We start from the raw sequence: 111,004 nt of genomic DNA on the forward strand, positions 1-111,004 counted from the left end.
AGAGTAGGACGCCGCCGAACAATTTTTAGAGTAGCCCCTGTGGGAGCCTTCGGGTTCCTGCGGGGGCTATTCTGCGTTTCCGGCCGGAATCAGCGCCGATTCACTTCACTGATTTCAATTCCCCGGTTCACTCGCGTCCACGTTCAGGCCAATCGGCTCAAATCTTCTTCCCCGACCCTGCCCCGCAACGGCTCCCCGCGCGTCAGCCGTTTGATCTCCTCGACGGCATACACCCCGAGACGTCGGACCTCGCTGCCCTGGGCCCCCGCGATATGCGGGGTGAGCAGGACATTCGGCAGCGTACGCAGCCGATGACCCGTCGGCAGGGGCTCGGGGTCGGTGACATCGAGAATGGCGTCCAGTCGGCCGGTGAGACATTCCCGGGTAAGGGCGTCCGTATCGACAAGAGCCCCCCGTGCCGTATTGACGACCGTGCCGCCGTCCGGAATGAGCGCGAGACGTTCGGCATTCATCAGATGGTGCGTTTCCGGCAGGAGCGGGGCGTGCACCGTGACGATGGAACTGGCCCGGCACAGCTCGTCGAGCCCCGAAAGCTCCGCGCCCAGGGCGGCCGCTTCCCGGACGGTCACATACGGGTCGTACAGAAGCACACGGAATTCCGCGTCCGAGGCGTGCAGGCGGGCGAGAAGCCGGCGGCCGATGCGCGAGGCGCCGATCACCCCGACCGTACGGCCGTCGGCGCCCTCGCGGTCGAGGAAGCCCGGCTTGGGGCCCGTGGCATAGGCGGCGGCCGCGGGAATCGCCTTCTTCGCCGCGAAGACGATGGCGGCCCACGTGAATTCCGCCACCGGGCCGGCATTCGCCTCGGCGGCCGAGGAAACGACGAGGCCGCGATCCCAGACGGCGGGGGTGACGAGTTCTTTGACGGACCCCGCCGCGTGGACCACCGCACGCAGTCGAGGGGCGGCCGCCAGAACGTCGCCGGTGAGTGCCGGGGTTCCCCAGCCGGTGATCAGCACATCGGCTTTGGCCAGAACCGACCGTGCCCCGGGTGCCGTGAGGTCTCCCGTCAGCACCCCGGGCGTCAGACGGGCCATGTTGTCCAGCTCGGTGCGAAGGGCGGCGGGCAGGGCCGCCGCGGCCTCGTCCGCCCCCATCGCGACGACGACGGTCGGCCGTTCCGGGAACGGCGAGGGATGGCCCGTTCGGTCCTTCATCGCATGCGACCCCGCATTCCGTTCGGGCGGACGCCAGGAATGGCGTTCCGCCGCGTCGTCGTGTACCCCGGTTCGGGCGAAAGCTCGTTGACCGCGTCGTTCGTACGGGCGAACATCGGCGGATGGAGCACCTCATCAGAACCGTACGAGCCGGTGAATGGGCCAAGGTCAAGGAATTGCGGCTGGCCGCGCTCGCCGACCCCGTCGCCCCGATCGCCTTCCTCGACACCTACGACAACGCCGTGGCCCAGTCCGACGCGTACTGGAAGGACCGTACCGAGACCGCGGCCGAGGGAAGGTCCGTTTGCGGATTCGTCGCCGAGGGCCCGGACGGCAGTTGGGCGGGCACGGTGACGGTCCTGGTGGAACGGCCCGGTGAGGACGACGTCTTCGGCGACGGCGCCGTCATGCCGCAGACGCATGTCGTCGGCGTCTTCGTACGGCCCGAGCACCGGGGCACCGGTCTCACACAGGCGCTCTTCGGTGCCGCGCTCGACTGGTCGTGGGCCCTTTCCAAGCCCCGGGCGGAGCGTGTGCGGCTGTTCGTGCACGAGGGGAACGAGCGCGCCCGGGCGCTCTACCGCAAGCTGGGCTTCGAGCCGACCGGGGTGGTCATCCCCATGCCCGGTGACCCCTCGGCGAAGGAGTACGAACTGTCGTTGGCCCGCCCGGCGTGCTGAGACGAGTTCTCGGCCGGCGACTGAGCGGCGCCAGCCCGTGGGCTGTCGACGCCGTGATCACCGCCGTCGTGCAGGCGGCGGTCACGATCCCCTTTATCGTGCCGCGCTCGGCCGATCTGCCGCCCGCCACCTGGGTCATGTACGGGCTGACGTCCCTCCAGGTACTGCCGCTGCTGTGGCGCACCAAGGCGCCGCTCACCTCGCTGCTGGCGATCACCGTCGCGGGCCTCGGGTACTTGATCGTGGACGGTCCCGGCCAGCCGCTTCCCTACAGCCCGATCGTCGCGATCTTCACTGTCGCCGCGCAGGCGGGGCTGTGGCAGCGGCGGGTCACGGTCGTTCTCGGCGTGCCGTTGGTCGCCCTCGGTGTGGCCCTGCGGGAAAACACGGCCCGCGAGTATCTCTTCGCCTTCTTCCTGTTCAGCATGGTCTACGTGCTCGGGGTGCTGGCACGTACCCGGCAGGCCTACACCCAGGCGGTGGAGGCGCGTGCCGCCGAACTGGAGCGGGCCCGGGTGATGGAGGCCGAGCGGGCGGCCGAGCGGGAACGTGCGCGGATCGCGCGGGAGATGCACGACATCCTCTCCCACGCCGTGAGTTTGATGATCGTTCAGGCGGAGGCCGGGCCGCTGGTCGTCCGGTCCGATCCCGACCGGGCGGAGGCGGCGTTCGACGCGATCTCGGGAGCCGGCCGGGACGCGATGGCACAGCTGCGCCGGATGCTCGGGGTGCTGAAGGACGACCCGGCGGCGGGGCGCGGCCCGCAGCCGACACTGGCGGGGCTCGGCACGCTCGTGGCAGACGTGCGGCGGACGGGGCTGGCGGTGAGCCTGGAGGTGTCGGGCGAGCCCCAGGAGGCCACGGCCGACGTCCAGGTGACGGTGTATCGGGTGGTGCAGGAGGCGTTGACCAATACCCTCAAGCACGCCGATGCCCGGTCCGTGTCCGTGCGGCTGGAGTGGGAGCCCGGCGCCCTCGCCGTGACGGTGGAGAACGACGGTGCGGGCCCGGTGGTGCTGCGACCCCACGGGGGCAGCGGCCAGGGCCTGATCGGCATCCGGGAGCGGGCCGCCGCCCACGGTGGCACGGCCACCGCCGGCCCCGCCCCGCACGGCCGGGGGTTCCGCGTTGCCGTGCGGCTGCCACTCGTGATCTCCTCCGCTGCGGAGGTGGGGACGTGACGATCCGTGTGGTGGTGGCCGACGACCAGGAGCTGGTGCGCAGCGGCTTCGCGATGATCCTGCAGGCGCAGCCGGACATCGAGGTGGTCGCCGAGGCCGGGGACGGGGCGGAGGCGGTCGAGGCGGTACGCCGGCACGCCCCCGATGTGGTGCTGCTCGACATCCGCATGCCACGGATGGACGGCATCGAGGCGGCACGGGCGGTCTGCGCGGAGACGGACTGCAAGGTCGTCATGCTCACGACCTTCGACCAGGACGACTACGTTTACGAGGCGTTGCACGCGGGCGCGAGCGGGTTTCTGCTCAAGGACGTCCGCCGTGACGATCTGGTGCACGCGGTGCGCGTGGTGGTCACCGGTGACGCGCTGCTGGCCCCCTCGGTCGCCCGACGGCTGGTCGCGGACTTCACGCGCCGGGCGGTGCCGGTGCCGTCCGGTGAGCCGTCGGACGGACTGGGGGCGCTCACGGCGCGGGAGCGGGAGACGCTCGTCCTGCTGGGCCGGGGGCTGTCCAACGCGGAGATCGCGGCCGAGTTGGTGGTCAGCGAGCACACGGTGAAGACGCATGTGAGCAAGGTGCTGTCGAAGCTGGGACTGCGGGACCGGATCCAGGCGGTCATCTGCGCGTACGAGACGGGACTGATCGCCCGAGGTGCCTGACGGACGGGCCGGGCGAGTGGCGCTTCCCCCCTCGCGCGGGGGAGCGAGCGGGGGCGCGGCACCGCTCGCACGGGGGAGGCGACGGCCGCGGAAGACCGCTCGCGTCGGCGATTCGCGGGGGCCCGCCGATCGTCAGGATGGGACACATCCGATGTGTCACCCGTCGTCTGTCGATCATTTGGGGAAGTTCCACCATGCGCCGTAAGGGAATTGCCGTCCTCGCGACCGCGGTCGCCGCCATGAGCGTCGCCGTCACGACCGCGCCCGCCCTCGCCTCCTCTTCCGTCTCCGCCCGGCCGGCGGCCGCGGTGGTCGCCGGGCAGGTGCCGTCGAACGCCGAGGCGATGCGGCGGGCGATAGCCGGCCTGCCGTCGTCGGAGGCCACCGGCGCGCAGGTCCGGCTGGGTGGCGAGGACGGCCGGTGGCTGGGCACGTCGGGTGTGGCCGACATGCGAACGCACCGGGCTCCGAAGGGCGACGAACGCTTCCGGGCGGGGAGCATCACCAAGACGTTCACGGCCGCGGTCGTGCTTCAGCTGGTGCACGAGGGCAAGGTGAGTCTGGATGGGACCGTTCAGCACTATCTGCCCGGTCTGCTGCCCGCCGACTACCCGGAGATCCGGGTCAGCCAGTTGCTGAACTACACCAGCGGCCTGCCGAGCGCCGACTTCCCCGCCGACTTCGACTGGCAGTACGCCCACCGCTTCACCTCGTGGGACCACCGCGAGCTGGTCAGCAGGGCCGTCGGCGGCCCCATGGAATTCGCTCCGGGCACGCAGCAGCACTACTCCAACATCGGTTACAACGTGCTGGGCCTGATCATCGAGAAGGTGACCGGCCGGTCCTACGAGCGTGAGGTACGGGACCGGGTGATCGAACCGGCCGGGCTCAAGGACACCTACAGCGCCGGCAACGACCCCAGGATCCACGGGCGGCACACGCGTGGGTATCAGGCGGTGAAGGCGAAGGACGGCTCGTCCCGGCTCGTGGACGTGACCGAGTGGAACCAGTCCATCACCTGGGCCTCCGGCGATCTGATCACCACCACGGCCGACCTGGAGCGGTTCTCCTCGGCCCTGTTCCGGGGCCGCGTCGTGCCGGAGCCCGAGCTGAAGCTGATGTTCACCGTCCCCGACGTCCCCGCCTACCGGCCCGACGGCGACCGGCCCAAGGAGGAGAAGGAGGAGAAGGCCACCTACACCAGCGGTCTGACCCGGGTGCAGGTCGGCAACCAGGTCATCTACGGCAAGACCGGCAACCGGTACGGCTACCTCAACGGCTTCGGCGCCACTCTCGACCGGTCCCGCACCGTCGTCTACTCGGTCAACGCCACGGACGCGAAGAGCGAGACCCCGAGCCCCATCGTCGGAAAGATCATCGCGGCGGGCTTCGGCGGATAGGCCCCAGGCCGGGCGGACCCGCGCGGCGGGGTCAGCCCACGAGGGTGTGGTGGGGCCAGCGGGCACGGGCCTGCTCCTCGGAACGCATCAGCGCGAGGGTGGGCAGACCGTACCGCTCGCCGTCCGTGAGCAGATCCGGCAGGGCGGGCAGCGGTGCGACGGCGGCCACATCGTCCAGCACCAGCGTCAGTGGTGGGTCGAGCCGACCGGAAGATGACCGTTCGGCCATGCCCCGGCCGCGCTCGACCACGTTTGCGACGAGTGCGGTCAGTAGGGGCATCGCACCCGGGCGGGTGCGGGGATCCTCAATCGCCTCACCCACCACGTAAAGGGTTCCCCCTTCGGCGATGAATGATTCCCACACGAGCAGATCGGCTCGATTGGGGTTGCAGGCGTCGCGCATGTGGATGGAGGACAGGGCCGCCAGGGCACGGGCCGTCAGTTCCCGTGCCATGTCGCGCCGTTCGGGGTGGCCGGTCAGTGCCGACTCCAGCTCACCCGCCGTGCCGGCGACCGCCTTGGTGTTCGTGCGGAGGATCCGCACCGGCTCGTGCGCCGAGGCGCCCTGGGCCCAGCGGTGCACCTGGCGGAACGGTCGCCCGTCCACGGCGGCGGCGTGCAGCCAGCAGCGCAGCAGCGTCTCCGCGGTGTCGGCGGTGGCGGAGTCGAGCGCGCTCTGAGGGCGTACGGGCGCGAGGAGCGCGGCGGCCCGGGAAGCGGCGGTGTCCCGGGTCTCGCAGCCGGAGGTGGGGTTCCAGCGCAGCCGGGCGGGGGTGTCGAGGAGATGGCCCGGGTCGAAGACGTGAACGGGGCCGAGCTTGGCGCGCGAATCCTTGGTGTCGGCCCACAGTCCGGGGTCGCTGGTGGTGACGAGCGCCGGACCCGCGGCTTCCAGAAGCACGCGGGCGGCGCTGTCCCGTCGGTCGGCGCCGTAGCGGACGCGCTGGGGCGTGGAGGCGCGCAGGGCCGGTACGGGGGCCGGAGCGGGCTGTTCCGCGCCCTGGGACGGTATCGGGGCCACAGCTGGTGCCACAGCCGGTGCCTGAGCCGGGAGCGGGCCGGAGGCAGCGGTGGCGGCAGGGGCGGCGGGAGCTGCCGGTGGGGCCGCCGCTGCCGGGGTCGCGGCCGCGTCCGTCTCCGCACGGTGCTGCTCCCCGCGCTGGGACCGCACCGCGCGCCAGCGCGCGAGCGTGCCGAGGACGAAGACGGTAAGGACGACGAGAACGAGGAGCTGGCCGATCAGGAGGCCCCAGAAGAGGCCGTAGCCCGAGAGGGCGGCCGGCGGGGTGGCGGGCCAGGCGGCGGGCAGGTCCTGCGGCCGGCTCAGCAGGTGCCGCAGGGCCGGAGGCGTCCGCAGGAACGTCACACCTTCCGGCCAGGCGCCATGCGTGAAGAGGGCGGCGAGACCGGTCGACGACCACACCAGCCCGGCCAGCCCCAGCAGGAACGCCAGGACACCGACCAGCAGGCCGTCCGGAATGCCGCCGCCCGGAGGCCGGCCGGCCGGTCCGCCGCCCTGTGCGCCCCCCAGGGGTCTCGCGCCACCCGGCATGTCAGGCCACCGTCGACTCGGAACCGTAGGCCTCGTCGGAGAGGTGCGCCTCCATCGCCGCCGCGGCCCGTTTCGCGGCCTCGGCCTCGGCCGCCAACTCGCGGGCCACGTCACCGTCCTCGGTCATGGCGCGGTCGGTGTAGACCAGCGGCCGCTCGGCCTCCGTGATGAGGTGCTTGACGACTTGGACGTTGCCGTTGACGTCCCAGACGGCGATGCCCGGAGTGAGGGTCGGGATGATCTCGACGGCCCACCTGGGCAGGCCCAGGACCAGCCCCGTCGCCCGTGCCTCGTCGGACTTCTGGGCGTAGATCGTCCGGGTGGAGGCCATCTTGAGGATCGCGGCGGCCTCCCGGGCCGCCGCGCCGTCGACCACGTCGGACAGATGGTGAACCACCGCCACGAACGACAGACCGAGCCGGCGCCCGAACTTCAGCAGTCGCTGGAAGAGCTGGGCGACGAACGGCGAATTGATGATGTGCCAGGCCTCCTCCACCAGGAAGATCCGCTTCTTGCGGTCCGGCCGGATCCAGGTGTGTTCGAGCCACACCCCGACGATCGCCATGAGAATGGGCATGGCGATGGAGTTGCGGTCGATGTGTGAGAGGTCGAAGACGATCAGGGGGGAATCGAGGTCGATCCCGGCCGACGTCGGCCCGTCGAACATGCCGCGCAGGTCGCCGTCCACCAGCCGGTCCAGCACCAGCGCGACGTCCAGCCCCCAGGCCCGGACATCGTCTATGTCGACATTCATCGACTCCGCCGACTCGGCTTCCGGGTGCCGCAGCTGCTCGACGATGTCGGTCAGCACCGGCTGCCGGTCGAGGATGGTCTCGTTGACGTACGCGTGCGCGACCTTGAGCGCGAAGCCCGCCCGCTCGTCCAGGCCGCGCCCCATCGCGACCTCGATGATCGTGCGCAGCAGGGCGAGCTGCCCGGTCGTCGTGATCGACGGATCGAGCGGATTGAGCCGGATGCCGCCGTTCATGGCGGCGGTCGGGTCGAGCCGGATGGGGGTTATCCCCAGCTGCTGCGCGATGAGGTTCCACTCGCCGACCCCGTCCTCGCCCTGGGCGTCCAGGACGACGACCTGGCGGTCGCGGAAGCGGAGCTGGCGCAGCACGTAGGTCTTCTCCAGCGCCGACTTGCCGTTGCCGGACTCGCCGAGGACGAGCCAGTGCGGGGCCGGCAGCTGCTGCCCGTAGAGCTGGAAGGGGTCGTAGATGTAGCCCTTGCCGGAGTACACCTCACGCCCGATGATCACGCCCGAGTCGCCGAGGCCGGGCGCGGCGGTGGGGAGGTAGACGGCCTGCGCCTGGCCGGTGGAGGTCCGTACGGGCAGCCGGGTGGTCTCCACCTTTCCGAAGAGGAAGCTGGTGAAGGCATCGGTCACTGCGGCGAGCGGGTCGAGCACGGCACTGCCCCTATCGTCGAATGCCGGTCGCGAACGGCAGTGTGTTGACGAAGGCCCGGTGGTGCTCGCGGTCGCACCACTCCAGTTTCAGGTAGCTCTTGCCGGCGGAGGCTCTTATGGTCCGCTTGTCGCGCGCCAGCGCCTCGGGGGAGCGCGAGGAGACGGTGATGTACCCGACGAGGTTCACGCCCGCGGCGCCGCTGGCCAGGTCCTCGCCGCGCTGGTCGACGCGGGAGTGATGGGCGACGTCGCGCGGGTCGACGACGCGGTTCATCTTGGCGGCCCGGGAGGCGTCCGCGTCGTCGTTGGTCTTCTCGGTCAGCATCCGCTCGATGGCGACGTCGGTCGGCTCGAGGTCCATGCAGACCGCGACGGTGCGGATCACGTCCGGGGTGTGGACGAGCAGCGGGGCGAGGAAGTTGACGCCGACGGGCGTCATCGGCCACTCCTTCACCCATGCGGTGGAGTGGCACCAGGGTTCACGGGTGCTCGACTCGCGGGTCTTGGCCTGGAGGTACGTCGGCTCCATCGCGTCCAGCTCGGCCGGCCAGGCGTTCCGCTTCGTCATCGCCTGGAGGTGGTCGATGGGGTGGTCCGGGTCGTACATGGAGTGCACGAGCGAGGCCAGTCGGCCCTGGCCGAGCGGCTGCCGGACGCGGATGTCCGCCTCGGCGAGCCGGGCGCAGATGTCGGTCAGCTCACGCGCCATGACGACGGCCAGCCCGGCGTCCCGGTCCAGCCTCCGCTTGCCGGCCTCGTGGCGCGAGGCACGGGCGATGGCCTGTGCCTCGGCGGCCAGTTCACGGGTGTAGTGCATACAGGCGACGAGGTACGCCCGGTGCTGCTCGGACGAGGTCGACACCATCGACTGGAGCTGGTCGTAGGACTCCTTCAGCCATGCGGGCGACTTCTCGTCACCGCGCCGCTCGACGTCCTTGGCGTGCGCGTCGGGGTCGGCGGGGAGCGTACGGGCCAGCATCTGGATGCGGGTGACGTACCCGTCCCCGTTGGCGACGTGCTTGAGCAGGGTCCCGAACCGGTCGACCAGGGCCTCCTGGTCCTCCGAGTCGCGCAGGCCGACGCCCGGGCCTTCGATCTCGATCGCGGCGGTGACCGTACGGCGGTCGGCGTGCAGCAGGACGGCGATCTCGTCGGGCCCGAAGGGCGCGGCCAGCCAGTTGATCCGCCCGATGCCCGGTGGTGGCCCGACCTCGACCTCCCGCCCGTCCAGGCGGGTACCGGCCTCGACGACGGAGGAGCGGTAGGTGGTGCCGCGCCGGAGCGTCCTTTTATACGAGCGATTGATTTCAAACCACTTGTAGAACGTGCGGTGCTTGTACGGCACGTACACGGCGGCCAGGGCGAGCACGGGGAACCCGGCGAGGGTGAGGATCCGCAGCGGCAGGTTCGGCACCAGGAGGCCGCACATCATGCCCAGGAACGCGCCGGCGATGATCAGCGCGATCTCGCCGGTCTCCCGGTTCTTGCCGACGACCGCGTTGGGACGCGCACGGCCGATCAGATACGTACGGCGGGCCGCGACCGGCTGGGACTGGGCCTGGATCGTCAACTCCGCTCACCTCCTCGGGTATTGCTGCGGTTCTGTGCGCGGGGCGCCGCGGGTCCGGAGAATCCGCCACCGCTCTTGCCGCCGTTGCGGTCGGTGGGCCGGGAACTGTGCGCGGCGACCCCGCCCGAGACGGCGCCGGCGGGCCGGGCCTGCTGACCGCCCCCGCCCCCGCCCCCGCCGCCGGAACCGCGGGCGCTGTGCGTGTTGATGCCCTGCTTGACGAGCGCGGCGGGCGAGGAGATCACGGCGGCGGCCTGACGGGACGCCGCGTCCTTGCTGGCGTTGCGGGTGCTGACGATCTCGTCGCCGAAGCCGGGGACGAACCGGTAGATCATCGCACTGGCGAAAATGGCAAGAATGATGATGGCGAGGCCGGAGACGACCGCCGAGAACGCGTTCGGCCCCTTGCCGGACGACAGTGCTCCGGCGAGGCCGAGAACGACCACGATGATCGGCTTGATCAGGATCACCGCGATCATGATGCCCGCCCAGCGCCGGACGTTGCCCCACATGTTCTTGTCGACCAGCCCGGCGTAGACGGCGGTGCCGAGCAGGGCCCCCACGTACAGCAGCGCGGCCCGGATCACCAGCTCCAGCCACAGCACGCCGGCGGCGAGCACGGAAACGAGCGACACCACGATCAGCATGATCGGCCCGCCGCCGATGCCGTCGCCCTTCTTGAGCGCCTCCGCGAATCCGCCGAAGAAGGCATCGTTGTTCGAATTCGAACCGGAGGCGATGGCGTCGGTGACGGCGTCGGTGGCGGAGACGACCGTATAGAGGATCAACGGCGTGAACGCGGACGCCAGCACGGTCAGCCAAAGGAACCCCACGGCCTCCGTGAACGCCTCCGTGAACGGCACCCCCCGCACGGCCCGCTTGGCGACGGCCAGCAGCCACAGGACGAGGGTGAGCACGGTGGAGGCGGCGAAGACGACGGCGTACTGGTGGAGGAAGGTGGAGTTGGTGAAGTCGACGGTACCGGTGGCCTTGACGGCTTCGGAAAGCTTCCCGACGATCCAGGCCGCGGCGTCGGCACACCCTTTGGAGAGCGACGCGAGGGGGTCCAGGGCGGTTTGGGGGTCGTTGGGGGACTTGATGCTGTTGCTGCCCTTGTCGCCACGGCAGTAGTCCTTCGCCGGTCCGACGATCAGGTCGCAGTTGTCCTTGGTCGCCGATGGGCTGGGGGTCGGTGTGGGCGTCGGCGTCGCCGATGGTGCCCCTGAGGGTGTCCCCGAGGGGGTCCCCCCCGGTGTCGGTGTGGGCGTCGGCGCGGCGACAGCGCGGGTGGCCAGGAGGACAGCACACGTCTGCACGCTCACCAGGGCGGAAGCGAGCGTGAGGGTGCGGTGGCGGGGCCTACCGGGCATAAGTGAACCCTCCGTATTGCTCGACTGCCTTGGAGATCTCGTCGGCCGTGGACGCGGTGCGATCGCCATTGACGGGGGCTGGGCCGTCCTTCTGCGAGAACCCCTCGGCCTTCCAGTCGCCGTCGACCCACCGCAGCTTGATCGTCATCGTGAACCAGTCATTGGCGACCGGATTCTTCGACCCGACTCCTGCCGTTCCGAACGCTCCTGTGCACCAGACCTCAACAGCGGCCGCTGACTCGCTGTACTCCGTCGCTTTGGTGCCGACCGGAACGGTGCGTGACACGTAGGTCATGTCCTTGGCGGCCTCGCCCTTCTCGTCCAGGCCCAGCTTCTCCAGGAATTCCTTCGAGTAGGCGTTGTCGAGGCTGGTCTGCAGCTCGCTCACCTTGTCGCTGGTGAAGATCTGCGGAACGATCGCGTGCCGTCGATCGGGCTTGAGGATGTCGGCCGACACCAGCGCGACAGCGAAGTTCGCCGCGGCCGACTGCGCCCCCTGCTCCGAATGTGCGAACCCGGAAGTGATACCGCCGGTCTTCCCGGTCACGGGCCTCGTTCCGGAAGCCGCCGTCGCCCCGCTGCTCGCCGCCTTGTCGGTGCCGGAGTCCGAGCCGTCCGACGACGCGCTGTCGCCACCCCTGTTGGCGAAGGCGATCGCGGCGAGGAGGAGCACGACGACACCGACGACCGTCATCAGGTTGCGGCTGGACATGCCCGGTCTGCCGCCGCCCGGGCGGGCGCCGCGGCGGGGCTGGCCGTAGGGCCCGTACGAGTCGCCCTCGCCCTCCGGCAGGCGGGTGCGGGTCAGATGACGGTCGTCGTAGCCGCCGGGGTCCTCGGCCGTGCGGCCCGAGTCCTGCCCGCCGCCGTAGCCGTCGTCGCCGAGGCTCATCGCGCGTCCGTCCCCTCATCCGTCTCATGCGTCGTCGCTGGCTTGCCGCCCGTATATGACGGTAGCGGTGTGAACGGTTTCAGGGGGGAGAGCATGGGGGTGTGAGGGGGCATCAGGTGGCAGCCTCGGTGCGGGGGGACTCGGGGACGAGAGGGTCTGCGCGGGTCGATGCGCGGCGGAACGGGTGACCGGGAGGGGGGGGCGGCTGGGGGGCGCGCGGTCGTCGGGGTGTGTCCGCGTGGTTCAGACGGCCATGCCGTAGACGATGGTGAAGAGGGTGCCCAGCGAGCCGATGATGAACACGCCGGTGAGGCCGGCGACGATCAATCCCTTGCCCTGCTCCGCGCTGAAGGTGTCCCGCAGGGCCGTGGCGCCGATCCGCTGCTTCGCCGCGCCCCAGATCGCGATGGCGAGGCACAGGAGGATGGCCACGGCCATGATGACCTCGACCATCACTCGAGCTTCCGTGCCCAGGCTACCGAACGGCCCCCATTTCGGGGCGATTCCGCCAATGATGGTGTTGATGTCACCCTTGTCGCCGGCTGCCAAAAACATTTGTAACTCACCGCCCTTTATGGGTAGTTGCGTCGCCCCTGCCGCACGGCAAAGGTCGGGACCTATCTTCGCCGACGATGCCGCTCAACATGTCGACTTGGCGGCATTTTTTGTCGGAACCCGGGTGCGCCGCCGGTGGTACCGCTCTGACCTGCGGCGCGGGCCGTTGTCAGTGGGGGGACCTATGGTGACTCTGTGTATCACGCGTATGGACGCCGAGCAATGATTGGCGAGGGCGGGGGGCCCGAGGATGCTCAAACGACAATGTGTTCGGTCGGTACGCTGGGGCGGCCGCCCTCGCGTTCGCCGCTCTTCGTGGCCGCCGGGTCGGTTCGTCGCTTTCATCGCGTTCATTGCACGCATCGCACTCGTCACCTGGTTCGGGTGCGTCGAAAACAAGGGTGGTACGGGTGCTGGTTGCCGATCGGTACCGGCTGGGGGATCTACTCGGCCGTGGCGGGATGGGCGAAGTCTGGCGTGGGCACGACGAGGTGCTGGGGCGTCAGGTCGCGGTGAAGCTGCTGCTGGGCGACGACGGCGACGAGTCGTCGGCGGCCCGGTTCCGGATGGAGGCGCAGACGGCGGCGCGCCTGAATCACCCTCAGGTCGTCGCGGTGTACGACTTCGGCGCCTGGGAGGGGCGCTTCTATCTGGTCATGGAGCTGGTCCAGGGGCCGAGCCTGGCGGACCTCTCCGCGCGGGGCGCGTTCGCCCCGGAGCGTGTCGCCGACATCGCCGCGCAGGCGGCCTCCGGGCTGGCCGCCGCCCACCGGCAGGGAGTGGTCCACCGGGACGTGAAGCCCGGGAACCTGATGCTCGATGCCGACGGCACCTTGAAGATCGGCGACTTCGGCATCGCCCGCTTCGTGGACGAGACCTCTGCCGCCCTGACGAGGGCGGGCCAGATCGTCGGCACGAGCACGTATCTCGCGCCCGAGCGGGCGCTGGGCCGGATGGCGGGTCCGGGCTCGGATGTGTACGCGCTGGGGTGCGTTCTCTACCAGCTGCTCGTCGGCCAACCGCCCTTCTGGGCGGACAGCCCGACCGCCCTGCTCTATCTGCACGTGGACGCCGAGCCGGTACCGCCACGGCAGCACGGCGTCGACATGCCGTACGCCTTCGAGGCCTATCTGCTGCGCATGCTCGCCAAGGAGCCGGAGGACCGGCCCTCGGCGGAGGAGGCGGCGGACTGGTTCGCTGGCGACTCCTGGCGGGACGTCGCGCAGCCGATGCCGATGCCGACCGCTGCGCCGCCACGCGCGCCCGAGCCGATGCGGGCTCCGGCGCCCGTTCCGGGGGGCGCGCGGACGGCGGCGTACGCGCCGGTGACTTCGGCCGTTCCGCATGCGGCGGCCCCCGGCAGACGGCGGAGCGGTGGGAGCGGACGGGGCGGGCGCGGCCCGAAGGTGCTGATCGGCGTGGCCGCCGGGGCGGCGGCCTTCGTGGCGGCGGCCCTGATCGGATCCTCGGTGTTCGGCCCGTCGGACAGCGGCAAGGACTCCCAGAGGCCCGAAGCCCAGCCGTCCGAGTCGGCGCAGCGGGAACAGGACGCTCCGGGCCCGGGTCCGACGCGCGACGCACCGAACGTGGTCCCGGCGGAGGCGACCCCGGCGGCGACCTCACCGGTGAAGCCGACGGCACCGTCGAAGCACCCCAAGCCGAAGAAGTCCGAGGACCCGAAGCCGAGCGCGACCGCCGGAACGCCCAAGGGCCAGCCCAAGACGGAGAAGCCGAAGCGGCAGTCGGGGCACGAGGAACACGACATCGTCGAGGTGGGTGACGAGGTCGACGGCGACTGAACGGCCCTCCGCGCCGTGGCGGCAAGCACCGCGCCCGCCACGGCCTGCCCGCCGGTTCCTCCGGCGGAGCGGCCGAACTCCCGGGCCCAGACGGCCCGGACGGGAGCATTCCGCCTGCTGCCGGTGATCACGGCGGCCTCCTCGGCTCGCGGTTCTCCTCCAGACGGACGCCGGTGGCCGGGGGCACCCGGTGCGCCCCACCAAGGGCGTCCTCGTGGTGCACCGCACGGGCCGCCCCCGGCTGTGCGCCCCGCTGTGATCGGCAGCGGACGGCTGCCGGTATTTCTCGCGGCGGTGTAGCCCGTCCGGGCGACGCCCGCGTTACGTACCAGCGATGCCCGAGCCTTGAATGCGTTAATGCTCCCGTTGTGCCATGGAGTACGGGCAGCCCTTGGGTCGCTGCCTGTGAGGGGGCGCGGGGCATGGCGGGAAGACGGACTTTCTCTCTGCGGCTGGCCGCGGCCGTGGGGCTGCCGACGGTCGCGGTGGGGCTGATGGTCGGGGCGAGGTGGCTCAATGCCTACGGGCCCGGGGGCGTGCTGCCGGGAGTGCTGGTCGTCGTGATGGTCGTCGTCGCGATGGCCGTCTGGGCGTTCTCGCCCTCGCTGTGCGAGAGCGGGATGGTGTTCTTCGTGTCGGCCGTCGCGCTCGCCATCGCCCTCGCCGGCGCCTACGCGGGCGTGGACGAGTGGGTGATGTACTCACGGGGCGTGCAGACCCGCTGCGCGGTTGTCGACGTCCACAAGCGGGTGGTGACACACACGTCGACCGATGCCCAAGGGGTGTCGAACACGACGACCACGACGTCCTACGACCACAGCCTCGGCTGCGCCGGAGGCAGGCCCCGGGAGATGACCACGAGCCGGCGCATCGCGGACAAGGGCGAGCGGATCACCGTCGCGTACGACCCCGACGGACGAGTGGGCCCGACCCCGGCCGGTGAGGTCTCCGACGGGCGTACGGCCAGGTGGGTGTGCGGCATCGGCCTCGCCGTGACCATCGCCCTCCGCGTCGGTGACGTCCTGGTCCGCCGGGGCCGTGTCCGGTGGACCAAGTGAGCGGAGCCGCGGCCCGTGGCGTCCGCACCACCGCTGCGCGGCGGTTGTCCGCGCCCGCCGGGAGCCCCGTCGCCGCAGGCGGCAAAGCCGGTCGATAGCCGAAGACCCACCGGGCCGGACTGTCGCGCGACTGACACCACGTGGTCGGCGGTGGACCCGGCATGCCCTCCCCCTCCGGGGAGTGCACCTGGCAGCGGGCGTGAGCCGGAGCGTACGGGGAGCCGGTAGGGCGTTCCCGGGCCCGCCGGTGAATTGACGGTGCGCCCGGTGTTCAAGTGCGCGGCACCGAAACCAGCCGGGACGTATGAATGACGGGTACGCGACGGGCCCGTGGGGGAGGATTGCGGCGTGCGGAAGCTCTGGGTGGGCGTGGGTGTCGGGATCGGGATGTCCCTGTGTTTCATCGGGCTGCTCGTCATCGGCGTGTACTCCGCCGCCTCGAACCTCCTCGGCGGCGGGGGCAAGGGTGCGGTCGGGCTGGCCAAGGGCGCCGTACCCGATCAGTACCAGGCTCTCGTGGCGAAGTGGGGCAACCTCTGTCCTGCCCTCAACCCCGCGATCCTCGCCGCGCAGCTCTATACCGAGAGCAACTGGAATCCCCGGGCCGTGAGCCCCGCGGACGCACGGGGCATAGCGCAGTTCATCCCCGGCACCTGGGCCGCGCACGGACTCGACGGGAACGGGGACGGCAAGCGGGACATCTGGGACCCGCAGGACGCGATCCCCTCGGCGGCCGCGTACGACTGCGACCTCGCCAAGTACGTCAAGAACGTCCCCGGTGACATCACCGACAACATGCTCGCCTCGTACAACGCGGGCTCCTACGCCGTGATCAAGCACTCCGGGGTGCCGCCGTACAACGAGACCCAGGGCTACGTGAAGGCGATCCGCGACCTGTCGAAGAGCTTCGCGCGCCCCGTAGGCCGCGTCGCGCCCTCGCAGCGGGCGGCCGCGGCGATCTACTTCGCGCAGGAGAAGCTGGGGACGCCCTATCTGTGGGGCGGCAACGGCACCAAGGAGGACAACGGTCGCTTCGACTGCTCGGGGCTGACGAAGGCGGCCTACGAATCGGTGGGGATCGACCTGCCGCGCGTGGCGAACGACCAGTGGAACGCGGGGGCCCATCCCAAGCGGGACGAGCTGCTCCCCGGCGACCTGGTCTTCTTCGCGCACGATCTGCGGGATCCGCGCAGCATCCATCACGTGGGGCTGTACGTGGGCGGCGGGTACATGATCAACGCGCCGTACACGGGGGCGGTGATCCGGTTCGACAAAATCGACACGCCGGATTACATCGGTGCGACGAGAGTGACCGAAGACGGTGCGAAAGCGTTGCCTCGTACGAACGGCGCATGAACATCGCACCCTGGGCTACGACGATGGGTCACCCTTCGATAACGTCCTGGTGATCTTTGGGTTGAGGGTGGAACGCCTGGCCGGATCGAGGCGTTCCATGGGGAGTGGGGAAGCAGCGCCGGGGTTGGGCGCACGGACCACGGGGGTCGGCAGCTGGACGTGGAAACAGGCGACAGATAGGGGCCGTGGGACATGGCTGGACTCGTGATGGGGCATCCCATGCCAGAGGCCAGGGGCGGGTCGAACCCCGACGTCAGCCTGCTCTACGAGATCAACGGCATCGCCAAGGACGCGCCCAACTGGCTCGACCGGGTGATGGAGTTCATCGGTGAGTTCGGCATCGTCCTCGGCCTCGGTGTACTCATGCTCTTCGCCTGGTGGAGCGTCCGCAAGAGCGAGGATGCGCCCACGGGTGCCGCCGCGCTGGCGTGGGCTCCGCTCGCCGCCGGGATCGCGCTGCTCGTGAACATCCCGATCAGAGGGTTCGTCAAAAGACCACGCCCGTTCGTGGATCACGGCGGGCTCGACGTCCTGGTCAAGGGCAAGACCGACTTCTCCTTCGTCAGCGACCACGCCACGCTGACCATGGCGCTGGGCGTCGGCCTGTTCGTCGCCCACCGGAAGTACGGGCTCGTCGGGATCGGCCTCGCGCTCCTCGAAGGCTTCTGCCGCGTCTACATGGGCGTGCACTACCCGACCGACATCGTCGGCGGGCTCGCCCTCGGCACGGCCGTCACCCTGCTGCTCGCCCCGCTCGCGATGATGCTGCTCACGCCGCTGGCCCGGACGGTCGCCGGTTCGCGGGCCGGCCGGCTCGTACGGTCGGCCAGGGCGCCCCGGCCCGCGCCGGCGCGGGCCGGGAGCGGTGCCGGGGCGGGCGCGGGGTTCCCCGAGCACCCCCGGCACCGGGACAACGACCTCGCGGCCTGAAGTCCTCCGGCGCCGTCGGCGTCAGAGGGCCTGCGGGAAGGTGAACAGCCTTCCCGCGTCGTACTTCCCCTTGATCTTCGTCAGCCGGTCCGCCGCGTCCCCGTAGTACGCCTTGCGCCAGTCCTTCAGGCCCGCGTCCGCGTAGTTCTGGTACGCGGCGCCCGAGGCGAAGCGCCGCATCGCGGCGTGCGTACCGTCCAGCCACGCGGTCTGGGTGCTCCCCGAACCGCCCGCGGCCCACGAGGTCAGGTACTGCGCGAGGAAGCGCGAGCGGCGGTGCACGAAGGCCGTCGACAGCGGTTGGACGCGGTTGACCGCGCCGCCCAGCGCCGTCAGCTGGATCGAGCCGCCGCCGCTGCCCCCGCTCTTGCCGAATCGTTCCACCTGGTCGATCAGCGCGCGGATGCCCGCGGCCGGGAGCGAGCGGTCGTAGAAGTCGGAACGGGCCGCGTACGTCTCCCGCCCCAGCGAACCGGAGGTCTCTCGTCCGGGGGTCTTGCCCGGCAGATGGCACTGCGTCTGGGTCTTGTCGCCACAGCCCGCGTACGCGCGCATCGAGTCGAGGTAGCCGCGGCGGCGCAGCCCCAGGCCCTTCTTCGGGGCGCTGCCCACCTTGCGTACCAGGGCGTCGAGGGAGTTCTCCAGATCGCCGTAGCTGCCCAGGGAGTACGCGACGACGGAGATACGGGGGGTGCCGCCCGCCGCCACGGCCAGATCGCACGCGGACCAGATCTCGTCCGGCGCGCTCGGGCCCCACTCCTGCCAGGCGCGGATCACATCGGCGGCCTTCGCCCAGGGCCAGGAGACATAGCCGGTCACGCAGTCCGAGGCCTTCCGGGTGCGGAAGCGCAGCTCGGTCACGACGCCGAAGTTGCCGTTGCCCGCGCCGCGCAGTGCCCAGAACAGATCGGTGTTGTGGGAGGAGTCGCAGTCGACGGTCTTGCCGTCGGCCGTGACGAGGGTGGCGCCGGTGAGGCTGTCGCAGGTCAGTCCGTACGCCCGGGAGAGCACACCGTGACCGCCGCCGAGGGTGAGGCCGGAGACGCCGACGGTGGGGCAGGAGCCGGCCGGGATGGTGGCGCCGTGCGTGGCGAGACCGGTGTAGACGTCGATGAGCTTGGCGCCCGCGCCGATCACGGCGGTGGAGGCGGTGGGGGTGCGGACCGTCTTCAGCCGGGAGACGTCGATGACGAGGCGGTCGGTGCCGCTCGACCAACCGGCGTAGCTGTGGCCGCCGTTGCGTATGGAGACGGGTATGGAGTGACGGCGGGCGAAGGCGAGGCACTGCGCTATGTCGCCGGTGCCGGCGACATAGGCGACACCGGCGGGGCGCTGGTTGTCGAAGCGGGTGTTGTAGAGCTGACGGGCGGCCGCGTAGTCGGCGTCACCGGGGCGGACGATGCCGCCGGACAGGCCCTTGCCGAGGGCCGTCCAGTCGGCCGGCTTGGCCTTGGAGGCGGCGGTCACCGAGGTGGACCGGCTCGCGTTGGTCATCCGGGCCGGGCTCGCCTGGGTGGTGTCGTCGGCACACGACGCCGCCCATGTGCCGGCCGCCGCCAGGCCCGTCCCCGTCACCAGCAGCCTGCGCCTGTCCATGGCCATGTCGCCCGCCCGCCCCTTGTCGCCCTGTGCGTGTACGGGGGTTGCCCGTACGTTGGTGCTTGTGCGTGTTGCCCTTGTCTGTCTGACAGATGACGCGTGGGGGTGGGTGGTTCCCTGGCCGCCGGTTTTTGCCTGCCGGCCGTCTTTGCCGCCTGCGGCGGCGGGCGCCCTGCGGGCGCGTCCTCAAGCGCCGGACGGGCTTGATGTGGCCGGCGTCAGTCGACATCAGCCCAACCCAGCCCGTCCGGCGATTGAGGACTACCGCCGCGCAGCGGTCGTGCGGCGTTGGATCATGATCCGCCGGAATGGCCTTCGGCGTCTTCGCGGGCCAGGGAGCGGGCGCGGCGGGCGGGGCCGGACCAGCCGCAGGTGCACCGGGCCGTGCAGAACGACCCTCTCTCGCTCGTGCTGACGTGGTGCTCGGTGGGGTCCTGCGCCGTCGGCCGTGCGGGTGGGGGCGCGGGCTGGTTCGCGGGTGCTGGGTCGGACACGTGACCACGCTACCGGGCCGTGACGGTGACACCCGCGCGGTCGTTGGACGGATCGGGGTCCACAGCGTTTTCGGTAGGGGGCTGGCGGTCATGGTGGTGCGAGGAGCAGGACGCGGGGGCGCGGTCGCCGGTGCCGTGCTCGCGGGCGGCGTCGCCGTCGCTCTGCTGGCGTCCGGCTGCGTCCCGCTGACCGCGTCCTACGAGCCGCGGGGCGGCGGGAGTGGCGGCCGGCCCTACTCCGCCCGGCCGGTCCACGGGACGGCGGCCGTGGCCGACCCGCGCCGGGTGCTCGGTACCGTGCGCCGGGCCGCCGCCGTTCTCACCCGGGAGGGTGGTGCGAAGGTCGCCACGTCCATGGAGACCGTCAGCGGCGGCACCCGGCTGACCATCCAGGGCTCGGGCGTCTACGACTTCGCCCGGCCGGTCGGCGAGTTGACGGTGCTGCTGCCCGAGGACGCGGCGGGGGCTGCCGAACACCGGCCGATCACCGAGGTCTTCACGCCGGGCGGGCTGTACATGAAGAACCGCGGCGCGGGGGTGCCCGCCGACAAATGGGTGCGGCTGGACACGGCCGCGCTCCCCGACGGGAACCTCCTCACGAGCGGGGCCACCGACCCGCTCGCCGCGGCCGAACTGCTGCGCGGTGCCCGTGAGGTGACGTACATGCGGGACGAGCGGGTAGGCGGAGACCGTGTGGGGCACTACTGGGGGACGATCGATCTCGGACGCGCCGCGCGCGCGGCACCGGCTCGCGACCGGGGGCCCCTCGCCGCGGCGGCGAAAGGGTTCTCCAGCGGCACGGTGGCCTTCGACGTCCTCATCGACGAGCAGGGCAGACCGCGCGAGCTGCGCTACCGGTTCAGCGTGGCGGGCGGGCGGAGCGATACCGAGGGCACCGGCGCGGACGCCGGTGAGCGCGGCGCCGCAACTGCCGACGGGAGCCGCGGCGGGGGCGTGCCGGCCACGGCGATCGCCGCCACCACGGCCGCGGCGGCGCGGCCCGCGCCGTCCGCGGTGCCGATGACCGTCGTCTCGACCGTCCGGCTCTCCGGCTTCGGCACGGCGGTCAGGGTCGGGCTGCCGACGCCCGGCGATATCTATGCGGGGACGGTGGGTTCGCCGCAGAAATAGTGCGGCAGGGCGTAGTTGGCCATGGAAATGGTCCATCTGTGCCATGCGCGGAGTGTGTACCGATCACTACGCTGTACACCGGGTGCCGGGGTTTCGGCACGGGTACCGGGAAGGCGCGGTCGCGGTGGGCCGTGCGGAATCCGGCGCGGAATCCGCCGGAGAACGAGCAAAGAATACGCAAAGCCCGAACGAAGAGCAGAGCGGAAGACCGACGACCCGAGGAGGTGAATCACGTGGTGTCGCGACCCGGTTCGTCCGGTGGGCCGGATCCCGTGGCCCTCATCGAGATCGATCTCTACGGGGAGCTGATGATCGCCGCGTCGAGCGTGGACGAGGACCGGCTCAGCCCGGACCGTATCGATGAAGTGCTCCGCGTCGAACCGCGTGGCGGGGGCGACGGGCAGGGGGGCCGGGACGGCCGCTGAGCGGCCCGGTGTCCGGGCTACGTGCGCAGCAGGCGCGCGATGGCCGCGCTGGCCTCGGCGACCTTGGCGTCGATCTCCGCGCCGCCCTTGAGGGCCGCGTCGGCGACGCAGTGGCGCAGGTGCTCCTCCAGCAGCTGGAGGGCGAACGACTGCAGGGCCTTGGTGCTCGCCGAGACCTGCGTGAGTATGTCGATGCAGTAGACGTCTTCCTCGACCATGCGCTGGAGGCCGCGGATCTGGCCCTCGATCCGGCGCAGACGCTTGAGGTGCTGGTCCTTCTGCTTGCTGTAGCCGTGGGGCCCGGAGTGCTCCTCGGGCGCGGCGGCGGCGCCGTGGCAGGGCGCCGCGCCCGACGGTTCGGTGGTGCCGGTCACTGCGGCTTCCGTGGTCGTCATGGCGTCCTCCGTCGTTCTGCCCGTGGCGGCTGTCCGTGTCGTGCGGTGTGCCCGCGTGCCGTGGTGTCGCTGATGGCTGTGCGGCGCTCACTCAGGGTGCGTGCGCGCGAGTGCGGCGCTTCGGCGGTGCGTATAACGGTTCGTATACCCCGTGACATACCCCGGCCCGGTATATGGTACAGAAATTTATGGCCGGGTACGGCCGGAAGGTCGGCCTGGAAGCGGGACCGGCTTGGTCAGCACTCTGCTCGATGGGCGACACTGAGGGAATGCCAGTTAGCTGTGGCCGGATGATGCGCCTAGCATCAACGAGACCGAATCCGCTGCACCCCGAGGATCCCACGTGCGCTTTCGTCTGACCCCCAGGGAGACGAGCTTCTACGACATGTTCGCCGCGTCCGCGGACAACATCGTCACGGGCTCCAAGCTCCTCATGGAACTGCTCGGAGCGGACACCTCCGCCCGGGCCGAGATCGCCGAGCGGATGCGGGCAGCGGAGCACGCGGGTGACGACGCGACGCACGCGATCTTCCACCAGCTGAACTCCTCCTTCATCACGCCGTTCGACCGCGAGGACATCTACAACCTCGCGTCCTCGCTCGACGACATCATGGACTTCATGGAAGAGGCGGTCGACCTGGTCGTCCTCTACCAGGTCGAGGAACTGCCGAAGGGCGTCGAGCAGCAGATCGAGGTCCTCGCGCGGGCCGCGGAGCTGACGGCCGAGGCGATGCCGAACCTGCGGACCATGACCAACCTCACGGAGTACTGGATCGAGGTGAACCGGCTGGAGAACCAGGCGGACCAGATTCACCGCAAGCTCCTCGCCCAGCTCTTCAACGGCAAGTACGACGCGATCGAGGTGCTCAAGCTCAAGCAGATCGTCGATGTGCTGGAGGAGGCGGCCGACGCGTTCGAGCACGTCGCCAACACCGTCGAGACCATCGCGGTCAAGGAGTCCTGACCCCCGGTGGACACGTTCGCACTCGTCGTGACCATCGCGGTCGCGCTCGGCTTCACGTATACCAACGGCTTTCACGACTCCGCGAACGCCATCGCGACCTCGGTCTCCACGCGGGCGCTGACCCCGCGCGCGGCCCTCGCGATGGCGGCGGTGATGAACCTCGCCGGTGCCTTCCTGGGCAGCGGCGTCGCCAAGACCGTCAGTAAGGGCCTGATCGAGACGCCGGTGGGCGACAAGGGGATGGGCATCCTCTTCGCGGCACTGATCGGCGCGATCGCCTGGAACCTGATCACCTGGTACTTCGGGCTCCCGTCGTCGTCCTCGCACGCCCTGTTCGGCGGCATGGTCGGCGCGGCCCTCGCGGGAGGCACGACCGTCATCTGGTCGGGTGTCCTGGAGAAGGTCGTCATCCCGATGTTCGTGTCACCCTTCATCGGGCTGTTCCTCGGCTATCTGGTGATGGTCGTGATCATGTGGATGTTCCGGAAGTCCAACCCGCACAAGGCCAAGCGCGGTTTCCGGATCGCGCAGACGGTCTCGGCGGCGGGCATGGCGCTCGGCCACGGTCTCCAGGACGCGCAGAAGACCATGGGCATCGTGGTGATGGCCCTGGTCATCGCCGATGTGCAGGACGCGGGCGCCGCGATCCCGGTCTGGGTCAAGATCGCCTGCGCGCTGACGCTGTCGCTCGGCACGTACGCGGGCGGCTGGCGGATCATGCGGACGCTGGGCCGCCGGATCATCGAGCTGGACCCGCCGCAGGGCTTCGCGGCCGAGACGACGGCGGCGTCGGTCATGTACACGGCGTCGTTCATGTTCCACGCGCCGATCTCGACCACGCATGTCATCACCTCCGCGATCATGGGCGTGGGCTCGACCAAGGGCTCGCGCGCGGTGCGCTGGGGCGTCGCGAAGAACATCGTGATGGGCTGGTTCATCACGATGCCGGCCGCCGCGGTGGTCGCCGCGTTCAGCTACTGGATCGTGTACCTCGCGTTCGGCTGACCGCCGGCCGACGCGTGAGCGTACGGAAAACGGACGGGCCCGCCCCCTGGTAGTCACCGGGGGGCGGGCCCTTCGCCTTGCGGCGGCACCGCCATGCAGCGCCGCAAGGCGGGTCAAAGGGGCGGCTACCCGAAGCGGCCCGAGATGTAGTCCTCGGTGGCCTGGACCGAGGGGTTGGAGAAGATCCGCTCGGTGTCGTCGATCTCGACGAGCTTGCCCGGCAGCCCCACGCCCGCGAGGTTGAAGAACGCCGTCCGGTCCGAGACCCGGGCCGCCTGCTGCATGTTGTGCGTCACGATGACGATCGTGAAGCGCTCCTTCAGCTCCCCGATCAGGTCCTCGATGGCGAGGGTGGAGATCGGGTCCAGCGCCGAGCAGGGCTCGTCCATGAGCAGGACCTGCGGCTCGACGGCGATGGCGCGGGCGATGCACAGACGCTGCTGCTGGCCGCCGGAGAGGCCCGCTCCCGGCTTGTTCAGCCGGTCCTTGACCTCCTTCCACAGGTTGGCGCCCTGGAGGGACCTCTCGACGATGCCGTCCAGCTCCGCCTTCCGCACGCGGCCCCCGTTGAGCCGGATGCCCGCGGCGACGTTGTCGTAGATCGACATGGTCGGGAACGGGTTCGGCCGCTGGAAGACCATGCCGACCGTGCGGCGCACGGAGACCGGGTCCACGCCGGGGCCGTAGAGGTTCTCGTCGTCCAGCATCACCTTGCCCTCGACGCGGCCGCCGGGGGTGACCTCGTGCATGCGGTTCAAGGTGCGCAGGAAGGTGGACTTGCCGCAGCCGGAGGGGCCGATGAAGGCGGTCACGGAGCGGGGTTCGACGGTCATCGAGATGTCCTCGATGGCCTTGTGGTTGCCGTAGTAGGCGTTCAGGCCGCCGACGTCGATGCGCTTGGCCATGTGAATCAACTTCTTTCGCGACCGCGGTCAGCGGCTGGTTTTCGGGGCCTTCCAGCGGGCGATGCCGCGGGCCACCAGGTTCAGGATCATGACGAAGGCGATGAGGACCAGGGCCGCCGCCCAGGCGCGGTCGTAGCTGGCCTCGTTGCCGGCCGCCCACTGCTCGTAGATGTAGTACGGCAGGGAGGACTGGGCTCCGTCGAAGGGGTTGTTGTTGATCACCTGGGAGCCGAACACCAGGAGCACGATCGGGGCGGTCTCACCGGCGATGCGGGCGACCGCGAGCATCACACCGGTGGCGATGCCGCCGATGGCGGTGGGCAGGACGACCTTGAGGATCGTGCGCCACTTGGGGACGCCCAGGGCGAGGGAGGCCTCGCGCAGCTCGTTGGGGACGAGCTTGAGCATCTCCTCGGTGGAGCGGACCACCACGGGCATCATCAGGATCGACAGGGCCATCGAACCGGCGAAGCCGGAGTAGCCGAAGTCGAGCATGATGATCCAGAAGCTGAGGATGAACAGCCCCGCGACGATCGACGGGATGCCCGTCATGACGTCCACGAAGAACGTGACGGCCTTCGCGAGCCGGCCGCGCCCGTACTCCACCAGGTAGACGGCGGTCAGCAGGCCGATGGGGGCGGAGATGGCGGTGGCGAGGCCGACCTGCTCCAGGGTGCCGATGATCGCGTGGTAGACGCCGCCGCCGGGCTGGATGGTCAGGACGCCGGACATCGAGTGGGAGAGGAAGCCGCCGTCGAGGACCTCGGTGCCCCGGGCCACGGTCTCCCACACCAGGGAGACCAGCGGGACGACGGCGAGCAGGAAGCAGACCCACACCAGGCTGGTGGCGAGACGGTCCTTGGCCTGCCGGCGGCCTTCGACGCCGGCGGCGAGGACGTACATCCCGACGACGAAGAGCAGCCCGGCGATCAGGCCCCACTGGATCCGGCTGCCGAGCCCGGCGCCGAGGCCGATGCCGACGGCCACGGCGGCCGCGGCGAGGGCGAGGGCGGGCGGGGTCCAGCGCGGCAGCCGGGGCTGGCGCAGGGTGTACGGGCGCGGGGTGCCGTCGGCGACCGGGGGCTTGTCCATGGTCACGCTCATGCCGTGTACTCCTTGCGGCGCGCGATGATCATCCGGGCCGCGCCGTTGACCAGCAGGGTCAGCACGAACAGCACCAGACCCGAGGCGATCAGGGCGTCCTTGCCGATCTCACCGGACTCCTTGAAGCTGCTCGCGATGTTCTGCGCGAACGTGCCGCCGCCCGGGTCGAGCAGGCTCTTGCCGATCAGGAAGCTCGGGGACAGGACGGTCGCGACCGCCATCGTCTCGCCGAGGGCGCGGCCGAGGCCCAGCATCGAGGCGCTGATGACGCCCGAGCGGCCGAACGGCAGCACCGACATCCTGATGACCTCCCAGCGGGTCGCGCCGAGCGCGAGCGCCGCCTCCTCGTTCATCCTCGGGGTCTGCAGGAACACCTCGCGGCTGACGCTGGTGACGATCGGCAGGATCATGATCGCCAGCAGGATGCCGATGGTGAAGAGCGACCGGGGGGCGCCGTCGTGGTACTCGAAGATCCCGGTCCAGCCCAGGTAGTCGTCCAGCCAGCCGTAGAGGCCCCCGAGGTGCGGCACCAGGAACAGGGCGCCCCACAGGCCGTAGACGATGGACGGGACGGCGGCGAGCAGGTCGATGACGTAGCTCAGCGGCGTCGCGAGCCTGCGCGGCGCGTAGTGCGAGACGAAGAGCGCGACCCCGATGGCGACGGGCACGGCGATCAGCATCGCGATCAGCGAGCTGACGACGGTGCCGAAGGCCAGGACCGCGATGCCGAAGACCGGCGGGGTGGAGTTGGCGCTCCACTCGAAGGTGGTGAAGAAGTCGCCCTCGTTGTGCGAGAGGGCGTTCACGGCCCGCACGGCGAGGAACGCCGCGATCGCGGCCATGATCACCAGAAGCAGGATGCCGGAGCCGCGGGAGAAGGCCAGGAAGATCCGGTCACCGGGGCGGGTGGCCGATTTCGCCTGCTCGGCCGGGGCGGCCGGGGCGTCGGCCAAAGGCGGCGGGGCTACTGAGGTTGCGGGAGTTATGTCCATTTTGTATCCACGGGTTCTCCGGTCTGCGAAGCCGGTGGGGGCTCCGGGCGCGGCGGTGCACCGGATGGTGCGGCCGGCCCCCGGGAAGGGGCCGGCCGCACACGGTCAGGAGAGGCTCGCGATGTTCTCGCGGACCTTCTTCGCGATCTCGGAGGGCAGCGGGGCGTAGCCCATCCCCTTGAGGACGGCCTGGCCGTCCTCGCTCGCGATGTAGGTCAGGAAGGACTTGGTGGCGGGCAGCGTGTCGGCCTTGTTGCCCTGGTCGCCGACGACCTCGTACGTCACCAGGGTGATCGGGTAGGCGCCGTCGGCCTTGGTGGCGTAGTTGAGCTTGAGCGCGAGGTCCTTGCCGGTGCCGACGATCTTCGCCTCGGCGATGGCCTTGGACGCGTTGTCGGAGGAGGCCTCGACCGGGGCGGAGGCTCCGGTGTTGAGCTTCACCGTCTTGATCGAGTTGGCGGTGGCGTAGGAGAGCTCGAAGTACGAGATCGCGCCCGCGGTCTGCTTGACCTGCGAGGACACCCCGGCCGAGCCATCGGCGGACTGGCCGCCCTTGGCCTTCCACGCCTTGGCGGGCTCATGCGGCCAGGACTTGTCGGCGGCGGCCTTGAGGTACTTGGTGAAGTTGTCCGTGGTGCCCGACTCGTCCGAGCGGTGGAACGCCTGGATCTTGAGGTCGGGGAGCTTGGCGTCCGGGTTGAGCTTCTTGATCGCCTCGTCGTTCCACTTCTCGATCTTCGAGTCGAAGATCTTGGCGAGGGTGTCGGCGTCCAGCACCAGGTTGTCCACCCCGGGGACGTGGTAGCCGATGGCGATCGGGCCGCCGAGCAGCGGGAGGTTGATGCCCTGGCCGCCCTTGACGACCTGCTTGGACTTCGTGACCTCGTCCGGCTTGAGCGCCGAGTCGGAGCCCGCGAAGGCGGTCTTGCCCTGGAGGAACTCCTGGATGCCCGCGCCCGAGCCGGTGGGCTTGTAGTTGATCTGTACGTCCTTGCAGGCGGCCATGTAGTTCTTGACCCACAGGTCCATGGCGTTCTTCTGCGCGGACGAACCGGACGCCAGCAGCTGGCCCTTGCCCTCGCACTTGATCTTGCCGGCACCCTGCGTGTTGCCCCCGCCGGTGGACCCGCCGCCGCTGTTGTCGTCCGAGCCGCACGCGGTGAGTACCAGGGCACCGGAAACGGCGATGGCGCCGAGGGCGACTGCGCGGAGTCGGTTCTTACGCTGAAGCTTCACTTTCGGGTGTTCCTTTCGGGAGCCGCCGCGAGGCGGCGTGCGAGAGGTCGGTGGTGCTGTTCCGCTGAGCGGCCGGCCGGTCTGCCCCGCAGTTGATTCTGGGGTCTGACCTGCCGATTCAACGTGTTCGGCGGTACGGGGGCGGGGCCTGTTCGGCCGTTGGGCTCGCACCTTCCACCGTCGAAATTAGGCAGAACAGGTGAAGCGGTCGATGGGGAAGAGTGAACGGGAGGTGAACCTCGGCCGTCAGTGTGGTGGCCCTGACCGGGGGCCGGTTTCCGGCCGAGTCCGTGAGAGATCTCTACCGGTTTTCGATCCTCCGTGGCACCATCCGTTTCTCGTGTGACGGCATGTCAGGCGTGGGGGCGGAAGTCGCGGAGGTGTCCTGTGAGGCGGAACGGCGGCGGGGTCGCGGGTGCGAGGGACGGCCGTGGTGAACCGGTGGCGGGTTTCGGCCCGAGCCGAGGCAGACGCACGGCCGTGGCGACCGCGCTCGTGTGCGCGGTCGTGACCGGGGTGCTCGCCGCGCCGGGCGTGGCCCACGCGGACCCCAGCCCCACGCGACGGAGCCTGGAGGACGTCCACAAGGAAGTGGAAGACCTCTACCGCAAGGCGGAGGCGGCCACGGACGCCTACAACGCGGCGAGCGAGGCGCAGTCCCGCCAGGAGAAGTCGATCGTGGAGATCGCCCGCTCGGTGACCGCGGCCCAGGAACGCATGGCCCGCCTCAAGAACCAGGCCGGAGCCCTGGCCCGCTCCCAGTACCGGGCCGGCGGGATGCCGGACGGCGCCCGGCTCTTCTTCGACGCCGCACCCGAGTCCTTCCTCGACGGCGTCTCCCTCGCCCACAAGGGCGAACAGGCCACCCGGGGGCTGCTCGCCCAGGTCGCGGCCACGCAGAAGAAGCTCGACGGCTACGCCAGGGCCGCCGACGAGCGCTGGAAGAAGCTCGACGGCGAGCGGAAGAAGAAAGAGGACGCGAAGAAGGAGATCGAGACCCGGCTGAAGGACGCCAAGCGGATCGAGGAGCGGCTGCAGGAGAAGGAACGGGAACGGCTGCGCCTGCTCGAAGAGGAGCGCGCCCGCGAGGCCCAGCGCCGGTGGCTCGCCTCCCAGCCCGTGAAGGACGTCACGTGGGAGGCGGGTTCGAACGCTTCGGGCTCGGGTGGCAGCCCGAACGCGGGCTCGCAGGCGTCGAGCACGGAGGGTGAGCGGGCCGTCGGCTTCGCGACGGCGCAGATCGGCAAGAACTACGTCTGGGGCGCGGTGGGCCCGGACACGTACGACTGCTCCGGCCTGACCCTGCGGGCCTGGGAGGCCGCCGGACGGGCGATCCCCCGCACGTCACAGGAGCAGTGGCGGCAGCTCCCGAAGGTCGACATCAAGGACATGCGCCCCGGTGATCTGGTCATTTACTTCGCGGACGCGAGTCATGTGGCCATGTACGTGGGCGGCGGCACGATGGTCCACGCACCGAGGCCTGGCCGGCAGGTGACGTTGGCGGGGGCGGGGTCGATGCCGATTCTGGGTGTGGTGCGGCCGGGGTAGCCGGCAGCTTCGCTGCGGGTCGCTTCTTCCGGCCGCGGGCCGTCGTGGCCGCCTGCGGCGGCGCGGCGCCCTGCGGGCGCGTCCTCAATCGCCGGACGGGCTTGATGTGGCTGGGCTCGGCCAAAACCAGCCCGTCCGGCGATTGAGGACAACCGCCGCGCAGCGGTGGTGTGGGTGCCACGGGCCCGCAGAGCGCCCGCGGCCCGGTGCCACGGGCCCGCAGCGCGCCGGCCGCCACGGCCCGGTGATCGTCAAAGCCGCCGCGCAGTGGCGCCGGCGTCTACTCGACGGACGGCGAGTCCCCCCGCCGCGTGATGTTTGTCATTGGTCAATTCACCCCCCACGCGCCAAAAGCCGTAGGGGACAAGGCATATGACAGTGGTGCTTGGCGTCATGCCATTCCGTTGGCCCAAGCCTTGGCGCTAGGGTCGCGTTCGGTGCCCCCGGTCGGTGGGTGCCGTGCCCTCGGGGGGTGGGAAGGAAGCCGAACGATGCCCGAACCCGCGCCGAGCCCGGCGGAGCAGCCCGCCGTGCTGCCCGACGGCGGGCTGACCCTGCTGGTGATCGAGGACGATCCCCACGGGTCGCTGTCGTTCCCCGAGCTGCGGGATACGGCGGGCAAGCCGGTCCGGGTCCGTACAGCCCGTAATCTCACCGAGGGTGAACGGCTGCTCACCGATGATGTGCAGTGCATCCTGCTCGACCTCGATCTGGCGGGCGTGGAGTGCCTGCCGGGGAAGACGGACGACGGGTTCGAGACGCTGCGCGCGGTGCTGCGGCTCGCGCCGCGCCAGGCCGTGCTCGTGCTCACCCCCGAGGGGGACGCCGAACGCGCGGCGGCGGCCGTGCGGGTCGGGGCGCAGGACTACCTCTTCCGCGACGAACTCGACGCCCGGGTGCTCAGCCGGGCCATTCGCTACGCCGTGGAGCGCAAGCGCGCGGATCTCGCGCAGCGGCAGCTCACCGAGTCGCGACTGACCGCGCAGGAGAACGCCCGGCTCGAGCGGGGGCTGCTGCCGACGCCGCTGCTGGCGGGCTCCGATCTGCGGTTCGCCGCCCGCTACCGGCCGGGCCGCAGCCGGGCGTTGCTCGGTGGTGACTTCTACGACACGGTCCGCACCCCCGACGGCACGGTGCACGCGATGATCGGCGATGTCTGCGGCCACGGCCCGGACGAGGCGGCGCTCGGGGTGGAACTCCGTATCGCGTGGCGCGCGTTGACGCTGGCCGGGTTGTCGGGTGACGAACTGCTGTCCACGCTCCAGCAGGTGCTGGAGTACGAACGTGCGGACGAGGAGATCTTCGCGACGCTGTGCACGGTCGACATAGCGCCGGACGGCCGGCGTGCCGGGTTGTGCCTGGCCGGTCATCCGGCGCCGTTGGTGGTCCGCTCCGGGCATGCCCCGCATCTGCTTCCGCAGGAGGACGGCGGTCCGGCGCTCGGGCTGTTGCCGCGTGCCCGCTGGCCGCGTCGTCAGGTCGAACTCGGCGGTGTCTGGAGCCTGATGATGTACACCGACGGGCTGATCGAAGGCCGGATCGGCGAGGGCACGCAGCGGCTCGGCCAGGAGGGCGTGGTGGAGCTGATCACCCGCCAGGTCAAGGAGGGGCTGAGCGGTGAGGACCTGCTGGACGCGGCCGTCACGGAGGTCCGGGCGCTCAACGGCGGCGACTTGACGGACGACCTGGCGGTACTGCTGCTCGACTGGGGCTAGGCCCTGGCCGGCGCTTGAGGACGCGCCCGCAGGGCGCCGGAAGGGGCGGCCCTGTGCGACGGGCGGTGGTTCCGGGTGCCCAGCGGCTAGCGACGCGGCTTGGGCCAGCTCCGCCGGCCGTTGATCCGCTTGAGGGTCGCACGGACGTCCACGTAGTAGACGATGGTGGCGATGAGGGCGGCGAGGATGAGCAGGAACCCCAGTCCGCCGAAGATGCCCGCCAGCGAGGCCCAGCCGCCGCCCAGATGGCGGGCGGAGGGCAGCCCGGAGACCAGGGCGGCGAGGGTCGTGACGACGAGCCAGAACCGCTTGGTCTGCTTGCCGACCGCCCGGAAGGCGTCCTCGCGGGTGGTCGCGGCGTCGACGACCGCGGCCAGGGCGAACAGGCATAGCACGACGGGAAGCCATTCCCCCAGCCAGTCCAGTGCGCTGCCGAACCCGTCCACCAACACGCGGCTCACCTCAAGGTCGATTCATCGCGGACGCTTGCGCGCCACCGTACCCGCAGAACGGTCCGGGCACGCGGGACGCGCACCCGGACCGACGCGGAGTGCTTACTCGCCGGCCTTCGGGTCGGCCTTCTTCACGGCGGGCTTGCGGGGAGCGGGCTTCTTCACGGCCGACTTGGTGTCGTCCGGGGCCACGGTGACGGAGTCCTGCGCGGCGCCGGCCGGTTCGGCCTGGGCGGCCGGGACGTCCGTGCGCGGCTCGCTGTCCGGCTCGATGGCCACGGCGATCTCCGCGACCTCCTCGGCGGCCTCGCCGCGCCAGGTCTTCACGGCGCCACGGCCACGGTCGGCCAGCTGCTCGAACTTCTCACCGGCGGCGGCCGCGAGGCCGACGGCCTGCCCGACGCCCTGGAGCGCCAGGTCCTGCGCGGTCTGGCCCAGCTTCTTCACGTCGGCGTCGAAGGTCCCGATGATCTCGGTGACCTTGGTGCTGACCGTGGTCTGCACCTCCTTGGCCTGCCGCGTCACCTTCTCTTGGACGGCCTTGGGGTCGGTCTTGCGCAGCTTCTCGATGCGCTCGGGTGCCTCGGTGACGAGCTGCCCGATCTTCTCGGCGGTCAGATCGGCCGCACCGGCCGCGGCGTAGGCGGTGTCGGTGGCGGCCTTGCGGATGTCTTGGGCGATGGCCATAACGATGGTCTCCCGGATCAGCTCGAAGGTGTGCCGGCGTCTTTGCCGTCGTCGTCCGTCGCGAGCCCGTTCTCCTTGCGGAAGGACTCGTAGATCTGGAGCAGCACCTGTTTCTGCCGCTCGTTGATCGAGGGGTCGGCGAGGATCACACTGCGGACCTCCGCCTCTTCCCTGTCCCGTTCGTCGAGGATCCCGGCCTGCACGTACAAGGTCTCGGCGGAGATCCGCAGCGCCTTGGCCAGCTGCTGCAGGATCTCGGCGCTCGGCTTGCGCAGGCCGCGCTCGATCTGGCTGAGATACGGGTTGGACACTCCCGCGGCGTCGGCGAGCTGGCGCAGCGTCAGCTGCGCACTGCGGCGCTGTTCCCGCAGATACTCACCGAGGTTGCCGACGTTGAGTGATGCCATGGAGCCGATGCTGCCGCATCTTGCTAACTTTTGCAAGCACCTGCTTGCAAAAGTGTGCCGCACCTTTAGGGGTCGGCCTTGGGGTGTCCGCTCACGCACGCAAGGAGGCCGAACGGTGGTGGTGAACACGCCGGAGCCGGACGGCGAGGACGTGTCGGAGCTTGGCGGGGACCGCACGGACCCCTCCACCCGGCTGGAGGGCTGGCGCCGGTTCGCCGAAGAGGGCCCGGCCGTCTTCGACTTGCTGCCCGAACAGCAGTGGCGGGCACTGAGCCCGCCGATGCTGGACGCCTACGACGAGGCCCGCATCGCCTACCACTCCAACTGGGCCGGCGCAGCCGCGAGGGAACTACGCACAACGAGCTCAGCGTCCATCCCGACACACAAGATCACGGATGGCCACGGAGACCCGGGACATGGCAGACGCAGCTACTCGATACCTCTACCTTGCTCGGCACGGTGAAGCGTCAGAAGATGAGACGACCCTGACGGAGAGCGGCCGGCGTCAAGCCATTCTGCTCGGTGAACGGCTCCAGAACACGCCACTTTCAGCGATCTACCACGGTCCGCTGCCCCGGGCGCAACAGACGGCCCGGCTGATCAGCGCACAACTTGGCACCGTCCCATTGCACGAGTCGGAACTGGCCGGCGACTACGTCCCCCATCTACCTACAAAGGACGAGCTGCCGCCGGCTTCGGCCGACGCCATGCTCGGCTTCCTCGATCAGGTTCCCGACGAGGAGCGCAACCGCGGTCCAGCACTGGCCCGGGAAGCACTCACAGAATTCACAGGTCCGGTCGAAGGAGATCGTCCCCGCCACGAACTGGTCGTCACCCACAACTTCCTCATCGGATGGCTGATCCGAGCCGCCCTCGACGCACCCGAGTGGCGCTGGATGGGCCTCAACCACGGCAACGCAGCCCTGACGGTCATCCGATACACACCCGGCAAGCCGTCCTCCGTGCTGTTCTACAACGACATGCGGCACCTGCCCACAGAACTGCGCTGGACCGGCTTCCCGTCCGAACTTCGCATCTGACCAAGAAGGCCGTTTGCCCGGAATCGAGTGAGAGGACCCTGCAAACCCGTCTCACTCAAGTCCGGGCACCGCAGGTCAGGGGACCGCCTCACCCGGACTTATCCGAGACCGGACAGAGGGGCATTGCGGAGGCCAAGGCGCGGGCGGTGTCGGCGAAGTACTGCTCGTCGGCATCGGGGGCGAGGCCGAGGGGAACGCCCTGGGCGAGGCCGACGAACAGTGCCCTGAGGGCGGTGGTCAGGCGTTGTGCCTGTTGCGGCGTCACGACGCTTCCGTGGTGCGGCCTTCCGGTGAACAGCGCGACCAGGTGGTTCTCCTGCTCGCGTACGGACGAGGCGAGTCGGGTTCGCAGGTCGGGGTCGTGCAGGGCCATGTCGAGCAGGGTGATCTGGAGCGACAGGCGGGAGAGTGCGTCGGGGCCGTCACAGCCACGCCGGTAGTACCGGGCGAAGGCGTCGACCGCTTCGAGCAGGTCGAGCCCGGCGGGAACCGCCTGCTCGATCTCCTCGTAGTACGGCCGCAGATGGTCGGCCACCAGGGCCACCACCAGGCCGTTCTTGCTCCCGAACAGCGAGTAGACGGCGCCGGTGGTCAGGCCGGCGCGATCGGCGATCTCCTCGAGCCTGGCCCGGTATCCGTCCCGGGAGACGACCTGGAGCGCAGCGTCCAGCAAGGCCCGGCGGTTGCGTTCCTTGGCTTCGGCTCTCGTCATTCTCATAGTTTGATTATTACCGTAATCTCATTACGGAATCGTCGGGACGAGCTTGGAGGAGGACGCTCATGGCCCAGGCCGTGGCATCGCGGGTGACCCGCCAGACGGTGGGCGCCATCGCCGACGGCGCCTTCAAGGTGCTGCTCGCCGCTGTCTACATCGTCGGCGCCGCCCCGCTCAGCCGGTTGCTCGGCGTGTCGGCCCGGCTGATGGTCGTCTCGGGGGTGGCCCTGCTGATCGGCGGTGGTATCGAGATCGGTTACACGCGCGGCCGGTCGATGCGCACGTACACGCGGCTCATGATCGCCTACGACTGCGGCTGGATACTGGCGGCCCTGGCCGGCCTTCTGATGGCGTGGCGGGGGAGCGGGGCCGGCGGTGAGGTCTGGGTGGGGTACCAGACGGCCGCCCCCCTCGTGTTCGCCGCACTGCTGGTCGTCGCGGCCCCTGTGTGCGTGGACTCGGGCGCTCGCGTGGAGAACTCCGCCCGCTGACGGTGGGGTTGCCGCCGCGCGGCGGTGTGCGCCCATGGGGCGCCCGTCGCCGCGGGCGGCGGGACGGTGCCCCGTTCGCGGGTCCTCAGTCGAGGCAGAACTCGTTGCCCTCGACGTCCTGCATCACGATGCACGACTCGTTGACACCATCGGCGGACAGGAGTCGCACGCGTACCGCGCCGAGCGCGACCAGGCGGGCGCACTCGGCTTCGAGCGTGGCGAGGCGCTCGTCACCCACGAGCCCGATGCCGGCCCGCACGTCGAGATGGACCCGGTTCTTGACGACCTTGCCCTCGGGGACGCGCTGGAAGAACAGTCGCGGGCCCACGCCCGAGGGATCGACGCACGCGAACGCCGAATCCTGTATCTCCGGCGGCAGCGAGTGATTGAAGTCGTCCCACGTGGCGAACCCCTCCGGCGGCGGCGGTACGACGTACCCCAGCACCTCGCACCAGAAGCGCGCGACGCGCTCGGGTTCCGCACAGTCGAAGGTGACTTGGACCTGCTTGATCGACGTCATCGGCCCACCATAGCCACCGGGCGGTGAGTCGCTGTGAAGCGGATCACAGCGGCGGCCTGTCACGGTTCGCCGGTGCGGCGTGTCTCGATGGGCATGCGAGGAAAGGAGCCGGGTGTGGAGGACGCCTTCACCGAGCACCGACCACTGTTGTTCACCATCGCCTACGAGATGCTCGGCAGCGCCACGGACGCCGAGGACGTGCTGCAGGAGAGCTATCTGCGGTGGAGCGCGGTCGATCCGGCCACGGTCGGGCATCCGCGGGCCTATCTGGTCCGCGTGGTGACCCGGCAGGCCCTCAACCATCTGCGCGCGGTCAAGGCGCGGCGCGAGGAGTACATCGGTACCTGGCTGCCCGAGCCGATCCGCACCGCACCCGAGGTGAGCGAGGACGTGATCCTGGCCGAGTCGGTGTCGATGGCCGTGATGCTCGTCCTGGAGACGCTGAACCCCACCGAGCGCGCGGTGTTCGTGCTGCACGACGTGTTCGGCTACACCCATGGCGAGATCGCCGCCTCGATCGGGAAGACCGAGGCCACCGTCCGGCAGATCGCCCACCGCGCGCGCAGGCACGTCCACGCGCGGCGGCGCCGCTTCGAGCCCGACTCCGAGGCGAGCCGGGAGATCGTCCGGAGGTTCCTGCACGCGGCGACGACCGGTGAGGTGCAGGCGTTGATGGACCTGCTGGCGCCCGACGCCGTGCAGATCTCCGACGGCGGCGGGAAGGTGGTCGCCGCCCGCCGCCCGATCACCGGCCGCGACGAGGTCGCCCGGTTCGTCCTCGGCGTGCTCCGCACCACCACCGCGGCGACCCGCGTCGAGCACGCCGCCTACAACGGCATGCCCGCGGCACGGTTCGTCACCGACGGCGAACTCGACTGGCTGGTCGCGTTCGAGATCCACGACGGACGGATCACCGGCCTCTACGGCATGCGCAACCCGGACAAGCTGCACCGCGCCGAGACGGTGCTCCCACTCGACCGAGGAGGTCACCAGCCGTGGAAACCATGACGGTGGAACGTGTCATCGACGCCCCGATCGACGAGGTGTTCGCCTGGCTCACCACGACCACCCACTACACGCGCTCGCCCCTGGTGGTGCGCTGCCGCCTGACCCGGCAGGGCGAGGGCGCGCCCTACGGAGTCGGCGCGGTCCGCAGCCATCTCTGGCTGATCGGCTGGTTCCGGGAACGCATCACGCGGTACGACCCGCCGTACGTCACCGAGTACGTCGTCGAGCGCAGTCTGCCGCCGTCCCGGCACGAACTCGGCCGTATGACGTTCAGCGAGGTCGACGGGGGAACGCGGGTTCTGTGGACCACCCGCGCCGAGATCCCCGTCCCCTTGCTCGGTGGCTTCTTCACCCGGCGCGTCGCGCGGCCGATCATCACCCGCACCTTCGGCAACATCCTCGACGCCGCCGGTGCCGCGCTGGCCCCACCGCGCCCTCCCCGCTGATCCGTGAACCGGGTGGGGGCGAGCGGCCGTCGCGTGGGTGCCGTCACGGTTCCACGAGGGTGGGCCGGAGACGGCCGGCGGCCGTGTCGATCACTTCGTCCAAGACGTCGCGGGAGCGGATCAGGTCATCGATCATCCGGTTGATGCGGTCCCGTTCCGTGGCGAGTTCGGTGACCAGCTGCGGGGTGGCGATCTCGGACGGGCCGCCGTCGGTGTCCCGCATGCAGGGGAGCAGCAGCGCGATCTTCTTGCTGTTCAGCCCGGCGGCGTAGAGCGCCTGAACGCGGATGACCCGGTCGACCGCCCAGTCACCGTAGACGCGGTGACCACTGGGAGTGCGCTCGGCGCGCAGCAGCCCCTGTGTCTCGTAGTAGCGCAACGAACGCTCGCTCACGCCGGTGCGCCGAGCCAGTTCACCGATCCGCATTCCCCACCCCGTCCGCCGGTGCGCGCATTTGAACCTGACATTGGTGTCAACTCCTACCGTACGGCCATGACGAACACACGAGTTGACTCCCGCCTCTTCGAGCCCACCAGCCTCGGCGCTCTCGCGCTGCCGAACCGTCTGGTGATGGCACCGCTGACCCGTAACCGCGCCGGTGCCGATGGCGTCCCCCAGCCGATCATGGCCACGTACTACGCGCAGCGCGCCTCCGCGGGACTGATCATCGCCGAGGCCGCCACGCCGAACGCCGTGGGGCAGACCTACCCCCACATCCCAGCGATCTACAACGACGCGCACGTGGCCGGATGGCGGCAGGTCACCGATGCGGTGCGGGACGCGGGCGGCCGGATGTTCCTGCAACTGCAGCACGGGGGCCGGGTCGGGCACCCCTACAACAGCGGGCTGACGCCGGTCGCGCCGTCGCCGATAGCGCTCCCGGAGACGATCCACACCCCCAGCGGACGCCAGGACGCCGTCGTGCCCCGGGAGATGACACCGGAGGACATCCGTACGACCGTGGCCGATTTCGCCGCCGCCGCCCGCAAGGCTGTGGACGCCGGCTTCGCCGGGGTGGAGGTGCACGCCGCCAACGGCCACCTGCTGCACCAGTTCATGGCGCGGGGCACCAACCACCGCACCGACGCCTACGGCGGCTCGGTCGCCGGGCGCATCCGGTTCGCGGTCGAGGTGGTCCGGGCGGTCGCCGACGCGATCGGTGCCGAGCGGGTGGGGCTGCGCATCTCGCCGGGGGTGACCGTCAACGGCATCGACGAGGGCGACACCGAGAGCATCTACCCGGCCCTCGTCGAGGCCCTGTCCGATGCCGGGCTCGCCTACTTGCACGTCGTCTTCGCCGACCCGGAGCAGCCCCTCTTCCAGGGCATCCGGAAGGCCTGGCCGGGGACGCTGATCGCCAACCCCGTGCTGGGGTGGGGCGGGCCGCTGCCCGCCGACGGCGGACGGGAGGCGGGGGAGCGACTGCTCGCCGCCGGGGCCGACCTGATCTCGCTCGGCCGTGCGTTCCTGGCCAATCCCGACCTCGTCGAACGGCTGCGCGTCGGCGCCCCGCTCAACCCGGTGGCGGACACGGGCCTGATGTACGTGGGCGGGGCGGCCGGGTACACCGACTATCCGGTACTGGCCGCGACCTGACGGCCGACGGTTGAGGGTTGGGAGGCGGGTGGCGCGGGAGTGGTCTCGGTCACGTGCTGGAAGGTTGTACCGGAACGCGTCTCGATTGGATGGCCCTCGCATTGCGCGGGCGTCACGATTGCGCGGACGGGGGTCTTCGCCGGATCGCCAGGCGAAAACAGGCCTTATTTTCGGGGTCCACAACAAATTCCGCGTGTCACCGGCCGAGTGAGCTTCGCGTGGGGAACGTTGTCCACCGAACCGAAGGAAAGCCGTTTCATGCGCAGCACCATCGTCCGCCGTACCGCCGTCGCCGCCTCCGCCGTCTCGCTCGCGCTGCTCGTCGGCGCCTGCGGCTCGTCCGACAAGCCCGCCGCCGAGGCCTCCGCCGAGGGCAAGGAGAAGGGCAAGGAGAGCACGACCGCGGGCAAGGTCCTCACCAAGGCCGAGCTGGACAAGCTCATCCTGGCCGAGAGCGACCTGAAGGACCACAAGGTCGCCAACGCCTCCGAGGGCGACCTCGCCTCGGTCAAGGCCGCCACCACCGACAAAGCCGAGTGCAAGCCGCTCCTCGACGCCATGACGCTCCAGTCCGGTGGCAAGCCCGCCGCGACCGCGGTGCGCAAGATCATGGGGATGCCGCCGAAGCCGGCCGAGAACGCCTCGCCGGAGGAGAAGGCCAAGGCCGGCCTGGCCGCCCTCGGCGGAACCATCACGTCCGACGTCCTCGGCTCCTACGAGGGCAAGGGCGCCCAGGAGGCCCTCGCCAAGCTGACCGCCGCGGGCAAGGCCTGCACCGGCGGATTCACCATGATCGTCGGCTCGGACAAGACGAAGATCGCCAAGGTGGAGCCCGCCACGTTCAGTGGCGGCGACGAGGCCGTGGCCTTCACCCTGACGCTCGACGCGGACGGCTCGAGCGGCACGACCCACGTGGTGGCGACGCGCAAGGGCAGCACGCTCGCGACCTTCTTCGCCATGAGCCTCGCCGGCAAGGCGGAGCAGCCGAAGGCTGTCGCCGACGCGCAGCTGGGCAAGCTTGGCTGAACGGTTCGGGATCGAACCCGTCCGTAGTTTCATGGCTGTACCCGTGGCTCCGCCTCTGTTTGAGGTGGGGCCACGGGTGTATGTACGGGCGGATCTTTTGGCTGCGGGCCGTCCGGCCGCCTGCGGCGGCGGGCGCCCTGCGGGCGCGTCCTCAATCGCCGGACGGGCTTGTTTTGGCTGGCCTTAGCGGACAGGCTCAGCCCACCAAGCCCGTCCGGCGATTGAGGACACGGCACCGCAGCCCGTCCGGCGATTGAGGACACAGCGCCGCGCGGCGACCAGAACGTCGATTTCTGGATCATCCGTAACAGATCGAATTGTTACGCTGGCGGCATGACTGCCATGGCCCCCACCCACACCGAACCCGACCTCTCGTTTCTGCTCGATCACACCAGCCACGTGCTGCGCACGCAGATGTCGGCGGCGTTGGCCGGGATCGGGCTGACCGCGCGCATGCACTGCGTGCTGGTTCACGCCCTGGAGGAGGAGCGCACTCAGGCCCAGCTCGCAGAGATCGGTGACATGGACAAGACCACGATGGTGGTGACGGTGGACGCCCTGGAAGAGGCCGGGCTCGCCGAGCGCCGGCCGTCGGCGCGGGATCGGCGGGCTCGGATCATCGCGGTCACCGAGGAGGGGGCCCGGGTCGCCGCGCGGAGTCAGGAGATCGTCGACCGGGTGCACGAGGAGGCGCTGGCGGCGCTTCCGGAGGCTGATCGCAAGGCCCTGTTGCGCGCACTGAACCTGCTGGTCAGCGGGCATCTCGCCGTTCCGGTCGAGGGTCCTCGGGCGGCCCGGCGGGCCCGTCAGCGCGAGAAGTGACGGGGCGGACGAGAGCACTGGCTCCGAAATAGATCGTCTACAACAAAACAATCTGCTACGGTCACTCCTGTCATCCGACTGACAGGAGAGGCCCCGCCATGTCCGCCGCACCCGCTCGTCCTTCCCCCGCCGTGCCGACTGCCCCCCTTCCACGAGAGCGGGCGCGAGGACGGTCGCGTTGGGCCGCTCTCGGTGTCCTCGCCACGGGGATGCTGATGACGGTCCTCGACGGCAGCATCGTGACGGTGGCGATGCCGGCCATCCAGAGCGATCTGGGGTTCTCGCCCGCCGCTCTCAGCTGGGTCGTCAACGCCTACCTGGTCGCGTTCGGCGGTCTGCTGCTGCTCGCCGGGCGGCTCGGTGATCTGCTCGGCCGCAAGCGTGTGTTCCTGGCGGGGACCGCGGTGTTCACCGCGGCCTCGCTGCTGGCGGGCGTGGCCGCGTCCCCCGCGGTGCTGATAGCCGCCCGGTTCCTGCAGGGCGTCGGCAGCGCGCTGGCCTCCGCGGTCGGTCTGGGCATTCTCGTCACGCTGTTCACCGATCCGCGCGAACGCGCCAAGGCCATCGCCGTGTTCAGCTTCACCGGCGCGGCCGGTGCCTCGCTCGGCCAGGTGCTCGGCGGGGTGCTGACCGACGCGCTCGACTGGCACTGGATCTTCTTCATCAATCTGCCGATCGGGCTCGCGGCCCTCGCCTTCGCCGTGCCCGCGCTGCCCGCCGACCGCGGGGCGGGGCGCAGGGCCGGGGCCGACGCCCTCGGGGCCCTGCTCGTCACGGCGGGGCTGATGCTCGGGATCTACACCGTCGTCAAGGTCGAGGATTACGGCTGGACTTCGGCGCACACCCTCGGCCTCGGCGCCCTCGCCGTCGTGCTGCTCGCCGCGTTCGTCGTCCGCCAGGCCACCAGCGCGGCGCCGCTCATGCCGCTGCGGATCCTCCGGTCGCGCAGCGTCGTGGGCGCCAACCTCGTCCAGGTCCTCATGGTGGCCGCGCTCTTCTCCTTCCAGATCCTCGTCGCCCTCTATATGCAGAAGGTCCTCGGCTACGGCGCGGCCGGAACCGGTCTGGCGATGCTTCCGGCGGCGGCGGTCATCGGCGCGGTGTCACTGGGCGTCTCCGCCCGTCTGAACGCGCGCTTCGGCGAGCGCAACGTCCTGCTGGCCGGGCTCGTCCTGCTCGTCGGGGTCCTCGGGTGGCTCACCCGTCTGCCGGTGCACGCGAACTACCTCGTCGACCTGCTCCCGGTGATGCTGCTCGCCGCCGGCTTCGGGCTCGCGCTCCCGGCGCTGACCACTCTGGGCATGTCGGACGCGGGAGGCGAGGACGCCGGGCTCGCCTCCGGGCTCTTCAACACCACCCAGCAGATCGGCATGGCCCTGGGCGTCGCGGTGCTCTCCACCCTGGCCGCCTCCCGCACCGACGCCCTCCGCGCGGCCGGACGCGGCCCGGCCGAGGCGCTGACCGGCGGCTACCACCTGGCGTTCACCGTGGGCGCGGGGCTCCTCGTCGCCGCCTTCGCGGTCGCCTTCACCGTGCTGCGCCGGCCCGGGCGCGAGGTGCCGGCCGAGCGGGCGGCCGCCGAGCACGTCACGGCCGCCTGATCCGCCTCCGGCCCGGCGGGCGCCGGGTCAGGCGGGGCCGTCGAGGGACTCCAGGAGATCGCGGAGTCCCTCGGCGAGCGCGTCCCGCCGAGGGCGCGAGAGTGCGGAGAGGATGCGTTCCTCGTTGGCGACGTGATCGGGCAGGGCCCGGTCGATGAGGGCGAGGCCCTCCTCGGTGAGGGTGACGTCCACGACGCGGCCGTCCGAAGCACTCGGTGTGCGGGTCACCAGGCCCCGGGCCTCCAGCCGGTCGAGACGCTGGGTGATGGCCCCTGAGGTGACCATCGACGACCGCATCAGCCCGGCGGGGGTCAGGGAGTACGGCGGCGGCCCGCTGCGGCGCAAGGTGGCCAGCACGTCGAAGGACGCCTTGTCGAGGCCGTGCGCGGCGAACGTGCGGTTCAGCTCGGTGTCGATCAGCCGGTGCAGCCGCGACAGCCGTCCGATCACCGCCATCGGCGAGACGTCCAGGTCGGGGCGGCGCTCGGCCCACTGCTCCAGTACGCGGTCCACGTGATCTGCCATGAATCCAGTCTAGCCATTTCCCTTAGCGGTGAGATACATTGTCTTAGTGCTAAGCAATCGCCTTGGGATCATCCTCGTGACCGCGCTGGCGCCCGCCATCTGGGGCACCACCTACCTCGTCACCACCGAACTGCTGCCGCCGGGACGCCCCCTGCTGGCCGCCGTGGTGCGCGCCCTGCCGGCGGGCCTCCTGCTCGTGGCGATCACCCGGCGGCTGCCGCGCGGCGTGTGGTGGTGGCGCTCACTGGTGCTCGGCGCCCTCAACATCGGCGCGTTCTTCGCCCTGCTGTTCGTCGCCGCCTACCGGCTGCCCGGCGGGGTCGCCGCCACCATCGGCTCCCTGCAGCCGCTGCTGGTCATCGGTCTGTCCGCCGGGCTGCTCGGCGAGCGGGTCTCCGCGCGCACCGCCCTCGCCGGCCTCGCGGGAGTGGGCGGCGTCAGCCTGCTCGTCCTGCGGGCCGACGCCCGGCTGGACGGCATCGGCGTCGCGGCCGCCGTCGCCAGCGCGGTGGTCATGGCCACCGGGATCGTCCTCAGCAAGCGGTGGACCTCGCCCGCGCCCCTCCTCGCGACCACCGGCTGGCAGCTCGTCGCGGGCGGCCTGCTGCTGCTCCCGGTCGCCCTCCTCGTCGAAGGACCGCCGCCGGCCACGCTCAGCACGGCGAACCTGGCCGGTTACGGCTACCTCACGATCATCGGCGCCGCCCTCGCCTACGTCCTGTGGTTCCGGGGCATCCGCGCCCTGTCCCCGACGAACGCGACGTTCCTCGGCCTCCTCAGCCCCCTGGTCGCCACCGCCCTGGGCTGGCTCGCGCTCGACCAGGAACTCACCGTGGGGCAGTCGGTGGGCGGGCTCGTCGTCCTCGGCGCCCTCGTCGTGGCACAGATACGCAAGCCCCAGCGGACCCCGCGGGCCGAAGCCCCGGTGGTCCCCGACCCGGCCCCGTCCGCCTCGTCCTCCCACTGACTCCCTTCGCCCTCCCCTTGCCCTCCCACCTCTTGTCCTCTCACCTCTGCGTCACCTCATCTCAAGGAGCTTGAAGACCATGCGCATCACCGTTTTCGGAGCAGCGGGAAACGTCGGCAGCCGCGTCGTGACCGAGGCCCTCTCGCGCGGCCACGAGGTCACCGCCGTCGTACGGAACTCCGCCCGCTTCCCCCAGCTGCCCGCCGGGGCGACGGCCCGCGTCGGTGACGCCTCGAACGCCGAGGACGTGGCCCGGCTGAGCACCGGCCAGGACGTCGTGATCGGCGCGACCCGCCCGGCACCCGGCAGCGAGGGCGAACTCGTCAAGGCCACCGAGGGGTTGCTCACCGGACTCGCCGGCACCGGTGTGCGGCTGCTGGTCGTCGGCGGCGCGGGCAGCCTGATAGTGCCCGGCACCGGCGGCACCACCGTCATCGACACCCCGGACTTCCCCGCCGACTGGCGCGGCATCGCCCTGGCCTGCAACGACCAGCTCGCCGCGTGCCGCGCGGAGACCGAGGTGGACTGGGCCTATCTGAGCCCGGCGGCCGTACTCGAGCCGGGGGTGCGCACCGGCACGTACCGGCTGGGCGGTGACGAACTGCTCGTCGACGAGGACGGCAACTCGGCGATCTCCATGGAGGATCTGTCGGTCGCCCTCCTGGACGAGGCCGAGCGGCCCCGGCACCACCGGACGAGGTTCACCGCCGCGTACTGACCGGCCGCGGACCCTTCGGCTGGGGCCCCCGGGGCTTGATATGGCTGGGGCTGGGCTCGGGCGCAGCAGGTCCGGCTCACACGGTCCGCCGGACACCGCCTAAGGTCGGCCCGGGAGGTGAGGTTCCATGAGCGGCGTTACCGGGAACACCCCGGCCACCGAGCCCGGCCGGCGGACGCCACGTCCGCGACGCCGGCTGAGGACGGCCGCACTGATCGGGTGCGGGGCGGCCCTGGCCGGCGTGGCCGTGCTCGTCGTGGCGCGGGCCCTGTCGCTGGACGACGGGACGTGGCTGGCGATGCCGATGGCGGGGTTCCCGTACGTCGTGGCCGGCACCCTGGTCGTGCTGATCGCGCTGCTGGCCCTGCGCTCATGGTGGGCCGTGGCGGTGGCGGCCGTGCTGGTCGCGGTGGAACTGACGTGGATGGTTCCCCGGTTCGTCCCCGACCGGGACGACGTGCCGGCGGGCGCACCGCGGTTGCGGGTGGCCACGAGCAACGCCCATGTGGGCGCGGTCGATCCCGAGGCGCTCGTCCGACTCGTCCGCACCGAGCGGCTGGACGTGCTGGCCATGGAGGAGTTGACGCCCCGGGCGATCGAGGCGCTCGACAAGGCGGGCCTGGCACGGCTGATGCCGTACCGCGAGCTGCACCCCGAAGCGGACTCCTCGCTGTACTCCCGGCTGCCGCTCACGGGCGGCGGTCCGCTGCGCGGCCGGGACACGGTGTGGCCGCAGACGACGGCCGCCGTCGAGGTGGGCGGGCGCTCGGTACGGCTGGTGGCGGTCCACACGCTCTACCCGCTGGGCGACGCCCGGCGCTGGGCCCGGGACATGCGGGAACTGGGGGCCGAGGCCGCGGACTCGGGCCGGGACACGGTGTTCCTCGGCGACTTCAACGCGACCCTCGACCACGCGCCCATGCGCGAGCTGCTGTCCGAGGGGCTCACGGACACCCACGCGGAACTCGGCCACGGCTGGGCCCCGACCTGGCCGGCCGACGCCTCGGGCGTGCCGTCGTTGCTCCAGCTCGACCATGTCCTGCACGGGAGTGGGCTGGCGGCGGTCTCGGTCACCGAACGCACCTTGCGGGGTTCCGATCACCGGGCGGTGGTCGCGGAGCTGGCGCTCGTCGAGTAGGTGGCTGAGGGTGTCCCTGCCGGTGGCCCTGCGGGCCGGGCTGGGCGGTCTGTCGGCCGCGGCCCCGTTGTGCCGCCTGCGGCGGCGAGCGCCCTGCGGGCGCGTCCTCAATCGCCGGACGGGCTTGATTTGGCTGACCTCAGCCGAAGCCTGTCCGTCGGGCGACTGCCGGTGGCCCTGCGGGCCGGGCGGGGCGGGTCTGTCGGCCGGGGGCTGCCTGTGCCGCCTGCGGCGGGCGCCCTGCGGGCGCGTCCTCAATCGCCGGACGGGCTGGTTTGGTTGGCCTCAGGCGACACCTGCCCGTCTGGCGGCTGCGCGGGACTGTCGGCCTTGCGCCGGACAGGCTTGATTTGGCTGAGGTCGGCCAATCAGCCCGTCCGGCGCTTGAGGACACAGCACAGCAGCCCGTCCGGCGATTGAGGACGCGCCCGTAGGCCGCCCGTCGCGGGCGGCAACGGTGCGGCCCGTAGCCGAAGACCCGCCGGCCAGGCGAGACGCTCCGCGCAAGACCCCCGTGCCTGCGCGGAGCGAAGCGGCACACCGTGGGCCTCAGTTGCCGTACGGGCGCACGGCGCGGGCCTCGCGCAGGGCCAGGGCCCACCAGGTGAGCTGGTCGAGCATGACCTTCGCGGCACCGGCGGCGGCCGTGCCGGCCTCCTCGTCCAGGTGCCGGCCGTTGTCGTCGAACTTGCCCCACGGGCTGTGGAAGCTGATCGTCTCGCGGATGGTCACCGCGTGCAGCTCGGCGAAGACCGGGCGCAGGTGCTCGACGGCGCGCAGACCGCCGGAGAGACCGCCGTAGGAGATGAAGCCGACCGGCTTGGCCTGCCACTGGGTGTAGTGCCAGTCGATGAGGTTCTTCACCGAGGCCGGGTAGCTGTGGTTGTACTCGGGGGTGATGACGACGAAGGCGTCGGCCTCGGCGAGTCGCGGGGACACCTTGGCGAGGAGGGCGGCGGCCTCCGGGCCGGGGTCGCTGGACAGGTTCACCGGCAGCGGGTGGTCGGCGAGGTCTATGACGTCCACCTCGATGTCGGTGCGCTGGGCGGTCTGCTCGGCGAACCAGCCGGCCACCGTGGGGCCGAAGCGGCCCTCGCGGGTGGAGGCGACGACAACGGCGAGGCGGTACGGGCTGTCGGACATGGGGTCCCCCCTGGCTGACGGAATCTCGGCTTGTGCGGCGGTCGGTGGGGCCGCCGAGAAGAAGCTTCCAACCTCAAGCATGGTTGAGGTCAAGGATCTTCGATCGGTCCAGGGCAAGTGCCCCGGGAAGTCCGGTATTTCCCGGGGTGCTCGTCCCATCGACCGTGCCGGCCCGGGGAGCCGGATCAGAAGACGTCCGGGCACCACGGCCGCCGCGCCGTGCGCAGCAGCGTGTCCGCGAGGGTGAGCGCGCCGGGCCGCTCCTCGGTGATCCGGCCCAGGGCGCCGAGCCGGGTGGCGGACTCGTCGCCGAGGTACAGGGCGCCCAATGCGCCGACGGGCAGCGTGAGATCGGCCGTGCGGGTGGTCGGGGCGCAGGAGGCGCCGTCCGGTCCGGCCTCCAGGAGGTAGCGGCCGGCGGCGAGCCCGTCCGGGTCGGTGACCTCGAGGACGAGGGAGCCCGTGGTGGGGTACGTGCGGGCCTTGAGCAGCGCCGGCACGTCGAGGGGGCGCAGCCACAGGAAGTCGGCGTGGGTGACGGTGCGGGCCGCGCGCGGGTCGGGCAGCAGGAGCGGCAGCAGGTCGTCGGGGGCACGGAGGCCGGTGCGCAGGGTGATGACCCAGTCGATGGACAACAGGAAGTGCCACAGGGCGCGTTCGGCCTCGGGGGTGACCGCGAAGCAGTCGCGGACGGTGGCCGTGACCCGGGACAGCTTGGCCTCCCACGTCTCGTCCGCGGTGTAGACGAGCAGACCGTCGACGCTGCCGGTGGGGGAGCGGTGGACGGCGTAGAAGGGTTCCGTCCAGGGCGTGTTGGGGTGGGCCAGCTCGCCCGTGCGGGTCTGCCACCACTGGGTGTCGCGGTCGATGACGCCGTGCCGGGCCGCGCGCAGCCGTTCGTGCAGGGCCTGGCCCGACTTCCTGGCCTCGGTGCCGTCGACGAGATCGACGCGGCCACCGTCCGCCGGGCCCGCGTAGCGTCGGTCGAGCCCGGCGCGGGGAACGTCGATCTCCCACTCCGTGACCCAGGTGGCCGGCCCGTAGCCGTACCGGCCGTAGATCGGGTACTCGGCGGAGATCAGCGTCGAGGCGGCCTCGCCGCGCTCCTTGGCAGCCCGCAGGTCGCGGTCCATCATGCGGCTGAGCAGGCCGCGCCTGCGGTGCGTGGGGGAGACGGTGACGTTGGAGACCGCGTCCACCGTCACCGCGGCCCCTCCGGGCACGGTGATCCGCTGCGCGAAGCTGCGGAACGTGGCGACGCAGCGCCCGTCGTCGAAGGCGCCCTGGGCGCGCCCGGGGGCGATGTGCGCGCGCCGGAACCCGACCTCCTCCTTGGTCACCACGGGGGGACGGAGAAAGCCGGTGCGCATGGCCCGGCACCAGTCGGGGAGGTCGGATTCTTCGATCGCGCGGACGTCGAGGCTCATACCGGCACGCTAGGCAACCGGCGGAGCGGGCCGCACACGAATTTCCCCGCGGCCCGCGCGGGGCGCATGGCGTGCGCCCCCGGGTCCGTCAGAACGCCGCCCGGATCGAGCCCACCCGCTCCGCGCCGCCCAGCAGCGGCATCTCGCCGATGCGGGCCACGACGGGGGAGTCGACGCCGAGCAGCTCCAGGGCACGGGCCAGGACGGGGCCCATGGCGCGCGGGGCGCCGTCGTCGATCTTGAAGGCGAGGGCGCGGCCGTCCGGGAAGGCCACGGCCTGCACCGACTCGGCACCCATCTTCGACAGCACGCCGGGCACCTCCCGCATCAGCCAGGTGTCGGGGCGGCGGGTGCCGGCCACGTACTCCGGGTGGGCGCGCATCGCGTCCGCCACCCGGCGCTCGGGCGTACCCGGGGCGGCCAGTACGAAGCTGCGGAAGGCCCGGGCGAGGCCGGTGAGGGTCAGGGCCATCAGCGGGGCGCCACAGCCGTCCGTACCGACGTGGGCGACGCGCTCGCCGCTCGCCTCCTGCACGACCTCCAGGACCAGGCGCTGGAGCGGGTGCGCGGGGTCGAGGTAGGAGTCCAGCGGCCAGCCGTTGGCGGCGCTGGTGGCGATCATGGCCGCGTGCTTGCCGGAGCAGTTCATGGTGACGCGGTCGCGGACCTGGCCGGACGCCAGGTAAGACTCCGCTTCGACCGGGTCCAGCGGCAGGTCGGGCGGGGTCCGCAGATCGCTCTCCCGGAGGCCGAACTCGGAGAGCATCGTGCGCACCAGCTCCAGGTGGAAGCTCTCGCCGGAATGGCTGGCCGCGGCCAGGGCCAGGCGCTCGCCGGACAGCTCCAGCCCGGCCCGCAGCATGGCGGCGGCCTGCATGGGCTTGTTGGCCGAACGCGGGTAGACCGGGGCCGCCGGCTCGCCGAGTGCCAGCTCGACGCTGCCGTCGGCGGCCAGCACCACCAGCGAGCCGCGGTGGTGGCCCTCGACGAAGCCGGAACGTACGACCTCGGCGAGGACCGGGGGTATGCCGTGGGTGGTGGCGGGGGAGGACGCGAGGGGCGAGGAGGTCATCGTCGACTTTCCGGAGGGAGGTGGTGCGGACCGCCCCCCCGGGGGTCTCAGGAGAGGAGGTCGTCTACTTGTGCTTCCCCTTCACGGTACCTGCGGGCGATCTCGGCACTGCAATCGTCGGTCGTGCGCTGCAGCTGCCGGCGGCGGCCGGAGACCTGCCGCTCGTACGCCGCGAGGCGGGCCATTCCCTCGTGCAGCTCGTGGTCCGTCCGGGCGGCCAGGTCGGACAGCTCCACCTCGGAGAGCATGTCCTCGGCCAGCCGCCGGAACTCCTCGCCGTGCGGTGTCCCGAGCGTCACATGACGGGCGGAGGAACGGTGGGCGGACGGCTCGTCCGCGAGGATCTCCGACAGCCGGTCCACGACGAGCCGCTCCATGAGGGGCGAGCCGGGAGTGGTCCGGCGCGCCAGCTCGGCCCGCAGGATGTCGATGCGGCCCTGGAGCATCCGCCGCACATAGCTGAGGTCCGCCTCGTCGCGCTGGGCGTCCCGGCGCACCGCGCGCAGCTCCGCGAGCCGCAGATCGCCCAGCCGGCGCACGGGGACGTCCGCGAGCCTGCCGGAACGCTGGCTCGGCGGGCGGGGGTTCAGACTGTCCACTGCCTTGAGCATGGGGCCGTCCTCGGTGGGTGTGGGCATGCGTATCCGTCCCCTCGGGCGGTGTGCGGTCACATCACGATGCCCGCATGCGCACCGCCTGTACGCATCGTGCCACTGTGTCCGCCCCGCCCGCAGGGCCTCTGCACCCGAACAGCCCTGGATGGACGCAGGGCATCATGGTCCGTATGCGTGCAGTGGTGCAGAGAGTGGACGGCGCGAGCGTCGCCGTGGACGGTGCGGTCGTCGGCGAGATCCTCGGCGAGGGGTTGTGTGTGCTTGTCGGAGTGACGCACGAGGACACTGAGGCGAAGGCCGAGCAGCTGGCGCGCAAGCTGTGGTCGCTGCGGATCCTGGACGACGAGAAGTCCTGCTCGGACGTGGGCGCACCGCTGCTGGTGATCTCGCAGTTCACTCTCTACGGTGACGCCCGCAAGGGCCGCCGCCCCACCTGGAACGCCGCGGCCCCGGGCCCGGTGGCGGAACCGTTGGTCGACGAGCTGGTCACCCGCCTACGAGCCCTGGGCGCCGAAGTGGCCACGGGCCGCTTCGGCGCGGACATGAAGGTGACCTTGACGAACAACGGCCCGTTCACGGTGCTTCTGGAGGTCTGAGGGGGGATGTGAGGCTGCCTCCCGGCAGGAGGCCGCACCCATCTCCGCCGCCGGGCCGCCTCCCGGCGGGGGGCGTGTGCAAGGGGCCCGGCCCCATAGATCCGCCGCGGCGGCGCCGCGCCCCGATGGTGGCTTTCGGCGGTGCCGAGCCTCCTGGCCGGAGGCCGTAGGGCACCGCCGGGCCGCGCTCGCTCGGCTGGTCGCCGTGGCGGCGGAGATGGGGGCGGGGCTGCCTCTCGGCGGGGGCGTGTGCAAGGGGCAGGCCCCTTGAGTCCGCCGCCGAACTCCCGGCGGGGGCGCCGTACGGGGCCGGGCCCCTAAATCCGCCGCGGCGGTGCCGCGCCCCGACGGCGGCTTCCGGCGGTGCCGAGCCTCCTGGCCGGAGGCCGCGGGGCCGCCTCCGGCGGGGGCGTGTGGAAGGGGCCCGGGCCCATAGATCCGCCGCGGCGGTGGCGCGCCCCGATGGCGGCTTCCGGCGGTGCCGAGCTTCCCGGCCGGAGGCCGTAGGGCACCGCCGGGCCGCGCTCGCTCGGCTGGTCGCCGTTGCGGCGGAGAGGAGTGCCGGGCCGCCGCCCGGCGGGGGGCGTGTGCAAGGGGCCCGGCCCCTTGCAGGCTGCCGCCGAACCCCCGGCCGGAGGCCGCACGGTGGCCAACGCTACGGTTCGACCACGACCTCCTGCGCCGCCGCCGTGCCGTCGCCGGCCACGAGGGGCGCGTCCAGGGGGACGTTGCGCTTCACCAGGGCCAGGGCGATCGGGCCCAGTTCGTGGTGGCGGGCCGAGGTGGTGACGAAGCCCAGTTGGCGGCCCTCCGGGCCGTCCGCCGCGAGGCGGATCGGCGCGCCGTGGCCCGGCAGCTTCACGTCGCTGCCGTCCAGGTGGAGGAAGACCAGCCGGCGCGGCGGCTTCCCCAGGTTGTGGACGCGGGCGACCGTCTCCTGGCCGCGGTAGCAGCCCTTCTGCAGATGGACCGCCGTGCCGAGCCAGCCCAGCTCGTGGGGGATCGTGCGGTGATCGGTCTCCAGACCGAGCCGCGGCCGGTGTGCCTCGACGCGCAGCGCCTCGTGGGCGAGGGAGCCGGCCGCCGGGCCGTGCGCGGCCGCGAACGCCGTCAGCTCCGCGCGCGGCAGGAACAGGTCCCGGCCGTGCGGTGTCTCGCGGGCCACGACGCCCTCGGGCGTCCCGGCGATCGAGCCCGCCGGGAGGTGGACCACGGCGAAGTCGTCCGTACGGTCGGCGACCTCGACCCGGTAGAAGAACTTCATGCTCTCCAGGTAGGCGATCAGGTCGCCCTGGGTGCCGGGCTCCACATGGGCCCAGGTCGTCTCCCCGTCGTCCACCAGGTACAGCGCGTGCTCGATGTGGCCGTGCGCGGAGAGGATCAGGGCCTCCGTGGCCTGACCGGCCGGGAGGGCGCTCACGTGCTGGGTGATCAGCAGGTGCAGCCAGCTCAGCCGGTCGTCGCCGGTGACGGTGACCACTCCGCGGTGCGAGAGGTCCACGAAACCGGTCCCGCCGGCGAGGGCGCGCTGCTCGCGGAACAGATCACCGTAGTGCGCGGCGACACCCTCGTCCGGCCCCTCGGCGGGAACGGCACCGGGCAGCGACAGCAGGGGGCTGGCATTCGTATGACGCGGCATGCGGACAAGCCTACGACCCGGCGGGCGGCGCTTTCGCGGAGCACTTGGCGCACTGCCCGAAGATCGCGAAGTGCTTCATGTCCGTCTCGAAGCCGAACGTCTCGCGCAGCGCCGCCGTGAAGGGCCCGGCGACCGACAGATCGGCCTCGATCACGTCCGTGCAGTCCCGGCACACGAGGTGTATGTGGTGGTGCCGGTCGGCCAGGTGGTACGTGGGCGCGCCGTGCCCGAGGTGGGCATGGCTGACCAGCCCCAGCTCCTCCAGCAGCTCCAGCGTCCGGTAGACCGTGGAGATGTTGACCCCGCCCGCGGTCTTGCGGACCTCGGTGAGGATGTCGTCCGGGGTCGCGTGCTCCAGCCGGTCCACCGCCTCCAGCACGAGCTGGCGCTGCGGGGTCAGCCGGTAGCCGCGCTTACGGAGATCGCTCTGCCAGTCGGTGTCCACCACGCCCCCAGTCTAGGGCGTGTCCGGGCGGGCGGGCCGGGGCCGGCTCAGCCCTCGCGGACCCCCTCCAGGTAACGCGACAGCGCGGCGATGGCCGCCGGGTTGCGGGGACTCTCGACGAGATCGACGTAGTCGAGGACGAAGATGCGGTCGTTCTTGACCGCCGAGACGCCCGCGAGCGGGGGGAAGGACTTCAGGAACTTCTTCTTCTGCTCCGCCGTGACGTCACCGTAGTTGTTGATCACGATGACGTCCGGGTTCCGGTCCACGACCGTCTCCCAGCTGACCGACACCCAGGAGTCCTTGAGGTCCTTCATCACATGGTCGCCGCCGGCCTTGGTGATGATGTCGTGCGGCCCGGCGTACACGCCGGAGGTCAGCGGCTTGTCCCGGCCGTCGTCGTAGAGGAAGACACTCGGCCGCTCGCCGTCCTTCGGGATCCGTGCCTGGGCGTCGGCGACCTGCTTCTTGAACCCGGCGACGAGCTTCGCCGCGCGGTCCTCGACGTCGAAGACCTTCCCCAGCGTCTCCAGGTCGGTGTACAGCGCCTCCAGCGGCGGCATCACACCACGGGACTTGGCGTCGCCGCCGTTGCGGCAGGACTCGGTCAGGACGTAACTGCCGATGCCGAGCTTCTTCAACGAGGCGGGGGTGAACCCGCCGCCCTCGTTGAAGCCGTAGTTCCAGCCCGCGAAGACCAGATCGGCCTTCGCGTCGAGGACGATCTCCTTGGTGATCTCCTTCTTCGACAGCCACTTCACCTTCCGGTAGCCGTCCTTCCACGCCACGGCCTCGCGGTCACCCTTGTAGTCCGGTGCCACATAGCCCGCCATGTGGTCCTCCAGGCCCAGCGCGAACATGATCTCCGCGATGCCGACGTCGTTGGTCACCACCCGCCGCGGCGCCTTGTCGTACGTCGTCTTCACCCCGCAGTTCTCGATGGTCACCGGGTAGTGCCCCGTGCTTCCCCCGGCCCCCTCGGCGTGCTCACCGGCCGCGGAGTCGTCGACCTTCGCACCGCAGCCCGCGAGGGCGACGGCGGCGACGAGCGCGGTGAGGGTACGGGCGGTACGGGCGGCGGCGGTGGCCATGGCGCGTCCTTAGGGGGTGGGAATACGGTCGAAGAGCAGTTGCGGGACACCGGACTCCGGGTGCGGCACGCGGTGCGCCCGGACGCCGAAGACGTCGGCGAGCAGCTCGGCGGTCAGCACGTCGTGCGGTGGCCCGGAGGCCACGATGCGGCCGTCGGCGATGACATACAGGGCGTCGCAGTGGGTGGCGGCCAGATTGAGGTCGTGCAGCGCGGCCAGCACGGTCAGCCCGGAGTCGCGCACCAGCGCCAGGACCTCCAGTTGCTGCGCGATGTCCAGGTGGTTCGTCGGCTCGTCCAGGACCAGCACCTTCGGCTGCTGCGCCAGGGCCCGGGCGATCAGCACCCGCTGTTTCTCCCCGCCCGACAGGGTCAGGAAGCCCCGCTCGGCGAGGTGGGCCGCACCGACCCGTTCCAGGGCGCCCGCGCAGACCTCGGTGTCGGTGGCCGTGACGCGCCCGGCGGCGCTCTGGTGCGGCAGCCGTCCCATGGCGACGATCTCGGTGACGGTGAAGTCGAACTCGCTCGCCGACTCCTGCGGCAGCGCCGCCAGTCTGCGGGCGCCCTCCCGGGCGTCCAGCGCGCGCAGGTCGTCACCGTCGAGGAGGACGCGCCCCGAGACCGGCCGCAGGGCGCGGTAGACACAGCGCAGCAGAGTGGACTTGCCACTGCCGTTGGGTCCGACCAGGCCGACGAACTGTCCGCTGTCCGCCCGCAGTCCGACGTCCGAGACGAGCCGGGCGCCCGCGATCTCGACCGACAGGTCCTCGATGTCGACGCGCATGCTCAGGCCCCTCCGAAGGTGTATCCGCGGCGCCGCATGAGCAGCACGAAGCACGGCACGCCGATGACGGCGGTGATCGCGCCGACCGGCAGTTCCACGGGTGCCAGCAGCAGCCGGGAGACGATGTCGACCCACAGCAGCAGCACCGCGCCCAGCAGCGGAGCGACGGTCAGCACCCGGCGGTGGTCGGCGCCCACGAGGATGCGGGTGACGTGCGGGACCATCAGGCCGACGAAGCCGATCGCACCGCTGACGGCGACGACGGCGCCCGTGACGGCGGCCGTGACGACGAACAGCCGTCTGCGCAGCCGCTCGGGGTCCACGCCCAGCGCGGTGGCCGTCTCGTCCCCCATGGCGAGGGCGTTCAGGTTCCGCGCCGACCAGAGCAGGTAGCCGAGCCCGGCCGCGACGGCGGCCGCCGCGATGGGCACCGACGCCCAGGTGGCGCCGCCGAGGCTGCCGAGCAGCCACATCATGGCCGAGCGGGCCGCCTCGCCGCGGTCGGCGCTGAAGACCATCAAGGTGGTGACGGCGGCGAAACCGTAGTGCATGGCGGTGCCGGTCAGCACCAGCCGCAGCGGGGTCAGCCCGTGCGCGGTGCGCGCGGCCGCGTAGACGAGCAGCATGGCGGCGAGCGCGGAGGTGAACGCGGCGCCGGACAGCGCCCAGACGCCGAGCGAGCCGAGCGCCCCGAAGAGCAGCACGGAGTTCGCCCCGACGGCGGCGCCGGAGGAGATCCCGAGGACGAAGGGATCGGCGAGGGCGTTGCGGACCATGGCCTGGACGGCGACGCCGGTCGCGGAGAGCCCGGCGCCGACGACGGCGGCGAGCAGGGCGCGCGGGAAGCGCAGTTCCCAGATGATGGTGTAGGCGGAGACCTCGTCGGGTGCGATGGCCCCGCCGCTGAGCCCGGCCCACAGATAGCGCAGCGTCCTTGACCAGGTCACCCCGGAGGAGCCGAGCCCGACGCAGCACAGCAGCGAGCCGAGCAGGGCGGCCCCCAGCCCGGCCAGCAGGGGCGGCAGCGGCAGCCGGCGGGGCGCCGGCGGTGTGCCGGGTGGGCCCGTCGTGTTGGGAGAGGTGACCTGGGAGGGGATCCCCACGGGTGACGCCTTCGGCTCGGGCCGCTTCCCTGCGTCCCAAGGAGCGGCCCCGAGCGCGTTCCGCGGGGGCGTCCCCTCGCAGTCCACGGCGAGTTGTCAGGAGCTGACGCCGCCGCGGGTGATCGGGCTCGCGGGAGGACCGTGCAAGGTCCTCCCGCCTACCGTTGCGGGTCAGCGCCGGAATTCGACCGGACTTCCCCCGCGGGGCGTGGTGAGAGCGAAGCTCTCGTAGGTCGTGCTCAGCCGGTGTAGGGCGTGCCGTCCTGGTTGAAGAACGCGACGCCGTCCGGCATGTCGTCGGGCAGGTTCTTCGCCCACTCCTCCAGGGCGGCCTGGTCGGCGACCTTCTTCAGGTGCGCCGACATGTAGGGGCGCAGCGGCACCTCGGGGGTGGCCTTCTCGCCGACCCACATCAGGTCGCTCTTGACGTAGCCGTAGAGGCGCTTGCCACCGGTGTACGGGCCGGAGGCCGCGGTCCGGGCGACGGCGTCCGTGGCCAGGTCGATCTGCGGCTTCTTGTCGGCCAGCTCGCCGTACCAGACCTCGGCGACACCCTGGTCGCGGATCATGACGACCTCGACCTTGCGGTCCTTGTCGATCCGCCAGTAGCCGCTCTCGGTCTCCAGGGGGCGGACCATCTTGCCCTCCTCGTCGAGCACCCAGCTGTGCGAGGTGTACTCGAGGAAGTCACGGCCGTCGTGGGTGAAGGTGACTTCCTGCCCGAAGTTGCACTTCTCGGCACCGGGGAAGTCGGCGACACCGGCCCCTTCCCACTTGCCGAGGAGGAAGACGAGGGGCACGAGGCTCGGGTGAAGGTCGGACGGAATCTCGATCATGGGCTCAGACGATCTGTAGGAGAACGAGGAAGGAGGCTCGGGAGGACCTGCGGTCAGCGCTGGCCCTGGTACAGCTTCTTCCAGGTCAGCCCGGCGAATGAGATGACGCCGACGGCGACCAGGACCAGCAGGGTGGTGAAGACTGCCTCAAGCACGAGCGCGCTCCTCGGTCGGAGTGAGGGTGTACGGACCGCTTCGAGTCTAGTCGGCCGCCCGGCGGGAGGCGCTGTGAGGTCGGCCGCCCCGCGCATAGGCTGTGCCGCATGGCGAAGAAGCTCGTGATCAAGGTGACGGCGGGCGCGGACGCGCCCGAGCGGTGCTCGCAGGCGTTCACGGTGGCGGCGGTCGCCGTCGCGAGCGGTGTCGAGGTGTCGCTGTGGCTGACGGGGGAGTCCTCATGGTTCGCGCTGCCGGGCCGGGCGGCGGAATTCGACCTCCCGCACGCGGCGCCGCTGCCGGACCTGATCGACGGCATCAGGGCCGGCGGCGGGACGATCACGGTGTGCACGCAGTGCGCGGCGCGGCGCGGCATCGAGGAGAAGGACCTGATCGAGGGCGCGCGGATCGCCGGGGCTCAGGTGTTCGTGGCGGAAGCGATGGGGGACGGCGTGCAGGCGCTGGTGTATTGAGAAACCAGCCCGTCCGGCGTTTGAGGACGCGCCCGCAGGGCGCCCGCCGCTGCGCGCGGCAAAGGTATGTGGGTGATCCCGGCGGGAGCCTTACCGTTTACCGTCCAGCTCGTCCCACCACTCGTCCGACTTGGGGTCGCCGGACGGGTCGTCCCACCAGCGGTCGTCCGGCCCCCGGCGGTTGGCCGTGATGGCCGCGACCGGCGGGATCAGCATCGCCACGACGCACATGCCCACGGCGACGGGGACGGACCACAGCCGCACCACGGACCACGCCAGGACGAACAAGCCGATGCACGTGCCCATCATGGCGAAGTACACATGGCGTCTCCGCGCGTACATAGCTCCACGGTACGACCGCCCTCCACGCAGCGCGAAGGGCCGCACCCCGGCAAGGCGTCCAACCCCCGGGTGCGGCCCTCCGGCCGTTCGTGTCCGCCGTCAGACGGCGATGGCGACCTCGGCCAGGCCGCCCTTCTTCGCCACCACCTTGCGGTCGGCGGTCGCACCGGGCACGAGGGCCCGCACGGTCCAGGTGCCCTCGGCCGCGTAGAAGCGGAACTGTCCGGTCGCCGAGGTGGGCACCTCGGCGGTGAACTCGCCGGTGCTGTCCAGGAGGCGCACGTAACCGGTGACCGGGTGACCGTTCTGCGTCACCGAGCCCTGGATCGTGGTCTCACCGGGCTTGGCGTTCGAGGCGTCGGGGCCGCCTGCCGTTGCTCCACACATGGGTCTTCCTTCGGGTCGCGAGTGAGGGGATCAGTTGGCGCCGAGCTCGATCGGCACGCCGACGAGCGAGCCGTACTCGGTCCAGGAACCGTCGTAGTTCTTGACGTTCGCCTGGCCGAGCAGCTCGTGCAGCACGAACCACGTGTGCGCGGAACGCTCGCCGATGCGGCAGTAGGCGATGGTGTCCTTGGACAGGTCCACGCCCGCGCTCTCGTAGATCTCCTTGAGCTCGTCGTCGGACTTGAAGGTGCCGTCGTCGTTGGCCGACTTCGACCAGGGGATGTTGCGCGCGGTCGGGATGTGGCCGGGCCGCTGCGACTGCTCCTGCGGGAGGTGCGCCGGGGCGAGCAGCTTGCCGCTGAACTCGTCGGGGGAGCGCACGTCGACCAGGTTCAGGGAGCCGATCGCCTTGACGGCGTCGTCACGGAAGGCGCGCAGCGAGACGTCCTGCGGCTTCGCCCGGTAGGTGGTCGTGGGGCGCTGGGGAACCTCGGCGACCAGGTCGCGGGAGTCCAGCTCCCACTTCTTGCGGCCGCCGTCGAGGAGCTTGACGTCCTGGTGGCCGTAGAGCTTGAAGTACCAATAGGCGTACGCGGCGAACCAGTTGTTGTTGCCGCCGTAGAGGACGACGGTGTCGTCGTTGGCGATGCCCTTGGCGGACAGCAGCTTCTCGAAGCCGGCCTGGTCGACGAAGTCGCGGCGGACCGGGTCCTGGAGGTCCTGCTTCCAGTCGATCCGGACGGCGTTCTTGATGTGGTTCTTGTCGTACGCGGACGTGTCCTCGTCGACCTCGACGATGACCGTCTTCGGGTCGTCGATGCGTGCCTGGACCCAGTCGGCGTCGACCAGGACCTCACTGCGGCGGCTCATGCTGTTCTCCTCCGGGGCAGTTGCGGGTGTGCGCGTGCTGTGCGGTTGCGCGGCGGCATGGGTGCGCGGCGCTGCGCAGCGTGTGATGCGGGGAGTTCGATGCGGCCTCGAGACGGCCGGGAGGGGAAACCGGGGGAACGGGTTCCCGTCAGACACGGCGACAGAGCATGGCGGCGACGCGGCACAGGTCGACTGCCCGCCGCTTCGTGAGATCCGCCTGTCGCTTCATGGGTCCGATCGTAGGGACGGACAGGCGGGTGTGTCACCGGTATGTCGGATGGTGAGACGGGATCATCCGGATAATGGGACGGCGGGGTGGCGATCAGGCCAATCCGGAACCTCGGTAAGCGCCGCGCGCCCCGGGATTCTGCTCTGCGGACGGGGACGTCTCGCTGCGTGGACCCAAGGCGACACGGAGGGGCTTCGCCGGGCCCCGCGCGTCCGCCGGTGGGCCGCTCAGCCCGCGAGGTTGACCTTCTCGCCGCTGAACGTGATGTCCACACCGTCCCGGCCCGCGGCGACCTTCTCGAGCTTGACGCCCTTGGGCAGCCCGCTGAGCTGCCGGTCGAAGTCGGTCTTCGCACGGATCATCTCCTCCGCACCCGGGAACCCGGTGGCGGGGATCTGGTCCGCGCGCACCCGGATGGTGTCCTTGCCCACCACGGTCACCGTGGACACCACACTGCGCTCCACGGTCTGGCCGAACACCGAGAGCTTCCCGGTGACCTTGACCTTGTCACTGCCCGCGTCGGCGTGGCCCACACTCACCCCGGGATCCTGGGCGGCCTTGGTCAGGTCCTCGTAGGAGATGTGCGCGGTGCCGGTCGCGCGCTGCGCGACGGCGGAGGAGAAGCTGCTGTCGATCTCGACGTCGTTCAGCTTCGCCTTGAAGTTCGTGACGCGGATCGAGCGGTCGCCCGCGTTGGCGGTGACGCCCTCCAGCTTGATCTCGACCTCGTCGAGGCTGGAACCCGCGACCTGGGTGAGGAACGGGAAGCCCTTGATGGAGACGTCGGGGGTGCCGGACAGGTTCTGGCTGCTGCGGATCTTCTCCGCGACCTCGTTCTCGGCGAACCAGACCGCTGCGCGGTCGGCGGCCGTGAAAAGGGCGCCCAGCACCACGGCGACGATCAGAAGTATTCGAATGGCGCGCATCTGCTGTCGTTCCCCCAGCTTTCGATCGGACTCCCGGTCGGGTTCAGTGGCGAGCCTAGGGCCTGGCCGGCCGATCTTTGACTACCGGGCTGTCTGTGCCTGTCTGCCTGCGGCGGCGGGTGCCTCTCGCCTGGCCGGCGACTCCTTCGGCCTGCGGCCCGTCTGTGCCGCCTGCGGCGGCGGGCATCCTGCGGGGGCGTCCTCAAGTGCCGGGCAGCCAATTTCAGCCCGTCCGGCGATTGAGGACAGAGCACAGCAAGCCCGTCCGGCCGTCAGACCAGCGCCCGGCCGAGGACGTATACCGCCGGTGCCGCCGCGGCGAGCGGTAGGGCGACGCCTGCCGTCATGTGGACGAACCGGGAAGGGTAGTCGTAGCTCGCGACGCGCAGGCCGATGAGGGCGCAGGCGCCTGCCGCCAGGCCCAGGAGGGCCGCGGACGGGCCGATGTCGGTGAGGCGGCCGGTGGCGATGCCGGAGCCGGTCGCCGCGATCAGGGCGATCAGGGGGGAGGCCACGGACGGCAGCGGCAGCGCGCGGGCCAGGACCGTCACGGCGACGGCGGTCGCGCCCACCACGACGGCGTCGGCGGCCGCGGCCAGATGACCGGCCGCGAGGACCGTGACTCCCGCCGAGGCGACGGCGGCCGTGAGCCCGTACAGCCGCTCGTCGGGGGCGGCGTGGCTGCGTAGCTGGAGCACGAGCGTCAGCAGGACCCACACCCCGAGGGTGCCGATGAGGACGGTCGGCGCGTCGAGGGCGTCCGTGGCCAGCAGCCCGATGTCGGCGGCCACGCCGCCGAGGAACGCGAGCGCGATGCCCTGCCGGGCGGGCCACATGCCGTTCAGCCGGAACCAGCCGGCCGCCGTGACCGCCTGCAGCAGCACCACGGGCACGGCCAGCGCGAACTCACCCAGCGGCGCGGTGAGCGCCAGCAGGGCCGCGAGGACGGCGGTGACCAGGGCCGGCTTGAAACCGGGCGAGAGGATCTGCGGCCGTCCCTCGGCCTTCGCCTTCTCGGCCGCGGTCATCGGCCGCTGGGGGGCCGGCGCGGGCTCGTCCCCGGGCCCGCTTCCCCGGTCCGTCGGGTCCGGCCCCGGCTCGTCGAGCGCCGACGGCCAGGGCGCCGGGCCCGCACCACCGGAAGCCGCGTGCCGTCCCGGGGTGTTCCCGTACGGGGCGGCCCCGTACTGACCCGCCCCGTACGGGCCGGCCGGTGCCTGCTGCGGCAGGGGGTCGCCCGGCCACGGCGAGCCGTACGCGGGCTCCGCCGCCGGGGACGGCTCCCAGCCGCGCTGTTCCCAGCCGCGGGTGTCCCAGGTCTGGGTGGCCGGCTCCTGCTGCGGCTGATAGCCCTGCTCGTCCGTGTGCGAGGGCCACTCCGCAGGCCGCGGCGTCGGCTGCTGCCGCGCGTACGGGTCGTAGGCGTCGTAGGGCCCGGGAGCCGGCGGCTGGACTGCGCGCGGCTGGGCCGCCGGTGGCTGCTCGGGCCGCGCGGCGCCCTGGGGGGGATACGGCCCGTATCCCTCGTCGTAGGGCTCGTACGGCTCGTACGGCTTGCGGTGCTGATTGCTCATGGTGTCGGGATCACCCTCCTGCGAAGGGCGGGAGCACCTCGACCGTGCCGCCCTCGGCCAGTTGGACCGTCGTGTGGTCGCGTGTACCGACGGGATCGCCGTCCACGAGGAAGGAGCAGCGCAGCAGGACCCGCGCGAACTCCGGACGGGCCGCGTGGCGGTGCCGGGCCGCGTCGAGCGCGTCCCGGAGCGTCCGCGCCGCGTACGGCTCCTCGGCCGTGCCGGCCGCGGCCTTCGCCGCGGCCCAGTACCGGATCGTGCCTTCCGGTTCCGGCCGGGCCGGCTGTTCCGGCAGTGCCGGACGTGCCGAGTCTGTCGTCGCCACGGCGACCCCTTTCCTTCTTCCTGCGCCTCCATGATGACGGGTGCCGCGGGTTCCCCGGTCCGCCACCCGCCAAAAACGGGAGGCTCGCTGTCAGTGCGGTCACTTACGCTGCCTATGTGTTGGTACGACTTCTACGGGCGTACTTGAGGCCCTACTCGAAACCGATCGCGCTCGTGGTGTTGCTCCAGCTTCTGCAGACGCTGGCCACGCTCTACCTCCCCACGCTGAACGCGGACATCATCGACAACGGCGTGGTGAAGGGGGACACGGGGTACATCCTCGGAATCGGCGGCTGGATGCTGGCCGTCACGGTGGGCCAGATCGTCTGCGCCATCGGAGCCGTCTACTACGGCGCCCGGACGGCCATGGCGGTCGGCCGCGATCTGCGCGCCACGGTCTTCGACCGGGTGCAGTCCTTCTCGGCCCGCGAGCTGGGCCACTTCGGGGCGCCGTCGCTCATCACCCGCACCACCAACGACGTGCAGCAGGTCCAGATGCTGGCCCTGATGTCCTTCACCCTCATGGTCTCCGCGCCGATCATGTGCGTCGGCGGCATCGCGATGGCCCTGCAGCAGGACGTGCCGCTGTCCGCGCTGCTGCTGATCATCGTGCCGGTGCTCGGGGCCGTGGTCTCGGTGATCATCTGGCGGATGCGACCGCTCTTCCGCGGCATGCAGGACCGCATCGACACCGTCAACCGCGTGCTGCGCGAGCAGATCACCGGCATCCGGGTCATCCGCGCCTTCGTCCGCGACAGCCACGAGCGCGAGCGTTTCAAGGGCGCCAACACCGATCTGATGGACGTCTCCGTGCGGGCCGGCCGGCTGATGTCGCTGATGTTCCCCTCGACGATGCTGGTGGTGAATCTGTCCTCGGTCGCCGTGCTGTGGTTCGGCGGACACCGCATCGACGGCGGGCACATGGAGATCGGGGCGCTCACCGCGTTCCTCAGCTACCTCATGCAGATCATGATGGCCGTGATGATGGCGACCTTCATGTTCATGATGGTGCCGCGCGCCGAGGTGTGTGCCGAGCGCATCCAGGAGGTCCTGGCCACCGACTCCAGCGTGGTGCCCCCGGCCGCTGCGGTCACCGAGCCGCTCCGCGCCGGTCATCTGGAGCTGCGCGAGGTGGAGTTCCGCTTCCCGGGCGCCGAGGAGCCGGTCCTCAAGGACGTCTCCCTGACGGCCCGGCCCGGCGAGACCACGGCCGTCATCGGCTCCACGGGCAGCGGCAAGTCCACACTGCTGGGCCTGATCCCACGCCTGTTCGACGCCACCGGCGGCGCGGTCCTCCTCGACGGCGTGGACGTACGGGACCTGGACCCGGCCCTGATGGCCGAGAGCGTCGGATACGTCCCGCAGAAGCCGTACCTCTTCTCCGGGACGATCGCCTCCAACCTGCGCTACGGCCGTCCGGACGCCAGCGACGAGGAGCTGTGGCAGGCGCTGGAGACCGCGCAGGCCCGGGAATTCGTGGAACGGATGGAGCTGGGGCTGGCCGCGCCCATCGCGCAGGGCGGCTCCAACGTCTCCGGCGGGCAGCGGCAGCGCCTCGCCATCGCCCGGGCCCTGGTCCGCAGACCGGGCGTCTATCTCTTCGACGACTCCTTCTCCGCGCTCGACTACGCCACCGACGCGCGGCTGCGGGCGGCGCTGGCCCGTGAGACGGGCGACGCGACGGTCGTCATCGTCGCCCAGCGGGTGTCCACCATCCGCGACGCCGACCGGATCCTCGTCCTGGACGAGGGGCGGGTCGTCGGCAGCGGGACCCACACCGAGCTGATGGCGGCCAACGACACCTACCGGGAGATCGTGCTCTCCCAGCTCACCGAGGAGGAGGCAGCGTGACGACCCCCGAGAAGCCGTCCTCCGCCGCCCGCCGTGGCCCGGCCCCCGCGGCCGGGATGGCCCGGCACATGGGCGGCCAGCCCACCGAGCGGTCCATGGACTTCGTGGGCTCCGGCCGCCGGCTGCTGGCCATGCTGCGCCCGGAGCGGGGGGTCATCGCCGTCGCGCTGTTCTTCAGCGTCGCCAGCGTGGCGCTGTCCGTCATAGGCCCCAAGATCCTCGGTCACGCCACGGACCTGATCTTCTCGGGTGTGGTCGGCCGGCAGTTCCCCGCCGGTGCGACCAAGGCCGACATCGTCGCCCGGACGCGGCAGAGCGGTGACGGCAAGGTCGCCGACATGCTGGCCGCGATGGACTTCACCCCCGGCCAAGGCATCGACTTCGACGCCATCGGGGTGGTGCTGCTGTGGGTGGCGCTGATCTACCTCGGCATGTCGCTCATGATGTCCGTCCAGGCCCGGATCGCCACGGTCGTCGTCCAGCGGGCGGTCTTCCGGCTGCGCCAGCAGGTCGAGGAGAAGCTCGGCCGGCTGCCGCTGAGCTATTTCGACAAGCAGCAGCGCGGCGAGGTCCTCTCCCGCGCCACCAACGACATCGACAACATCCAGCAGGCCCTTCAGCAGACCCTGAGCCAGATCGTCGCCTCGGCCCTGACGATCGTCGGCGTGCTCGCGATGATGTTCTGGATCTCCTGGCTGCTGGCCCTGGTCGCGCTGGTGACCGTCCCCGTCTCCATCGTCGTCGCCACGAAGATCGGCAAGCGGGCGCAGCCGCAGTTCGTCGCCCAGTGGAAGACCACCGGCAAGCTCAACGCCCACATCGAGGAGATGTACACCGGGCACTCGCTGGTGAAGGTCTTCGGCCGGCAGAAGGAGTCCGCGGAGACCTTCCGCAAGGAGAACGAGGACCTCTACGAGGCGGGCTTCAAGGCGCAGTTCATCTCCGGTGTCATCCAGCCCGCGATGATGTTCATCGGCAACCTCAACTACGTCCTCGTCGCCGTCGTCGGCGGACTGCGGGTCGCCACGGGCGCGCTGTCGATCGGTGACGTCCAGGCGTTCATCCAGTACTCGCGGCAGTTCAGCCAGCCGCTCACCCAGGTCGCCTCCATGGCCAACCTCGTCCAGTCCGGGGTCGCCTCCGCCGAGCGGGTCTTCGAGCTGCTGGACGCGGCGGAGCAGTCACCGGACACCACGGTGGCGGTGGGCCCCGAGCGGGTGCGCGGCGAGGTCGCCTTCGAGGACGTCTCGTTCCGCTACGAGCCGGACACCCCGCTGATCGAGAACCTCTCGCTGACGGTGCGCCCCGGCCAGACCGTCGCCATCGTCGGCCCGACCGGCGCGGGCAAGACCACCCTGGTCAATCTGCTGATGCGGTTCTACGAGGTCAGTGGCGGCCGCATCACCCTGGACGGCACGGACGTCGCCGAGATGTCCCGCGAGGAGCTGCGCGGTCACATCGGCATGGTCCTCCAGGACACATGGCTCTTCGGCGGCACGATCGCGGAGAACATCGCGTACGGCGCGCCGGCCGGCACCTCCATGGCCAAGATCGTCGAGGCCGCCAGGGCCACCCACGTCGACCGCTTCGTCCGTACGCTGCCCGACGGCTACGACACGGTGATCGACGAGGAGGGGGCCAACGTCTCGGTCGGCGAGAAGCAGCTCATCACGATCGCGCGGGCGTTCCTGGCGGAGCCGGAGATCCTCGTCCTGGACGAGGCCACCAGCTCGGTCGACACCCGCACGGAGGTGCTGATCCAGCACGCGATGGCCCAGCTCCGCACGGGCCGCACGAGCTTCGTCATCGCCCACCGGCTCTCCACGATCCGCGACGCGGACGTCATCCTGGTGATGGAGTCGGGCCGCATCGTGGAACAGGGCACGCACGAGTCACTGCTGGCGGCACGGGGGGCGTACGCGGACCTGTACGCGGCCCAGTTCGCCGCGGCGTAGGCGGGGCCGGGCGGGCCGGTTGGGCCGGGCTCAGCCAAAACCAGCCCGTCCGGCGACCGAGGACACCGCCGGCCCCGGTTCGGGGCGCCGTCAGGGCTGGGCTTCGACCCGTTCCACGACTCGGCTCAGCGGCCGCGCTTACCGGGACGACCGTGTCGGCGTGTGCGTCCGTGCGCCCCCTGTGCCCTCCCCCGTTCGGCGGCAGGCAGAGGGCGCCGTGTCGCGGCGCCACCGAGCCGCCCGTGGAGATGCCGGTGGTCGCCACCCGGCGGTGGCCGAGCGAGCGGCCCCGGGCCACCGCGGCCGCCGGGTCCAGGACCTCGCGGTCGCCCGGCGTGGACCGGCCGCCCGAGCCGTCGTGACCCCGGAACGAGAAGGCGATCACGGCGGTGTGCTGCGCGAACACCCGCGCGGCCCGTCGCGGACCGGGGCGTTCCGGCGCGCCGGTGCAGCCGTGCGCGAGTACGACGGCCGGGCGGCCGGCCGGGTGCCGCGCGAGGCCCGGACCGGGCTCGTACCGCGCCTCCAGCCGCACTCCGTCGGCTGTCAAGAGCGCGCCGTGATGACCACTCGAAGTGAGCGACGAAACACAAGGTCGTGCAAAATCGTCCGTACCTCCGAAAGTCAGGTGGGCTATTCTGCTGGGCAGAGAGGATCCGGGCAGAGTCGCCCCCGGGTCCTTTTGTGCATTCGGACGCGTCACCCGCGGCCGATCGCACGCGTGCTCCTAGGGCGCGGAGACCGCAAACCGTACGAATGAGTGCCGCAACGTCCTCGCAGGGACCGAGGAGGAACCGACGTTATGGGCGAGCGAAGCGTGCAGGACAGCAAGGACGACCGTACGACCGAGGGTGGCAGCCGATGAGTTCACTGCTGCTCCTGACCAATGCCCTCCAGCCGTCGACGGAGGTGCTTCCCGCGCTCGGACTGCTGCTGCACAGCGTGCGGGTGGCTCCCGCCGAGGGCCCGGCCCTCGTGGACACCCCGGGGGCCGACGTCATACTGATCGACGGCCGCCGCGATCTGCCCCATGTGCGCAGCCTGTGCCAGTTGCTGCGGTCCACCGGCCCGGGCTGCCCGCTGATCCTCGTGGTCACCGAGGGGGGTCTGGCGGCGGTCACCGCGGACTGGGGCGTCGACGACGTCCTGCTGGACACGGCGGGGCCCGCCGAGGTGGAGGCGCGGCTGCGGCTGTCGATGGGACGCCGGCAGATCTCGATGGACGACAGCCCGATGGAGATCCGTACGGGCGACCTCTCCGTGGACGAGGCGACGTACAGCGCGAAGCTCAAGGGCCGGATACTGGATCTGACCTTCAAGGAGTTCGAGCTGCTGAAGTACCTCGCCCAGCACCCGGGCCGGGTCTTCACCCGCGCCCAGCTGCTCCAGGAGGTCTGGGGCTACGACTACTTCGGCGGCACCCGCACGGTGGACGTGCACGTGCGGCGGCTGCGCGCCAAGCTCGGTCCCGAGCACGAGTCCTTGATCGGCACCGTGCGGAATGTCGGCTACCGCTTCGTGGTCCCGGAGAAGCCGGAGAAGACCGAGCGCCAGGCCGAGGATTCCCCGCCGAAGAGCCCCGCGGACGCCCCACGAACGGAGAAGCCGGAGGCCGTCGCACGCCCGGCGAAGAGGTGAGTGGACCCGCGTAGACTGCCGCCCGTGGCCAAGGTGACGCGGGACGATGTGGCGAGACTGGCGGGGACGTCGACCGCGGTGGTCAGCTATGTCATCAACAACGGTCCGAGGCCGGTCGCCCCGGCCACGCGGGACCGGGTGCTGGCGGCGATCAAGGAGCTGGGGTACCGGCCCGACCGGGTCGCCCAGGCGATGGCGTCCCGACGGACGGACCTCATAGGCCTGATCGTCCCGGACGCGCGCCAGCCCTTCTTCGCGGAGATGGCGCACGCGGTCGAGCAGGCCGCGGCCGAGCGGGGCAAGATGGTGCTCGTCGGCAATTCCGACTATCTCGACGAGCGCGAAGTGCACTACCTGCGGGCCTTCTTGGGCATGCGGGTCTCCGGGCTCATCCTGATCAGCCAGGGCCCCAGCGAACACGCCGCCACGGAGATCGACGCGTGGGACGCCCGCGTGGTGCTGATGCACCGCAGACCCGACGCCATCGACGACGTCGCCGTGGTGACCGACGACGTCGGCGGCGCCCAGCTCGCCACCCGTCATCTGCTGGAGCACGGGCACCCCTACGTGGCCTGTCTCGGCGGGACCGAGGAGACGCCGGTGATCGGCGACCCGGTCACCGACCACGTCGAGGGCTGGCGGCGGGCCATGCGCGAGGCCGGGAAATCGCTGGAGGGCCGGCTGTTCCAGGCCCCCTACAACCGTTACGACGCCTACCAGGTCGCCCTCGGGCTGCTGTCCGGCCCCGACCGGCCGCCGGCCATCATCTGCGCCACCGACGACCAGGCGATCGGCGTCCTGCGGGCCGCCCGTGAGCTGCGCATCGACGTCCCCGGCGAGCTGGCGGTCGCCGGTTTCGACGATGTGAAGGAGGCGGCCCTGACGGACCCGCCGCTGACCACCGTCGCCTCCGACCGCATCGCCATGGCCCGCTCGGCCGTGGACCTGGTCCTCGACGACGCCCTGCGTGTCGCCGGATCCCGGCGCGAGCGGCTCAAGCAGTTCCCGTCGGCGCTGGTCGTCCGGCGCTCGTGCGGCTGCGGCGGCTGAGGGCAGGGCCCGGCCCCTCGGCCGGGAAGCGCAGCAAACCGGGCATACCCACTACTTCTGTCGGGCTTTTTACGCCGCGCTCAGACAGTTCTCATGAAGCCGGAGGACAGTCTCACTCATGACGGAGACGCACCGCCGCAGCGGCGACCACAACCCTGACCAGCGCTCCGGGCAGCAGCCCGGGGCCTACCCGGCCCCTCCGGCGTACGCGCCGGGGCAGCCGGTCGCCACGGCGAGCGGTGTCCCCGTCTGGCCGGGCGGTGCGGGTGGTGCCGGCGGTGCCGGCGGAGCGGGTGGCGGTTACGCCGGGTTCGCGGCGCCCGCCCCCGCCGGTGGCGCCCCTGCCGGACACGCCGCCTCCCGGGCCCGGCGGCGGCCGGTGGCGCTGCTCGCCGCCTGCGCCTTCGTCGCGGCGGTCGTCGGCGGCGGCTCGGCCGCGCTCGTGGGGGAGCTGACGGACGGGCCGGGCAACGGCAGCCAGTCCACGCCGGTGCGGAACGTGTCCTCCAAGAGCGGCGGCGTCTCCGCCGTCGCCAAGGCGCTGCGGCCCAGCATCGTGGAGATCAAGGCCGCCACGTCCTCCGGCCAGTCCACCGGGTCCGGTGTGATCATCACCGGTGACGGTGAGATCGTCACGAACAACCACGTCGTGGCCGGTTCCGACACCGTCAAGGTCAGCCTCAGCGACGGCACCACCAAGAGCGCCAAGGTCGTCGGCACCGACCCCGGCAAGGACCTCGCCCTGATCAAGGTCGAGGGCGGCAGCGGTCTGAAGGCCGCCCAGCTCGGCGACTCCGGCAAGGTCCAGGTCGGTGACGAGGTCGTCGCCATCGGCTCGCCGGAGGGCCTCACCGGCACGGTCACCAGCGGCATCGTCTCCGCCCTGAACCGCGACGTCACGGTCTCGAAGGAGCAGGGCCAGGCACCGGACCGGCGTGACCGCGGCGTTCCCCAGTGGCCCTTCGAGTTCGGCGGAAACGAGTACAACGGCGACACGGGCTCGTCCAAGACCACGTACAAGGCGATCCAGACGGACGCCTCGCTCAACCCCGGCAACTCCGGCGGCGCCCTCATCAACATGAGCGGCCAGATCATCGGCATCAACTCCGCGATGTACGCCTCCGGTTCGGGCTCCGGCACCGGCGACTCGGCCGGCAGCGTCGGTCTCGGCTTCGCCATCCCCGTCAACGACGTCAAGGCGGACCTCGCGAAGCTGCGCGGCGGCGGCAGCGCGTAGTGGCCATGCGGCCGGCTGGGACTGGGCCGGCACCCGGCGCCGTGCGGGCGCGCTGGCGTCGTGCCGGCACCCGACGCCGTGCCGGGGCTCCGGCAGTGCGTGATGGCCGTGCGGCCGGTCGGCACGCTGGCACTGGGCCGGTGCCCTGTGCCGTGCCGGCGCGCTGGCCTCGTGCCGGTACCCGACGCCCTGCCGGCGCTCCGGCAGTGCGTGATGGCCGTGCGGCCGGTCGGCACGCCGGCACTGGGCCGGTGCTCCGTGCCGTGTTCGGCAATGAGCCGGGATTCCGGCGCCGTGCCGGCGCTTCGGGCGTCGAGCCGGTGTTCCAGCTGTGCCACAGCTCCGGCAGCGGTGACGGCCATGCCGCCCACCGGTACGTTGGCGCCGACCGGCGCTCCGGCGGCGTCGTGACGGCACCCTGGCGCCGTGCCCCCAGCTCCGGCACCGACGCCGTGCCCGCGCTCCGGCAGTGCGTGACGCGGCCATGCGGCCGGCCGGCACGCCGGCACTGGGGCGGTACCCGGCGTCGCGCCGGTACCCCGCGCCGTGCCACAGCTCCGGCAGCGTGCAGGCACAGGCGCAGCGCCAGCGCCCCGGCAGCGTGCCGGCCAAGGCACAGGCACAGGCTCAGCGCCAAGCGCAAAGGCAAAGCGCCAGCGCCCCGGCGGCGTGGCACGCTGAGGGGCGCGGCACACACACCGTTTCGTCCCGCCGCGTCCTTCCATGACCCGTGAACCCCGTGAGGTACCCGCGATGAGCCCCGTCGAGCACGGTGACCAGCCCGCCCGCATTCTGGTCGTGGACGACGAACCCGCCGTCCGTGAAGCGCTGCGCCGCAGTCTGGCCTTCGAGGGCTACGGCACCGAGCTGGCCGTCGACGGGCTCGACGCCCTCGACAAGGTCGACGCCTACGACCCCGAGCTGATCGTGCTGGACGTCCTCATGCCCCGCATGGACGGGCTGACGGCCGCCCGGCGGCTGCGGGCCGCCGGGACCACCGTGCCGATCCTCATGCTCACCGCCCGGGACACCATCGGCGACCGCGTCACCGGCCTCGACGCCGGCGCCGACGACTACCTCGTCAAGCCCTTCGAGCTGGACGAGCTGCTGGCCCGCATCCGGGCCCTGCTCCGGCGCAGTTCCTACGCGACCGCCACCGGCTCGGGGCCCGCCGACGCGCACGCTCTCACCTTCGCCGACCTGCGGATGGACCTCGCGACCCGCGAGGTGACCCGGGGCGGGCGGGCGGTGGAGCTGACCCGGACCGAATTCACGCTGCTGGAATTGTTCCTCACCCACCCCCGGCAGGTCCTCACCCGGGAGCAGATCCTCAAGTCCGTGTGGGGCTTCGAGTTCGAACCCAGCTCCAACTCCCTCGACGTGTATGTGATGTACCTGCGCCGCAAGACCGAGGCGGGCGGCGAGCCGCGCCTCGTGCACACCGTGCGGGGCGTCGGATACGTCCTGCGAGCCGACGGCGGCGCCGAGCACACCGTGCGGGGCGTCGGATACGTCCTGCGAGCCGACGGCGGCGCCGAGTGATCCGAAGATTCGGCCGCCTGCCCCTGCGCTCCCGGCTCGCCCTGCTGACGACCGCCGCCGTCGCCGTCGCGGTGGCGCTTGCCGCGGGCGCCTGCTGGCTGGTCACCAAGCAGCAGCTCGGCCACCAGCGTGACGAGACGCTGACCAGCGCCCGGGCCGACAAGGACTACCTCAGCGCGCTGCTGCGCAGCTGTGACGCCAACCCCGCGGGCGTGCCGGGGCAGCCCGGTTCGTACACCGTGCAGATCGTCACCGCCGGCGGTCTGGTCTGCACCACGCTCGGCAAGTCACCGGTCCAGGTCGACGACGCCGATCTGGCGGTCGCCCAGGGGCGGCTGTCGGACACGCTCCACAACGCGACGGCCAGGGACGGCACCCGGATGCGGGTCGCGACCTCCGCGGGCCCGCTGCCGAACACCGCCGTGTCCATCGCCCAGCCGCTGAGCGAGGCCGACAAACCCCTCAACTCCCTCGCGCTCCTGCTGGTTATCACCGCCGGGGTGGGCGTGCTGGGCGCGGCGACGGCCGGACTGTGGATCGCCCGTGCCGGGCTGCGGCCCGTGGACCGGCTGACCGGGGCGGTCGAGCACATCGCCCGCACCGAGGACCTGGCGGTGCGCATCCCCGTGGACGGCGAGGACGAGATCGCCCGTCTCTCCCGCTCCTTCAACTCCATGACCGCGGCCCTCGCCTCCTCCCGCGACCGGCAGCAGCAGCTCATCGCGGACGCCGGGCACGAGCTGCGCACGCCCCTGACGTCGCTGCGCACCAACATCGACCTGCTCGCGCGCAGCGAGGAGACGGGCCGGGCGATCCCGCCGGAGGACCGCAAGGAGCTGCTGGCGAGCGTCAAGGCGCAGATGACGGAGCTGGCCGCGCTGATCGGCGACCTCCAGGAGCTGTCCCGGCCGGACGGCGCCCCCGGCGGCCCGGTGCGGGTGCTCGCCCTGCACGACATCGCCGAGCGGGCCGTCGGCCGGGCCCGGCTGCGCGGGTCCGGGCTGACGATCACGGCCGAGCTGCACCCGTGGTTCGTCCGCGCGGAGCCCGCCGCCCTGGAACGGGCGCTGGTCAACCTCCTCGACAACGCCGTGAAGTTCAGCCCGCCGGGCGGGGAGATCGCCGTGCGGCTGGCCGGCGGCGAGCTGACCGTACGCGACCACGGGCCGGGCATCCCGCCCGAGGAACTGCCGCACGTCTTCGACCGCTTCTGGCGCTCGCCCACCGCCCGCAGCCTGCCGGGCAGCGGCCTCGGCCTGTCGATCGTGGCCCGCACGGTGCGGCAGGCGGGCGGCGAGGTGACCCTGCGCACGGCCGAGGGCGGCGGCACGGTGGCTTCCGTGCGGCTGCCGGGCGCGCCGGCGGCCCCGCCGGTGCTGCCGTAGGCGCGCCCGGCAGCCGCCGGACGGACCGGGCGGCCGAACCCGGCCGGGTACACGAGGAAGGCCCCCACCATGGGTGGGGGCCTTTCCCGTTCCGTGCGCCACCAGGGACTCGAACCCCGGACCTGCTGATTAAGAGTCAGCCGCTCTAACCAACTGAGCTAGCGGCGCGGAATGAATATTACATGATCCATTCGGTGGGCAAAAGATTCCGCTAACGGGCCTCGCCGACGGGCAGTTCCACCCCGGTCAGCTCCGCCCGGATGCCGTCCCGCTCGACCTTCACATGGCGCAGGTGCAGGTCCCGCGCCTCCTTCGGCAGTTGGAAGGAGAGCGAAAGCCGGTCCGACAACTCGGGCGGCCGCAGTGCGATCAGGGCCGACACCAGTTTCGGATCCACACCGATCCGCTTCAGCAGCCACGGGTGGTCGACCACGACGTCGACCAGGTTCACCCGCGTCAGCCGCTCCACGAAGCGGGGCGCGCCCGTCACCTCGCGCAGCCGGTCCTCGTCGCGCAACGCGAGCGCCGCGGCCTCCTTCGGCACCCCCAGCCGCTCGGCCACGGCGGGCACCGACAACAGCGCCTTCACCCGGGCGGCGTCCCGGCTGATGCGCTCGGCGGTCTCCCGGTGCAGGACGAGCCCCTTGTCCTTGCCCGGGCGGTACGTGGCGACCCGGGGAATATCGACGCTCATCCCGTCGATGTCGGTGGAGATCCCGCGGTCGCCGTCCCGCCGCAGCCGGGCCTGCGCCCGGACGCGCAGTTCCTCACCGGCGACGGACAACGTCCCGGCCGCGCGGATCGCATTGCCGCCGTGGTCACTGAATTTGACCTGCGAGGCACCGAGTTCCCGGTTCAGGTCGTCGAAGGCCAACAGGACCTCGCCGTCCAGATTCCCGATGACGGCACCGCGCACATCGGCCGGGAGATTCCCGGTCAGCCGCACGTCCCGGGCGCTCGCCTTCACCTTCGCCAGCGAAACCCGGTCCGCCGCCACGTCCGGCACGGTCGCGTCGACGCGCGAAAGCCGTTTCGCGAAGACCTGGGTGAGAAAGGGAAAGCCGTGGATGTCCACCTGCGGGGCCGCCTCCAGATGGAGTTGCCGCTGAAGCGCCTGCTGGGCCTTCTTCTCGGCGTACATCACCGCGCAACGGTCGGCGAGCACGAGGAATGCGGCACAGGCCACGACGGCGAACAGCAACTTCACCGTGAGCGGCACGGCGGAGAACCGGCGACGACGGCGCCGGGAGCGCCTGGCACGCCGGTGGTCGGGCGGCGACCAGGCGTCTTCCCCGCCGGATTCCCCGGCCGGGGCGTCGTGCGGGGGATCGTCCGGCGGATCGTCGTACCTCAGCCCCAGGCCCAGGGGATCGTCGTCGGTCCGGTCGTCGGCCGCGTCGGCTACGCCGGCCGGTATTTCGTGCAGAGTCTCTTCCGGGTCGGCCAGGGAAGCGAGTTCGTCATACGGATTGGGGGGACGGGAAGGTATGCGTGTGGGGGTTCGCATCACCACATCCCACCACGCGTGCGGACCCCGGACGCAAGGCCTACTGCCGGTTACGCGTAAATCCTGCGCTATTTCCGGCCGTTGGAGGGATGTGTTTTCCCCCACGGTGAACCGGCCGTTTAGCGTGGCGGCAAGGCACAAGCCGGGACGCTTTCACCAGGCGAGTGCCGTGTGTATGCCGTGTGTGCCTTGACCGACCTGACGGGAGAACGTACTCATGATCGTGGTGACGGGAGCGACCGGAAACGTAGGCCGCGAACTGGTGGACCGGCTGCTTACCGCCGGCACCCCCGTGCGGGCGGTGAGCCGTGACCCCGAGCGGGCGGGCCTGCCGGCGGGCGTCGAGGTGGTACGGGCCGATCTGACCGGCGGGGCGGAACTGGACGCGCTCCTGACCGGCGCGCGGGCGCTGTTCCTCAACATCGCCGCCACGGGCCTGGAGGCGGGCCCCCTGATCGACGCGGCGGTGAAGGCCGGGGTGCGGCGGATCGTCCTCAACTCCTCGATGGCCGTCACCGGTACGCCCGCCGACGAGGACGGCTTCATCGCGCGCGCCCACGCGGCGGCCGAGCGCGCGATCCGGGACTCGGGCGTGGAGTGGACCTTCGTGCGCGGCGGCATGTACGCCACGAACGCCTTGCAGTGGGCGGAGCCGATCCGCGCCGAGGGCGTCGTGCGCGGCCCCTACGCGCGGGCCGTCGCGGCCCCCGTGCACGAGGCGGATCTCGCGGACGTCGCCGCCGAGGCGCTGCTGGACACGACGGGCACGCACCTCGGCCAGGCCTATGTGGTGACCGGCCCGGTGGGGCTGACGGTGGCGGAGCAGGTCGGCACCATCGGCCGTGTCCTCGGCCGGCCGGAGGTGCGCTTCGAGGAGGTGTCCTTCGAGGAGGTGTCCTTCGAGGACGCCCTCGCCGCCATGGAGCGGGCCGGCGTCCCGACGGTCGCCGCCGAGGACATCATCCGGTACTCCGGGGCCACCGTGGGCCAGAAGCCGTTGGTCACGGACGCCGTCCAGCGGGTGACGGGCCACCCCGCCCGCTCGTTCGAGCAGTGGGCGCGGGACCACGTGGCCGACTTCCGCTGACGGGCTCCGCTGACGGGCCGGTGCCACCGCCTCGCACGCGGGACGGGTCGGGGACGGGCTCGGCCCGCCCCCGACCCGCGACACCCGGTCTAGATCGCGTTGACGTTCGCGGCCGCGGGGCCCTTCTGGCCGTCCTGGATCTCGAACTCGACGTTCTGGCCCTCGGCCAGTGTCTTGAAGCCATTGCCCTGGATCGCCGAGAAGTGGACGAAGACGTCCTTGGACCCGTCGGCGGGGCTGATGAAGCCGAAGCCCTTCGCCTCGTTGAACCACTTGACCTGGCCCGTGATCTTCGCCATCGCGATTCCTCCTGTCGGTGCGATCAAAGATCACCGTCTCACGCCGTGCGGGCGAAGGAGCGCGATTTCCGGCCGACTTGGGACCGGTGCGGGATCAGCCGCGGCGGCCGCCGCCGCCGTACCCGCCGCGACCGCCCGAACGCTCCTCGCGGGGCCGGGCCTCGTTGACGTTGAGCTGGCGCCCGTCGAGTTCCGTGCCGTTGAACCGCTCGACGGCCCCGGCCGCGTCACCGTCGCCCATCTCGACGAACGCGAAGCCCTTCGAACGGCCCGTGTCGCGGTCGGTGACGATGCTGACGCTCTGCACCGGACCCGCCTCCCGGAAGAGTGCGGTCAGGTCGCCCTCCGTCGTCCGATAGCTCAAGTTGCCCACGTAAAGCCTCTTCGACACGGTCGACTCTCCCTCGCTGTGACGGCCGGCTGCGCCGAACCGACCCGAACCGTCGCAGCCGCACCGGACGCGGACAAGAGCCCCCGGCCCCTTTCCGGCCACGGCCACAACATCCTCACCAAAGCGACAGACCCCGGCGCGGTGATCTTCGATGCCCCGCGCGCGTGTTCGGGCCGGCCACAACAGCCCGTCGCGGCCCGAGGTCACTTCACGATCGTGATCCGGTCACCCTTCGGCGGAGCCAGCGGCGAGGCCGCCGAGGAGTGCGCGGTGAGGTACGAGGTGAAGGCATCGAGGTCCGAGGCGCCCACGAGCTTGTTCTTGCCCTCCTTGAAGGCGGGGAAGCCGTCGCCGCCGCCCGCGAGGAACTCGTTCATCGCGACCCGGTACGTCTTTCCCGGGTCGATCGCGGTGCCGTTCAGCTTCACCGACGAGGCGACGACACGGTCCGCGCCCTGCTTGGTGAGGTCGAGCGTGTAGGTCAGCCCCCGGCTCACCTGCAAGATCTTCGGCTGCGGCTCGTTGGGGCCGCTGACCTGCTGCTGGAGGGCGGCGATGACCTGCGCGCCGGTGAGGTCGACGACGTTCGTCATGTTGGTGAACGGCTGGACCGTGAACGCCTCGCCGTAGGTCACGACGCCGTCGCCCTCGGCGCCCGACGCCTTGAAGGCGAGGTCCGAGCGGATGCCGCCGGGGTTCATGAACGCGATCTGCGCGCCGCCCTTGTCGGCCGGGGCCAGGGCCTCCAGCTGGGCGTCCGTGAGCACATCGCCGAGCGGCTTCTCGTACGCCTCCGAGCCGCGGCCGTTGATGTCGGCGGAGATGTAGCCGACCGGCTTGTTCGCGACCGGGGCCGCCAGGGTCTTCCAGCGGTCGATGAGCCGGGTCATGTCCGCGGCCTTGGGCTGCTCACGGTCGACGACGTGGTTCGTGGCACGCGGGCCCTTGACGCTCGTCCGGACGATGTCCTTCGTCCGCCGGTCGTAGGTCAGCGTCGTGTCGGTGTAGACACGGCCGAAGGAGGCCGCCGAGGTGACCGTGCGCGGCGCGCCCGACGGGTCGGGGATGGTGCAGGCGTAGGCCTGGTGGGTGTGGCCGGTGACGAGGGCGTCGACCTTCGGGGTCACCCTCTTGGCGATCTCGACGATGGGCCCGGAGATGCCCGCGCCCGCGCCCGGGGTGTCGCAGTCGTAGTTGTACGAACCCGACGCCGGCATGCCGCCCTCGTGGATGAGGGTGACGATGGACTTCACGCCCTGGCGGTCGAGTTCCTTGGCGTACTTGTCGATCGTCTCGACCTCGTCGTGGAACTTGAGGCCCTTGACGCCCTCGGCCGTCACGACGTCCGGGGTGCCCTCCAGGGTGAGACCGATGATGCCGATCTTCACGCCCTTGTGCTTCCAGATCGTGTAGGGCTTCAGGATCGGCTTGCCGGTCTTCTCGTCGGTGACGTTCGCCGCGAGGTAGGGGAAGTCCGCGCCGCGGAACTTCTTGCCCTTCTCGAAGCAGCCCTCCTTGGGGTGGCAGCCGCCCCGCTGCATGCGCAGCAGCTCGGCGCGGCCCTCGTCGAACTCGTGGTTGCCGACGGAGGTGGCGTCCAGCTCGATCTTGTTGAGTGCCTCGATGGTCGGCTCGTCGTGGAAGAGGCCGCTCATCATCGGGCTCGCGCCGATCATGTCGCCGGCCGCCGCGGTGATCGAGTACTCGTGGCCCCGGCGGGCGGTGCGCAGCGAGTTGGCGAGGTATTCGACGCCGCCCGCCGGTATGACCTTCTTCGTGCCGTCGGGCTGCGTCTCGGTGACGGTGCCGGAGGAGCCCTGCGGGGCCTCCAGGTTGCCGTGCAGGTCGTTGAAGGAGAGCAGCTGCACGTCGACCGTGCGGCCGTGGCGCTGCTTGCCGCTGTGCGCGCTGTCGGCGGCCACCGTGCCGTTCGCGCCCGCCGGGGCGGCGGCGGAGAGCACTCCGGCGGTGGCGGCGAGCACGGCCGCGGTGGCGGTCAGCCGTCCGGCGAGGCGCTTCCGTGGCGGCGTCGCATGAGGCGTCGCGGGCATTTGTTCCCCTTTGTAATGATGTTGTGCTGGTGTTACAGCAGGTGGGTCGGCCGCAGCTTACGGTCAACGCGCGTAGCGCGACAGGAGGGTTGAGGTGACGAATTGGTAGCTTCCGGCCGCCGGTTCCCTGCCGGTTCCCCGTCACTTCCCCACCGGCCGGGCGGGCACGCCACGGCGTACCCCCGGTAGCGCCCCGCCCGGGTCGTAGGCTCAAGGCCATGAGTGACGTGGTGGTGTACGACGCGGGCGGACCGCGGTCGATCGAGGTTCTGCCGGAGCTGGCGCCCGAGCTGGTGCGGGAGGTGCTGTCGCTGGTGGCGGAGGCCGCCGACGCCGACGGTCAGCCGGCCGTCTCCGAGCAGGGCCGGTTGCAGCTCGAAGGGGTGCGGCCGGGGGTGCGGCACCTGCTGCTGCGGGACTCCGACGGCGAACTCGTCGGATACGCCCAGCTGGAGGACAGCGATCCCGTGGAGGCCCCGGCGGGCGAGCTGGTCGTCCGGCCCGGCCGGCGCGGTCGCGGCCACGGGCGGGCGCTCGGCACGGCGCTGCTGGCCGAGTCGGGCAAGCGGCTGCGGGTCTGGGCGCACGGCGGGCACCCGGCCGCCCGGCACCTCGCGCAGGTGCTCGGGCTGAGCCTCTTCCGCGAGCTGCGCCAGATGCGCAGGCCGCTGGCCGGTCTCGACCTCCCCGAGCCCGCCCTGCCCGAGGGCGTGCGCGTACGGACGTTCCGTCCCGGCGAGGACGACGAGCGGTGGCTGGCGGTGAACGCCGAGGCGTTCGCCCACCACCCCGAGCAGGGCTCGCTCACCCAGCGGGACCTCGACGACCGCAAGGCCCAGGCCTGGTTCGACCCGAAGGGCTTCTTCCTCGCCGAGAAGGACGGCGACATCGTCGGCTTCCACTGGACGAAGGTCCACGCCGACCAGGGGATCGGCGAGGTGTACGTGGTGGGCGTGCGGCCCGGCGCGCAGGGCGGCGGGCTCGGCCGCGCGCTGACCGCGACCGGACTGCGGCACCTGGCGGGCGAGGGCCTGCCGACGGCCATGCTCTACGTCGACGCGGACAACAAGCCCGCCGTCACCGTCTACGAGCGCCTCGGGTTCCAGGTCTACGAGACGGATCTGATGTACCGCTCGGAGAGCTGAGCCCGTTCGGCATTCGCGCATATCCGCCGCGCCGCACCGCCCGGCGAAAACCCCGAAACCGCCCTCCAGGACCGCCCTGGAGGGCGGTTTCGCGTGTCCGCCGCGATCGGCGGCGGTTGACAGCGCCGCACCCTTCCACCACCCTTTCACTAATCAAGTAGTGAAAGGGTGTGAGGCGCGTGGTCGAATTCCGCATCGACCGGCGGAGCGGAGTCGCCACCTATCTGCAGATCGTCCTGCAGGTGAAGCAGGCCCTCCGGCTGGGCCTGCTCGCCCCCGGCGACAAGCTGCCGACGGCCAAGGAGGTCGTCGCGGCCACGGCCATCAACCCGAACACCGTCCTGAAGGCCTACCGCGAACTCGACCGCGAAGGACTGGTCGAGCCGCGCCCCGGACTGGGGACCTTCGTGCGGCGGTCGCTGGCGCGGCCCGAAGCCGCCGCGGATTCGCCGCTGCGGGCCGAACTGGCCGACTGGACGGACCGCGCACGCGCGGCCGGGCTCGACCGCGAGGACGTGGCCGCGCTGGTCGCCTCCGTGCTGGACGAGAGCTTCGGCGGCCACGGGCGGCCCGGGGCGCACCACGTGAACGAGGCGCACCACATGAACAAGGGGAACAAGGGGACCGCATGACCGACCTGACCTTTCAGCCCGACCGGACCGCCCTGCAGGCGGTCGGCGTCGGGGTGAAGCACCGTCGCGGCTGGGCGCTGCGCGACTGCTCCTTCCGCCTGCCCGCCGGGCGGATCTGCGCCCTCGTCGGACCGAACGGCGCCGGCAAGTCCACCCTGCTCTCCCTCGCGGCGGGCCTGCGGCGGCCCACCACCGGCACGCTCACGGTCTTCGGCGCCGGGCCCACCGACCCCGCCGTCCGGCCCCGGGTGGCGTTCGTCGCCCAGGAGAAGCCGCTCTACCCCCACTTCACGATCGCCGACACGCTGCGCCTTGGCCGTGAACTCAACCCGGCCGTCTGGGACCAGGCCGCCGCCGAGCGCCTCGTACGGGACGGGAACCTGCCCTTCGACGCCCGCGTCGGCTCCCTCTCCGGCGGCCAGCGCACCCGCGTCGCGCTCGCCCTCGCCTTCGGCAAGCGGCCCGAACTCCTGCTGCTGGACGAGCCGATGAGCGATCTCGACCCGCTCGTCCGCCACCGGATGATGGCCACCCTCATGGCCGAGGCGGCCGAACGCGCCACCACCGTCGTGATGGCCTCGCACGTGCTCGCCGAACTCGACGGCGTCTGCGACTACCTGCTGCTCGTGGCCGACGGCCAGGTGCGGCTCGCGGGCGAGATCGAGGACCTGATCGCCGGACATTCCCTGCTCCTCGGCCGCCACGAGGGGCCCGGCGTGCCGCCGGAGCTGGCCGGGCACACGGTCGTCGAATCCAGCGCCACCGGGCGCCAGTTCAGCGCGCTCGTGCGCACCGACGGCCCGGTCGCGGGCCGCTGGGAGGTCTCCGAACCGAGCCTGGAGGAGCTGCTCCTCGCGCATCTGCGCTCGCCCGGCGCCCCGGTGCTGCTCACACCCAGCGCGGAGCCGCGCCGCGCCGCGAAGGGGGCGGCGTGAGCACCGCCACCCGGGCCGCCCCGGCCACCGCCGCCGTCCCCCGCTCCCGGCTGCCCCGTCCGCGCGGCATGGCCTGGCTGGTGTGGCGGCAGCACCGGGCCGCCGTGTGGACCGGACTCGTCCTGCTCGTCGCGCTCGTCGGCACGCTGGTGTGGCTGAGGTTCGCGGGCAACGCCTACCTCGACGGCCAGGGCCTGCACCGCGGGTGCGAGGAGGCCGAGACGTGCACGGAACGCGACTGGCAGGCCATCAGCGCATTCCGCGTCGGCTACGGCGATCTCCTCGACAAAATCGGGTGGTTGCTACGGTTCCTGCCCTGGGTGGCCGGCCTGTTCGTGGCCGGGCCGATGGTGGCACGCGAACTGGAGAGCGGCACCTACAAGGTGGTCTGGTCGCAGTCGGGTTCACCCCTGCGCTGGCTCGGGGTGAAGCTCGCCACGGCCGCCGTGGCCGTGCTCGCCGCCTTCTCGCTGCTGTCGGCGGCCTACGCCTGGACCTGGCATTCCTTTCCGCCCGACCTGCTGTACCAGCGCTGGTGGTACACGTTCGACATGATGGGCCCCGCCCCCGTCGCGCACGCCCTGCTGGCGGTCGCCCTCGGCACGCTCGTCGGTCTGCTGGTCAGGCGCACGATCGCGGCCATGGGCGTCACCCTGGTGGTCTCCGGCCTGCTGATCTGGGCGCTGGACGTCCTGCGGCCCTATGTGATCAGCCCGGTGACGACGCTCTACGCCGAGCGGCCGTCGCCTCCCGACACCGCCTGGGTCATCGAGCGCGGCGGCGTCGGCCCGGACGTGGGCCGCATCAAGTCCCTCTGGTGCGACATGGACATCTCCGACGCCGAGTGCCTGGCCCGCAACGGCGCGACCGACTGGTACGCGGACCTCCACCCCAGCTCCCACCTGTGGCCCATGCAGTGGGCCGAGACCGGGATCTTCGTCGGTCTCGCCCTGCTCCTGGCCGTCGCCGCCTGTTGGCTGCTGCGCCACCGTTCCCAGGCCCCGGCGGCCACCTCCTCCTCCCGTAAGGCGACGGCGTGACCATGACTTCGGTACCCACGGCCCGTACCGCGACCCCGCGCGCGCCGGGTGCGCGCGCCCTCGGCTGGACCGTCGTACGGCAGCACCGCACCACCGCGTGGATCCTGTCGGCGTTCTTCCTCGCGTTCGCCGGAGCCCTGGTGTGGCTGCACGGCGCGATGGCGGACTTCATCGACGCGCATCGTCTGCTGGCCGTCTGCGACGCCTTCGAGTGCGAGGGCTCGTCGGTGAAGGTGGCCGAATTCCGGGGCTCGTACGGCACTTACCTGCACTACGCGGGTCTGCTGCTGGAATTCCTGCCCCCACTGACGGCGGCGTTCGTCGCGGGCCCGATGGTGGCGCGCGAGCTGGAGAGCGGCACCTACAAGGTGGCCTGGTCGCAGTCCGGTTCGCCGCTGCGCTGGTTCGCGGCGAAGCTGGTGCTGCCGGCGGTGGTCGTGCTCGCCGGGACCTCGGTGCTCTCCGCGCTCTACACCTGGTGCTGGCGGGTCGTGGGCGACCGCGAGCACGGTGACGTGCTGCTGCCCGGCCAGGTCTGGCACCAGTCGTTCAACGCGCTCGGGCTCGCGCCCGTCACCTTCGCCCTGGCCGGGGTGGCCGTCGGCGCGCTCGTCGGGCTGCTGGTCAAGCGCGCCTTCCCGGCCGTGATCATCGCCATGCTGGCCACCGGGACGGTGATGACGGCGGTCGGCTCCCTGCGGCAGTACCTGGTCACCCCGGTGACGAAGCTGTCCGCCGACATGCCGGGCCTGCTCGGACACCGCACCTGGTGGTTCGAGCGCGGCATGGTCGGCCCGGACGGCCGGCACATGGTGGAACCGGACTGCGGCATCGGCGTCAAGCCCGCGCAGTGCCTCGCGGACCACGGCGCGAGCGGTTGGTACATCGAGTCCCACCCGTACAGCCACCTCTGGCCCCTGCAGTGGGCCCAGGCGGGCATCGTCACCGTGCTCGCCGTGCTCCTCGCGGGCGGCGCGTTGTGGTGGATGCGGCGCGCCCACCACTGACCGAGCGCCCCTGCCGTACGCCCGTCCACCTTCGTGGGCGGGCGTACGCGCTTGGAAGGCCTTCGCGCGGGGGATACCGACCCCACGGGGTAGGGTCCCGCTTTCCTGCGCGCCATGTGCGCGTTACCCATGATTCAACCGCGGTTGCGAACCTTGCCGAATGCAGCCCGCCGTGTCTCGAACCCCCGGCCGGAGACGACGCGCAGCCCCGGCGCCCGTCTCCGACGAGCCCACCGTGCCCGCGGCGCGGCACCATGGAGGTATGAACCGGCCTCCCAGCGCTCAGGCACCCGACGATCCGCATCCGGACCGGCCGCTGGACCCGTGGGGGAGCCCCCGGCCGCAGCCCTCGGTGGGGTCCATCACCGCGCACCGGCCGCGGACGGCCACCGCCCCTGAGGGGCCCGGACTGGAGCCCGACCTGGACGCCGGGCTCGACGGCTACGGCATCGGCTCCCCGATGGACCGGGGGGACGGGTACGAGCGCGGCCACTCGGCGGGGGAGCACCTTCGGAGCGGCCCGGACGGCTCGGGCGGCCCGGACGGCGCGGACACCGAGGAGCTGCCCCAGGGGCGCTTCCTCGACCGGGAACGCAGCTGGCTGGCCTTCAACGAACGGGTGCTGGAGCTGGCGGAGGACCCGGCGACGCCCCTTCTGGAGCGGGCCAACTACCTGGCGATCTTCGCCAACAACCTCGACGAGTTCTTCATGGTCCGGGTCGCCGGCCTCAAGCGGCGCATAGCGACCGGTGTCGCGACCCGCTCGGCGTCCGGCCTCCAGCCGCGCGAGGTCCTGGAGCTGATCTGGACCCGCTCACGCGAACTCATGGCCCGGCACGCGGCCTGCTACCAGCAGGACGTCGCCCCCGAGCTGGCCGAGCGGGACATCCACCTCATCCGCTGGCAGGAGCTGTCGGAGAAGGAGCAGGGGCGGCTGTTCACCCTGTTCCGGCAGCAGATCTTCCCCGTGCTGACGCCCCTGGCCGTCGACCCCGCGCACCCCTTCCCGTACATCTCCGGGCTGTCGCTCAACCTCGCCGTGGTCGTCCGCAACCCGGTCAGCGGCCACCGGCACTTCGCCCGGGTGAAGGTGCCGCCGCTGCTGTCGCGGTTCCTGGAGGCGTCCCCCCAGCGGTACGTCCCGCTGGAGGACGTCATCGCGGCCCATCTGGAGGAGCTGTTCCCCGGCATGGAGGTGCTCGCGCACCACATGTTCCGGGTGACCCGCAACGAGGACCTCGAGGTCGAGGAGGACGACGCCGAGAACCTGCTCCAGGCCCTGGAGAAGGAGCTGATGCGGCGCCGCTTCGGCCCGCCCGTACGGCTGGAGGTCGAGGAGACCATCGACCCGTACGTCCTCGACCTGCTGGTCCGCGAACTCAAGATCTCCGACGCCGAGGTCTATCCGCTGCCCGGCCCGCTCGACCTCACCGCGCTCTTCCGGATTGCCGCCCTGGACCGGCCCGAGCTGAAATTCCCCAAGTTCGTGGCGGGCACCCACCGGGACCTCGCCGAGGTCGAATCCGCCTCCGCCCCCGACATCTTCGCGGCCCTGCGCGAGCGGGACGTGCTGCTGCACCACCCGTACGACTCCTTCTCCACCTCCGTCCAGGCCTTCCTGGAACAGGCCGCGGCCGACCCGGACGTGCTGGCCATCAAGCAGACGCTGTACCGGACCTCCGGCGACTCGCCCATCGTCGACGCGCTGATAGACGCCGCGGAGTCCGGCAAGCAGGTCCTCGTCCTGGTGGAGATCAAGGCCCGCTTCGACGAGCAGGCCAACATCAAATGGGCGCGGAAGCTGGAGGAGGCCGGCTGTCACGTCGTCTACGGGCTGGTCGGGCTGAAGACCCACTGCAAGCTGTCGCTGGTGGTCCGCCAGGAGGGCGAGACGCTGCGCCGCTACTCGCACGTCGGCACCGGCAACTACCACCCCAAGACCGCCCGGTTGTACGAGGACCTCGGGCTGCTCACCGCCGACCCGCAGGTGGGGGCCGACCTCTCCGACCTCTTCAACCGGCTGTCGGGATACTCGCGCCGCGAGACCTACCGCCGGCTGCTGGTGGCCCCCAGATCACTGCGCGACGGGCTGGTGGCCCGCATCGCGAAGGAGGTCGCGCACCACCGGGCCGGGCGGCCCGCGTACGTCCGCGTCAAGGTCAACTCGATGGTCGACGAGACCGTCATCGACGCCCTGTACCGGGCGTCGCGGGCCGGGGTGCCGGTGGACGTGTGGGTGCGCGGCATCTGCGCCCTGAGACCGGGCGTCGCCGGGCTGTCGGAGAACATCAGGGTGCGCAGCGTGCTCGGCCGGTTCCTGGAGCACTCCCGGGTGTTCGTCTTCGGCAACGGCGGCGAACCGGAGGTGTGGCTCGGCAGCGCGGACATGATGCACCGCAATCTCGACCGGCGCATCGAGGCGCTGGTGCGGGTCACCGACCCCGGGCACCGGGCCGCCCTCGGCAGACTGCTGGAGACGGGGATGTCGGACACCACCGCGTCCTGGCACCTCGGCGGGGACGGCGGCTGGACCCGGCAGGCGACGGACGCCGACGGGCAGCCGCTGCGGAACGTACAGGAGATGCTCATAGACGCCCGGAGGCGCCGGCGTGGCTCAGCGACATGATCCGCCGATTACGGACCGCGCTCTCGGCGGGCGGGACACGATGACGACGAAACCCCCGGTGGGCACGGGCACCCGCGCCCCCGCGACCCCGCCCCCCGCGCTCCCGGCCCCCGCGGGCACCGGGCCGTCCGCCCGCCGCGCGGGGAACGCGACGGCGGGGGAGGTACTGGCAAGTTATCTGCACACCCAGGCCACCGAATTCCTGCGCAGCCTGCGGACGCACGGCGAGAGCGGCGCCGACGCCGAGGACGCGACCGAGGCGGCGCGGCTGCTGCGCCGCTCGGCCCGGCGCCTCTTCGGCGCCCTGCACGTCTACCGGCCGCTGACGGACACGGTCTGGACGGACCAGCTCCGCTCCGAGCTGGTGTGGCTGTCGCAGACCCTGGCCCACGAGCACGCCCACGCGGCCCGGCTGGCCCGGCTGCGGGGGGCGCTGCACCGGCTGTCGGGCGCGGGCATCGGGGAAGCCGAACCGGACCCGGCGGCCGGCGCGCGGCGGGCGTCGCGGGAGGGGGCCGGGAGCGGCGCGCTGACCGTCGGCGCGGCCCGGGCGGGGGCACTGCTGGAGCGCCGGCTGACCCTGGCGCGGACGCGGGCCCATTCTGCGGCCCTGCAGGCGCTGGGCTCCTCGCGCTTCCACGCCGTCGCCGACCACGTCGCCGTGCTCGCCTCGGAGGTCCCGCTGGACCCCGCGGCCCACGACCTCCGCGCCCACGAGACCCTGACGCACTTCGTCGACCAGGCACACCGCCGGCTGGCCGAGGCCGTCGAGACGCTGCCGCTGTCCGTCGCGGGCCATCCGTACAACGGCGAGGCCCTCTCCCACGGCCTCGCCGCGACGCCGGCGGCCGACGCCCCGCCCGCCGAGGGGCGGCAGGACGCCTCCTGGCACCAGGTGCGACGGCTGGTACGACTGCGGCGGTACGGCCAGGAGGTGCTGGACGAGCAGGACCAGATCGAGGTCGAACCCGCGCTGACCGTACGTCTGTTGGGGGCGAGCCAGGCCCTGGACCGGCACCGCGACGCGGCGGAGGCCGCCGCGGCCGCCGCGGCCGCGGCCCGGACACCCCGCATCGCACCGGCCACCGCGTACGCGCTGGGGGTGCTCCACGCCGACCAGCGCCACGACGTGGAAGCCGCCCGCTTCGCCTTCGGCCGGCTCTGGCAGCGGCTGGCGGTGACGACACCGTGACCGGGCCCGGTCACGGACCCGTCCTGGCGGCGGGCTGCGCCCTCTGGCGCCGTTCCCCCGACGACGGCCGACTGGAGCTCGGCCTCGTCCACCGGCCGAAGTACGACGACTGGTCCTGGCCGAAGGGCAAGCTCAAGCGCGGCGAGGACGCCCTGTCCGGCGCGCTGCGGGAGGTCCTGGAGGAGACCGGCATGACGTGCGAGGTGGGGGCGGCCCTGCCCACCGCGCGCTATCCGTCGGAAGGACGGCCCAAGGAGGTGCGGTACTGGGCGGCCCGGGCGACGGGGGGCGCGTTCGCGCCCAGCCGCGAGGTCGACCGCTTCCTGTGGCTGCCGCCGGACGCGGCCCGCGACCGCCTCACCCGCGAGCGCGACCGCCGGCTCGTCGACGCGCTGCTGGCCGCCTTAGGAGCCGATGCGCACGAAGCTTGAGCCCAGGCTTGTCAACTTTTCTCCGGCGCGCTATATAAGAAGAGAGCGAGGGCATCCCCCCAACGTCAGAGAAAAGGAGTGACCTGTGATGCTCATGCGGACCGACCCGTTCCGGGACCTCGACCGCCTCACCCGACAGGTTTTCGGCACCGAGGCCAGGCCGGCGGCCATGCCGATGGACGCTTACCGCGTCGGCGACGAATTCGTGGTCCAGTTCGACCTTCCCGGCATCGACCCCGAATCGATCGACCTGGACGTCGAGCGCAACGTCCTCTCGATCCACGCCGAACGCCGCAAGACGGCCCCCGAAGGCGCCGAGCTGATCGTCGACGAGCGCCCCTCGGGCACGTTCAGCCGTCAGCTGTTCCTGGGCGACACGCTGGAGACCGACCGCATCGACGCCTCCTACGACCTGGGAGTGCTGACGCTGCGCATCCCGGTGGCCGAAGAGGCCAAGCCCCGCAAGATCACCATCGCGGGCGGCCGCGACCGTCGCCAGCTCGCGAGCTGACCGTTTCCTTTGTCCTCAATCGCCGGACGGGCTGGTTTGGGCTGAGGCCGGCCACTTCAAGCCCGTCCGGCGATTGAGGACGCGCCCGAAGGGCGCTCGCCGCCGCAGGCGGCAAGACGGGCCCGCAGGCCAAGGTTCCGCCGGCCAGGCGAGACGCGCTCTGCCGCCGCAGGCGGCAAAGGCGGCCCGCAGGCCAAAGACGGCCCTTCGGGCCAAAACCCAAAACCCCGCCAAGCTCAGCCGCACGGCGCCACCGCCTCCCACCGCACCGTCACCTCCCCCTGCCGCCAGCGCCGAGGGCCATCCGTCAGGGGCCAGTCCGTGCTCAGCGCGGACACGGCACGGATCCACCGTTGCCGAGAGCTCAGCGCCGCGTAAGGCGCGGCGGCCGCCCAGGCGCGGTCGAAGTCGCGGAGGAAGGCGTGCACGGGCTCGCCCGGCACATTGCGGTGGATGAGCGCCTTGGGGAGTCGTTCGGCCAGGTCGGAAGGGGTGGACAGGGATCCGAGCCGGGTCGCGAAGGTGACCGTCCGGGGGCCTTCCGGGCCGAGCGCGACCCATACGTGCCGCCGGCCGATCTCATCGCACGTGCCCTCGACGAGCAGCCCGTCGGGCGCGAGCCGGGCGCGGAGCCTGGCCCACACGGCGGCCACCTCGTCCTCGTCGTACTGCCGCAGTACGTTCGCCGCCCGGATCAGCGCGGGCCGCCGCCCGGCGCCGAGCGGCACCTCGAAGCCGCCGTGCGCGAAGGACAGCCCCTCCCGCTCGTACGGCTTCGCCGCCGCCACCCGCGCCGGATCGATCTCCACCCCGACGACCTCCGCCGCGCCGCACACCGTCCGCAGCCGGTCCAGCAGCTCCACGGCCGTCCAGGGGGCCGCCCCGTAACCGAGGTCGACGGCGACGGGGTCGGTACTGCGGCGCAGCGCGGCGCCGTGCGCGTCGGCGATCCAGCGGTCCATGCGGCGGAGCCGGTTCGGGTTGGTCGTCCCACGGGTCGCCGAACCGACGGGACGGTGGGGCGGGGTGGGGCGGGGCGGCATGTGCAGAGCCTAAGCGGTCCCAAGCGGTACGGAACGCGGTGGCGGACGGCGTTACGCCCGGTACGCCGGAGTCCGCGCTTACGCCGCCTTCACAAAAAGCTCATTGTTTGCTTGCAAGTACGGACCAAGGGATGTAAAGATCGCCTCGAACACATGTGCACTGATATGTCCGATGAACGCCATGGGGGGCTGGGCGTCGGGCGGTGCGCAAAGGGGGCGGGGGGTCACCTGTGGGCGCGTTATCAACGCGTGCGTCAACACGTCCGGGACGTGCCAAATCGGGAGGAAAGCGCAGGCGGGGGCAGGGGCATCGGCGACGTCGGGTGCTGACGTCCCCGTCCTCGGTCATGTTCGACACCGTGGTGGTCGTGCCCGCGCGCAATGAGGAAGCCGGGGTCCTGATGGCCCTGGACTCGCTGGCGGCGCAGACCTACCGGCCCGATCTCGTCGTGGTCGTCGTGAACAACTCCACCGACCGGACCGAGGCCATCGCCCGGGAGTTCGCGGCCCGCCCGGACGTGCCGTACACGGTCGTGCTCGATCTCCCGCACAACCCGCACAAGAAGGCAGGCGCCCTCAACCACGGCATCCAGTGGCTGAGCCGGGTGGAGGGCGGGCTGACCGCCGCCGCCCGCCATCTGCTGGTGATGGACGCGGACACGAGCCTGCACCACCAGTTCCTCGCCCGCGCCCGCCGGGTCATGCAGTCCGATCCGAAGATCGGCGGGCTCAGCGCCACCTGCCTGGGCCGCACGGACCTCTGGAAGAACCCCTGGCAGCGGTATCTGACGGGCATGCAGATCATCGAGTACGGGCGCTACGCGCGCAGCCGCTACCGGGGCAGCATCCACAGCATGTCCGGCGCCGGGTCCTTCTACCGCACCGAGGCGCTGCTGAGCGTGGTCCGTTGGCGGGGTGACGTCTTCTGGGAGGACCACGCCAACCTCGTCGAGGACTACGAGACCACGATCGCCCTCAAGGAGGCGGGCTGGAAGGTCACGGCCAACCAGCTCTGCATCGCCTACACCGACCTGATGCCCACCCTGCGCGAGTTGATCCAGCAGCGCGAGCGGTGGGGCCGGGGCACGGTGGACACCCTCCGCCGCCGGGGCTGGACCCGGTACACGTGGTTCTCGATCACGACGATGGTGCTGGGCTTCGTCGGCTTCCTCTACACCATGGGCTGGCTCGCCGTCTGGCTGGGCGTGACCGCCCGGCACGGGTTCCTCTTCGACCCGATCTGGTTCTCACTGATCGCGTTCTGGTCAGTGTTCGCGGGACTCAGGGTGCGCCACCTCGGCTGGAAGGCCGTGGTGGTCGAAGTTCTGATGCTCCCGGGGCTGGTGTTCGCCACCGTGCGCAACTACTGGCTGATCACCTCTGTCATCAAGTCCTACTCCACGCGTGTCAGCGCCTGGAAATGAAGAAGGGAAACGCATGAACTACACCGCCGGCGGCGCCGCAGGCGTCGTGACGGGAGGGGCCACTCTCGCGGCCACCGGATCCTCGTCCACCTCGCAGCTCATCCTGGCGGCGAGCGTCGCTCTGGTCTGCGGTGGCCTGGCCACCTACGCGGCCTCGATTCGCCGTCGCCGCCTGGACACCCGCGCCGCCGGGGAGTAATCGGCCGGGAGAAAAGCAGGTGTGTGCGGGGAGCCCGGTGCAAGCGGGCTCCCCGCACACACCGCACCTCTATCACAGCCGCCGGACCGCGTGCCTCCGCGCCGTCCGGAACGGAATACAAGCGGGTATATCGGGTGATAATTCACTCGTAGAAACAGGGAATGGGAGGCCTCCTCCGCAGCGTTGCACTCCGTTGACAGGTGGCGCACGCCCTACCAGGTGGACGGAGGTCCCGCACGGTGAGCCAGTACGTAGCCCGGCTCGGCAACCGCCGCGGCCGCACACTCGGCCCGTTCACGGGCAGCCCGCGCAGACGGCTCGGGGGAGCCCGCAAACCCCGCCGCATCGCCATGCTCAGCGTCCACACCTCCCCGCTGCACCAGCCGGGCACCGGCGACGCGGGCGGCATGAACGTCTACATCGTGGAGCTGGCCAAGCGGCTCGCCTCGATCAACATCGAGGTCGAGATCTTCACCCGCGCCACCACCGGCACCCTGCCGCCCGCCGTCGAGCTGGCCCCCGGTGTGCTCGTCCGCCACATCGACGCGGGCCCCTACGAGGGCCTCGCGAAGGAGGAGCTGCCGGCCCAGCTCTGTGCCTTCACCCACGGGGTGATGCGGGCCTGGGCGGGCCACCGCCCCGGCCACTACGACCTCGTCCACTCCCACTACTGGCTCTCCGGCCACGTCGGCTGGCTCGCCGCCGAACGCTGGGGCGTTCCCCTCGTGCACGCCATGCACACCATGGCCAAGGTGAAGAACGCGGCCCTCGCCGAGGGTGACACCCCCGAGCCCGCCGCCCGGGTGATCGGTGAGACGCAGATCGTCCGGGCCGCCGACCGGCTCGTCGCCAACACCGACGGCGAGGCCGAGGAGCTGGTGCGGCACTACGAGGCCGACCCCGCGCAGGTCGCCGTCGTGCACCCGGGCGTGAACCTCGACCGCTTCACCCCCGCCGACGGACGTGCCGCCGCCCGCGCCCGGCTGGGACTGCCCGCCGACGCGCTCGTCCCCCTCTTCGCCGGGCGGATCCAGCCGCTCAAGGCCCCCGACATCCTGCTGCGCGCCGTCGGTCACCTCCTCGACCAGCGGCCCGAGCTGCGCTCGCGCGTCGTCGTGCCCGTCGTCGGCGGCCCCAGCGGCAGCGGTCTCGCCAAGCCCGAGGGTCTGCAGAAGCTGGCCGCCCGGCTCGGCATCGCCGACGTCGTCCGCTTCCGCCCGCCGGTCGGCCAGGAGCAGCTGGCGGACTGGTACCGGGCCGCGTCCGTGCTGGTCATGCCCTCCTACAGCGAGTCCTTCGGCCTGGTGGCCGCCGAGGCCCAGGCCTGTGGCACCCCGGTCGTCGCGGCCGCCGTGGGCGGACTGCCGGTGGCCGTGCGGGACGGCGTCAGCGGCTTCCTCGTCGACGGCCACGACCCCGCCGACTACGCCCGGGCGCTGAACCGCTTCGCCGACGACACCGCGCTCGCGGACCGGATGGGCGCGGCCGCGGCCACGCACGCGCGGTCCTTCGGCTGGGACACCGCGGCCGCCGCCACGGCCGACGTCTACACGGCGGCGATGCACGAGCGGCGCCGTCGCCTACGCTCGACGCATGTCTGACGCGAACTCCATCCTCGAACGGACGCTCGACGACGCCGGCCTCGCATGGGAGAGCCCGAGTGACGGCACGTACGTCGTGACGCTCCCCGGCACCCGCAAGCTGTCGACGACCGTCTCGCTGATCGTCGGCAAGCACTCGCTCTCGGTCAACGCCTTCGTCGTGCGCCGCCCCGACGAGAACCACGAGGCGGTGCACCGCTGGCTGCTGGAGCGCAACACCCGCCTGTACGGGGTGGGTTACGCGATCGACCGGCTCGGCGACATCTACCTCGTCGGGCGGCTGCCGCTGGCGGCCGTGACCCCGGAGGAGATCGACCGGATCCTCGGCACGGTGCTGGAGAACGCCGACGGCAGCTTCAACACCCTGCTGGAGATGGGCTTCGCGAGCGCGATCCGCAAGGAGTACGCCTGGCGTACCTCGCGCGGGGAGTCGACGCGCAATCTGGAGGCGTTCGCCAACCTCACCCGGGACCAGGACTGAACCACGGCCGGGCCCTGCCCCTTGCGTGACGTCGTGACTTGAGGTGCGGCGCGTCGTTGAAAAACGAGCGCGTACGAAGCACCGGGCTTCGATGGAGACGAGAGGAGCGCAGCTGTGCGCCGGATGAGTGTCGCCCTTGCCGCGACCATCGCGATGAGCGGAGCCTTCGCGGGAGCAACCGCCCAGGCCGCCTCCGCTCCCTACGGGCCGCCCTACCCGTACGCGGACTGCGTCGCGGCGGCCAAGAAGAACGGCGAATCCACCCGCCATGCGAAGTGGCACTGCGACCAGCTGGTGAAAAAGGGCTGGGTCAAGCGCCCGCGGTCCTGACTGCCCGCGGTCTTGACCTCGCCCGCGCCGACGCCGCGCGTGCCCCTACCCCCGCGGGCGGGGTGCGCCGGGCTGTCGATCAGATGAGATGCGCGGCGATGGTGTGCGCGCACTCCATCGCCTCCGCCCGCGTGGTGTCGACCACCAGGTCATAGGTCACGCCCTGGTGGACCACGTCCGCCTGGGAGGCGGCCATTCCGGCGGTCCGGTCGCCTCGGGCGACCTCGCGGCCCGCGGCTACCGCGGCGTCACACCGGACGCCGACCCACAGCACCGGCAGTTCACCCAGGGCCTTTTGCCATCGCCGCTGGGAGTCCGCTCCGCCGAGGAAGACCTCGTCGACGATGACCCGGGCGCCGGCCCGGGCCATCGCGGCGATCCCCGCGATCCACGCCGCTTCGAGCGTCCGGAACGCCGGGCCGACCACCACCGCTCCGTCCGGAGCGAATTCGATCCCGGCGTCCGACGTCCGCAGGGACGCGGGCATCGCGTCGACCAGGGTGTCCGTCCCCAGGGCCAGCCACGGATCCGGCAGAACCGCCTGCAGACACCGGACGATCCCGGACTTCCCCGAGCTGGAACCACCGTTGAGGACGATCACCTGAGCCATCACCGCGCCACAGTAGAGCCGCCGGGGCAAGCCGCGAAACGGATTTCCGCGCACCCCAGAGCCGACACCACGCCGCGGGGTCAGCGAACGGTGGGCTGCGACTCCGCCGCGGCGATCGCGACGGAGTCCCTGACCGTGGCCAGCGCCGCCGCCCTTTCCCGGTCGGTCATGCGGGCCGGTGCGTAGGTGATGACGGGGCTGAGCACCTGGTAGCCGACGAACTCCAGCATGCCGCGGTGGATATGGAACAGGAAGTCGTCCATCGACCCGTAGGCGCCGCCGGGCCGGAACGACTCACTGGCCCCGCCGGTCGTGAACAGCAGCATCGCTCGCTTCCCGGCGAGCGCCGCGTCGCCGAAGACTCCGAGGTCCCCGCCGAAGACCCCGCCCATCACGAAGACCCGGTCCACCCATCCCTTGAGGATGGCGGGCAGCGAGAACCACCACAGCGGGAACGACAGTACGAGCAGATCGGCGGCGAGCAGCCGGTCGAGATGGGCTTTGACGGTCGCGTCGAGCGTCCCGTCCCCGAGCGCTCGCCGCTGCTCGGCCTGCGGCTTGAAGTGCCCTTCCACCGGCGCGAACTCCGCACGGCCGAGGACCGGGGCCCACGCGTCGGAGTAGAGGTCGAGGACGTCGACCCGGTAACCGGCATCGCGCAACGCCTGTGCCGCGGTGGTCATCTGGGCGGTGCTGAACGAATGGGGCTCGGGGTGAGCGTGAACGATCAGGGCGGTGGGAGCGGCAGCGAAGGTCGACATGAGGAGATCGTATCGACGTATTGCGATACGTCAATCAAATAACGGTGCCGATCGCTCGCGCCACCTGTGCCAGCCGTTCGTCGTCGCGCCGGTAGTGGGTCCACTTGCCCACCCGGGTGGGGCGCACGAGTCCCGCCCGTTCGAGCGTGCTCATGTAGCTGGAGACGGTGGACTGCGCGAGTCCCGACTTCGCCTGGATGTGCGTGACGCACACGCCGACCGACCGGCGGTCCGCGATCGGTTCGTACGCGCCGAAGTGCGTGTCGGGGTCCTTCAGCCACTGCATGATCTGCAAACGGGCAGGGTTGCCGAGGGCCTTGAACACCTCGATCAGGTCACCCGAGGCCGATTCCGCCGCAGCGGCCATGAGCCACCTCTCTCACCAGACATTCCGGCACACCACGTTATCTCGATCCGATCAGTGGCGGTCGGGGCCGTGGACGGGCCCGCCGTCGGGCCTGCGGTCGGGCCTGCGAACGACCCGCATTCGGGGCCCGACAGCGGCGTCGTGGCACAGGCGGCGCGGCCGGTCAGGCCGCCGTCGGCTCGGCCTCCGGTGCGGCCGGGGCCGCGGCCGGAGCCGGCGCCGAGGCCGTCTCCACCCGTTCCGCCGCCGGCAGGTTCCGCATCAGCAGCCAGTACCCCGCCGCGGCGACCGTGCCGATCACCGCGCATCCCGCCCACAGCGTGCCGGCCCCGTAGTGGTCGATCACGGTGCCGCCCGCCAGTGGGGCGACCAGGGCCGCCGTCGACCACGACAGGGCGTAGACGCCCTGGTAGCGGCCCCGGCCGTGGGTGGGGGAGAGGCGGGCGACGAGGCCCATCTGGGTGGGGGAGTTGATGATCTCGGCCAGGGTCCAGACGCAGACCGTCAGCATGTAGACGGCGATCGACCCGGCGAAGGCGGTCAGTCCGAAGCCGTAGCCCGCCAGCAGCGCCGAGACGACGAGCAGCCGCTGCGGGTCGCGGTGCTCGATGAAGCGGGTCACGGGGATCTGCAGGGCCACGATCAGCACGCCGTTGACGGCGATGGCCATGCCGAAGTCACGGCTGGAGAAGCCGTTCTCGCCCATCGCCACCGGCAGCGACACCGAACTCTGCATGAAGAGCAGGGAGATCAGGAAGGACAGTCCGACGACGCCCATGAAGCGCCGGTCGCGCAGCACCGTCCCCATGCCGACCTCGGGTTCCGCCGCGCCCGCCGCACCCGGCGTCACGGTCGGGCGGGATTCGGGGATCTTGCGGAAGACGAGGATCGCGCACGCCAGCGTCATGCCCGCCTCGCCGAGGAAGCCGATCAGGTAGCTGTGCTCGGCGATGAGCCCGGCGGCGAGCGAGGAGAAGGCGAAGCCGAGGTTGATGGCCCAGTAGTTGAGCGCGAAGGCCCGCACCCGGTCCTCGGGTGCCACGATGTCGGCCATCATCGCCTGCACCGCCGGCCGGGAGGCGTTGCTCGCCATGCCGACCACGAACGCGACGGCCGCGATGGCCACCGGGTGCTGCATAAAGCCGAGCACCGCCACCGACGCGGCCGTCGAGGTCTGCGCGATGAGCAGGGTGGGCCGTCGGCCGAGCCGGTCGGTCATCACGCCCGCGCCGATCGAGGACACCACGCCGCCGAGCCCGTGCAAGGCGGCGACGAGACCGGCGTACGAGGCCGAGTAGCCGCGGTCGAGGGTCAGATAGAGGGCGAGGAAGGTGGCGACGAACGCCCCGAGCCGGTTGACGAGGGTGGACGTCCACAGCCACCAGAACTCCCGGGGCAGCCCCGAGACGCTCTCTCTCGCCGCCCGCCTCATGCTCGCGACCGTCATCCCGCTACCCCCGGTGTGTAAGCGTCTCAATGCTTGATCACAACTTACACAGGCTTGGCGTGTCCGCGCCATCAAGTTATCGCCGTCGTCTCACGGGCCACCGCCCCCGGCCCTCCGGGGGCGGCCGGACGCGGCCCGGCGCGGCCAGGCGCGGCGGGGGTCCGGGCGGTATCGGGCGTCGATTACGCTCTTGGACATGGCCGACGCACCGTACAAGCTGATCCTCCTCCGCCACGGCGAGAGCGACTGGAACGCGAAGAACCTGTTCACCGGCTGGGTGGACGTGAACCTGACGGAGAAGGGCGAGAAGGAGGCAGTCCGCGGCGGTGAGCTGCTCAAGGACGCCGGCCTGCTCCCCGACGTACTGCACACCTCGCTCCAGAAGCGCGCCATCCGCACGGCGCAGCTGGCGCTGGAGTCCGCGGACCGCCACTGGATCCCGGTCCACCGCTCCTGGCGGCTGAACGAGCGTCACTACGGCGCGCTCCAGGGCAAGGACAAGGCGCAGACCCTCGCCGAGTTCGGCGAGGAGCAGTTCATGCTCTGGCGCCGTTCCTACGACACCCCGCCGCCGGTCCTCGAGGACGGCACGGAGTTCTCGCAGAGCGACGACCCGCGCTACGCGACGATCCCGAGCGAGCTGCGCCCGCGCACCGAGTGCCTCAAGGACGTCGTCGAGCGGATGCTGCCGTACTGGTACGACGGCATCGTCCCGGACCTGCTGGCCGGCCGCACCGTCCTGGTCGCCGCCCACGGCAACAGCCTGCGCGGCCTGGTCAAGCACCTGGACGGCATCTCCGACGCCGACATCACGGGCCTGAACATCCCGACCGGCATCCCGCTCTTCTACGAGCTGGACGCCGATTTCAACCCGGTCAAGCCCGGTGGCACCTACCTCGACCCGGAGGCCGCCAAGGCCGCCATCGAGGCCGTGAAGAACCAGGGCAAGAAGAAGTAACACCACTGATCCGCCACCAAGCCCCCTGCCTGCGCTTTCGCCGCGGAAAGGGGGCTTCGTGCTGCCCCGGGAGCCGGTCGTGCGCGGGGGCCCGCACGACGGGTCGGTCACCGAATGGAGTAGCGCGGATACGCTCCGGATGCGCGGAACGCATGTGCGGGTGAGCCTCGAAGCAAGGAGGTAACACCATGCACTCAATCCGCTCCGTCATATGCGGCGCAGCCACCGTCATCGCCGTCTGCGGCGTCTCCGCCGTTCCCGCCTACGCGGTCGACAGCCCGGTCACCAATGTGGCCGAGGCCCCCGTCGTCGCCGCCGGCGAGAACCCGGCCACCGACGACGACGACCACAACGAGCACGGCAAGCATCACGACGGCCGTGACGACTGCGACGACGATGGCCGCCACGACCACGACGGGCGCAAGGACCACGAGGGACGGTCCGATCACGACGGCAAGAAGGATCACGACGGCCGCGACGACCACGACGGCAAGAAGGATCACGACGGCCGCGACGACCACGACGGCAAGAAGGACCACGACGGCCGCGACGACCACGACGGTCGCAAGGACCACGACGGCAAGAAGGACCACGACGGCCGCGGGGACCACGACGACGACTGGCGTGACGACGACTGGCGTGACGACCACGACGGCCGAGGCGACCACGACGGCCGCGACGATCACGACGGGCGTCACGACCACGACGGCCGAGGCGACCACGACGGCCGTGAGGACCACGACGGTCGCAAGGACCACCACGACGGGCGTCACGACCACCACGGCCATGGCGACCACGACGGTCACAAGAAGGATCACGACGGCCACAAGAAGGACCACGACGGCCGTCACGACGGGCACGGCAAGCCCCACGCTCCCGCGCACGCGGGCGGTGGCGCCACCGCGAAACTCGCCTCGTCGGAGTCCTCGTCCGACGTCCCCGTCATCCTCCTCGCCGCGGGTGCCACGGCCGGTCTGGCCGGTGGAATGTTCTGGTACCGCCGCCGCACCGTGAAGCAGTGACGGGAAGAGAACGGGCGTCATGTCAGAACAGCGCAGAGGTGGCCTTGGCCGTCTGCTGACAGGGGTGGCCTGGGTGGCGTTGCTGCTCGCCCTGTGCCTGTGCGGCAGTGACACCATCGAGGAGCCGGCAGCCAAGGCTCCCTCGAAGGGCGTCGCCGCGGGCCGCCCCCCTGCGCACGGTCTGCCCCCGGTACACGAACCGTTGCCGGGGGCAGACCCCAAGGAACTGATCATCAAGGCCCGGGGCCTGAAGGCCCCGGTCGAGGGCCACGGCCTCGACGCGAAGGGCGGCGTCGAACCGCCCCCGTACGAGCGGCCCACGGCCGTGGCCTGGTACAAGGACGGCCCCCAGCCGGGCAGCCCCGGCGCCGCCGTCCTCGTGGGCCACGTGGACACCGAACAGACCCGGGCCGTCTTCTACGACCTCAGCACCCTCAAACGGGGCGAGACGGTCACCGTCGCCCGCGCCGACGGATCCACCGTCGAGTTCACCGTCGAGGACATCGCCGTCGTCGACAACGACCACTTCGACGCCGCGAAGGTCTACGAGCCCCGCGAGAAGGACCGCGCCGAACTCCGCCTGATCACCTGCGGCGGCAGCTACGACCGCGAGCGGCGCACGTACACCGCCAATGTCGTCGTCTCCGCGTATCTGACCGGGAACACGGGCTAGACAGACCGGCCCCGGCCGTGAAAGGGCCCCCGACCGGAGACCGGTCGGGGGCCCTTCCCGTGAGAGACGTGCGCGGGCGGTCAGCCGCAGCCGCCGCCGCACTGGCACGATCCGCCGCTCTGGCAGCCGCACGAGCACCCGGGTCCGCACTGACAACCGCTCAGTGCGAACAAGGACGCACGGTCGGCGAAGTTCTCGGGCGGGGACTCAGAAGCATCTGTCATGCGGTACCTCCTCGAAGGGTGGTCTGCCTGCCCCCAGTCAAGAACCGGGCGAACCGGCCGTCAATGGCCAGGACGCACAGGTGTCCGGGCGCACCGAGGGCGCGCGGAAGCACACGCGGCAGCACGTACCGATGGACGCGCCCTACGCGTTCTCGACCGGACCGGACGGCGACTGCGCGTTGGCCTGGGTCAGCTCGTCGGCGTGCTCACCGGTCACCAGATAGACCACGCGCTTGGCGACGGACACGGCGTGGTCCGCGAAGCGCTCGTAGTAGCGGCCCAGCAAGGTCACGTCGACGGCCGTCTCGATGCCGTGCTTCCAGCGGTCGTCCATCAGGTGCTGGAAGAGCGCGCGGTGCAGCAGGTCCATCGCGTCGTCGTCGTGCTCCAGCTGGAGCGCGAGGTCGACGTCCTTGGTGATGATCACCTCGGCCGCCTTGGCCATCAGCCGCTGCGCGAGCTGCCCCATCTCCAGGACCGTGGAGTGCAGGTCGCGCGGGACCGCCGTCTCCGGGAAACGCAGCCGGGCCAGCTTCGCCACATGCTGGGCGAGGTCGCCCGAGCGCTCCAGGTCCGCGCTCATGCGCAGGGAGGTGACGACGATCCGCAGGTCCGTGGCGACCGGCTGCTGGCGGGCGAGCAGGGCGATGGCCCGCGCCTCCAGGTCCCGCTGGAGGTCGTCCACCTTGGCGTCCGCCGCGATCACGGACTCCGCGAGCTTGAGGTCCGCGTCCAGGATCGCCGTGGTGGCGCGCCCGACCGCGGAGCCGACGAGCCGGGCCATCTCGACGAGTCCCTCGCCGATCGAATCCAGCTCCTCGTGGTACGCGTCCCGCATTCCTGACCTTCTCTCACTCCGAGTAGCGCCGGCCGGGGGGTTCTCCGCCCGCCCACGGTCCCACGTTCGGGCCGCAACGCGACGGCGAACGGCCTCCGGAGTGAACCGGCACCGACGTGAAGGTGAACTCTCGGCAACGTGTGTTCGAGGCACCCCCCATTTGGCTGTGGGACGGGCGGAGGGCGCGCATAACCTTGACTCATGAACGTGGACGCGGCCGTCGCCGCAGCGGCAGCCCTCGCCGGGGTGTGCACCGGTGTCATCGCGATGCTGGCGTTCCGCTGGAGCGAACGCGACCAGTCCCGCCCGACCCGCAGCTCCCTGCACACCGACGCGGTGCTGCCGCCCGGTGTGGACACCGTGCTGTCGGTGCTGCGGTCCTCCGCCGTCGTCCTCGACGAGGGCGACGCCGTCGTCAAGGCCAGCTCCGCCGCGTACGCGCTGGGGCTGGTCCGGGGCGGCGTACTCGCCGTCGAGCCGATGCTGCAGATGGCCCGCGACACCCGCCGCGACGGAGAGATACGCCAGGTCGAACTCGACCTGCCCCGCCGTGGCACCGGCCGCGGCGACGCCCTCGCGGTCTCCGCCCGGGTCGCACCGCTCGGCTCCCGGCTGGTGCTGCTCCTGGTGGAGGACCTCACCGAGGCCCGCCGTATCGAGGCCGTCCGCCGTGACTTCGTCGCCAACGTCAGCCATGAGCTGAAGACCCCCGTCGGCGCGCTGTCCCTGCTCTCCGAGGCCGTCATGGACGCCTCGGAGGACCCCGAGGCGGTCACCCGCTTCGCGGGCCGCATGCAGATCGAGGCGACCCGGCTGACCAATCTGGTCCAGGAGCTCATCGACCTCTCCCGGGTGCAGAACGACGACCCGCTGGAGGACTCCGAGCCCGTACGGGTCGACGAACTGGTCGCCGAGGCCATCGACCGCTGCCGCCAGCAGGCCGGTACGAAACAGATCACGATGGCCGCCGGAGGCACCGCCGACCTGCGCGTCTGGGGAAACCGCGGCCAGCTCGCCGCCGCCCTCGGCAATCTCGTGGAGAACGCCGTCAACTACAGTCCCGCCCGGACCCGCGTGGGCATCGCCGCCCGCCACATCACGGCCCCCGGCGGCGACCTCATCGAGATAGCCGTCACCGACCAGGGCATCGGCATATCCGAGAAGGACCGCGAACGGGTCTTCGAACGCTTCTACCGGGTCGACCCCGCCCGCTCCCGCGCCACCGGCGGTACCGGCCTGGGCCTCGCGATCGTCAAACACGTGGCCGCGTCGCACGGCGGCGAGGTCACGGTCTGGAGCGCCGAGGGCCAGGGCTCGACGTTCACCCTGCGGCTCCCCGAGGCGGGCGCGGCCCGCGACCGCGACCGGGGGCGCACACTGATCGAACACGCCGACGGCACGGCCGCCGGCGTCCGCGCCGGGGACTTTCGCTCCGGCGACCGCCTGACCGCCCCGGAGGCCCGCCCGTGACCCCCGGCACCCCGACCGGCCCGTACCACCCCGCACCACCTCGCCCCGAGCGAACCGCAGACCCGACCGGAGGTCCGCCCGTGACCGCACCGCCCGCCCCCGGGGACGGCCCGCTCCCCGCGGCCGCCGCGCTGTTTTGCCCCGAGACCCGACCGGAGGCCCGTCCGTGACCCGAGTGCTCGTCGTCGAGGACGAAGAATCGTTCAGCGACGCGTTGTCCTACATGCTCCGCAAGGAAGGCTTCGAGGTGGCCATCGCCGCCACCGGGCCCGACGGGCTGGACGAGTTCGAGCGCAACGGCGCCGACCTGGTCCTGCTCGACCTGATGCTGCCGGGCCTGCCCGGTACGGAGGTCTGCCGGCAGCTACGGGGACGTTCCAACGTGCCCGTCATCATGGTGACGGCCAAGGACAGCGAGATCGACAAGGTCGTCGGCCTGGAGATAGGAGCCGACGACTACGTCACCAAGCCCTTCTCCTCGCGCGAGCTGGTGGCCCGCATCCGGGCCGTGCTGCGGCGCCGGGGCGAGCCGGAGGAGGTCACCCCGGCGGCGCTGGAGGCCGGACCGGTGCGGATGGACGTCGACCGGCACGTCGTCACCGTCTCCGGCGGCAAGGTCGACCTGCCGCTGAAGGAGTTCGACCTCCTGGAGATGCTGCTGCGTAACGCGGGCCGGGTCCTCACCCGCATGCAGCTCATCGACCGCGTCTGGGGCGCGGACTACGTCGGCGACACCAAGACGCTCGACGTCCACGTCAAGCGGCTGCGCGCCAAGATCGAACCCGACCCGGGCGCCCCGCGCTACCTGGTGACGGTCCGGGGCCTAGGCTACAAGTTCGAGCCGTAGGCCCGTCGGCGGCAAGGCCCGCACGCACCGGGGGCCCGGAAGCGAAAGCTTCCGGGCCCCCGGTGCGTGTCCACGGCGCGACGGCTCAGTGACCGGCGTCGTGCTGCTGCTGGGCGCCGGGCGAGTGCGTGGGCTGGCCCGCGGGCGGCGTGTTGCCACCGGGCTGCGCACCGGCCTCCGTGCCGGGCGTGCTCCCCGGGGTGCCGGACGGCGTGGCGCCGGGCTTGGCCGGCTTGCCGGGCTTCGCCGGGGCGGGCTCGGCGGGGCCCCACTCCTTGAAGTAGCTCTTCGCCGGGAAGACGAACGCGGAGATCTTCACATCACCGGTCGAGCTGAAGTCGAACGTGAGCGGCTGCGACTCGCCGTCCTTCAGCGCCTCACGGCCGTTCGGCAGGACGGCGGACGGGTTGCCCGCGCCGCCGAGCGTCACGGAACCACCGGCCGGGACGACGAGCGGACCCGTGCCCTTGGCCGGGGAGAGCTTCACGGCGGTGCCCTTGCCGGGCAGCGAGATCGCCGTCAGCGTCTGGTCCTCGGTCCCGGTGTTGAAGACCTTGCCGGTGATGACCGCGGGGCCCGCGGTCTCCTGCTTCGGCTGGGTGATGACGTTGATGTTCTGAAGCTTGATGTCACCCACCGAGGTGGCGGCGTTGTCCGGCTTCACCTCGAGCGTCTGGGCATCGTTGCCCGCCGCGCAGGCGGAGAGCGAGGCGATCGAGAGCACGAGGGCGGTAGCGGCGAGAGCGCCGCGTCGAAGGCTGCTGCTCACGGCGGCGGCATCTCCTTGGACGAAGTAAAGGATGTGTCAGCGGGGCTTAGGTTACCGAGCCGTCGGAGAGCCTCCGCACCCGACCCGCCCCCATGGTCAACACGGTGCCACTCGGCTGGTCCACGCGGGTCCGTCCGGCGGGGTCCCCGGCCGTGGGCGGCGCGTGCCGGTGCGTGCCGCCCGTGGTGGTGAACGTTCCGCGGACCCGCCCCCCCCGGATACCGGACGGGCCCGCCGGTTACCCCTAGTCACTCACCCGGATGCCGTAGTCGCGCGGACACCGTGTGTATGAGCGGCCGAATATCGCCCGTCCATCCGTCCGGAACCGGCATCGGGCGATGCGGCGGATTATCGGTTAAGGAATGCGAGGGGGTCGCGGAAGGTCTTCGGTAATTGATCAAGTTCGCGTTGATCAATTCGGGATTACCCGCGTGGAAGGTAGGTGCTCCCCGAACGGAGTAGGGGAAGTCCGCCGACCGGACCCCGGCAAACCGGGACGTTCAGTCGCTCGCGGGGCCCGTCGGACGGGTGTAACGTGCGCGTTTCACTCCGCCCGGACAACGGCTCCGACCTGCGAATACCCGCTTCCGGAAGCCTCCCGCAGCACGTTCCGGTTGCTGTTGTCAAGCCCCGAGATATGCCCTGACCTGCGGAAACGCCATTCAGAACGCCCTCTTCTCGTGTTAGACTGGATAGTCACGGAAGGGGTACCTGTCACATGACGTTCAAGGTTGGCGACACCGTGGTCTATCCCCATCACGGGGCCGCGCTGATCGAGGCCATCGAAACTCGCCAGATCAAAGGCGTGGACAAGACCTACTTGGTGCTGAAGGTCGCCCAGGGTGACCTGACGGTTCGCGTGCCAGCGGACAATGCGGAGTTCGTCGGCGTGCGCGATGTGGTCGGCCAGGACGGGCTGGACCGGGTCTTCGAGGTGCTCCGCGCACCGTATGCGGAAGAGCCGACGAACTGGTCCCGTCGCTACAAGGCAAATCTCGAGAAGCTCGCGTCGGGCGACGTGATCAAGGTCGCCGAGGTAGTGCGCGACCTGTGGCGTCGTGAGCGCGAGCGCGGGCTCTCCGCCGGAGAGAAGCGCATGCTCGCCAAGGCGCGCCAGATCCTGGTGAGTGAGCTCGCCCTCGCGGAGAACACCAACGAAGACAAGGCCGAGGCCCTGCTCGACGAGGTTCTCGCGTCCTGAGGTAATGCGCAGTAGTGCGGGATCCGCGCGCTGGATCCACAGCAGGTGCTGGACGTAAAGAAGTGCCGCGGTGCCCGCGTGATGACGAAAAGGTCATCCGCCGGCGCTGCGGCATCTCTGCTTCGGTGGCGCGCTTCGGCGACGCTTCGCGGCGCCGAATGTCGTTCACGCCGTACTTGGTGTGCCGGGCCCGGGCAGCCGGCCCGACCAGTCGTCACGGAAGGGGCTGGTCGGGGCATCGTGCCCGGCACGCTGAGGCCATACCCAATTCGGCCGAGGAAGCAAACCTGAACGCCAACGCAATGTCCGATCGAGCCACCGCCGACGCACCCGGACGCACCGCCGCCGTCATTCCCGCGGCGGGTCGCGGAGTGCGGCTCGGGCCCGGCACCCCCAAGGCGCTGCGTGCCCTCAACGGCACGCCCATGCTGATCCACGCGGTCCGCGCGATGGCGGCTTCCCGGGCCGTCTCGCTCGTCGTCGTGGTCGCCCCGCCGGACGGTGCCGCCGAGGTCCGCAACCTCCTCGACGAGTACCCCCTCGCGGACCACGACCCCACCGAGGTGCTGGTCGTCCCCGGCGGCGGGACCCGCCAGGAGTCCGTGCGCCTGGGCCTGCGGGCCCTCACCGACGACGTCACCACCGTCCTCGTCCACGACGCCGCGCGGCCCCTGGTGCCGGTCGACACGGTCGACGCCGTCGTCACGGCCGTCCACGACGGCGCGCCCGCCGTCGTCCCCGCACTGCCCCTCGCGGACACCGTCAAGCAGGTCGAGCCGCGCACCGGCGATGCCGCGGGCGAGCCCGAGCCCGTCGTCGGGACGCCCGAGCGGGCGCTGCTGCGGGCCGTGCAGACGCCGCAGGGCTTCGACCGCGCCACCCTGGTGGCCGCCCACGACCGGTTCGCCTCCGCCGCCCGCGAGGGCGAGGGCGCCACGGACGACGCCGGCCTGGTCGAGCGGCTCGGCACCACCGTCGTGGTGGTGCCCGGCCACGAGGAGGCCTTCAAGGTGACCCGGCCGCTGGACCTGGTCCTGGCCGAGGCCGTACTCGCCCGCAGGAGGGCCAACGATGGCTTCTGAGTCCCCGGTACCGCCGGTACTGCCCCTGGTGGGCATCGGCACGGACGTGCACGCCTTCGAGGAGGGCCGCGAGCTGTGGTGCGCGGGCCTGCTCTGGGAGGACGCCACGCATGGCCTCGCCGGCCACTCCGACGGTGACGTCGCCGCCCACGCCGCCTGCGACGCGCTGTTCTCCGCCGCCGGCGTCGGCGACCTCGGCGCCCACTTCGGCACCGACCGCCCCGAGTGGTCGGGCGCGTCCGGTGTCACCCTGCTGACGGAGGCCGCCCGGATCGTCAGGGCGGCCGGTTTCGAGATCGGCAACGTCGCCGTCCAGGTGATCGGCGTACGCCCGAAGATCGGCAAGCGCCGGGAAGAGGCACGGAAGGCTTTGTCGGCGGCGATCGGCGCCCCGGTATCGGTCTCCGGCACCACGACCGACGGCCTCGGCCTCACGGGCCGAGCGGAGGGCCTGGCGGCCATTGCCACGGCCTTGGTCTTCCCGACCGTTTCCGCTGACGCGGTCTGAGGCCCCTTCCGCACCCCCCGCTGCGCGGCGGTTGTCCTCAAGCGCCGGACGGGCTGCTGTGCTGTGTCCTCAATCGCCGGACGGGCTGGTTTTGGCTGAGCCTGTCCTCATCAGCCCGTCCGGGCGGGTTTGGGCTGAGCCCAGCCAATCCAGCCCGTCCGGCGCTTGAGGACGCGCCCGCAGGGCGCTCGCCGCCGCAGGCGGCAAAACCGGCCCGGTAGCCGAAAAACCGCCGGAGGCCGTCGGCACCACCGCTACGCGGCGGTCGTCCTCAAGCGCCGGACGGGCTTGATATGGCTGACCTCAGCTCAAACCCGCCCGTCCGGCAGGGCCCCACGCCGCCCGCCGCAGGCGCCCCGTGGTCGGAGATCCGTCGGCCAAGCGCGCGCTGCGCATACGGTGAGAACGACGCCGTCACCGAGGGAAGGACCCCCACCGTGTCAGCCGCACTCTCCGACGACCTGAAGAAGCTCATCGACGACAGCCCCGTCTTCGCGACCGTGGCGACCGTGCAGCCCGACGGCAGTCCGCAGCTGTCGGTCACCTGGCTCAAGCGCGACGGTGACGACCTGCTGATCTCCACGACCGTCGGGCGCCGCAAGGAGAAGAACCTCCGGCGCGACCCGCGGGTGACCGTCATGATCAACCCGTCCAACGCGCCCTACACCTACGCCGAGGTCCGCGGCACCGCCACCCTCACGACCGAGGGCGGTCAGGAGCTGATCAACGAGCTGTCGCGGAAGTACACCGGGAAGGACTACGCGGAGTTCAACCCGGCTTCGAAGGACGACACCGAGCGCGTCGTCGTCCGGGTGGCCGCGCGCAAGGTCGTGGGCTCGCTCTGAGCCGAGGGCCGTCCCGCCGGCCCGGAAAGGGGCGGCGGGACGGCCGTCAGGGGCCGTCGGGCGTGCCCGGGGCGCCCACGGCGACCCGGTCGGGCTCCTTCTGCTCGTACGGGCGCTGCTGCCGCGGCACCGGCGGGACCTCCACCGCGTCGAGCGGCGTCGGCGTCGGCGTCGGCGGCGCGGCGTCGCGCGGGCCGGCGTCCGGCGCCGAGTGCAGTCGCATCTCCTCCATGCCCTTCCCCAGCGCCCGGCGCAGCCGCGTGCCCAGCGGACGCTCGACACAGCGGTGCAGGACCCACGCGGCGCCCAGCATCAGCGCGATGATCCCCAGGACGAGCGGCAGCGGGGGGATCGTGTGACGCAGCCAGTAGGTCAGCGTCATGCCTATGTACTGGTGGATCAGGTAGAGCGGGTAGGTCAGCGCGCCCGCCGTCGCGAGCCACCGCCACTGCAAGCGGTTGAAGTAGCCCAGGGCGATCATCGCCATCAGGGCGAAGGCGATGAAGACGATGAGGGTGGCCGGCCAGGTCGGGATGACCTCGGAGGAGTTGTCCGAGACCCGCCGCGGCACCTGGTGCAGGGCGAGCAGCAGGGACATGCCCACGATGCCCCAGAGCAGTGCCGTGGGCTTGAAGCGGTGCATCAGGTAGAACGCGATGCCCGCGATGAAATAGGGCGAGTACAGCGGCATCGCCCACATGTCGAGCAGCTTGTTGTCGACCGTGGGGGCGGTGATCGAGGCCACCGTCCAGATTCCGCAGAAAAGCACGCACTTGCGGTAGGTGACACCGGTCGCGACGACGATCGCGAAGAGCACATAGAACTTCAGCTCGATGAACAGCGTCCAGTAGACGCCGTCGACGTCCCAGACCCCCAGCCCCTGCTGGAGCATCGTCAGATTGGTGAGGACGACGTCCCAGTTCTTCACGTCGCGGACCTGCGGCCACATGGTGATGACGCCCGCGGTCAGGAATATGGCGACCCAGTAGGCGGGGTAGATCCGGGAAACCCGGGAGACCACGAAATCACCCAGGGTGCGCCCCCAGGTACTCATACAGATCACGAAGCCGCTGATCAGGAAGAAGATCTCGACGCCGAGCCAGCCGTACCGGGCAACGGGCTGGAGATCGGGAAATATCTCGGCGGCGGGCCGGTCCCAGCCGCCGCGCAGTGAGACGAGATGGAACAGCACGACCATGAGGGCGGCTATCAGACGGAGCCCGTCCAGGACGTAGAGCCTGGGTGCGGAGCGCCGGACGGCTACCCGGCCGCCATCGAGATCACCTCGGCTGGCGAAACGCATGTCGTCCTCTCCCGTTGTGCAGTCGGTTCATAGTATGCAGGGCCTATTCGCAGGCATGTTGGCATAGGAACCTGTCTACGTCGCCGTGACGGTTCTCTCGTGATCACTCTCTTCACTTCCTTCACTTCCGCACACGCGAATTCCCCGAGATGGTCGCTTGACCTCCTCGGATGTCCGCCATCGCGCGTTCCAGACCGTGTTTGATCACACGCGCCAGCGGTCGTTCCACATAGCGGTGCGTCAGCCACGCGGCCTGCAGCATCCCGAGGACGAGGGCGGGGAGCAGCACATAGCGCGGCATGTGTCCGTCGGCGTGCTTGATGACCACCCAGCCGATGCGCTCGTGCAACAGGTAAAGGGGGTAGGTCAGCACCCCGGCCGTGGCCAGCCAGCGCCAGTCGAGACGCCGTGTCCAGCCGAGGGCGACCGCCATGACCGCGGCGAAGAACACGGCCATCAGCAGCAGGGTCGGCCACCGCGGGACGCTGTGCCCCATATGGCTCTCCGCTCGCGCGTGGGCCGCCAGCAGATCGTGTTGCACGACCAGGAAGCTGCCCGAGACGATCAGCCAGAGCACCAGATTCGGTCGGAACCGGTACATCAGATAGAAGGCGATACCGGCGATGAAGTACCAGCAGTCCTGCGGCAGCAGGATCTCCGTGAGCGTCCGGTCGCCCACGCCCCTGGCGACCACCGCCGCGACGGCCCACGCGACGCAGAAGCCCACCGCCCGCCGGTACGTCAGCCCCTTCCAGGCGACGAGCGCGAACAGCAGGTAGAAGCGCATCTCGATCCACAGCGTCCAGTAGACGCCGTCGACCGGGGCCACCCCGAGCGGATCCTGGAGCATCGTGAGATTCACGGCCACGTCCTGCGGCCTGGGCGTCTCGTTGACCACCGGCCAGAGATAGAGGACGAGCGAGACGGCCAGTACCGCGAACCAGTACGCCGGATAGAGCCGGGTCACCCGCGAGGCGGCGAACCGTCCCACGCTCTTGCCCCAGCAGCTCATGCAGATCACGAAGCCGCTGATCAGAAAGAACAACTGGACGCCCAGCCAGCCGTACGAGGCCGGCAGATAGGCCGTCGGGAAGAGCGACCGCGACGGCCCCTGCCACGCGCCGCTGCCGAACGCGATGTAGTGGTACGCCACCACCATCAGCGCCGCCAGCAGCCGCAGCCCGTCCAGCGCGGCCAGCCTGCCGGGTGCCCGGTCCCGCTCCGGCCGGGGCCGAACCGGTGCCGGGGGTTCCGGATGCTCCTGCTGTACCGGCAGAGTGGAGTGCAACGCCCCTCCTGGGTTCCGCGGCACCTCACCGAGAAGATGAGGCGTGCCGGGGAAGCTACCACGGCTATTTGTACTTTTGACGCAAAAGGCAAATAAGGGGCAAAACGTGCCGCGAGGGTTCGGATCCGGCGCTCCATGGAAGTGACAGGAGAGCCTCCATATCCCCGCTGCCAGCCGGGACCCCGGTCCGGAGCGGGCCTTCCCCCCGGCCGGAAAGCACCTACTGCCCGGGGCACTCCCTCACGCCCACTACCCTGGTTCCGTGACCATTCGCCTGTACGACACCAGCGCCCGGCAGATCCGCGACTTCTCCCCGATCACACCGGGCTGTGTCTCGATCTACCTCTGCGGTGCCACCGTGCAGGCCGCACCGCACATCGGCCACATCCGATCGGGCCTGAACTTCGACATCATGCGCCGTTGGTTCACCTACCGCGGCTACGACGTGACCTTCATCCGCAACGTCACGGACATCGACGACAAGATCATCGCCAAGGCCGCCGAGCAGGGCCGCCCCTGGTGGTCGATCGGCTACGAGAACGAGTGTGCCTTCAACGCGGCGTACGACGCGCTCGGCTGCCTGCGCCCGACCTACGAGCCGCGTGCCACCGGCCACGTGCCCGAGATGATCGAAATGATGCGCGGTCTGATCGAGCGCGGCCACGCCTACGCCGCCGAGGGCAACGTCTACTTCGACGTGCGCTCCTACCCCGACTACCTCGCCCTCTCCAACCAGCAGCTGGACGACCTCCGCGCGGCGGGCGACGTCGAGGCCGGCAAGCGCGACCCGCGCGACTTCGCCATGTGGAAGGCGTCCAAGCCGGGCGAGCCCAGCTGGGAGACGCCCTGGGGCCGCGGCCGCCCGGGCTGGCACCTGGAGTGCTCGGCCATGGCGCACAAGTACCTGGGCGAGACCTTCGACATCCACGGCGGCGGGCTGGACCTGATCTTCCCGCACCACGAGAACGAGATCGCCCAGGCCAAGGCCTTCGGCGACGACTTCGCCGCCTTCTGGGCGCACAACGCCTGGGTCACCATGAGCGGCGAGAAGATGAGCAAGTCGCTCGGCAACTCGGTGCTCGTCTCCGAGATGGTCAAGCACTGGCGTCCCATCGTCCTGCGCTATTACCTCGGCACCCCGCACTACCGCTCGATGATCGAGTACAGCGAGGAAGCGCTGCGCGAGGCCGAGTCCGCGTTCGCCCGGATCGAGGGCTTCATCCAGCGGACCTGCGAGCTGGCCGGCCACGAGGTCGCGCCCGCCGCCGAGGTGCCGCCCGCCTTCGCCGAGGCGATGGACGACGACCTGGGCGTCCCCCAGGCGCTCGCCATCGTCCACACCACCGTCCGGCAGGGCAATTCCGCGCTGACCGCCGACGACAAGGACTCCGCCGTCGCCCGACTGGCCGAGGTGCGCGCCATGCTCGGCGTGCTGGGCCTCGACCCGCTGGACGAGCAGTGGGCCGGCTCCGGCACGGGCCGCGGTGACGATCTCCACGGCGTGGTGGACTCGCTGGTCAGGCTGGTTCTCGAGCAGCGGCAGGCGGCCCGCGGCCGCAAGGACTACGCCACCGCCGACGCCATTCGCGACCAGCTCCAGCAGTCCGGTCTCGCCATCGAGGACACCCCGTCCGGCCCCCGCTGGTCGCTGTCCTGATCAGTGACGCCCGGCACCACCGGGCGTCCTGAGAGACACTTTTCGTACGTACGTTTTCTGAGCCGTCCCCATCGGCCCTGAGCAGTAGAAGAAACAAAGGTGACCCATGGCCGGCAACACTCAGCGCAGGAACCGCCGCACGTCCAACAAGAAGGGCATGCAGGTCGGCAGCGGAGGCCAGCGTCGTAAGGCCCTGGAGGGCAAGGGCCCCACCCCGCCCGCGTCCGAGCGCAAGGGACACAAGAAGAACCGCCTCGCCAGCGCCAAGGCGCGGCACGAGACCAAGCGTCCGGCTCCGCGCCGTGGTGGCCCCAAGGGCACCAACGAGCTGGTCGTCGGCCGTAACTCGGTCGTCGAGGCGCTGCGTGAGGGCGTCCCCGCGAACACGCTCTACGTCCAGCAGTACCTGGACAACGACGAGCGCGTCCGCGAGGCCATCCAGCTCGCCTCCGAAAAGGGCCTGAACCTCATGGAGGCGCCCCGCCCGGAGCTGGACCGGATGACGAACGGCCTCAACCACCAGGGCCTCGTGCTCCAGGTGCCGCCGTACGACTACGCCCACCCGGACGACCTCACCGCCGCCGCCTTCGATGCCGGCGAGGACCCGCTGATCGTCGCGCTCGACGGCATCACCGACCCGCGCAACCTCGGCGCCGTCGTCCGCTCGGCGTCCGCCTTCGGCGGCCACGGCGTCGTCGTCCCCGAGCGCCGCGCGGCCGGTATGACCGCCAGTGCCTGGAAGACCTCCGCCGGCACCGCCGCCCGCACGCCGGTGGCCCGCGCGACCAACATGACCCGGCTGCTGGAGTCGTACCAGAAGGCCGGTCTGACGGTCGTCGGCCTCGCCGCGGACGGCGACGTCGAACTGCACGAGCTGGAGGCCCTCGGCGGCCCCGTCGTCATCGTCGTCGGCAGCGAGGGCAAGGGCCTGTCCCGCCTCGTCGGCGAGACCTGCGACTTCCGCGTCCGCATCCCGATGCCGGGTGGGGCGGAGTCGCTGAACGCGGGTGTGGCGGCGGGTGTGGTGCTGTACGAGGCGTCTCGGCGACGGGCGTAGCCTGGCCGGCGGATATTTCGGCTGCGGGCGCGTCTTGCCTCCTGCGGCGGCGAGGCGCCCTGCGGGCGCGTCCTCAAGCGCCGGACGGGCTGGTTTTGGCTGAGCTCAGCCGCCAAGCTCGTCCGGCGTTCGAGGAACACAAGATCCGCCGGAAGGCGCAGTTGATGATCTTGACGGGTCTCGGACAGTT

At 71.2% G+C, this 111,004-nt stretch carries 111 protein-coding genes, 1 tRNA gene and 1 pseudogene; 61 read left to right on the forward strand and 52 right to left on the reverse strand.

All coding sequences use genetic code 11. The features are described 5' to 3' along the window. Positions 1-143 precede the first annotated feature (143 nt). Positions 144-1,178 (reverse strand): hydroxyacid dehydrogenase, encoded by a 1,035-nt coding sequence (locus ACZ6MA_RS12170; RefSeq protein WP_469433168.1) that lies wholly within the window; start codon positions 1,176-1,178, stop codon positions 144-146. Between the two features lie 122 nt (positions 1,179-1,300). Between ACZ6MA_RS12170 and ACZ6MA_RS12175 the strand changes: the two genes are divergently transcribed. From ACZ6MA_RS12175 to ACZ6MA_RS12190, 4 genes are all read left to right on the forward strand, one after another. Beyond that, positions 1,301-1,858, forward strand: a complete 558-nt coding sequence (locus tag ACZ6MA_RS12175) for a GNAT family N-acetyltransferase (RefSeq protein WP_469433169.1) — start codon at positions 1,301-1,303, stop codon at positions 1,856-1,858. Next, positions 1,852-3,039 (forward strand): sensor histidine kinase, encoded by a 1,188-nt coding sequence (locus ACZ6MA_RS12180; protein ID WP_469433171.1) that lies wholly within the window; start codon positions 1,852-1,854, stop codon positions 3,037-3,039. Before ACZ6MA_RS12175 ends, ACZ6MA_RS12180 begins: the two co-directional genes overlap by 7 nt. After that, entirely contained in the window at positions 3,036-3,698 is a 663-nt protein-coding gene (locus ACZ6MA_RS12185) for a response regulator (protein ID WP_469433172.1), read from the forward strand. The genes ACZ6MA_RS12180 and ACZ6MA_RS12185 overlap by 4 nt, the downstream gene beginning before the upstream one ends. 194 nt (positions 3,699-3,892) lie before the next feature. Beyond that, a complete protein-coding gene (locus tag ACZ6MA_RS12190; RefSeq protein ID WP_469433174.1) occupies positions 3,893-5,098 on the forward strand; it encodes a serine hydrolase domain-containing protein in 1,206 nt (401 codons plus the stop codon). 31 nt (positions 5,099-5,129) lie between these two features. Here ACZ6MA_RS12190 and ACZ6MA_RS12195 read toward each other — a convergent pair whose 3' ends face one another. The 6 genes from ACZ6MA_RS12195 to ACZ6MA_RS12220 form a co-directional block, all read right to left on the reverse strand. Then, positions 5,130-6,650: a type IV secretory system conjugative DNA transfer family protein gene (locus tag ACZ6MA_RS12195; RefSeq protein ID WP_469433175.1), complete on the reverse strand. Its 1,521-nt coding sequence runs from the start codon at positions 6,648-6,650 to the stop codon at positions 5,130-5,132. 1 nt (position 6,651) lies between these two features. Further along, the gene (locus ACZ6MA_RS12200) at positions 6,652-8,064 is read right to left on the reverse strand and encodes an ATP-binding protein (RefSeq protein WP_469433176.1); all 1,413 of its coding nucleotides are present in this window, start codon (positions 8,062-8,064) and stop codon (positions 6,652-6,654) included. Positions 8,065-8,074: 10 nt separating this feature from the next. Next, the gene (locus ACZ6MA_RS12205; RefSeq protein ID WP_469434066.1) at positions 8,075-9,628 is read right to left on the reverse strand and encodes an SCO6880 family protein; all 1,554 of its coding nucleotides are present in this window, start codon (positions 9,626-9,628) and stop codon (positions 8,075-8,077) included. A gap of 2 nt (positions 9,629-9,630) precedes the next feature. After that, complete coding sequence (locus ACZ6MA_RS12210) at positions 9,631-11,004, reverse strand: hypothetical protein (protein ID WP_469433178.1); 1,374 nt, start codon at positions 11,002-11,004, stop codon at positions 9,631-9,633. After that, positions 10,994-11,896 carry a DUF8175 domain-containg protein gene (locus ACZ6MA_RS12215; RefSeq protein WP_469433180.1) on the reverse strand — a complete coding sequence of 301 codons (903 nt, stop codon included), beginning with the start codon at positions 11,894-11,896 and terminating at the stop codon, positions 10,994-10,996. The genes ACZ6MA_RS12210 and ACZ6MA_RS12215 overlap by 11 nt, the downstream gene beginning before the upstream one ends. Positions 11,897-12,139: 243 nt before the next feature. Then, complete coding sequence (locus tag ACZ6MA_RS12220) at positions 12,140-12,451, reverse strand: hypothetical protein (protein WP_130878234.1); 312 nt, start codon at positions 12,449-12,451, stop codon at positions 12,140-12,142. Between the two features lie 410 nt (positions 12,452-12,861). Between ACZ6MA_RS12220 and ACZ6MA_RS12225 the strand changes: the two genes are divergently transcribed. The 4 genes from ACZ6MA_RS12225 to ACZ6MA_RS12240 all read left to right on the forward strand — a co-directional run bounded on the left by ACZ6MA_RS12225 (position 12,862) and on the right by ACZ6MA_RS12240 (position 17,594). After that, positions 12,862-14,250: a serine/threonine-protein kinase gene (locus ACZ6MA_RS12225; protein WP_469433182.1), complete on the forward strand. Its 1,389-nt coding sequence runs from the start codon at positions 12,862-12,864 to the stop codon at positions 14,248-14,250. Between the two features lie 422 nt (positions 14,251-14,672). Further along, positions 14,673-15,308 carry a hypothetical protein gene (locus tag ACZ6MA_RS12230; protein WP_469433183.1) on the forward strand — a complete coding sequence of 212 codons (636 nt, stop codon included), beginning with the start codon at positions 14,673-14,675 and terminating at the stop codon, positions 15,306-15,308. A 348-nt stretch (positions 15,309-15,656) separates the two neighbouring features. Next, positions 15,657-16,664, forward strand: coding sequence for a C40 family peptidase (locus tag ACZ6MA_RS12235; RefSeq protein ID WP_469433185.1), 1,008 nt, complete (start codon positions 15,657-15,659; stop codon positions 16,662-16,664). A gap of 219 nt (positions 16,665-16,883) precedes the next feature. Further along, positions 16,884-17,594 carry a phosphatase PAP2 family protein gene (locus tag ACZ6MA_RS12240; RefSeq protein ID WP_469433187.1) on the forward strand — a complete coding sequence of 237 codons (711 nt, stop codon included), beginning with the start codon at positions 16,884-16,886 and terminating at the stop codon, positions 17,592-17,594. Between the two features lie 21 nt (positions 17,595-17,615). On the opposite strand, the gene ACZ6MA_RS12245 is transcribed toward ACZ6MA_RS12240, so the two are convergent. Together ACZ6MA_RS12245 and ACZ6MA_RS12250 are read right to left on the reverse strand one after the other, a co-directional pair. Then, on the reverse strand, positions 17,616-19,190 hold the full coding sequence (locus ACZ6MA_RS12245; protein WP_469434068.1) for an FAD-binding oxidoreductase: 1,575 nt from the start codon (positions 19,188-19,190) through the stop codon (positions 17,616-17,618). Positions 19,191-19,486: 296 nt separating this feature from the next. Then, on the reverse strand, positions 19,487-19,687 hold the full coding sequence (locus ACZ6MA_RS12250) for a hypothetical protein (RefSeq protein WP_469433188.1): 201 nt from the start codon (positions 19,685-19,687) through the stop codon (positions 19,487-19,489). Between the two features lie 90 nt (positions 19,688-19,777). On the opposite strand from ACZ6MA_RS12250, the gene ACZ6MA_RS12255 reads away from it, so the two are divergent. Together ACZ6MA_RS12255 and ACZ6MA_RS12260 are read left to right on the forward strand one after the other, a co-directional pair. After that, the gene (locus tag ACZ6MA_RS12255) at positions 19,778-20,818 is read left to right on the forward strand and encodes a hypothetical protein (RefSeq protein WP_469433189.1); all 1,041 of its coding nucleotides are present in this window, start codon (positions 19,778-19,780) and stop codon (positions 20,816-20,818) included. A 236-nt stretch (positions 20,819-21,054) separates the two neighbouring features. Then, the gene (locus ACZ6MA_RS12260) at positions 21,055-21,243 is read left to right on the forward strand and encodes a hypothetical protein (protein WP_469434069.1); all 189 of its coding nucleotides are present in this window, start codon (positions 21,055-21,057) and stop codon (positions 21,241-21,243) included. Positions 21,244-21,260: 17 nt separating this feature from the next. Here the strand turns inward: ACZ6MA_RS12260 and ACZ6MA_RS12265 are convergent, their stop codons facing one another. Beyond that, positions 21,261-21,638 (reverse strand): metal-sensitive transcriptional regulator, encoded by a 378-nt coding sequence (locus tag ACZ6MA_RS12265; protein WP_469433191.1) that lies wholly within the window; start codon positions 21,636-21,638, stop codon positions 21,261-21,263. A 343-nt stretch (positions 21,639-21,981) separates the two neighbouring features. On the opposite strand from ACZ6MA_RS12265, the gene ACZ6MA_RS12270 reads away from it, so the two are divergent. Both ACZ6MA_RS12270 and ACZ6MA_RS12275 read left to right on the forward strand, forming a co-directional pair. After that, complete coding sequence (locus tag ACZ6MA_RS12270; RefSeq protein WP_116213255.1) at positions 21,982-22,602, forward strand: DUF47 domain-containing protein; 621 nt, start codon at positions 21,982-21,984, stop codon at positions 22,600-22,602. A 6-nt stretch (positions 22,603-22,608) separates the two neighbouring features. Next, the gene (locus tag ACZ6MA_RS12275) at positions 22,609-23,607 is read left to right on the forward strand and encodes an inorganic phosphate transporter (protein WP_469433192.1); all 999 of its coding nucleotides are present in this window, start codon (positions 22,609-22,611) and stop codon (positions 23,605-23,607) included. 125 nt (positions 23,608-23,732) lie between these two features. Here the strand turns inward: ACZ6MA_RS12275 and pstB are convergent, their stop codons facing one another. The 4 genes from pstB to pstS all read right to left on the reverse strand — a co-directional run bounded on the left by pstB (position 23,733) and on the right by pstS (position 27,844). Continuing rightward, a complete protein-coding gene (pstB, locus tag ACZ6MA_RS12280) occupies positions 23,733-24,512 on the reverse strand; it encodes a phosphate ABC transporter ATP-binding protein PstB (protein ID WP_469433194.1) in 780 nt (259 codons plus the stop codon). A 27-nt stretch (positions 24,513-24,539) separates the two neighbouring features. Further along, positions 24,540-25,616: a phosphate ABC transporter permease PstA gene (pstA, locus tag ACZ6MA_RS12285; RefSeq protein WP_469433195.1), complete on the reverse strand. Its 1,077-nt coding sequence runs from the start codon at positions 25,614-25,616 to the stop codon at positions 24,540-24,542. Further along, a complete protein-coding gene (gene pstC / locus ACZ6MA_RS12290) occupies positions 25,613-26,608 on the reverse strand; it encodes a phosphate ABC transporter permease subunit PstC (protein WP_469433197.1) in 996 nt (331 codons plus the stop codon). The genes pstA and pstC overlap by 4 nt, the downstream gene beginning before the upstream one ends. Before the next feature lie 105 nt (positions 26,609-26,713). Further along, positions 26,714-27,844: a phosphate ABC transporter substrate-binding protein PstS gene (gene pstS, locus ACZ6MA_RS12295; protein ID WP_469433198.1), complete on the reverse strand. Its 1,131-nt coding sequence runs from the start codon at positions 27,842-27,844 to the stop codon at positions 26,714-26,716. Between the two features lie 480 nt (positions 27,845-28,324). Between pstS and ACZ6MA_RS12300 the strand changes: the two genes are divergently transcribed. Continuing rightward, positions 28,325-29,392 (forward strand): C40 family peptidase, encoded by a 1,068-nt coding sequence (locus ACZ6MA_RS12300; protein ID WP_469433199.1) that lies wholly within the window; start codon positions 28,325-28,327, stop codon positions 29,390-29,392. A 491-nt stretch (positions 29,393-29,883) separates the two neighbouring features. Then, positions 29,884-31,107: a PP2C family protein-serine/threonine phosphatase gene (locus tag ACZ6MA_RS12305; RefSeq protein ID WP_469433200.1), complete on the forward strand. Its 1,224-nt coding sequence runs from the start codon at positions 29,884-29,886 to the stop codon at positions 31,105-31,107. An 86-nt stretch (positions 31,108-31,193) separates the two neighbouring features. Here the strand turns inward: ACZ6MA_RS12305 and ACZ6MA_RS12310 are convergent, their stop codons facing one another. From ACZ6MA_RS12310 to ACZ6MA_RS12320, 3 genes are all read right to left on the reverse strand, one after another. Further along, positions 31,194-31,559, reverse strand: a complete 366-nt coding sequence (locus ACZ6MA_RS12310) for a DUF2516 family protein (RefSeq protein WP_469433202.1) — start codon at positions 31,557-31,559, stop codon at positions 31,194-31,196. A 102-nt stretch (positions 31,560-31,661) separates the two neighbouring features. Beyond that, positions 31,662-32,246, reverse strand: a complete 585-nt coding sequence (locus ACZ6MA_RS12315) for a hypothetical protein (protein ID WP_469433203.1) — start codon at positions 32,244-32,246, stop codon at positions 31,662-31,664. Between the two features lie 17 nt (positions 32,247-32,263). Next, positions 32,264-32,653, reverse strand: a complete 390-nt coding sequence (locus ACZ6MA_RS12320) for a helix-turn-helix domain-containing protein (RefSeq protein ID WP_130879243.1) — start codon at positions 32,651-32,653, stop codon at positions 32,264-32,266. Positions 32,654-32,768: 115 nt separating this feature from the next. Here ACZ6MA_RS12320 and ACZ6MA_RS12325 point away from each other — a divergent pair, with 115 nt between their 5' ends. After that, on the forward strand, positions 32,769-33,116 hold the full coding sequence (locus ACZ6MA_RS12325; protein ID WP_469433204.1) for a hypothetical protein: 348 nt from the start codon (positions 32,769-32,771) through the stop codon (positions 33,114-33,116). Continuing rightward, the gene (locus ACZ6MA_RS12330; protein ID WP_469433206.1) at positions 33,070-33,693 is read left to right on the forward strand and encodes a histidine phosphatase family protein; all 624 of its coding nucleotides are present in this window, start codon (positions 33,070-33,072) and stop codon (positions 33,691-33,693) included. Before ACZ6MA_RS12325 ends, ACZ6MA_RS12330 begins: the two co-directional genes overlap by 47 nt. Before the next feature lie 88 nt (positions 33,694-33,781). Here ACZ6MA_RS12330 and ACZ6MA_RS12335 read toward each other — a convergent pair whose 3' ends face one another. Next, positions 33,782-34,405, reverse strand: a complete 624-nt coding sequence (locus ACZ6MA_RS12335) for a TetR/AcrR family transcriptional regulator (RefSeq protein WP_469433207.1) — start codon at positions 34,403-34,405, stop codon at positions 33,782-33,784. Positions 34,406-34,473: 68 nt separating this feature from the next. Between ACZ6MA_RS12335 and ACZ6MA_RS12340 the strand changes: the two genes are divergently transcribed. Beyond that, positions 34,474-34,899, forward strand: coding sequence for a hypothetical protein (locus ACZ6MA_RS12340; RefSeq protein WP_469433208.1), 426 nt, complete (start codon positions 34,474-34,476; stop codon positions 34,897-34,899). An 85-nt stretch (positions 34,900-34,984) separates the two neighbouring features. Here the strand turns inward: ACZ6MA_RS12340 and ACZ6MA_RS12345 are convergent, their stop codons facing one another. Beyond that, the gene (locus ACZ6MA_RS12345; RefSeq protein ID WP_469433210.1) at positions 34,985-35,419 is read right to left on the reverse strand and encodes a VOC family protein; all 435 of its coding nucleotides are present in this window, start codon (positions 35,417-35,419) and stop codon (positions 34,985-34,987) included. 168 nt (positions 35,420-35,587) lie between these two features. On the opposite strand from ACZ6MA_RS12345, the gene sigJ reads away from it, so the two are divergent. After that, the gene (gene sigJ, locus ACZ6MA_RS12350; RefSeq protein WP_469434071.1) at positions 35,588-36,427 is read left to right on the forward strand and encodes an RNA polymerase sigma factor SigJ; all 840 of its coding nucleotides are present in this window, start codon (positions 35,588-35,590) and stop codon (positions 36,425-36,427) included. Further along, positions 36,415-36,873: an SRPBCC family protein gene (locus tag ACZ6MA_RS12355; RefSeq protein WP_469433211.1), complete on the forward strand. Its 459-nt coding sequence runs from the start codon at positions 36,415-36,417 to the stop codon at positions 36,871-36,873. Before sigJ ends, ACZ6MA_RS12355 begins: the two co-directional genes overlap by 13 nt. 43 nt (positions 36,874-36,916) lie before the next feature. Here ACZ6MA_RS12355 and ACZ6MA_RS12360 read toward each other — a convergent pair whose 3' ends face one another. Then, on the reverse strand, positions 36,917-37,300 hold the full coding sequence (locus ACZ6MA_RS12360; RefSeq protein WP_469433213.1) for a MerR family transcriptional regulator: 384 nt from the start codon (positions 37,298-37,300) through the stop codon (positions 36,917-36,919). 66 nt (positions 37,301-37,366) lie between these two features. Here ACZ6MA_RS12360 and ACZ6MA_RS12365 point away from each other — a divergent pair, with 66 nt between their 5' ends. The 4 genes from ACZ6MA_RS12365 to ACZ6MA_RS12380 all read left to right on the forward strand — a co-directional run bounded on the left by ACZ6MA_RS12365 (position 37,367) and on the right by ACZ6MA_RS12380 (position 41,919). Beyond that, entirely contained in the window at positions 37,367-38,470 is a 1,104-nt protein-coding gene (locus ACZ6MA_RS12365; RefSeq protein ID WP_469433214.1) for an alkene reductase, read from the forward strand. Positions 38,471-38,728: 258 nt separating this feature from the next. Next, complete coding sequence (locus ACZ6MA_RS12370) at positions 38,729-39,496, forward strand: hypothetical protein (RefSeq protein WP_469433215.1); 768 nt, start codon at positions 38,729-38,731, stop codon at positions 39,494-39,496. A gap of 333 nt (positions 39,497-39,829) precedes the next feature. After that, the gene (locus tag ACZ6MA_RS12375; protein WP_469433216.1) at positions 39,830-40,318 is read left to right on the forward strand and encodes a MarR family winged helix-turn-helix transcriptional regulator; all 489 of its coding nucleotides are present in this window, start codon (positions 39,830-39,832) and stop codon (positions 40,316-40,318) included. Between the two features lie 98 nt (positions 40,319-40,416). Beyond that, positions 40,417-41,919 (forward strand): DHA2 family efflux MFS transporter permease subunit, encoded by a 1,503-nt coding sequence (locus ACZ6MA_RS12380; protein ID WP_469433217.1) that lies wholly within the window; start codon positions 40,417-40,419, stop codon positions 41,917-41,919. Positions 41,920-41,946: 27 nt separating this feature from the next. Here the strand turns inward: ACZ6MA_RS12380 and ACZ6MA_RS12385 are convergent, their stop codons facing one another. Continuing rightward, on the reverse strand, positions 41,947-42,444 hold the full coding sequence (locus tag ACZ6MA_RS12385; RefSeq protein ID WP_469433219.1) for a MarR family winged helix-turn-helix transcriptional regulator: 498 nt from the start codon (positions 42,442-42,444) through the stop codon (positions 41,947-41,949). Between the two features lie 76 nt (positions 42,445-42,520). Between ACZ6MA_RS12385 and ACZ6MA_RS12390 the strand changes: the two genes are divergently transcribed. The 3 genes from ACZ6MA_RS12390 to ACZ6MA_RS12400 all read left to right on the forward strand — a co-directional run bounded on the left by ACZ6MA_RS12390 (position 42,521) and on the right by ACZ6MA_RS12400 (position 45,267). Beyond that, a complete protein-coding gene (locus ACZ6MA_RS12390) occupies positions 42,521-43,411 on the forward strand; it encodes an EamA family transporter (RefSeq protein ID WP_469433221.1) in 891 nt (296 codons plus the stop codon). Between the two features lie 79 nt (positions 43,412-43,490). After that, a complete protein-coding gene (locus ACZ6MA_RS12395) occupies positions 43,491-44,129 on the forward strand; it encodes an NAD(P)-dependent oxidoreductase (RefSeq protein WP_469433222.1) in 639 nt (212 codons plus the stop codon). A gap of 127 nt (positions 44,130-44,256) precedes the next feature. Beyond that, positions 44,257-45,267 (forward strand): endonuclease/exonuclease/phosphatase family protein, encoded by a 1,011-nt coding sequence (locus ACZ6MA_RS12400; RefSeq protein ID WP_469433223.1) that lies wholly within the window; start codon positions 44,257-44,259, stop codon positions 45,265-45,267. A 549-nt stretch (positions 45,268-45,816) separates the two neighbouring features. On the opposite strand, the gene ACZ6MA_RS12405 is transcribed toward ACZ6MA_RS12400, so the two are convergent. The 4 genes from ACZ6MA_RS12405 to ACZ6MA_RS12420 all read right to left on the reverse strand — a co-directional run bounded on the left by ACZ6MA_RS12405 (position 45,817) and on the right by ACZ6MA_RS12420 (position 49,547). Further along, positions 45,817-46,410 carry an NADPH-dependent FMN reductase gene (locus tag ACZ6MA_RS12405; RefSeq protein ID WP_469433225.1) on the reverse strand — a complete coding sequence of 198 codons (594 nt, stop codon included), beginning with the start codon at positions 46,408-46,410 and terminating at the stop codon, positions 45,817-45,819. Between the two features lie 185 nt (positions 46,411-46,595). Beyond that, positions 46,596-47,837 (reverse strand): GNAT family N-acetyltransferase, encoded by a 1,242-nt coding sequence (locus ACZ6MA_RS12410; RefSeq protein ID WP_469433226.1) that lies wholly within the window; start codon positions 47,835-47,837, stop codon positions 46,596-46,598. An 88-nt stretch (positions 47,838-47,925) separates the two neighbouring features. Continuing rightward, on the reverse strand, positions 47,926-48,909 hold the full coding sequence (locus ACZ6MA_RS12415) for an asparaginase (protein WP_469433228.1): 984 nt from the start codon (positions 48,907-48,909) through the stop codon (positions 47,926-47,928). A gap of 47 nt (positions 48,910-48,956) precedes the next feature. Then, entirely contained in the window at positions 48,957-49,547 is a 591-nt protein-coding gene (locus ACZ6MA_RS12420; RefSeq protein WP_469433230.1) for an RsiG family protein, read from the reverse strand. Positions 49,548-49,693: 146 nt separating this feature from the next. Between ACZ6MA_RS12420 and dtd the strand changes: the two genes are divergently transcribed. Then, positions 49,694-50,119: a D-aminoacyl-tRNA deacylase gene (gene dtd / locus ACZ6MA_RS12425; RefSeq protein WP_469433232.1), complete on the forward strand. Its 426-nt coding sequence runs from the start codon at positions 49,694-49,696 to the stop codon at positions 50,117-50,119. Between the two features lie 655 nt (positions 50,120-50,774). Here the strand turns inward: dtd and ygfZ are convergent. The 6 genes from ygfZ to ACZ6MA_RS12455 all read right to left on the reverse strand — a co-directional run bounded on the left by ygfZ (position 50,775) and on the right by ACZ6MA_RS12455 (position 56,016). After that, the gene (gene ygfZ / locus ACZ6MA_RS12430; RefSeq protein WP_469433233.1) at positions 50,775-51,758 is read right to left on the reverse strand and encodes a CAF17-like 4Fe-4S cluster assembly/insertion protein YgfZ; all 984 of its coding nucleotides are present in this window, start codon (positions 51,756-51,758) and stop codon (positions 50,775-50,777) included. Positions 51,759-51,768: 10 nt separating this feature from the next. Beyond that, a complete protein-coding gene (locus ACZ6MA_RS12435) occupies positions 51,769-52,206 on the reverse strand; it encodes a Fur family transcriptional regulator (protein WP_469433235.1) in 438 nt (145 codons plus the stop codon). 44 nt (positions 52,207-52,250) lie between these two features. After that, positions 52,251-53,294, reverse strand: a complete 1,044-nt coding sequence (locus tag ACZ6MA_RS12440; RefSeq protein WP_469433237.1) for an ABC transporter substrate-binding protein — start codon at positions 53,292-53,294, stop codon at positions 52,251-52,253. 9 nt (positions 53,295-53,303) lie between these two features. Continuing rightward, the gene (locus tag ACZ6MA_RS12445; protein WP_469433238.1) at positions 53,304-54,077 is read right to left on the reverse strand and encodes an ABC transporter ATP-binding protein; all 774 of its coding nucleotides are present in this window, start codon (positions 54,075-54,077) and stop codon (positions 53,304-53,306) included. Positions 54,078-54,079: 2 nt separating this feature from the next. Further along, on the reverse strand, positions 54,080-55,174 hold the full coding sequence (locus ACZ6MA_RS12450) for a FecCD family ABC transporter permease (RefSeq protein ID WP_469434072.1): 1,095 nt from the start codon (positions 55,172-55,174) through the stop codon (positions 54,080-54,082). Between the two features lie 245 nt (positions 55,175-55,419). Continuing rightward, on the reverse strand, positions 55,420-56,016 hold the full coding sequence (locus ACZ6MA_RS12455; RefSeq protein WP_365380825.1) for a heme-binding beta-barrel domain-containing protein: 597 nt from the start codon (positions 56,014-56,016) through the stop codon (positions 55,420-55,422). Between the two features lie 263 nt (positions 56,017-56,279). Between ACZ6MA_RS12455 and ACZ6MA_RS12460 the strand changes: the two genes are divergently transcribed. Beyond that, positions 56,280-56,645, forward strand: coding sequence for a DsrE family protein (locus tag ACZ6MA_RS12460; RefSeq protein ID WP_469433241.1), 366 nt, complete (start codon positions 56,280-56,282; stop codon positions 56,643-56,645). 90 nt (positions 56,646-56,735) lie between these two features. Here ACZ6MA_RS12460 and ACZ6MA_RS12465 read toward each other — a convergent pair whose 3' ends face one another. From ACZ6MA_RS12465 to ACZ6MA_RS12495, 7 genes are all read right to left on the reverse strand, one after another. Next, positions 56,736-56,987 carry a DUF3099 domain-containing protein gene (locus ACZ6MA_RS12465; RefSeq protein WP_184736275.1) on the reverse strand — a complete coding sequence of 84 codons (252 nt, stop codon included), beginning with the start codon at positions 56,985-56,987 and terminating at the stop codon, positions 56,736-56,738. A 99-nt stretch (positions 56,988-57,086) separates the two neighbouring features. Further along, positions 57,087-57,374 (reverse strand): DUF1416 domain-containing protein, encoded by a 288-nt coding sequence (locus ACZ6MA_RS12470; protein ID WP_469433242.1) that lies wholly within the window; start codon positions 57,372-57,374, stop codon positions 57,087-57,089. 30 nt (positions 57,375-57,404) lie between these two features. Beyond that, entirely contained in the window at positions 57,405-58,244 is an 840-nt protein-coding gene (locus ACZ6MA_RS12475) for a sulfurtransferase (protein ID WP_469433243.1), read from the reverse strand. Positions 58,245-58,392: 148 nt separating this feature from the next. Next, positions 58,393-58,473 (reverse strand): putative leader peptide, encoded by an 81-nt coding sequence (locus ACZ6MA_RS12480; RefSeq protein ID WP_356454418.1) that lies wholly within the window; start codon positions 58,471-58,473, stop codon positions 58,393-58,395. A 227-nt stretch (positions 58,474-58,700) separates the two neighbouring features. Next, entirely contained in the window at positions 58,701-59,399 is a 699-nt protein-coding gene (locus tag ACZ6MA_RS12485) for an LmeA family phospholipid-binding protein (protein ID WP_469433245.1), read from the reverse strand. A 272-nt stretch (positions 59,400-59,671) separates the two neighbouring features. After that, on the reverse strand, positions 59,672-60,973 hold the full coding sequence (locus ACZ6MA_RS12490) for a hypothetical protein (protein WP_469433247.1): 1,302 nt from the start codon (positions 60,971-60,973) through the stop codon (positions 59,672-59,674). Between the two features lie 10 nt (positions 60,974-60,983). Continuing rightward, positions 60,984-61,268, reverse strand: a complete 285-nt coding sequence (locus tag ACZ6MA_RS12495) for a MoaD/ThiS family protein (RefSeq protein WP_469434074.1) — start codon at positions 61,266-61,268, stop codon at positions 60,984-60,986. A gap of 146 nt (positions 61,269-61,414) precedes the next feature. Here ACZ6MA_RS12495 and ACZ6MA_RS12500 point away from each other — a divergent pair, with 146 nt between their 5' ends. The 7 genes from ACZ6MA_RS12500 (at position 61,415) to ACZ6MA_RS12530 (ending at position 71,955) form a co-directional block, all read left to right on the forward strand. Further along, positions 61,415-63,148: an ABC transporter ATP-binding protein gene (locus ACZ6MA_RS12500; protein ID WP_469433248.1), complete on the forward strand. Its 1,734-nt coding sequence runs from the start codon at positions 61,415-61,417 to the stop codon at positions 63,146-63,148. A gap of 68 nt (positions 63,149-63,216) precedes the next feature. Then, positions 63,217-65,103: an ABC transporter ATP-binding protein gene (locus ACZ6MA_RS12505; RefSeq protein ID WP_469434075.1), complete on the forward strand. Its 1,887-nt coding sequence runs from the start codon at positions 63,217-63,219 to the stop codon at positions 65,101-65,103. Between the two features lie 861 nt (positions 65,104-65,964). Further along, the gene (locus ACZ6MA_RS12510) at positions 65,965-66,741 is read left to right on the forward strand and encodes a response regulator transcription factor (RefSeq protein WP_469433250.1); all 777 of its coding nucleotides are present in this window, start codon (positions 65,965-65,967) and stop codon (positions 66,739-66,741) included. A gap of 24 nt (positions 66,742-66,765) precedes the next feature. After that, complete coding sequence (locus ACZ6MA_RS12515) at positions 66,766-67,791, forward strand: LacI family DNA-binding transcriptional regulator (RefSeq protein ID WP_469433252.1); 1,026 nt, start codon at positions 66,766-66,768, stop codon at positions 67,789-67,791. Between the two features lie 118 nt (positions 67,792-67,909). Beyond that, entirely contained in the window at positions 67,910-69,028 is a 1,119-nt protein-coding gene (locus tag ACZ6MA_RS12520) for a S1C family serine protease (protein WP_469433253.1), read from the forward strand. A 753-nt stretch (positions 69,029-69,781) separates the two neighbouring features. Beyond that, on the forward strand, positions 69,782-70,570 hold the full coding sequence (locus ACZ6MA_RS12525) for a response regulator transcription factor (protein WP_469434076.1): 789 nt from the start codon (positions 69,782-69,784) through the stop codon (positions 70,568-70,570). After that, entirely contained in the window at positions 70,567-71,955 is a 1,389-nt protein-coding gene (locus ACZ6MA_RS12530) for a sensor histidine kinase (RefSeq protein ID WP_469433255.1), read from the forward strand. The genes ACZ6MA_RS12525 and ACZ6MA_RS12530 overlap by 4 nt, the downstream gene beginning before the upstream one ends. A 94-nt stretch (positions 71,956-72,049) precedes the next feature. On the opposite strand, the gene ACZ6MA_RS12535 is transcribed toward ACZ6MA_RS12530, so the two are convergent. Together ACZ6MA_RS12535 and ACZ6MA_RS12540 are read right to left on the reverse strand one after the other, a co-directional pair. Continuing rightward, positions 72,050-72,123, reverse strand: a tRNA-Lys gene (locus ACZ6MA_RS12535). Between the two features lie 43 nt (positions 72,124-72,166). Then, positions 72,167-73,462 carry an LmeA family phospholipid-binding protein gene (locus tag ACZ6MA_RS12540; RefSeq protein ID WP_469433256.1) on the reverse strand — a complete coding sequence of 432 codons (1,296 nt, stop codon included), beginning with the start codon at positions 73,460-73,462 and terminating at the stop codon, positions 72,167-72,169. Positions 73,463-73,679: 217 nt separating this feature from the next. Here ACZ6MA_RS12540 and ACZ6MA_RS12545 point away from each other — a divergent pair, with 217 nt between their 5' ends. Continuing rightward, the gene (locus ACZ6MA_RS12545) at positions 73,680-74,549 is read left to right on the forward strand and encodes an NAD(P)H-binding protein (protein WP_469433258.1); all 870 of its coding nucleotides are present in this window, start codon (positions 73,680-73,682) and stop codon (positions 74,547-74,549) included. An 89-nt stretch (positions 74,550-74,638) separates the two neighbouring features. Here ACZ6MA_RS12545 and cspE read toward each other — a convergent pair whose 3' ends face one another. From cspE to ACZ6MA_RS12560, 3 genes are all read right to left on the reverse strand, one after another. Then, positions 74,639-74,848, reverse strand: coding sequence for a transcription antiterminator/RNA stability regulator CspE (cspE, locus tag ACZ6MA_RS12550; RefSeq protein WP_469433259.1), 210 nt, complete (start codon positions 74,846-74,848; stop codon positions 74,639-74,641). Between the two features lie 94 nt (positions 74,849-74,942). Then, the gene (locus ACZ6MA_RS12555) at positions 74,943-75,239 is read right to left on the reverse strand and encodes an RNA recognition motif domain-containing protein (RefSeq protein ID WP_469433261.1); all 297 of its coding nucleotides are present in this window, start codon (positions 75,237-75,239) and stop codon (positions 74,943-74,945) included. A gap of 203 nt (positions 75,240-75,442) precedes the next feature. Then, positions 75,443-77,290 carry a bifunctional metallophosphatase/5'-nucleotidase gene (locus tag ACZ6MA_RS12560; RefSeq protein ID WP_469433262.1) on the reverse strand — a complete coding sequence of 616 codons (1,848 nt, stop codon included), beginning with the start codon at positions 77,288-77,290 and terminating at the stop codon, positions 75,443-75,445. 218 nt (positions 77,291-77,508) lie between these two features. Between ACZ6MA_RS12560 and mshD the strand changes: the two genes are divergently transcribed. The 9 genes from mshD (at position 77,509) to ACZ6MA_RS12605 (ending at position 86,809) form a co-directional block, all read left to right on the forward strand. Continuing rightward, positions 77,509-78,435: a mycothiol synthase gene (gene mshD, locus ACZ6MA_RS12565; RefSeq protein WP_469433264.1), complete on the forward strand. Its 927-nt coding sequence runs from the start codon at positions 77,509-77,511 to the stop codon at positions 78,433-78,435. A gap of 179 nt (positions 78,436-78,614) precedes the next feature. Further along, on the forward strand, positions 78,615-79,067 hold the full coding sequence (locus ACZ6MA_RS12570) for a GntR family transcriptional regulator (RefSeq protein ID WP_469433265.1): 453 nt from the start codon (positions 78,615-78,617) through the stop codon (positions 79,065-79,067). Then, entirely contained in the window at positions 79,064-80,002 is a 939-nt protein-coding gene (locus tag ACZ6MA_RS12575; protein ID WP_469433266.1) for an ABC transporter ATP-binding protein, read from the forward strand. Before ACZ6MA_RS12570 ends, ACZ6MA_RS12575 begins: the two co-directional genes overlap by 4 nt. Further along, positions 79,999-81,042 carry an ABC transporter permease gene (locus ACZ6MA_RS12580; RefSeq protein ID WP_469433268.1) on the forward strand — a complete coding sequence of 348 codons (1,044 nt, stop codon included), beginning with the start codon at positions 79,999-80,001 and terminating at the stop codon, positions 81,040-81,042. The genes ACZ6MA_RS12575 and ACZ6MA_RS12580 overlap by 4 nt, the downstream gene beginning before the upstream one ends. Continuing rightward, a complete protein-coding gene (locus ACZ6MA_RS12585) occupies positions 81,039-82,049 on the forward strand; it encodes a hypothetical protein (RefSeq protein ID WP_469433269.1) in 1,011 nt (336 codons plus the stop codon). The genes ACZ6MA_RS12580 and ACZ6MA_RS12585 overlap by 4 nt, the downstream gene beginning before the upstream one ends. A gap of 262 nt (positions 82,050-82,311) precedes the next feature. After that, positions 82,312-84,675, forward strand: coding sequence for an RNA degradosome polyphosphate kinase (locus tag ACZ6MA_RS12590; protein WP_469433270.1), 2,364 nt, complete (start codon positions 82,312-82,314; stop codon positions 84,673-84,675). Positions 84,676-84,715: 40 nt separating this feature from the next. Continuing rightward, positions 84,716-85,867 (forward strand): CHAD domain-containing protein, encoded by a 1,152-nt coding sequence (locus tag ACZ6MA_RS12595; RefSeq protein ID WP_469433271.1) that lies wholly within the window; start codon positions 84,716-84,718, stop codon positions 85,865-85,867. Continuing rightward, positions 85,864-86,298 carry an NUDIX hydrolase gene (locus tag ACZ6MA_RS12600; protein ID WP_469433272.1) on the forward strand — a complete coding sequence of 145 codons (435 nt, stop codon included), beginning with the start codon at positions 85,864-85,866 and terminating at the stop codon, positions 86,296-86,298. The genes ACZ6MA_RS12595 and ACZ6MA_RS12600 overlap by 4 nt, the downstream gene beginning before the upstream one ends. A gap of 88 nt (positions 86,299-86,386) precedes the next feature. Then, on the forward strand, positions 86,387-86,809 hold the full coding sequence (locus ACZ6MA_RS12605; RefSeq protein WP_469433274.1) for an Hsp20/alpha crystallin family protein: 423 nt from the start codon (positions 86,387-86,389) through the stop codon (positions 86,807-86,809). Between the two features lie 236 nt (positions 86,810-87,045). On the opposite strand, the gene ACZ6MA_RS12610 is transcribed toward ACZ6MA_RS12605, so the two are convergent. Continuing rightward, positions 87,046-87,852, reverse strand: coding sequence for a methyltransferase domain-containing protein (locus ACZ6MA_RS12610; RefSeq protein WP_469433275.1), 807 nt, complete (start codon positions 87,850-87,852; stop codon positions 87,046-87,048). A gap of 347 nt (positions 87,853-88,199) precedes the next feature. Between ACZ6MA_RS12610 and ACZ6MA_RS12615 the strand changes: the two genes are divergently transcribed. From ACZ6MA_RS12615 to ACZ6MA_RS12635, 5 genes are all read left to right on the forward strand, one after another. After that, a complete protein-coding gene (locus ACZ6MA_RS12615) occupies positions 88,200-89,276 on the forward strand; it encodes a glycosyltransferase family 2 protein (protein ID WP_469433277.1) in 1,077 nt (358 codons plus the stop codon). A gap of 13 nt (positions 89,277-89,289) precedes the next feature. After that, positions 89,290-89,475 (forward strand): hypothetical protein, encoded by a 186-nt coding sequence (locus tag ACZ6MA_RS12620; RefSeq protein WP_469433278.1) that lies wholly within the window; start codon positions 89,290-89,292, stop codon positions 89,473-89,475. A 239-nt stretch (positions 89,476-89,714) separates the two neighbouring features. Then, positions 89,715-91,076 (forward strand): D-inositol-3-phosphate glycosyltransferase, encoded by a 1,362-nt coding sequence (gene mshA, locus ACZ6MA_RS12625; protein ID WP_469433279.1) that lies wholly within the window; start codon positions 89,715-89,717, stop codon positions 91,074-91,076. Beyond that, positions 91,069-91,557: a type III secretion system chaperone family protein gene (locus ACZ6MA_RS12630; RefSeq protein ID WP_469433280.1), complete on the forward strand. Its 489-nt coding sequence runs from the start codon at positions 91,069-91,071 to the stop codon at positions 91,555-91,557. The genes mshA and ACZ6MA_RS12630 overlap by 8 nt, the downstream gene beginning before the upstream one ends. Positions 91,558-91,680: 123 nt before the next feature. Beyond that, on the forward strand, positions 91,681-91,887 hold the full coding sequence (locus tag ACZ6MA_RS12635; RefSeq protein ID WP_469434078.1) for a hypothetical protein: 207 nt from the start codon (positions 91,681-91,683) through the stop codon (positions 91,885-91,887). Positions 91,888-91,966: 79 nt separating this feature from the next. On the opposite strand, the gene cpt is transcribed toward ACZ6MA_RS12635, so the two are convergent. From cpt to ACZ6MA_RS12655, 4 genes are all read right to left on the reverse strand, one after another. Then, on the reverse strand, positions 91,967-92,497 hold the full coding sequence (cpt, locus tag ACZ6MA_RS12640; protein WP_469434079.1) for a chloramphenicol phosphotransferase CPT: 531 nt from the start codon (positions 92,495-92,497) through the stop codon (positions 91,967-91,969). 80 nt (positions 92,498-92,577) lie between these two features. After that, on the reverse strand, positions 92,578-93,258 hold the full coding sequence (locus ACZ6MA_RS12645) for an NAD(P)H-dependent oxidoreductase (RefSeq protein ID WP_469433282.1): 681 nt from the start codon (positions 93,256-93,258) through the stop codon (positions 92,578-92,580). Between the two features lie 34 nt (positions 93,259-93,292). Beyond that, positions 93,293-93,625, reverse strand: a complete 333-nt coding sequence (locus ACZ6MA_RS12650) for an ArsR/SmtB family transcription factor (RefSeq protein WP_469433283.1) — start codon at positions 93,623-93,625, stop codon at positions 93,293-93,295. A gap of 163 nt (positions 93,626-93,788) precedes the next feature. Beyond that, complete coding sequence (locus tag ACZ6MA_RS12655) at positions 93,789-95,072, reverse strand: MDR family MFS transporter (protein WP_469433285.1); 1,284 nt, start codon at positions 95,070-95,072, stop codon at positions 93,789-93,791. 196 nt (positions 95,073-95,268) lie between these two features. On the opposite strand from ACZ6MA_RS12655, the gene ACZ6MA_RS12660 reads away from it, so the two are divergent. From ACZ6MA_RS12660 to ACZ6MA_RS12670, 3 genes are all read left to right on the forward strand, one after another. Further along, entirely contained in the window at positions 95,269-96,030 is a 762-nt protein-coding gene (locus tag ACZ6MA_RS12660) for a phosphoglyceromutase (RefSeq protein ID WP_184736324.1), read from the forward strand. A gap of 188 nt (positions 96,031-96,218) precedes the next feature. Continuing rightward, the gene (locus ACZ6MA_RS12665; RefSeq protein ID WP_469433286.1) at positions 96,219-97,052 is read left to right on the forward strand and encodes a hypothetical protein; all 834 of its coding nucleotides are present in this window, start codon (positions 96,219-96,221) and stop codon (positions 97,050-97,052) included. Positions 97,053-97,125: 73 nt separating this feature from the next. Further along, on the forward strand, positions 97,126-97,725 hold the full coding sequence (locus ACZ6MA_RS12670) for a class F sortase (protein WP_469433288.1): 600 nt from the start codon (positions 97,126-97,128) through the stop codon (positions 97,723-97,725). Positions 97,726-98,091: 366 nt separating this feature from the next. Here ACZ6MA_RS12670 and phoU read toward each other — a convergent pair whose 3' ends face one another. Next, a complete protein-coding gene (gene phoU / locus ACZ6MA_RS12675) occupies positions 98,092-98,787 on the reverse strand; it encodes a phosphate signaling complex protein PhoU (RefSeq protein WP_469433290.1) in 696 nt (231 codons plus the stop codon). A 201-nt stretch (positions 98,788-98,988) separates the two neighbouring features. Between phoU and phoR the strand changes: the two are divergent. After that, positions 98,989-100,153: pseudogene (phoR, locus tag ACZ6MA_RS12680) on the forward strand (two-component system sensor histidine kinase PhoR); the annotation flags it as partial. 279 nt (positions 100,154-100,432) lie between these two features. Then, entirely contained in the window at positions 100,433-101,104 is a 672-nt protein-coding gene (phoP, locus tag ACZ6MA_RS12685) for a two-component system response regulator PhoP (protein WP_465270536.1), read from the forward strand. Positions 101,105-101,189: 85 nt separating this feature from the next. Here phoP and ACZ6MA_RS12690 read toward each other — a convergent pair whose 3' ends face one another. After that, positions 101,190-101,873, reverse strand: coding sequence for a copper chaperone PCu(A)C domain-containing protein (locus ACZ6MA_RS12690; RefSeq protein WP_469433291.1), 684 nt, complete (start codon positions 101,871-101,873; stop codon positions 101,190-101,192). Between the two features lie 718 nt (positions 101,874-102,591). On the opposite strand from ACZ6MA_RS12690, the gene ACZ6MA_RS12695 reads away from it, so the two are divergent. The 4 genes from ACZ6MA_RS12695 to ACZ6MA_RS12710 all read left to right on the forward strand — a co-directional run bounded on the left by ACZ6MA_RS12695 (position 102,592) and on the right by ACZ6MA_RS12710 (position 105,509). Continuing rightward, positions 102,592-103,074, forward strand: coding sequence for a CarD family transcriptional regulator (locus tag ACZ6MA_RS12695; protein WP_003953493.1), 483 nt, complete (start codon positions 102,592-102,594; stop codon positions 103,072-103,074). A gap of 302 nt (positions 103,075-103,376) precedes the next feature. Then, a complete protein-coding gene (ispD, locus tag ACZ6MA_RS12700; RefSeq protein WP_469433292.1) occupies positions 103,377-104,156 on the forward strand; it encodes a 2-C-methyl-D-erythritol 4-phosphate cytidylyltransferase in 780 nt (259 codons plus the stop codon). Beyond that, positions 104,146-104,664 (forward strand): 2-C-methyl-D-erythritol 2,4-cyclodiphosphate synthase, encoded by a 519-nt coding sequence (gene ispF, locus ACZ6MA_RS12705; RefSeq protein WP_469433294.1) that lies wholly within the window; start codon positions 104,146-104,148, stop codon positions 104,662-104,664. Before ispD ends, ispF begins: the two co-directional genes overlap by 11 nt. Positions 104,665-105,101: 437 nt before the next feature. Continuing rightward, a complete protein-coding gene (locus ACZ6MA_RS12710; RefSeq protein WP_469433296.1) occupies positions 105,102-105,509 on the forward strand; it encodes a PPOX class F420-dependent oxidoreductase in 408 nt (135 codons plus the stop codon). A gap of 46 nt (positions 105,510-105,555) precedes the next feature. On the opposite strand, the gene ACZ6MA_RS12715 is transcribed toward ACZ6MA_RS12710, so the two are convergent. Both ACZ6MA_RS12715 and ACZ6MA_RS12720 read right to left on the reverse strand, forming a co-directional pair. Further along, complete coding sequence (locus ACZ6MA_RS12715; protein ID WP_469433297.1) at positions 105,556-106,812, reverse strand: acyltransferase family protein; 1,257 nt, start codon at positions 106,810-106,812, stop codon at positions 105,556-105,558. 121 nt (positions 106,813-106,933) lie between these two features. Then, on the reverse strand, positions 106,934-108,100 hold the full coding sequence (locus tag ACZ6MA_RS12720) for an acyltransferase family protein (RefSeq protein WP_469433299.1): 1,167 nt from the start codon (positions 108,098-108,100) through the stop codon (positions 106,934-106,936). A 262-nt stretch (positions 108,101-108,362) separates the two neighbouring features. Here ACZ6MA_RS12720 and cysS point away from each other — a divergent pair, with 262 nt between their 5' ends. Then, positions 108,363-109,757 carry a cysteine--tRNA ligase gene (gene cysS / locus ACZ6MA_RS12725; RefSeq protein ID WP_469433300.1) on the forward strand — a complete coding sequence of 465 codons (1,395 nt, stop codon included), beginning with the start codon at positions 108,363-108,365 and terminating at the stop codon, positions 109,755-109,757. 106 nt (positions 109,758-109,863) lie between these two features. After that, entirely contained in the window at positions 109,864-110,814 is a 951-nt protein-coding gene (rlmB, locus tag ACZ6MA_RS12730; protein WP_469433302.1) for a 23S rRNA (guanosine(2251)-2'-O)-methyltransferase RlmB, read from the forward strand. Positions 110,815-111,004 lie beyond the last annotated feature (190 nt).

It is taken from the genome of Streptomyces sp. NPDC042259, from assembly GCF_055582085.1.

Excerpts from the sequence above, each read along its gene's own strand:
- ACZ6MA_RS12170 (WP_469433168.1), bottom strand. The coding sequence starts at position 1,178 with ATGAAGGACCGAACGGGCCATCCCTCGCCGTTCCCGGAACGGCCGACC.
- ACZ6MA_RS12175 (WP_469433169.1), top strand. The coding sequence starts at position 1,301 with ATGGAGCACCTCATCAGAACCGTACGAGCCGGTGAATGGGCCAAGGTC.
- ACZ6MA_RS12190 (WP_469433174.1), top strand. The coding sequence starts at position 3,893 with ATGCGCCGTAAGGGAATTGCCGTCCTCGCGACCGCGGTCGCCGCCATG.
- ACZ6MA_RS12195 (WP_469433175.1), bottom strand. The coding sequence starts at position 6,650 with ATGCCGGGTGGCGCGAGACCCCTGGGGGGCGCACAGGGCGGCGGACCG.
- ACZ6MA_RS12210 (WP_469433178.1), bottom strand. The coding sequence starts at position 11,004 with ATGCCCGGTAGGCCCCGCCACCGCACCCTCACGCTCGCTTCCGCCCTG.
- ACZ6MA_RS12215 (WP_469433180.1), bottom strand. The coding sequence starts at position 11,896 with ATGAGCCTCGGCGACGACGGCTACGGCGGCGGGCAGGACTCGGGCCGC.
- ACZ6MA_RS12220 (WP_130878234.1), bottom strand. The coding sequence starts at position 12,451 with ATGTTTTTGGCAGCCGGCGACAAGGGTGACATCAACACCATCATTGGC.
- ACZ6MA_RS12230 (WP_469433183.1), top strand. The coding sequence starts at position 14,673 with ATGGCGGGAAGACGGACTTTCTCTCTGCGGCTGGCCGCGGCCGTGGGG.
- ACZ6MA_RS12240 (WP_469433187.1), top strand. The coding sequence starts at position 16,884 with ATGCCAGAGGCCAGGGGCGGGTCGAACCCCGACGTCAGCCTGCTCTAC.
- ACZ6MA_RS12245 (WP_469434068.1), bottom strand. The coding sequence starts at position 19,190 with ATGGACAGGCGCAGGCTGCTGGTGACGGGGACGGGCCTGGCGGCGGCC.
- ACZ6MA_RS12255 (WP_469433189.1), top strand. The coding sequence starts at position 19,778 with ATGGTGGTGCGAGGAGCAGGACGCGGGGGCGCGGTCGCCGGTGCCGTG.
- ACZ6MA_RS12265 (WP_469433191.1), bottom strand. The coding sequence starts at position 21,638 with ATGACGACCACGGAAGCCGCAGTGACCGGCACCACCGAACCGTCGGGC.
- pstB (WP_469433194.1), bottom strand. The coding sequence starts at position 24,512 with ATGGCCAAGCGCATCGACGTCGGCGGCCTGAACGCCTACTACGGCAAC.
- pstA (WP_469433195.1), bottom strand. The coding sequence starts at position 25,616 with ATGAGCGTGACCATGGACAAGCCCCCGGTCGCCGACGGCACCCCGCGC.
- pstC (WP_469433197.1), bottom strand. The coding sequence starts at position 26,608 with ATGGACATAACTCCCGCAACCTCAGTAGCCCCGCCGCCTTTGGCCGAC.
- ACZ6MA_RS12305 (WP_469433200.1), top strand. The coding sequence starts at position 29,884 with ATGCCCGAACCCGCGCCGAGCCCGGCGGAGCAGCCCGCCGTGCTGCCC.
- ACZ6MA_RS12315 (WP_469433203.1), bottom strand. The coding sequence starts at position 32,246 with ATGGCCATCGCCCAAGACATCCGCAAGGCCGCCACCGACACCGCCTAC.
- ACZ6MA_RS12320 (WP_130879243.1), bottom strand. The coding sequence starts at position 32,653 with ATGGCATCACTCAACGTCGGCAACCTCGGTGAGTATCTGCGGGAACAG.
- ACZ6MA_RS12330 (WP_469433206.1), top strand. The coding sequence starts at position 33,070 with ATGGCAGACGCAGCTACTCGATACCTCTACCTTGCTCGGCACGGTGAA.
- ACZ6MA_RS12335 (WP_469433207.1), bottom strand. The coding sequence starts at position 34,405 with ATGACGAGAGCCGAAGCCAAGGAACGCAACCGCCGGGCCTTGCTGGAC.
- ACZ6MA_RS12340 (WP_469433208.1), top strand. The coding sequence starts at position 34,474 with ATGGCCCAGGCCGTGGCATCGCGGGTGACCCGCCAGACGGTGGGCGCC.
- ACZ6MA_RS12345 (WP_469433210.1), bottom strand. The coding sequence starts at position 35,419 with ATGACGTCGATCAAGCAGGTCCAAGTCACCTTCGACTGTGCGGAACCC.
- sigJ (WP_469434071.1), top strand. The coding sequence starts at position 35,588 with ATGCTCGGCAGCGCCACGGACGCCGAGGACGTGCTGCAGGAGAGCTAT.
- ACZ6MA_RS12360 (WP_469433213.1), bottom strand. The coding sequence starts at position 37,300 with ATGCGGATCGGTGAACTGGCTCGGCGCACCGGCGTGAGCGAGCGTTCG.
- ACZ6MA_RS12365 (WP_469433214.1), top strand. The coding sequence starts at position 37,367 with ATGACGAACACACGAGTTGACTCCCGCCTCTTCGAGCCCACCAGCCTC.
- ACZ6MA_RS12370 (WP_469433215.1), top strand. The coding sequence starts at position 38,729 with ATGCGCAGCACCATCGTCCGCCGTACCGCCGTCGCCGCCTCCGCCGTC.
- ACZ6MA_RS12375 (WP_469433216.1), top strand. The coding sequence starts at position 39,830 with ATGACTGCCATGGCCCCCACCCACACCGAACCCGACCTCTCGTTTCTG.
- ACZ6MA_RS12380 (WP_469433217.1), top strand. The coding sequence starts at position 40,417 with ATGTCCGCCGCACCCGCTCGTCCTTCCCCCGCCGTGCCGACTGCCCCC.
- ACZ6MA_RS12385 (WP_469433219.1), bottom strand. The coding sequence starts at position 42,444 with ATGGCAGATCACGTGGACCGCGTACTGGAGCAGTGGGCCGAGCGCCGC.
- ACZ6MA_RS12395 (WP_469433222.1), top strand. The coding sequence starts at position 43,491 with ATGCGCATCACCGTTTTCGGAGCAGCGGGAAACGTCGGCAGCCGCGTC.
- ACZ6MA_RS12400 (WP_469433223.1), top strand. The coding sequence starts at position 44,257 with ATGAGCGGCGTTACCGGGAACACCCCGGCCACCGAGCCCGGCCGGCGG.
- ACZ6MA_RS12405 (WP_469433225.1), bottom strand. The coding sequence starts at position 46,410 with ATGTCCGACAGCCCGTACCGCCTCGCCGTTGTCGTCGCCTCCACCCGC.
- ACZ6MA_RS12410 (WP_469433226.1), bottom strand. The coding sequence starts at position 47,837 with ATGAGCCTCGACGTCCGCGCGATCGAAGAATCCGACCTCCCCGACTGG.
- ACZ6MA_RS12415 (WP_469433228.1), bottom strand. The coding sequence starts at position 48,909 with ATGACCTCCTCGCCCCTCGCGTCCTCCCCCGCCACCACCCACGGCATA.
- ACZ6MA_RS12420 (WP_469433230.1), bottom strand. The coding sequence starts at position 49,547 with ATGCCCACACCCACCGAGGACGGCCCCATGCTCAAGGCAGTGGACAGT.
- dtd (WP_469433232.1), top strand. The coding sequence starts at position 49,694 with ATGCGTGCAGTGGTGCAGAGAGTGGACGGCGCGAGCGTCGCCGTGGAC.
- ygfZ (WP_469433233.1), bottom strand. The coding sequence starts at position 51,758 with ATGCCGCGTCATACGAATGCCAGCCCCCTGCTGTCGCTGCCCGGTGCC.
- ACZ6MA_RS12440 (WP_469433237.1), bottom strand. The coding sequence starts at position 53,294 with ATGGCCACCGCCGCCGCCCGTACCGCCCGTACCCTCACCGCGCTCGTC.
- ACZ6MA_RS12445 (WP_469433238.1), bottom strand. The coding sequence starts at position 54,077 with ATGCGCGTCGACATCGAGGACCTGTCGGTCGAGATCGCGGGCGCCCGG.
- ACZ6MA_RS12455 (WP_365380825.1), bottom strand. The coding sequence starts at position 56,016 with ATGATCGAGATTCCGTCCGACCTTCACCCGAGCCTCGTGCCCCTCGTC.
- ACZ6MA_RS12460 (WP_469433241.1), top strand. The coding sequence starts at position 56,280 with ATGGCGAAGAAGCTCGTGATCAAGGTGACGGCGGGCGCGGACGCGCCC.
- ACZ6MA_RS12465 (WP_184736275.1), bottom strand. The coding sequence starts at position 56,987 with ATGTACGCGCGGAGACGCCATGTGTACTTCGCCATGATGGGCACGTGC.
- ACZ6MA_RS12470 (WP_469433242.1), bottom strand. The coding sequence starts at position 57,374 with ATGTGTGGAGCAACGGCAGGCGGCCCCGACGCCTCGAACGCCAAGCCC.
- ACZ6MA_RS12475 (WP_469433243.1), bottom strand. The coding sequence starts at position 58,244 with ATGAGCCGCCGCAGTGAGGTCCTGGTCGACGCCGACTGGGTCCAGGCA.
- ACZ6MA_RS12480 (WP_356454418.1), bottom strand. The coding sequence starts at position 58,473 with ATGAAGCGACAGGCGGATCTCACGAAGCGGCGGGCAGTCGACCTGTGC.
- ACZ6MA_RS12485 (WP_469433245.1), bottom strand. The coding sequence starts at position 59,399 with ATGCGCGCCATTCGAATACTTCTGATCGTCGCCGTGGTGCTGGGCGCC.
- ACZ6MA_RS12490 (WP_469433247.1), bottom strand. The coding sequence starts at position 60,973 with ATGAGCAATCAGCACCGCAAGCCGTACGAGCCGTACGAGCCCTACGAC.
- ACZ6MA_RS12505 (WP_469434075.1), top strand. The coding sequence starts at position 63,217 with ATGGGCGGCCAGCCCACCGAGCGGTCCATGGACTTCGTGGGCTCCGGC.
- ACZ6MA_RS12510 (WP_469433250.1), top strand. The coding sequence starts at position 65,965 with ATGAGTTCACTGCTGCTCCTGACCAATGCCCTCCAGCCGTCGACGGAG.
- ACZ6MA_RS12520 (WP_469433253.1), top strand. The coding sequence starts at position 67,910 with ATGACGGAGACGCACCGCCGCAGCGGCGACCACAACCCTGACCAGCGC.
- ACZ6MA_RS12525 (WP_469434076.1), top strand. The coding sequence starts at position 69,782 with ATGAGCCCCGTCGAGCACGGTGACCAGCCCGCCCGCATTCTGGTCGTG.
- ACZ6MA_RS12540 (WP_469433256.1), bottom strand. The coding sequence starts at position 73,462 with ATGCGAACCCCCACACGCATACCTTCCCGTCCCCCCAATCCGTATGAC.
- ACZ6MA_RS12545 (WP_469433258.1), top strand. The coding sequence starts at position 73,680 with ATGATCGTGGTGACGGGAGCGACCGGAAACGTAGGCCGCGAACTGGTG.
- cspE (WP_469433259.1), bottom strand. The coding sequence starts at position 74,848 with ATGGCGAAGATCACGGGCCAGGTCAAGTGGTTCAACGAGGCGAAGGGC.
- ACZ6MA_RS12560 (WP_469433262.1), bottom strand. The coding sequence starts at position 77,290 with ATGCCCGCGACGCCTCATGCGACGCCGCCACGGAAGCGCCTCGCCGGA.
- mshD (WP_469433264.1), top strand. The coding sequence starts at position 77,509 with ATGAGTGACGTGGTGGTGTACGACGCGGGCGGACCGCGGTCGATCGAG.
- ACZ6MA_RS12575 (WP_469433266.1), top strand. The coding sequence starts at position 79,064 with ATGACCGACCTGACCTTTCAGCCCGACCGGACCGCCCTGCAGGCGGTC.
- ACZ6MA_RS12590 (WP_469433270.1), top strand. The coding sequence starts at position 82,312 with ATGAACCGGCCTCCCAGCGCTCAGGCACCCGACGATCCGCATCCGGAC.
- ACZ6MA_RS12595 (WP_469433271.1), top strand. The coding sequence starts at position 84,716 with ATGACGACGAAACCCCCGGTGGGCACGGGCACCCGCGCCCCCGCGACC.
- ACZ6MA_RS12605 (WP_469433274.1), top strand. The coding sequence starts at position 86,387 with ATGCTCATGCGGACCGACCCGTTCCGGGACCTCGACCGCCTCACCCGA.
- ACZ6MA_RS12610 (WP_469433275.1), bottom strand. The coding sequence starts at position 87,852 with ATGCCGCCCCGCCCCACCCCGCCCCACCGTCCCGTCGGTTCGGCGACC.
- ACZ6MA_RS12615 (WP_469433277.1), top strand. The coding sequence starts at position 88,200 with ATGTTCGACACCGTGGTGGTCGTGCCCGCGCGCAATGAGGAAGCCGGG.
- ACZ6MA_RS12620 (WP_469433278.1), top strand. The coding sequence starts at position 89,290 with ATGAACTACACCGCCGGCGGCGCCGCAGGCGTCGTGACGGGAGGGGCC.
- ACZ6MA_RS12630 (WP_469433280.1), top strand. The coding sequence starts at position 91,069 with ATGTCTGACGCGAACTCCATCCTCGAACGGACGCTCGACGACGCCGGC.
- ACZ6MA_RS12635 (WP_469434078.1), top strand. The coding sequence starts at position 91,681 with ATGAGTGTCGCCCTTGCCGCGACCATCGCGATGAGCGGAGCCTTCGCG.
- cpt (WP_469434079.1), bottom strand. The coding sequence starts at position 92,497 with ATGGCTCAGGTGATCGTCCTCAACGGTGGTTCCAGCTCGGGGAAGTCC.
- ACZ6MA_RS12645 (WP_469433282.1), bottom strand. The coding sequence starts at position 93,258 with ATGTCGACCTTCGCTGCCGCTCCCACCGCCCTGATCGTTCACGCTCAC.
- ACZ6MA_RS12650 (WP_469433283.1), bottom strand. The coding sequence starts at position 93,625 with ATGGCCGCTGCGGCGGAATCGGCCTCGGGTGACCTGATCGAGGTGTTC.
- ACZ6MA_RS12655 (WP_469433285.1), bottom strand. The coding sequence starts at position 95,072 with ATGACGGTCGCGAGCATGAGGCGGGCGGCGAGAGAGAGCGTCTCGGGG.
- ACZ6MA_RS12660 (WP_184736324.1), top strand. The coding sequence starts at position 95,269 with ATGGCCGACGCACCGTACAAGCTGATCCTCCTCCGCCACGGCGAGAGC.
- ACZ6MA_RS12665 (WP_469433286.1), top strand. The coding sequence starts at position 96,219 with ATGCACTCAATCCGCTCCGTCATATGCGGCGCAGCCACCGTCATCGCC.
- phoU (WP_469433290.1), bottom strand. The coding sequence starts at position 98,787 with ATGCGGGACGCGTACCACGAGGAGCTGGATTCGATCGGCGAGGGACTC.
- ACZ6MA_RS12695 (WP_003953493.1), top strand. The coding sequence starts at position 102,592 with ATGACGTTCAAGGTTGGCGACACCGTGGTCTATCCCCATCACGGGGCC.
- ispD (WP_469433292.1), top strand. The coding sequence starts at position 103,377 with ATGTCCGATCGAGCCACCGCCGACGCACCCGGACGCACCGCCGCCGTC.
- ispF (WP_469433294.1), top strand. The coding sequence starts at position 104,146 with ATGGCTTCTGAGTCCCCGGTACCGCCGGTACTGCCCCTGGTGGGCATC.
- ACZ6MA_RS12715 (WP_469433297.1), bottom strand. The coding sequence starts at position 106,812 with ATGCGTTTCGCCAGCCGAGGTGATCTCGATGGCGGCCGGGTAGCCGTC.
- rlmB (WP_469433302.1), top strand. The coding sequence starts at position 109,864 with ATGGCCGGCAACACTCAGCGCAGGAACCGCCGCACGTCCAACAAGAAG.